The organism is Streptomyces sp. NPDC055962, from assembly GCF_042270185.1.
Classification (GTDB): domain Bacteria; phylum Actinomycetota; class Actinomycetes; order Streptomycetales; family Streptomycetaceae; genus Streptomyces.
This window is the reverse complement of sequence record NZ_JBHJYN010000010.1, coordinates 1-110,672: the sequence shown is the minus strand read 5'-3', so window position 1 is coordinate 110,672 and position 110,672 is coordinate 1. Positions and strand designations below refer to the sequence as shown.

Below are 110,672 nucleotides of genomic sequence, written 5' to 3'. Positions count from 1 at the left end.
CTCGGCCATCGTGCCGTCCACGGGCGCCGGGGTCACGACGGCGGCCGGCTCCGGCTGGGGCAGCTCCAGGTTCCGCATCAGCAGCCAGTAGCCGAACGCCGCCACCGTGCCCAGGACCGCGCAGGTCCCCCACAGCCAGGCGGCGCCGTAGTGGTCGATCACGAAGCCGGACATCAGCGGGGCGACGAGCGCCGCCACCGACCAGGACATCGTGTACATGCCCTGGTAGCGGCCCCGGCCGTGCGCCGGTGACAGTTGCACGACGATGCCGGTCTGCGTGGGCGCGTTGACGATCTCGGCCAGGGTCCAGACGCAGATCGTCAGCGCGTACACCCCGACCGAACCCGCGAAGGCGGTCAGCCCGAAGCCGTACCCCGCGACCAGGGACGAGAGGATCAGCAGCCGGCGCGGATCGCGGTGCTGGATGAACCGGGTGATGGGGATCTGGAGGGCCACGATCAGCACGCCGTTGACGGCGATGGCCGTCCCGAAGTCGGAGCTGGACAGCCCGTCCGTCCCCATGGCCACCGGCAGACCCACGTACCCCTGCTGGAAGATCAGCGCGACCAGGAACGACAGCCCGACGACACCCATGTAGCGCCCGTCGCGCAGGACGGTGCTCAGCCGCACGTCGTCCGGCGCCGGGGCACCGGCAGCCCGGGGCGCCTCCTTCGGCCGCGACTCCGGCACCCTCAGGAAGACGACGACGGCGCAGAGCAGGGTCAGGGCGGCCTCGCCCATGAAGCCGGCCAGGTAGCTGTACTCGGCGATGAACCCGGCCCCGGCCGACGAGACGGCGAAACCCAGGTTGATGGCCCAGTAGTTGAGCGAGAAGGCCCGGACACGGTCCTCGGGCCGGACGATGTCGGCCATCATCGCCTGCACGGCCGGCCGGGACGCGTTGCTGGCCATGCCCACGACGAAGGCGACGCCCGCGATCGCCACCGGATGGACCATGAAGCCGAGCACGGCCACGGACACCGCGGTGGAGAGCTGGGCGATCAGCATGGTCGGTCGACGGCCGAGCCGGTCCGTCATCACCCCGGCACCCAGCGACGACACGACCCCGCCGAGCCCGTGGAGTGAGGCGACGAGGCCGGCGTACGAGGCCGAGTAGCCCCGGTCCAGGGTCAGGTAGAGCGCCATGAAGGTGGCGACGAAGGCCCCGAGACGGTTGACCAGCGTGCTGGTCCACAGCCACCAGAACTCCCTGGGGAGGCCGGCGACCGTCTCGTGTGCCGCCTTTCTGAGACCGGCGACAGACATAGGGCTTCCCCCCGGGACGTACACGTACGGAATGGATGCGGGCCGGACCCGTGTAACCGGCCCGACCACGCTCCGAACATTACGAAGGCGGATTCGCCGGCCGCCACTCAATTGACGCCGCACGTCAATCGTCGGCCCGTCACCCCACCCCGTGTCCGCCCTGTGACCGAACGCGCAAAGGCCGCACGGGTTCGATTACGCTCGGACCCATGGCCGACGCACCGTACAAGCTGATCCTCCTCCGCCACGGCGAGAGCGAATGGAACGCGAAGAACCTGTTCACCGGATGGGTGGACGTAGACCTCACCGACAAGGGCGAGAAGGAGGCGGTCCGCGGCGGTGAGCTGCTGAAGGACGCCGGCCTGCTCCCCGACGTCGTGCACACCTCCCTCCAGAAGCGCGCGATCCGCACCGCCCAGCTCGGGCTGGAGGCCGCTGACCGCCACTGGATCCCCGTGCACCGCTCCTGGCGGCTGAACGAGCGCCACTACGGCGCCCTCCAGGGCAAGGACAAGGCCCAGACGCTCGCCGAGTTCGGCGAGGAGCAGTTCATGCTCTGGCGCCGTTCGTACGACACCCCGCCGCCCGCCCTCGAGGACGGCACCGAGTTCTCGCAGAGCGCCGACCCGCGCTACGCGGCGATCCCCCCTGAGCTCCGCCCGCGCACGGAGTGCCTCAAGGACGTCGTCGAGCGCATGCTGCCGTACTGGTACGACGGCATCGTCCCGGACCTCCTCGACGGCAAGACCGTCCTGGTCGCCGCCCACGGCAACAGCCTCCGCGGCCTGGTGAAGCACCTGGACGGCATCTCCGACGACGCCATCTCGGGCCTCAACATCCCGACCGGCATCCCGCTCGCCTACGAGCTGGACGCCGACTTCCGCCCCCTGAAGCCGGGCGGCACCTACCTCGACCCGGAGGCGGCGAAGGCCGCGATCGAGGCCGTGAAGAACCAGGGCAAGAAGAAGTAAGCAGAGCTGAACAAGCCCCCCACCTGCGGGTTCTCCACGCGGTGGGGGGCTTTTTGGTGCGCTGGGTCGTCTGTGCGCCGTCAGACCCGGGAAGGGCAACGGGCCAGGCGCACGCGCACACGGAACGCGATGAAGAATCCCGCGAGGGCGGCCGTACCCAGCGGGATGTCGACCCAGATGGGCAGTACCGCCATCGCGCAACCGATCAAGGGCATCGGCAACGCATACGGGACGATGTGGATAGTGAGACTCGCGCGTGCGAGCATAGGTGTCCTCCAGGTGCTGGTTTCCGCTGGCGCATTGATGGAGACAGGGCCGCTCCCCGGCACGGGAGCGGCCCTGAATTGCATGCGAACCCTATTAAGGCGAGCACCCTTTCAGCAAATCGCCAGGTGAGGGCCGGGGCGTATTGAATGAGAGGCGCTAAAAACCTAGTTTGCGGGTGTCGGCTTCGGGTGTCTGGCGCCCCTTCGCCCGTCCGGCCACCCCCTGGCTTGCGTGCGAGCTCGGCTTGCATGCATGCACGCCCAACAGGGAGTTGACCAGGGAGCGAGCAGGGTTGCCACTCTCCGCAAGTCGATCGGCAAGCCACTTCTCCTAACCGGTTCTCTAACCGGTTCTTCTAACCACTTCTCCCAACCGGTTCTTCTAACCGGTTCTCCCAACCGGTTCTCTAACCGATTCCCCTAAGCAGTTCTCTAAGCGGTTCTCTAAGCGGTTCTTCTAACCGCTTCTCCTATCACCTCTTCTAACCGCGCACCTGAACCCTTCCGGTAGTCACCTACGTGCTTCCGTTCTCTCCAGCCGTGCCGAATACTTGCGTGACAGCGTTCCGAGTCCGCTCCTGACTCGACGGCATCAGGTGCGCGTCCCCCCGGAGCGTCAGGCCAGGGTCGGAGTGCCCGAGGTACTCGGCGAGCGCCTTGATGTTCTCCCCAGCGTCCAGCAGCACCGACGCGTAGACGTACCTCATCGCATGCATGCCGTTCTCGCGTGACTCAGCGTGCGGAGCACCGGCCGCCGGGAACCGAGATCACTCCGGCCGAGGCCAGAGCAGGTTTCCATGCGCCTGAAAAAGATCCCCGAGCAACGCAGTACGACTGACACTTCGGGGCCGTGGAAGAGGTCGCGCTCCGGATGGAGAAGTTGCATCCGGTCAGGTCCAGGCCCAGCCTGGCGCGGGCATACGATCGGGGCGTGACGACCGAGTACGCATGGCGAGGCGACTTCGACAACGCCTCCCTCAACGCTCTGCACGCCGACGGCTTCGGTCATCCGGTCGCTCGGACCGACTGGCAGGAACGGCTCGAGCGCCACAGCCTCGGCTGGGTCTGTGCACGGGAAGACGGCTCTCTGATCGGCTTCGTCAACGTCGTCTGGGACGGTGGAGCTCATGCGTTCATCCTGGACACGGTGGTCGCCAAGCATCGCCGGTCGAGTGGAGTCGGAGCCGCGCTCGTCGCGACTGCGGCCGAAGAGGCCCGTGCCGCGAAGTGCGAGTGGCTTCACGTCGACTTCGAGGAGCACCTGCGTCCCTTCTACCTCCGTTCCTGTGGCTTCAGAGAGACAACAGCGGGACTGATCGCCCTCTAGCCCGGTGAGCCGGAGCCTGTACTCGTGGACAAGGCCAAAGGGCGGTGGTCCAGGGCTCTCCTCGCTCGTGGTCGTCGAGGCCGGAGGATTCACCCGCGGGCCGCTCCCGGCGGCCGGGCGCCGCGCACGGCACAGTGGGCGCATGGATGCAGACGGCAGGAAGACGCTGGCCGGCGCGCGCGGCGCCGCCACCCGGTTGCCGGCCCAGGACCTGGAGCGTGCCCGGCGGTTCTACGCCGAGAAGCTCGGCCTCGAGCCTCTCGACGAACGGCCGGGCGGGTTGCTGTACCGGTGCGGGCAGTCGGAGTTCGCCCTCTTCGAGTCGGCGGGAGCCTCGCCGGGCACCTTCACGCAGATGGGGTGGACCGTCGACGACATCGAGTCGGTCGTCTCGGAACTCCGCGGGCGCGGCGTGGTCTTCGAGAAGATCGACCTGCCGGGGCTCCGCACCCGGGGCGGTATCGCCGAGATCGAGGGGAACTACCCGAGCAAGGCGGCCGGGGGCGAACGCGGCGCCTGGTTCCGGGACAGCGAGGGGAACATGCTGGGCATCGGCCAGCCGGTCGCGTAGGCGGACCGACCTGTAGGCGACGGACCGGCCTGTAGGGGCACGGACCTGTAGGGGCAGGACTTGTAGCCGCACAGGCAGTGCGGCGCCGGGCGTCCGGCCCCTGCGGTCGGACGGTCAGGGGGAGTTAGTCCCGGGCGCCGGGCAACGGTACGAGTACGGGGCCCTTCACCACGGGCGCGGGGCCCGGACGCCCATCGGGCCAACGACCCGTCAGCTCACCCCCGTTGGCGGACGTCCGAGTCACCGCTCCCCTCCCTGCGGTACGACTCCGCCCGTTCCCGGCCCTGCTGTGCCGGGAGGGACCGGGGAGGGACCCCACTCCTGAGGCGCTGCACCCGCTAACCTGACCCCCACGTCCGCCCGTTACCCAGGTGCACACCCCCTGGAGTGCGGGCCGGGCCGGGCGCGGAGAGCAAGGAGATCGGGGAGAGCGATCATGGGCGAGTCTCTGAAGACCTTCGTCGGCGGCACCGAGGTCGAGGTGCCCAACAGCATTCCGGCGATCCGCGCCGCGCTCCCCGAGGGGAGACGCGAGGAGTTCGACCACGCGATCAACGACGCCGGGGTGCACGAGATCCAGGCCGTGATGCGCCACTGGATGCTCGAGTCCGTGCCCGATCCGGAGGCCGAGCGGATCCTGGTCCGGCTGGCGCAGGACGAGGCCGAGAGGCGGAGGGTCGCTTGAGCTTCCGCATCTCCTTCGCCCCGCCCGCCGACGACACCCTGGCCAAGATGCGCGACGGCGACGCGTTCCGGGACGAGATGGCACGCACCCTCGGCCTCGACCCGTACGGACACGCCTCGACCGCTGTGAAACGCGAACGCGACCGGCGCGAGGCGACGGTGTCCGGCGCCATCGTCCTCTACTACGTCTCGGGGACCGTGCTGACGGTCACCGTCGTGAGGCTCGTACCACTGCCGTGAGCCGGTGCCGCTGCCGCTGTCGTGAGGCCCGTATCACCGCCGCGAGAGCCCGCGTCGCTGCCGTGGGGCCCGCCCCCGATCCGGATCTGGAGGCCATCACCCCAGCCTGACCTGACGGTCCGTGTCGCCAAGGGATTCCAGCAGGTCCCGCAGGTCGTCCGCGATGCGCTCGCGCTTCTCCTCGGTGAGGCCCGACAGCAGGCGGTTCTGGTTCTCCACGTGGTCCACGAGCGCCCGGTCGATCAGTTCCCTGCCCGCCGCCGTGAGCGAGACGTGCACACTGCGGCCGTCCTCCGGCCGGCGGCTGCGTACGACGAGCTCCCGCTCCTCCAGCCGGTCGAGCCTCTGCGTGATCGCGCCGGACGTGACCATGGCGGACCGCATCAGCTCCGCGGGCGTCAGCCGGTGCGGGGCCGGGCTGCGCCGCAACGTGGCCAGGACGTCGAACGCCGCGGGGTCGAGATCGTGCCCGCCGAAGACGGCCCGCTGTTCCGCCTCGACGATCCGGGACAGCCGCTTGATGCGCCCGATCAGGCCCATCGACGAGGTGTCGAGTCCGGGGCGCTGCTCCGCCCACTGCGCCAGCACGCGGTCCACATGGTCGCTCATGGAGGACAGCATATCTTTATCTTAGAGTTGAGACACCTACTTGCTTAGCGCTAAGCAAAAACGCTACGGTCCAGCCATGACACAGGGCTCAAGTCCTCTGACCGTGCCGCAGGCGATCCGTACACGCCGCAGCATCCGCCACTACCTGCCCGATCCCGTCCCCGGCCGGCTCCTGACCGAACTCCTGGACCTGGCGCTGGAGGCCCCCTCCAGCTGGAACGTCCAGGCGCGCTTCGTCGTGGTCGTCTCGGACGACGAGGGACGGGCCGCCCTCGCCCGGGCCACCGGGGGCCAGCCGCACCCCCAGGAGGCCCCGCTCACCCTGGTGTTCGTCGCCGGAAGCCAGGCGTGGCGCGAGGACCTGAGCGACATCTACGAGCAGGCCCTGCGCGACGGCGCGTGGAACGAGCGGTTCGTCAGCGGGTTCTCCGAGGCCACCCAGGACTTCCAGCGGGACCTCGAACAGCGCGGTCTCCTGCGGGAGTACGCCGTCAAGGACGCGGTGATCTCCGCGACCTACGCGATGCTGGCCGCGGCCTCCATGGGCCTGGCCTCGTCGCCGATGAACGGCTGGGACGAGCAGCAGGTGAAGCGGGTCATCGGCGTCGAGGACCGGGACGACCTGCACGTCGCGATGCTGCTGCCGGTGGGCCTGCCCGCGGAGACGCGCGCCCACCCGGGCCGGCGGCCACGGTCCCGGCAGGCCTTCACGGGTCGTTACGGACACGTCGACGGCGGTACCCGGTGAAGGCGTACGGGCCCGCGGCCGACTCCGCGATCACCGCCCTCGCCCCGCTCGTCTGGGGCTCCACCTATCTCGTCACCACCGAATTCCTTCCGCCCGACCGGCCCTTGCTGGCTGCCACCGCCCGGGCCCTGCCGGCGGGCCTCATCCTGCTCGCCGTCGGCCGGACGCTGCCGCGCGGCGACTGGTGGTGGCGCGCGGCCGTGCTCGGCACCCTGAACATCGGCGCCTTCCTCTATCTGCTCTTCGTCGCCGCCTACCACCTGCCGGGCGGGGTGGCCGCCCTGGTGATGGCCGTACAGCCGACGGTCGTCCTCGCCCTGTCCGCCGTGGTGCTGAAGGAACGGATCACGGTGACGCACGCCGTGGCCTGCGCCCTGGGGATCACGGGCGTCGGACTGCTCGCCCTGACCCCCCGAGCGGGCCTGGACGCGGTCGGGGTGGGAGCCGGGCTCCTGGGCGCGGTGAGCATGGCGACCGGCATCGTGCTCACCAAGCGCTGGGGACGCCCCACGGGGGTGGGCGTCCTGACGTTCACGGGGTGGCAGCTGAGCTTCGGCGGGATCATCCTGCTGCCCGTCACCCTGCTCGGCGAGGGCCTGCCCGACGCGGTCGACGGCCGGAACCTCGCGGGCTTCGCCTACCTGGGGCTGATCGGCGCCCTGCTCGCCTACGCGGTGTGGTTCCGCGGCGTGGAGCGGCTCCCCGCGCTGACCGTGTCCGTACTGGGATTCGCCTCACCGCTCGCCGCCATGACTCTGGGCTATCTCGTGCTGGACGAGACCCTGTCCCCGGTCCAGCTCGCCGGTGCGCTGGCGGTCGTCGTCGCCGTGGTCCTCGCCCGGCCCCGGACGGCGAAGGGGCGGGAGCCGTCCTGCCCGCCCCCGCCCCTGCGCCACATCCGGATCAGCCGAGCTTCGCGACCTGCGCGTCGATGACCGCCGTCGGCCGCTCGAAGTCGGCGTCCGCACCCGTCTTGGAGAGGTTGAAGGAGAAGAACGTCGCGACGGTGCCGCCCTGGCGCACGCTCACGAGCTTGAAGGGGGCGGCCTCGTCGCCCTCGCCCATCTGCACCCGCCAGGCGAGGGCCTCCTCGCCGCCCGTCACCTTCTCCTCGGTGAGCTTGGTGACCTTCTGCTTCGAGCCCTTCATCGACAGGGTGAACCCGCCGGTCGCGCACCCGGCGGCGGAGTCCCGCAGTTCGGCCATGCTCTGCGCCGCGCCGTCACCGTCGTACGAGGCCAGGGTGACCAGGGACGACGTCATGTCGAGCATCCCCGCGAGGGCGTCCTCGGGGTCGGCGGACTCGTCCTTCTTGGGCTCCTCGACGACCTTGCGCCCGGCGTTCCCCACCGGGTTCCCCCGCTTCACCCCGTAGAAGGCGAAGCCGATGGCCTCGCACTCCTTCTTGTCCACGGTGACGTCACCGGGCTGCGCGATGTCCTCGGGGCCGGTCTTCGAGATCTTGTGGCCGGAGACGTCGCCCTGCTCCAGCGAGACCTTCTCCAGCTCGGCCGAGGACAGCGCCTTGACCGCGGCGGGCTTGGCGGAGGCGTCGCCCTTCGCCCCCGAGGTCCCGCCGTCGCCCTTGGCGTCGGAGTCCGAGCCGCCGCACGCGGTGGCGAGCAGCGTCAGGGACGCCACGGCGGCGGCAAGGGCGGTACGGCGTACGGCGGTGGCGCGCATGGTTCGTTCAACTCTCCGTCCGAAGGAGCAACACCCCGCTCCCGTCGCGTAATTCACCGCTGCCGAGGGAGGGCCGTCGCAGTACGCCACACTCTACGATCGGACATCTGTCCGATGATCGCCCCTGATGGGCACGGGATGTGATCGTGATTCCCTTGTGATCACCCTGTGAAGCCGCTGTGGGGCGGACGAATCCGCAGCTCAGCCATGGGAGCCCGCCTGTGACCTCCGACGCGACGACCGCCGTCCTGGAAGCCGTCGGGGCCCACCGGCCCACTTCCCGTGAACCGCTCACCGGGGGCACGTACAACACCGTCACCCGCGTGACGTTCGAGGACGGCAGGGACTGGGTGGTGAAGGTCCCTCCGGCGCACTCCGGCGGGCTGAGCCATGAACTCCGCCTGCTCGTCAACGAGGTCACCTTCTACGACGCCGCGGCGTCGGCGGGTGGCGCCGCGATCCCCCGGGTCGTGCACAGCGAACTGGACCCGGAAGCGCCCTGTGGGGCGTACGTCGTCATGACCGCGTGCCCCGGCCGGCCCTGGAGCGCCCTCGCCGGTGACCTGACGGCCGACGAGACACACGTCCTGCGCACCGGGTTCGGGCACCTCGTCGGCCGGCTGCACGGCGTGACGGGTCCCGGCGGATTCGGCTACCCCGCCGAGCCCTTCGGGCCCCTCTCCCCCACCTGGCGCGAGGCGTTCACCGCCATGACGGACGCCGTACTCGCCGATGCGGAGGCATACGGGGCGAGGCTGCCCCGCCCGGTGGAGCAGATCCGCGAGGTGCTCGCCGGGGCGGTGGACGTGCTGGACGAGGTGACCCGCCCCGCGCTGGTCCACTTCGACCTGTGGGAGGGGAACCTCCTGGTGGCGGGGGATCCGGGCGCCCGCCGCATCGGCGGGATCGTCGACGGCGAGCGGATGTTCTGGGGCGATCCGGTCGCCGATCTCGTCTCCACACACCTGTTCGGCGACCCGGAGGCGGACCCCGCCTTCCTCGCCGGATACGCGTCCGCGACGGGCGGGCCGCTGGTGTTCACCCCGTCCGTACGGCGCCGGCTCGCCCTCTACCGCTGCTACCTCTACCTGATCATGCTCACCGAGACGGTGCCCCGGGGTGCGGGGGCCGAGGCACTGGCGCTGACCTGGCAGGAGGTGGCGCCGCGGCTCGTCATGGCGCTGGACGGGCTGGCCGGCGCGCCACACCCCGGCCTCGGGCAGGACCTCAGGAAGGACCGACGGAGGGCCGCTTCGTCAGATGGGTGAAGGCGTCCAGGTTGCGGGTGGACTCGCCCCGCTCCACCCGCCAGGCGTACTCCTTGCGGATCGCGCTCGCGAAGCCCAGTTCGAGCAGCGGATTGAACGCGCCGTCCGCCGCCTCCAGGACCGCGCCCAGCAGCCGGTCGAGCTCCTCGGGTGTGACCACCGAGAGCGGCAGCCTGCCGACGAGGTAGATGTCGCCGAGCTGATCGATGGCGTAACTCACCCCGAAGAGGCGGAGGTTGTGCTCCAGGAGCCAGCGGTGCACGGCGGCGTCGTTCTCGTCCGGGTGGCGGATGACGAACGCGTTGAGGGAGAGGGAGTGCCGGCCGACGATCAGCGAGCAGGTCGTGGACAGCTTGCGGGTGCCGGGCAGGGTGACGACGTAGCTGCCGGGCCCGGGGCTCTCCCATGCGAGCTCCGCGTCGTCCAGCACCCCCTCGATGACCTGCGCCGCTGCTGCTTCCTCGGATACGTCAGCCATGGTGCGAGCGTACGACAACGCCTGCGTACGGACCCGCGGCGAGGGGGCGGACGGCCGCAGGCTCCTCAGCCGTGGCGCGAAGAGGCGGAGGGCCGCAGGCTCCTCAGCCGTGGTGCGAGCGGGCGCGGCGCCGGTGGTCGAGCATCGCCGCCGTGTAGACGTCGGCGGTGGCCGACGCGGCCGTGCCCCATCCGAAGGACTGGGCGTGCGCGGCGGCCGCCTCGCCCATCCGGCAGGCCAGCTCCGGATCGTCCGCGAACCGGCCGAGCGCCTGTGCGTACGCCGCCGGTTCGTGGCCCGGGATCAGGAAGCCGCTGACGCCGTCCTTCACCGCGACGGGGAGACCGCCCACCTCCGCCGCGACGACGGGCGTGCCGGCGGCCTGGGCCTCGATGGCGACGAGCCCGAAGGACTCGCTGTACGAGGGCATGACCAGCACGGACGCCGCCCGGAACCAGTCGGCGAGCTGGTCCTGCCCGACCGGCGGGTGGAACCGCACGACGTCGGCGATGCCGAGGCGCGCGGCGAGCTTCTGGAGGCCCTCGGGCTTCGCGAGGCCGCTGCCGCTGGGGCCGCCGACGACGGGGACGACGATGCGCGAGCGCAGCGAGGGGTCCCGCTCCATGAGCACGGCGACCGCGCGCAGCAGGACGTCCGGAGCCTTGAGCGGCTGGATCCGGCCGGCGAACAGCGGGATCAGCGCGTCCTGCGGCAGCCCGAGCCGGGCCCGGGCGGCGGCGCGGCCGTCGCCGGGGCGGAAGCGGTCCAGGTTGACGCCGGGGTGCACGACGGCGACCGACGCCGGATCCGCCTCGTAGAAGCGGATGAGCTCGTCGGCCTCCCCCGCGGTGTTCGCGATGAGCCGGTCGGAGGCGTGCACGATCTGGGTCTCGCCGATGACGCGGGCGGCGGGCTCGGGGGTGTCACCCTCGGCGAGCGCGGCGTTCTTGACCTTCGCCATGGTGTGCATGGCGTGGACGAGGGGGACGCCCCACCGCTGGGCGGCCAGCCAGCCGACCTGCCCGGAGAGCCAGTAGTGGGAGTGGACCAGGTCGTAGTAGCCGGGTCGCTGACCGGCCCAGGCCTGCATCACGCCGTGGGTGAAGGCGCAGAGCTGCGCGGGCAGCTCCTCCTTCGCCAGGCCCTCGTACGGCCCGGCGTCGATGTGGCGGACCAGGACCCCGGGTGCCAGCTCGACCGTCGGGGGCAGGCCGCCGGTGGTGGCCCGGGTGAAGATCTCGACCTCGATGCCGATCGCGGCGAGACGCTTGGCCAGCTCCACGATGTAGACGTTCATGCCGCCCGCGTCACCGGTGCCGGGCTGGTGGAGGGGGGACGTGTGCACGGAGAGCATCGCGACGCGGCGCGGCTTGCGGTGCCCGGCGAAGCCTCCCGGGAAGCGGATACGGGGTGCCGCACGGCTGCTGCCGAGCCGGGAGACGTACTGGCTCACGGGTCCGCTCCTCCTCGCTCAGGGCATGACACGTACGGGGCACAAGGCCCCTTCGAAGGGCCAGAACAGCGGAACGCAGCCTTTCATTTCCACTTTGCCAAATCATTGCGATCCGTCCGGCGCGCCGGACGGCGACCGGCGGGCCCCGCTGCTCCGCGTGTGCCCTCCTCCGCGTCGCATACGCTCGCTTTCATGCACCAGCGCCCCATCGGCACCGCCACCCGCGGGACCACCAACCCCAACCGGCTGCGCCGCATGGACCGCTGGATCGCCGCCACGCACGGCCCCGCCCTGCGCCGCAGCGACGCCCCCGTCGCGGTCGACCTCGGCTACGGCGCCGCGCCCTGGACCGCCGTCGAACTGCTGGAGCGGCTGCGCACCGCCGAGCCCCGGACCGCCGTGGTGGGCATCGAGATCGACCCGGCCCGGGTCGCGGCGGCGCAGCCGTACGAACGAGAGGGCCTCACCTTCGCGCACGGCGGCTTCGAGGTCCCGCTGGCCGGCCGGCCGGTCCTCATCCGGGCCGCGAACGTGCTGCGCCAGTACGACGAGGGCGAGGTCGCCGCGGTCTGGCAGCGGCTGTGCTCACGGCTCTCCCCGGACGGCCTGCTGGTCGAGGGCACCTGCGACGAGATCGGCCGCAGGCACGTATGGGTCGCACTCGGCCCCGAGGGGCCGCGCACGGTCACCTTCGCGACCCGGCTCGGCTCGCTGGAGCGCCCCTCGGACCTCGCCGAACGCCTCCCCAAGGCCCTGATCCACCGCAACGTGCCGGGCGAGCCGGTCCACGCGTTCCTGCGGGACCTCGACCGGGCCTGGGCGACGGCCTCCCCGTACGCGTCACTGGGGGCCCGGCAGCGCTGGATCGCCGCGGCCCGGGCGGTCTCCGCCGACTGGCCGCTGACGGACGGCGGACGGCGGTGGCGGCAGGGCGAGATCACCGTGCGCTGGGAGGCACTGCGCCCCGGCGGGTGAGCAGCGGCGCGCACCTGCGGGTGAGGAGCGGCGCGCCCCGGAGCGGATGAACGCGAGACGGCGCCCGCCGGAACCGGCGGGTGGGGGGCGGCACCCGCCCGAACCGGCGGTGAACCCTTCGGTGTACGGGAACGCCTGCGGACCACTGTTCGTCCCCTGTGTGACAGGGAGGGTGACGCGGACCTCTGTTGCTTTACGGGACACCATGGCACGATCACGTCGTCACACAAACGTTACTGACGGTAAGTCAGATGTACGCGATATGGCTTTCGTTGCCTTTCGCCCGGAGGGGGAGCTTGTGAACCGACGCCACTGTGCCAGTGCCGCGATCACCTTGGTCTGCGCACTGGCCCTGCTGACCGCGCCGGTCCAGGCCATGGCCGCCCCGATCCCCGAGCCCACGCCGACCGCCACCGCGTCCGCGTCCCCCGGGAAGAAGAGCCTCGAGGAGGTGCGCGAGGAGATCGACACCCTCTACCGCAAGGCCGGGGCGGCCACCGACGCGTACAACCTCGCCGAGGAGCAGGCCGAGAAGCAGTCCGGCGAGATCGTCCGGCTGACCAAGGCGATCGCCGACGGCCAGGCGAGGATCGCGGAGCTGAAGAACAGGGCGGGCGCCGCGGCCCGCGAGCAGTACCGCAACGGCGGGCTCCCCCCGGGCGCGCAGCTGGTCCTGAGCGGTGACCCGAACCTCTTCCTGGACGGCATCAACCAGGCCAGGCAGGGCCAGCAGGCCACCAAGGGCATGCTGACGGAACTGGAGCAGGCCCAGGAGGACTTGGAGACGTACACCAAGGACGCCAGCCTCAACTGGGAGAAGATCGAGGCCAATCGCGTCAAGCAGGCCAAGGCGAAGAAGCGGATCGACGCGCAGATCGAGGCGGCGGAGACGCTCGAGTCCCAGCTGGCGAAGGAGGAGCAGGCCCGGCTCCTCCAGCTGGAGAAGGACGCCGCGTCCTCGGCACAGGCCGCCTGGCTCTCCTCAGGCGCCCTGAAGGACATCAGCCGCGAGGCGAGCCCCGCCGGGAAGAAGGCGCTTGCCTTCGCGACCGCCCAGATAGGCAAGCCGTACGTCTGGGGAGCCGAGGGCCCCGGTTCGTACGACTGCTCGGGGCTGACCTCACAGGCGTGGGCCGCGGCGAAGAGGCCGATCCCCCGGACGTCGCAGGAGCAGTGGCGGCAGCTGCCCCACATCCCCATCCAGGACATGCGCCCCGGCGATCTGATCATCTACCACAGCGACGCCAGCCACGTCGGGATGTACGTCGGCGACGGCTCGATCGTCCACGCCCCCCGGCCCGGACGGCACGTCACGCTGACGGGCGCGGGCACGATGCAGATCCTGGGCGTCGTCCGGCCGGACAAGTAGGCACCGGGAGCCACGACGGCCGGCACGAGGGGACCGGGCACCTGACGGACGACGCCCCGCGCGCGGCACCGAGGCGTGAACAGCCGTGCGGGTGACGGGGCGAGCAGCGTCGCGGCACGTGGCGGAGCCCGGGTGACCGGGCGCACACGACGCTCACCGCAGGGCGCGTCCAGGGGCGGGGGCAGGCGCATGTGTGCGGTGCGTGTCGGGCGCGTGATGTTTGTCATGACCTCATGTCCGTTTCATGCGCGCCGATCACGCCGGATCCGTGGTGGGACGCGGCTTATGGCCGCGCATATGACACGGGATGATCGCCGGGCGCCATTCCGTTCCCCTGCTGCGGACCGCTATCGTCCCGTCGGCGGGTCGTCGATCGTCGTCCCGCCGCGCCCTCGGGGGGAGGGAAGGAAACCCGAACCGATGCCCGTACCCGTACCGCAGCAACGTGCCGTTCCCGCTGCGGAGACCACTCATGGCGCCGACCTCACCCTCCTGGTGATCGAGGACGACCCTGCGGGCACCTTCGCCGTCCCCGAGCTGTCGTCCACCACCGGGGCGCGGATCCGCGTCCGCACCGCCCGCAACCTCACCGAGGCCGGCCGGCTGCTCACCGACGACGTCGACTGCATCCTGCTCGATCTCGGCCTGGAGGCGGGGTCACTCCCCTGCGGCACGCGCCCCGACGGCCGTGACGACGGGACGGGCGACCCGGACGAGCTCGCCGCCCTCAAGCACGTCCTGCGCATCGCGCCGCGCCACGCCGTGCTCGCCCTCACCGCCGAGGGCGACGCCGAGCGGGCCGCCGAGGCCGTGCGGGTCGGCGCCCAGGACTACCTCTTCCGTGACGAGCTCGACGGCCGCCTCCTCAGCCGCGCCATCCGCTACGCCGTGGAGCGCAAGCGCGCGGACACCGCCCAGCACCAGCTGACCGAGTCCCGGCTGCGCGCCCAGGAGAACGCCCGGCTGGAGCGCGGGCTGCTGCCCACCCCGCTCCTCGACGGCTCCGACCTCGCCTTCGCCGCCCACTACCGTCCGGGCCGCAGCCGCGCCCTGCTCGGCGGGGACTTCTACGACACGGTCCGCACGCCCGACGGCACGGTCCACGCGATGATCGGCGACGTCTGCGGGCACGGCCCGGACGAGGCGGCGCTCGGCGTCGAGCTGCGCATCGCCTGGCGGGCGCTGACCCTCGCCGGACTCTGCGGCGACGCCCTGCTCTCCACCCTTCAGCAGGTCCTGGAGCACGAGCGGCAGAGCGAGGAGATCTTCGCGACGCTCTGCACCGTGGACATCGCCCCCGACGGACGCCGCGCGGGTCTGTGCATCGCGGGTCACCCCGCACCGCTGATCGCCCGCCAGGGCAGGGCGGCGCACCTGCTCCCGTACGAGGACGGCGGCCCGGCCCTCGGCCTGCTGCCGCACGCGCGGTGGCCGCGCCGCCAGGTCGAGCTGGGCGGCTCCTGGAGCCTGATGATGTACACCGACGGGCTGATCGAGGGCCGCATCGGGCAGGAGGGGACCCAGCGCCTCGGCCAGGACGGGATGGTCGCCATGGTCAACGGCCGCCTGGCCCAGGGGCTCGGCGGCGAGGCACTCCTGGAGGCCGCGGTCACCCAGGTGCAGGAGCTGAACGGCGGGGAGCTCACCGACGACGTGGCGGTCCTGCTGCTGGAGCGCGACGAGGCCCGGATACGGCGAAGGGGCAGGAGCGCCTCGCGCTCCCGCCCCGGTGCTGCCTCCGCCGCAGGCGCTCAGCGCCCGCCGTTGTAGGGGCCGTACGGTCCGTCGCTGCTGGAGCCTCCGCGCCGGCCGCCGCCGCCCGACACCGCCTTGAGCGCGGGCTTCACGTCCACCATGAAGACGATGGACGCGATCACACCCGCGATCTGAAGGAACAGGATCGGGATGACGAGGTTCACGAAGACGGTGACCCCGAGGATGATCAGCCAGAAGGACTTCTTCTGCTTGTCCGCGGCCCGGTAGGCGTCCTCGCGCGCCGTCACGGCGAAGACCAGTGCGACCACGGCCAGGACGAGCATGGCCAGGTACAGCAGCTGGAGGAACGAGCCGAATGCTTCGAGCAACACGGTGAGCACCGCCTAGTCAGTGGATGAGCGCCTCGCGGCCAAGGTACCGGGACAACGACCCGGGCACCCCCAAAGGTGCCCGGGTCACCGTCCCGGCAATCCCGGAACCGTCTCCGCCTATTTCGCGGAGGGCGGGGTCGTCTTCTTCGCGGCGGGCTTGCGCACGGGCGCCGGCTTCTTCGCCGCGGGCGCCGCCTTGGACTCGGCGGGCTTGGGCGCCGGCTTCTTCGCGACGGGGGTGACCGGCCTCGCGGCGGTCACCGGCTTGACGGGAGCAGCCGGCTTCGCCGCCTCCGGCTTCTGCTTCGGCACCGCCTTCGGCTCCGCCTCGACGACGGCGGCGATCTCGACGATCTCATCGGCCGTCTCACCGCGCCAGGTCCGCACGGTCAGCTCGCCGCGCTCGGCGACCTTCTCGTACGTCTCACGGGCGCGCACCGCGTACTCGGCGGCCACGCCGACGCTCCGCAGCGCGAGGTCCTGGGCGGTCTCGCCCCACTTCTTCAGGTCGGTGTCCAGCGCCCCGAAGACCTCGGTCACCTTCGCCTGCACGGTGGCCTGGGCCTCCTTCGCCTGCGTGGTGACCCGCTCCTGCACCGCCTTGGGGTCGGTGTTGCGCACGGCGTCGAAGCGCTCGGGGGCCTCGGTCCGGAGCTGCTCGATCAGAGCCGGGACCTTGCGCGCCTGCTCCACGGCGAGGTCGGCCGTGCCGGCGGCGAAGTAGAGGGGAGTGGGGTCGGTGAGGGTCTTACGCAGGTCATCGGTGATGGCCATGACTGTGGTCCTCCCGGATCATCAGAAGTCAGTTCGCTGGTGGGTCTGCATCACTGCCGCCGGCCGTGCGGGGGCCGCGGGCATCCGGACCGGCACCGTTCGCGTCATCGGCACCGCTTTCCGCGTCGGCATCGATTCTGCTCCCCGCATCGGCGGCACCGTGGAACCCGGCGCCGGTGTCGGGCGCGACATCGAAACCGTTCTCACGGCGGAAGGAGTCGTAGATCTGGAGCAGAACGTTCTTCTGCCGCTCGTTGATCGACGGATCGGCCAATATGACCGCCCGCGTCTCCAACTCCTCCCGCTCCCGCTCGTCGAGGATCCCGGCCCGCACGTACAGCGTCTCGGCGGAGATCCGCAGGGCCTTGGCGACCTGCTGCAGCACCTCGGCACTCGGCTTGCGCAGACCGCGTTCGATCTGGCTGAGATACGGATTGGACACCCCGGCGGCGTCGGCGAGCTGCCTCAGGGAGAGCTGCGCCGTACGCCGCTGCTCACGCAGGTACTCGCCGAGATTGCCGACGTTGAGTGATGCCATGCCTCGATGGTGCCCACCGTTGCTAACTTTTGCAAGCGCCTGCTTGCAAAAGTGTTCCATGTCATCCCGCGCAGACCGATCTGCCGGTCCCGTGAAGGCCGTACGGATCCTCAGTTGCCGACTCAGTTGCCGACCGCCGGGCAAGCCGGCACAGCGGGGCGGCTCGGAAGGCGTCGTGGAGCAGACGAACGATCCCCGGACGCACGATGCCGCGCGGTCGGCCGTCCTCACGAGGCCAGGGAAGCGCCCGCGCCGGACCGCGGTGTCAGTCCTCATGGACGGGTCGCCTCCGTGTGATCGACGCCTGCTGCCCGAACTCGTCGACGAACGGCGTGACGAACGGCGTCGATTCCCGGACACGAGGCCGGTGGAGCATCCGGAACGGCACCGCGTGCCGACTGCTCACCGTCGATGGACATCAGTCGCGATCCCGTCCCCCTTCAACCGCGGGCACCGCAGCTCAACGCCTGGCGCCGCCCACAGGTGGGTGTGACCGGACACGATCTCCTGAGTGGCGTCCGTTTCCAACGGTGCGTGGGCAGTCGCCCGCCGAGCCCTCCTGTCCGGGAATCGGGTTGCGGCCGCCCCGGGGAGCCCGATGGGGTGTCTCCATGGACGAGGCCACGGAGCGGGAGCGACCGGTGGGGGCGGGCACGGACCGTGCGACCGCCCGTCGGCACGCTCCATGGCACGGGCCGGCGGTGCTCGTGGCCCTGATGCTGGCCGCATTCACCTTCAACACCGCGGAGAACCTGCCGATCGGCCTCCTGGAACTCATCTCCGAGGACCTTCAGGTGTCCCTGTCGTCGGTCGGCCTCCTGGTCACCGGTTACGGCGTGACCGTGGCCGTCGCATCGCTGCCGCTCGCCCATGCCCTGCGGGCGGTACCCCGTCGGCACGCACTGACGGGAGTGCTGGCCGCGCTCGTCGTCTCCAGCCTGGTCGCGGCGTCGGCCACTTCCTACGGGCTGCTCCTCGCGGCACGGCTGCTCACCGCACTCGCCCAGGCGCTGTTCTGGGCCGTGATGGCGCCGGCCGCGGTGAGCCTTTTCGCGCCCGAGGTCCGGGGACGCGTGGTCGGGGCGCTGTCCGTCGCCGGTTCGTCCGCCCTCGTCCTGGGTGTTCCGGCCGGCACCTGGCTCGGGCAGCAGAGCGACTGGCGGTTGCCCGTCGCCGTGCTGGCGGTTCCGGGGCTCATCTCCCTGGTGACGGTCGCCGCGCTGCTGCCGACCTCGCGCCCGGAGGACGGGCCCGCCGCCTACGGGTCCCTCCCCGACCGCCGTCGGTTCGGGACGGTGCTCGTGGTCGGGGCCCTGTCCGCCACCGGGGCGTTCGCGGGATACACCTACATCGTCACGTTCCTGGGTGAGGTGAGCGGCTTCTCTCCTCGCGCGGTCAGCGCCCTGCTCGTGGTCTCCGGTATCGCGTGCCTGGCCGGAGTGAGCATCACGGGTGCGCTGCTGGACCGCTTTCCGCACGCCGCGCTGACCACTGCCGTGGCCACGCAGTCGGTGGGCATGCTCGGCCTGTACGTGACCGGCACCGGCCAGGTGACAGCGGTGGTGTTCCTGGTGCTGATGGGTGGTGCCCTCGGTCCGGTGTTCATGACCACCCAGAACGCGATGCTGCAGTGCGCACCGGGCCGTACGGACCTGGCGCTCGCGGCGAACTCCGGTGCCTACAACGTCGGCATCGCGGCGGGCGCCGCGATCGGCGGACTGGTCCTGCCGCTGGCCGATGTGCGGGGTACCTTCCTCGTCGGCGGACTGCTGTCGTCCGCAGCCTGCGCGGTACTGCTGGCCGGTCGCACACCCGCCCGCCCGTGACGACGGACGGGCGCCGCCCGGCAGGGATGCGGTGGATCGTCGCCCGACAGCGCCCGGGCCTCCCGGCCGGTTCTTCCCGGCCGGTTCTGCCCGGCGCGCGACCGGCACACGACCGCCCTGCGCGGCAAGGAGGGCAAGATCCGCTCACGGGCGCCGCACGACGAGGACGAACTCCTGACCCGACCGTCGTGCGGGCGATCCCCGGTGCGGCCCCGCGGATCGACGTGGATCGCGCTGCGGCCCGCCCGGGGGACATCCTGCGTCAGCGGACGGTGAGGACCAGCTTGCCCGTGGTGCGCCCCGTCTCGCCCTGGGCGTGCGCCCGGGCGCCCTCGGCGAGGGGGAAGGTGCCGGACACGTGGGCGCGGAGCCTTCCCCGCTCGACGAGACCGGCGATCGCCCGCATCCCGGACCGGTCGTGCTCGACGAGCAGGGTGACCGCCCGGGCCTGCGCCTTTTCCGCCGCGGCCTGCGTGTCCTCGTCGCCCGGGAGCAGGGAGACGACGACGCCCCCGGGGCTGAGCACGCCCGCGGAGCGGGTGGCGGTCTCTCCGCCGAGGGTGTCGAGGACGACGTCGTAGCGCTCGTCGGTGTCGGTGAAGTCCTCGGAGCGGTAGTCGATGCAGACGTCGGCGCCGATCTCGCGCAGGAAGTCGTGCTTGGGGGCGCTCGCCGTCCCCGTGACATGGGCGCCGAGTTCCTTGGCGATCTGTACGGCGAGGTGGCCGACGCCGCCGGCAGCGGCGTGGACCAGCACCCGCTGCCCGGCACGGAGGTCCGCCGTGTCGACGAGCGCCTGCCAGGCGGTGAGCGCGGCCAGCGGCAGAGCGGCTGCCTCGACATGGCCGATCCCGGCGGGCTTGGGGGCGAACGCGCGCGTGGGGCCGGTCACGTACTCGGCGTGGGAGCCGGCCCCGTACGGATAGGGCAGCATCCCGAAGACCTCGTCGCCGGGACGGAAGAGGGTGACGCCGTAGCCGGTCTCCACCACGGTGCCGGAGACGTCCCAGCCGAGGGTCAGCGGCGGGGGCGGCAGGAAGAGGCTCATGGCGCGGTGCTTGAAGTCCGTGGGGTTGAGGCCCGCCGCGTGCACGGCGACGAGGATCTCGCCCGGGCCGGGCACGGGCCGCGGAAGCGCGGTCAGCCGCAGCACCTCAGGGCCGCCGAGGGCCGTCTGGTACAGGGCGAGCATCGAGGGGGCGCCGTCCGGACCGGTGCGGTCCGGGATGGCCGCGGGGTCCGGGGAGCCGGGGTTCTCGGAGGTGTTCGTCGTGGTCATGCCTCGATCCTGGACGCACGGCCCCCCTCAGGACGATGGCAAGAAGGTCATCCTCCGATACATTCGTGCCATGCCTCTCGATCCCTCCGGCCGCCCCGCCCCCGCCGGTCCCTCCCTGGCCGGGGACCGCGCCGACCGTGCTGCCGAGCTGGACCGCCAGATGCGCCCGGACCCGCGGCCCGGCGCCCACAAGGTCGTCGTCCTCGCCCTCGACGGCGTCTACCCCTTCGAGCTCGGCATCCCGCACCGGGTCCTGGGGTCCGCCGACGGCCGCTACGAGGTGCTGTCCGCGAGCGTGGACGGGGGGCCCGTCCGCACGGACTCGGACCTGACCGTCACCCCCGCGCACGGCCCCGAGGTGCTGGCCGAGGCGGACACCGTGGTCATCCCGCCGTACTCGATCACCCGGGCCGCGGGCGCCGCCCCCGACCCCCAGGCCCTCGCCGCGCTCTCCATGATCCGCCCCGGCACCCGCCTGGTGTCCATCTGCACCGGCGCCTTCCTGCTGGCGGCCGCGGGTCTCCTCGACGGGCGGCGGGCCACCACCCACTGGGCGCTCACCGAGCACTTCCAGGAGCTGTTCCCCCAGGTCGAGCTCGACGCCGGGGTGCTCTTCGTCGACCAGGGGGACGTGCTGACCTCCGCGGGGGCGGCGAGCGGTGTCGACATCTGCCTGCACCTGGTGCGCCGGGACCACGGCAGCGAGGTGGCCAACCAGGTCGCCCGCCGCTGCGTCGTGCCGCCGTACCGGGACGGCGGTCAGGCGCAGTACATCGAGCGGCCGCTGCCGCCGACGAGCGGCACGGGCACCGGCCCGACCCGCGACTGGGCCCTGCGACGACTGGAACAGCCCCTGTCCCTCGACGAGTTGTCCGCGCACGCGGCTATGAGCACCCGCACCTTCGCCCGGCGCTTCCGGGAGGAGACGGGACTGAGCCCCGGCCGCTGGCTGACCCAGCAGCGGCTGCGGCGGGCGCGGCACCTGCTGGAGTCCAGCGACCTGCCGGTGGAACGGGTCGCCCACGAGGTCGGCTTCGCCACCGCCACCTCGCTGCGCCGGCACCTGGCGGCGGAGTCGGGGGTCGCCCCGGCGGCGTACCGGCGCACCTTCCGCGCATCGGAACCCGCGTGAGCCGCTCCCCCGGCAGGCCCTCGGTCCGGGTCTCTTGGGAGACTTCCGGCGATGTCCGCACCGGAGCGCGCGGCCGGGCTGCCCGAGGGCACCACGGAGGACGTCGCCTACGCCCCCGAGGTCGACCTCCCGCTCCTCCTCGGCAGGATCAGCCTGGAGGCGTGGGTCGAGGCCGTCGCGCTCGGTCTCGCCCCCGGGTCGGCCTGGCGAAGGGGCGGGAGCTGGGCAGGGCGCTCGCGGAGGCGCCCTTCCACGCGGACACCACGGTCGTGGCGATGCTGCGGCAGGTGGCGGCCCGCGTACCCCTGGTCCTGATCACCGATGCCACACCGCGTCTGGACGAGGACCTCGCCGCCCTGGACTCGCGGACCTGGCCCATCACGTGGTCAGCAGCGCCGTCGAAGGGGTCGCCGAACCGGACCCCGCCCTCTACCGGATCGCCGCCGCGCGGGCGGGGGTGCCGGTGGACCGGTGCCTCTTCGTGGACGACAGCCGGGAGAACGTCGACGCGGCCGCCGCGCTCGGCATGACGGGCGTACATTTCCACCGACCGGCCGATCTGCGGGCACCGTTCGGCCCCGTGCAGAAAGCGCTCGGCACCGACCCGGGAGACGTATGAACGAAGAGGTCCTGCATGGCGGCATGGCCAACGCGGGCGCCGTCGTCCGCAAGGGGGACACCGTCGAGCGGCCCGCGCAGCCGCACGCGCCCGCGCTCCACGACCATCTGCGGGCCCTGGCCGCAGGGGGCTTCGACGGCGTCCCCACGCCCCTCGGGGTGAACGGGGACGGCCTCCGGGAACGGCTCTCCTACGTCCACGGCGATGTGCCCCTCCCGCCGACCCCGCCGTGGGCCCGTACCGACGAGGCGCTGCGTTCGGTGGGGGTGCTGCTGCGGCGGCTGCACCAGGTGTCCGCCTGCCTGCCCGTGGACCACACCGTCCCCTGGCCGTCCGAACTGGCCGACCCCGAGGCCGGGAAGGCGCCGCCGGACACCCTGGTCGTCTGCCACAACGACGTCTGCCCGGAGAACGTGGTCTTCCGCGAGGGCCGCGCCGCAGCGCTCATCGACTTCGACCAGGCCGCTCCCGGCCGGCCCCTGTGGGACGTGGCGACGACGGCACGCTACTGGGTGCCGATGTCCGCCGAGGGGCCGGACACCGCGCACCGGCTCCGGGTCCTCGCCGGCGGCTACGCCTTGGGGGCCGGGGACCGCGCGGCCCTCCCCCTGGTGATCGAGCAGGCCGCCGCGGTCGCCCGGGCCTCCAGCGAGCGCCGCGTCCGCAACGGCGAACCCGCCTACGTACGCGTCCTCGCGGCACGCGGCGGATGGGAGAGCTGGGACCGCCACCAGGCATGGCTGGCCGGGCACCGCTGCACGTTCACCGAGGAGCTTCTGCGGGATCCGTGGTGACCAGGCCGTCGGCCAGCTGGGCGAAGGCGAGGCCGGCCGCCGCCTCCGCGTCCGCGTGCACCTGGTCGGCGCTCTCCCCCGCGTCGATCCGCCGCCAGTTCTCCTCGGCGAGGATCCGCAGTACGGCGACGATCTGGCCGGCCGCGAGCCGCGCCGCCACCGGGATGCCGGGGTCCAGGGCGCGGGCGAGCGCCGCTTCGGAGCGCCCCTGGTAGGCGTACAGGCGCGCGACGAGCGACGGGGTGCCGTAGAGCAGCCGGTGGAAGGCCAGTACGTGCGGGTTGTCGCAGAGTCCGGTCACCGGGTCGCGGCGCTCCAGGCCGTCCAGGAAGTGGTGGCGCAGCGCGTCCAGCGGGGAGAGACCGTCCGCCCGGCCGGAGACGACGCGGGCCGCCTCGTCCTCGTGGTCGGCGAACCGGTGCAGGACCAGGTCCTCCTTGGCCGGGAAGTACCGGAACAGCGTCGGCTTGGAGATGTCGGCCGCCGCCGCCACCTCGGCCACCGAGACCTTGTCGAAGCCCCGCTCAAGGAACATGGAGATCGCGGCCTCGGACACGGCCTGGTAGGTCAGCTGCTTCTTGCGCTCACGCAGTCCCATCCTCGCCTCGCTCATGCCGGCGGTCCTTTCTCGACGAGCGCCTCGACCCCGTCGAGGATCCGTTCGAGGCCGAACACGAACTCGTAGTCGGGTGCGTCCGGTTCGCTCATGATCCCCGTGTCCAGCAGGGCCGCCAGCTCCGGATGCCGTGCCGGGTCGACGAGCCTGCGTACCGTCCGCTCCCACCGCGCCATGAACTCCTCGGGGGACACGCCCTTCTCGTCGACGGCGGTGGCGATGTCGCTCATCAGCGTCGCCTCGTTCCGTACGTAACCCGAGACGAGGAGGATGACCGAGATCTTGTCGCCCGAGGACAGGCCGCTGCCCGACAGCGCCTGGAGCCCCTGTTCCCACCACAGCACCATGTGGGGGCTGGCGGGCGGGCCGCCGATCGGGATGCGCAGGGCCCACAGGTTCTGCTGGAACATCCGGCGCTGGGACCAGGCCCAGCGGCTCAGCGCCTCCCTCCAGCCCGCCTGCTCCTCCGCCTCGGACAGGGGCGGCGGAGTGCCCAAGGCCGCCTCCTGCATGAGGACGTACAGCTCCTCCTTGGCCGCGACGTAGCGGTAGAGCGACATCGTCGAGGCGCCCAACTCCTTGGCGACCCGCCCCATCGAGACGGCCGAGAGCCCCTCCGCGGCGGCGACCGACACGGCCGCGTCGACGATGCGGTCCAGTGTCAGGCCGGGTTTCGGGCCCTTGACCGGACGGTCGCGCAGCCCCCACGCGGCCTCGATGCTGGCCGGCAGGCCCGTGCCGCCCGACGCACTGCTGTTCTCCGTCACGCGTAGCCGCCCTTTCCCGCTCATGGCTTGCCACCATCCTAGATTTGCGTAATGCTTACACAGTAACGCGTATGACATACGCAGAAGGGGGATCGTCATGAGTACGGACACGGACGACGTCATGATCGAGGCGCACGGCCTGACCAAGTCCTACGGAAAGGAGGCGCGGGTCCTCGACGGGGTCGGGCTCCGCGTCACCCGCGCGGGGATCCACGCACTGCTCGGGCCCAACGGCGCGGGCAAGACCACGACGGTGCGGATCCTCGCCACCCTCACCACCGCCGACTCCGGCACCGCGCGCGTCGCCGGGTACGACGTCGTCGCCGACCGGCGCCGGGTCCGCCGCGCCATCAGCCTGACCGGGCAGTTCGCCGCCGTCGACGAGACCCTGACCGGCGAGGAGAACCTCCGGATGATGGCCCGGCTCTCCGGGCTGCCCCGCGCCCGCGCCCGGACCCGCGCGGCGGAACTCCTCGAACGGTTCGGCCTCACCGACGCCGCCCGGCGCCAGGCGCGCACGTACTCCGGGGGGATGCGGCGCCGCCTGGACCTGGCGGCGGGACTGGTCGGTTCGCCCGAGCCCGGAGTCCTCTTCCTCGACGAGCCCACCACCGGCCTCGACCCCCGCAGCCGCCGCGAGCTCTGGCAGGTGGTCCGCGACCTCGCCAGCCGCGGCGCCGCCGTGCTGCTCACCACCCAGTACCTGGAGGAGGCGGACCAGCTCGCCGACGGCATCAGCGTCCTCGCCGAGGGACGCGTCGTCGCCGCAGGCACCCCGGACGCCCTGAAGTCACGTGTGTCGGGACACCGCCTGGACCTCGTCCTCGGCACCCGCGAGGCCTACCTCCGGCTCGCCACCCGCGCCGTCCACCACTCCCCCGAGACCCTCACCCTGGGCATCCCCACGGACGGCACCGCCGCCCACGCACGCTCCCTGCTCGACGAGATCGACCCGCACCGCACCGACGTCGACCGCTTCTCGCTGCACCGCGCGACCCTCGACGACGTGTTCCTCGCCCTCACCGCCGAGAAGAAGGAGGCTCCGGCCCATGTCTGACGCACCCGGAGCACTGACCCACGCCACGGTCATGACCGGCCGCAGCCTGCTCATCAGCCGCCGCAACATCGACGCCGTCATCACCTCGATGATGCTGCCGGTCATGCTGATGCTGATCTTCGTCTACTTCTTCGGGGGCGCGATCGACACCGGCACCGCCTACGACTCGTACGTCATGTACGTCGTCCCCGGCGTCCTGTTCCTCTGCGCCGGCTTCGGCTCGGCGACCACCGCGGTCGCGGTGAGCGAGGACATGAAGGGCGGCATCATCGACCGCTTCCGCTCACTGGACATCGGTGCGCTGCCCGTCCTGGCCGGACACGTCGCGGCCAGCACGGTCCGCAACCTGGTCTCCACCACGCTGGTGTTCGCCGTCGCCCTGCTCATCGGCTTCCGCCCCGCGGCCACTGCCGCCGGCTGGCTCGCCGTCGCCGCCGTGCTCATCGCCTACATCGTGGCCCTGTCCTGGATCTCGGCGGCGATCGGCCTGCTCGCCCGCACCCCCGAGGCGGCCGGCGGATTCACCTTCTTCATGTCGTTCCTGCCCTACCCGAGCAGCGCGTTCGTCCCGGTCGACAGCATGCCGGGCTGGCTCCACGGCTTCGCCGACCACCAGCCGGTCACCCCGGCCATCGAATCCCTGCGCGGCCTCCTGCTGGACCAGCCGGTCGGCAACGCCCCCTGGACGGCGCTCGCCTGGGCGGCAGGACTCCTGCTGCTGGCGCTGAGCCTGTCGGGGGTGCTCTTCAGGAGGCGGACGCGGTGAGGCGTGCGCGCGCCCTGAACCACCCGGCGTAGGCGCTCGACACCTGCCGGAGTGTGGGGGCGGCCGGCATCCCCTGCACCTCGTGCGCGGCGGCCAGCGCATGCCGGACCCGCCGCGCCACCCGGGGGAGGGCGCGCCAGTTCAGTGCGGCGCCCGGCAGCTCCAGCGCCAGAGCGCCCCGGATGACATCCGTGTACACGGACTGCGCCCGCTTGTAGGCGAGGATCACGGGCAGGTCCCGGCGCCAGCCGAGGGTGGCGCCAGGACGGGCCCCCTCCACCGCCGACTCCCAGATGCGGCAGATCCGCTCCTGCTCACGCTCCGGGTAGCGCATCAGGTGCAGATGGGTCGCCAGGTCGTAGAGCGGATCCCCGAACAGCGCGAGCTCCCAGTCGATGGTCCAGAGGTCACCTTGGCGGTCGACGATGAAGTTCTGCCGGTGCAGGTCGCCGTGGACCAGGGTGAACGGCCGCGACCCCAGTCGATCCGCCTGCTGCGCCAGGCCCTCCATCGCGGCGTCGCCCACGCCCAGCCGCTCGAACAGGCCGTGGCAGGGGCGCCGTGCTCCCGGTAGACGCGGTGGTGCGTGAACCGGACCAGCCGGGCCAGGAAGCCGGCGCTGTCACCGTCTTCGGTGCGGTCCTCGGGGAGACAGATCCGCTCGACGCCGATCTCACCGAGCCGCCTCGCTGTTCATCGGCGGCGTGAAGTCCGGCAGTGAGCAGTGCACCATCGCCGGGGCGGTGCTCCTCGCCGTCGTCGTGGTGGGCACCGCCCTCTGACACCGCTCAGAACACATCCGGGCACCACGCCCGCCGTGGCGCCCGGAACAGCGCGTCGGCCGAGGCCGCCGCGCCCGCCCTGTGCTCTTCGAGCCGGTCCAGCGCGGCCAGCCGCACCGGGGACTCGTCGCCCAGCAGGAGCGCGCCCAGCTCCGCCACGTCCAGCGTCAGGTCGGCGTCCCGGGTCGTGGGGGTGCAGGACGCGCCGGACGGCGACACGTCCAGCAGGAAACGGCCGCCCGCCAGGCCCGCTCCGTCCCGGACGTCCAGGACCAGAGCCGACTCCGTCGCGTACGTACGGGCCTCCAGGGCGCGGGGGACGTCCAGGACCCTCAGCCACAGCCAGTCCGCCTGGGTCACGACGCGGGCGGCCCGGGGGTCCGGGAGGAGGAGGGGAAGCAGGTCGTCGGGGGCGCGGTAGCCCGTGCGGACCGTGGTGATCCAGTCGATGGAGCAGACGAAGTGCCACAGGGCGCGTTCCGCCGCCGGGGTGGCGGCGATCAGGCCGCTCACCGTCGCCGTGTTGAGGGGCTGCTTCCGGTCGCCCCAGCGGGCGTCCGCCCTGTAGACGACCAGGCCGTCCGTCTCGCCGCCGGCCGACCGGTACACGGCGTGGAACGGCTCGGTCCACGTCTCGTACGCCGGGACGTCCACACCGGTGCTCCGCTGCCACCAGCGCTCGTCCCGGGAGACCACGCCGTGCTGCCGCGCGGCGAGGCGCGCGTGGAGTTCGGGGCCCAGTTTGCGGACGTCCGCGCCGTCGACCAGCTCGATCCGGCCGCCGTCCGCCTCGGCGGGGACGCGGACGCGCGGGTCCAGACCCGCCCGGGGGACGTCGATCTCCCACTCGGTGGTCCAGGAGGCCGGCCCGAATCCGTACCGCCCGTAGATCGGGTACTCGGCGGCGATCAGCGACGCGACCACGTCACCGCGCTCCTTCGCCGCCGCCAGGTCCGTCGCCATCATCCGGCTGAGCAGCCCGCGCCTGCGGTGCGTGGGGGTCACCGTCACGGCCGTGATCGCGTCGGCCGGGACCTTCGCGCCGCCGACGACGGTCAGCTCCTGCGCGAACGACCGGAAGGTCGCCACACAGCGCCCGGCGTCGAACACCCCCTGGACGCGGGAGAGATCGGTGTGTTCCAGGCGCACCGCGACCTCCTCCTCCGCCGGTACCGAGGCCGACGCCCGGAGGAATCCGGTGCCGACGGATCGCAGCCACTCGGGGAACTCGGCGGCGGAGACGGTACGTGGATCAAGGCTCATGCCGCCACGCTAAGCCGGGGGCGTCCGGGATGTCGCACGGATTTCGGGCCGCCCACGGTGCCGGCCGCCCCTGCTCGGAACGCAGCCCGGCACGCCGCCCAGGACGCAGCCCGGCGCGCAGCCCGGCACGCAGCCCGGCACGCCGCTCAGAACGCCGCCCGGATCTCGCCCACCTCCGCCGCGCCGCCCAGCAGCGGAGAGCGCCCGATGCGGGAGACGACCGGGGCGTCGACGCCCAGCAGGCCGAGGGAGCGGGCCAGCACCGGGCCCAGGGCGCGGGTGGAGCCGTCGTCGATCTTGAAGGCCAGGGCCCTGCCGTCCGGGAGTGCCAGCGCCTGGACGGCCTCGGCACCCATCTTGGAGAGCGTCCCCGGCACCTCCCGCATCAGCCAGGTGTCCGGCCGCCGGGTGCCCGCGACGTACTCCGGGTGCGCCCGCATCGCGTCCGCGACCCGGCGCTCCGCCGTGCCGGGCTCCGCCAGCACGAACGTCCGGAACGCGCGGGCCAGGCCCACCAGGCCGATCGCCATCAGCGGGGCCCCGCAGCCGTCCGTGCCGAGGGCGGCGACGGGTTCGCCGGCCGCCTCCGCGACGACCTCGCCGACCAGCCGCTGGAGCGGGTGGGCCGGGTCGAGATAGGTGGCGGTGTCCCAGCCGTTGCGCACACAGACGGCCAGCATGGCCGCGTGCTTGCCGGAGCAGTTCATGGTGAGCGGTTCCCGCACACCCCCGGCGGCCAGGTACGCCTCCGCCTCGGCGGGGTCCAGCGGCAGATCGGGCGGAGTCTGCAGGTCGTCCGGCTTCAGCCCGTGCTCGGCCAGCATCGTGCGGACCAGTTCGAGGTGGAAGCCCTCACCGGAGTGGCTCGCCGCGGCCAGCGCCAGCCGCTCCCCCGAGAGGTCCAGACCGGCCCGCAGGATCGCGGCGGCCTGCATCGGCTTGTTGGAGGAGCGCGGGAAGACCGGGGCCGCCGGGTCGCCGAGCGCGAGCTCGACGCTCCCGTCGGCGGCCAGGACGACCAGCGAACCCCGGTGGTGGCCCTCGGTGAAACCGGACCGTACGACCTCGGCCAGGACCGGCAGCACGGGGGACGCGGGGGTGGATATGGAGGACGTCATACGGCGGGTGGCCTTCCGGGGGCGGGCGTGACCCGCCCCCGGAAGGGTCGCTTCAGGCGAGCAGGTCCTCTACTTGTGCTTCCCCGTCACGGTACCTGCGGGCGATCTCCGCGCTGCAATCGTCCACGGTGCGCTGGAGCCGGTGGCGGCGCCGGGAGACCTGCTGCTCGTAGCGCACGAGGCGTCCCATGGCGGTCAGGAGCTCCTCGTCCGTACGGGCGTCGAGGTCGGAGAGCTCGACCTCGGCGAGCGTGTCCGCCGCCAGCTGCCGGTACTCGTCGCTGCGCGGCGTGGTGAGGGTGACGTGCCGCACCGAGGAGCGGTGGACGGACGGGGTGTCGGCGAGGATCTCCGACAGCCGGTCCACCACGGGCGACTCGGGATCGACCCGGCGGGCGAGCTCGGCCCGCAGGATGTCGATCCGGCCCTGGACCAGACGGCGTACGTAACTGAGGTCCGCCTCGTCGCGCTGGGCGTCACGGCGCAGGGTGCGCAGATCCGGAAGCCGCAGCCCGCCGAATTCCGGCTGCGGGCGCACGGAGGCCAGCCCGTCGACGGCACCGCCCGCGGTCTGCCCGGGCACGGACACCGCTCCGGGCAGGTGCACGGGTGGTGGGGTGGGAGCAGCGACGGTCCGCTGCACGGGCGGCCGCAGGCCCGCTGCGGTACGTGTCACTGGTACGGCACCGGGGGATGGCCCGGTTCCCTGTGTCGTCATGATGTTCCGTCCCCTCGACCGGTGCGTCGGCACACCGACATCGTGCATGGTGCCACTACGGAGGGTGTTCACGCAGGTGCTCTGTACCCGTTCAGCCCAAGATAGGTTGGTCTGTATGCGTGCAGTGATACAGAGGGTGGACGGCGCGAGCGTCGCCGTGGCGGGCTCCGCGGACGACCCGTCGGGGAGCGGAACGGTCGGCGAGATCGTCGGCGAAGGACTGTGTGTGCTGGTGGGGGTCACTCATGGCGACACCGCGGAGAAGGCGGCCCAGCTCGCCCGCAAGCTGTGGACGGTGCGGATCCTGGAGGGCGAGAAGTCCTGCTCGGACGTGAATGCACCGCTTTTGGTCATTTCTCAGTTCACTCTCTACGGGGACGCCAGGAAGGGCCGCAGGCCCACCTGGAACGCCGCCGCGCCGGGCGAGGTCGCCGAACCGCTGGTCGACGAGGTGGTGGCGCAGCTGCGCGCACTCGGCGCACGGGTGGAGACGGGCCGGTTCGGGGCGGACATGCGGGTCACGCTCACGAACCACGGCCCGTTCACCGTACTGATCGAGGTATAGCAACGCGGGCAGCCCGGCTGGACGGCCGGCGTAGGCCCTCTACGGCTCGACGACCGTCTCCTGGGCCGCCGCGGTGTCACCGGCGATCAGTTCCGCGTCCACCGCCACGTTCCGCTTGACCAGCGCGAGGGCGATCGGGCCCAGCTCGTGGTGGCGGGCCGAGGTGGTGACGAAGCCGAGCTGGCGGCCCTCCTGGCCGTCGGCGGCGAGCCGCACGGGCGTCCCGTGGCCGGGCAGGTGGACCTCGCTGCCGTCGAGGTGCAGGAAGACCAGGCGGCGCGGCGGCTTCCCCAGGTTGTGGACACGGGCGACCGTCTCCTGACCCCGGTAGCAGCCCTTCTGCAGGTGTACGGCGGTGCCGATCCAGCCCAGCTCGTGCGGGATGGTGCGGTGGTCCGTCTCGAAGCCCAGGCGCGGGCGGTGCGCCTCGATGCGCAGCGCCTCGTAGGCCAGGATGCCGGCGACGGGGCCGTGCGCCGCCGCGTACGCCTCCAGGCCGGCCCGGGGCAGGAAGACGTCACGGCCGTGCGGGGTCTCCCGCACGGCGACGCCGTCCGGGACCTCGGCGATGGATCCGGCCGGCAGGTGCACGACGGCGATGTCCTCGGTGCGGTCGGCGACCTCGACCCGGTAGAAGAACTTCATCGACTCCAGGTACGCGATCAGCTCGCCCTGGCTCTCCGGTTCGGCGTGCATCCACACCGTCGTGCCGTCGTCGACGAGGTACAGGGCGTGCTCGATGTGCCCGTTGGCGGAGAGGATCAGCGCCTCCGTCGCCTGGTTCGGCGCGAGGTCGCTGACGTGCTGGGTGAGCAGCAGGTGCAGCCAGGCCAGCCGGTCGTCGCCGGTGACCGTGACGACCGCCCGGTGCGAGAGGTCGACGAGGCCGCTGCCGTCGGCGAGTGCGCGTTGCTCACGGAACAGGTCGCCGTAGTGCGCGGCGACGCCTTCGTCGCGCCCCTCGGCGGGGACGGCGCCGGGCAGGGACAGCAGGGGGCTCTTCATGCGACCAGCGTACGACTCGTCCGGCTCGGACTACCGGGCGCCGCCGGGTCCTTCCGCCGGTCCGGCCTCCGCCTCGGCCGCCCCGGCCTCCTTCGCCCCGGCCGTGCAGTCGGCACAGCGCCCGAAGATCGCGAAGTGCTTCATGTCGGTCTCGAAGCCGAAGGTGTCCCGGAGCTTCGCCGTGAACTCGGTGACCACCTCGACGTCGGCCTCGATGACGTCCGTGCAGTCCCGGCAGACGAGGTGGATGTGGTGGTGCCGGTCCGCCAGGTGATACGTCGGGGCGCCGTGCCCGAGATGGGCGTGGCTGACCAGCCCGAGCTCCTCCAGGAGCTCCAGGGTCCGGTAGACGGTGGAGATGTTCACACCCGACGCCGTCCGGCGCACCTCGCAGAGGATGTCGTCGGGTGTCGCGTGCTCCAGGGTGTCGACGGCCTCCAGGACGAGCTGTCGCTGAGGCGTCAGCCGGTAGCCGCGCTGCCGAAGATCGGTCTTCCAGTCGGTGCTCACCACAGGCCCAGTGTAGGGCGGGGCGAGCACCGGACCGTCGGGGCGACCTACTTGAAGAACGCGATGCCGTCGTCGGGCAGGTCCCCGAGGCCCCGCGCCATCTCGGCGACCTGCTCCGGGGAGACGACCTTCTTCAGGTGCGCCGACATGTACGGCCGCATCTCCACGTCGGGGGTGGCCTTCTCGCCGACCCACATCAGGTCGCTGTTTACGTATCCGTAGAGCCGCTTGCCGCCGCTGTACGGGCCGGAGGCGGCGGTGCGCGCCACGGCGTCGGTCACGACGTCGATCTGCGGCTTCTGCTTCGCCAGCTCGCCGTACCAGACCTCGACGACGCCCTGGTCCCGGACCATGACGATCTCGACGTTGCGGTCCTTGTCGATGCGCCAGTAGCCGGACTCGGACTCCAGCGGCTTGACCTGGTTGCCCTCCGCGTCGAGCACCCAGGAGTGCGAGACGTACTCGAGGAAGTCACGGCCGTCGTGGCTGAAGGTCACTTCCTGGCCGAAGTTGCACTTCTCGGCACCGGGGAAGTCGGAGACGCCCGCTCCCGCCCAGTTGCCCAGGAGGAAGGCCAGCGGCACGAGGTCCGGGTGGAGGTCGGACGGAATCTCGATCATGAGCGGCTCAGACGATCTGTGAGGGTGTACGGGGGGTGTTCGGCGAGGGTCAGCGCTGGCCCTGGTACAGCTTCTTCACGGTCACGGCGGCGAAGGCGAGCACGCCGACGCAGACCAGGACCAGCAGGGCGGAGAAGAAAGCCTCAAGCACGGGAGCTCCTCGGAACGAACGACATGACGGCAGCAGGCGGCCGAACCCCCAGCCTAATGGGTGGGGGCCCGGCGCGGCGGTCCGGGGCTTCGCCCGGGCCCGGTCGGCTCAGCCCAGGAGCTGGTTCTGGAGGATCAGCGTCTGGTGGAACGGAACCGCCGCCGTGCCGGCCTCGCCCTTGCGGCTGTGGACGACCAGGGCGACCGTGTCCCCGGCCAGCACGTAGGCGTGGCGGACCTGCTCGGCGCCGTGCGGCTCGGCTTCGGAGTAGACGTGCGCCGTGGTGGATTCCGCCCCGGCCGTGGCGGTCCAGTCCTCGTCGTACACGGGCTCGGCCATCCCGGCGAGAGGGATCGGCAGGGAGCCGCCCTGGTCGAAGATCTCGTCGATGAAGGCGGTGGAGTACGCCACCGAGTTGAACTGGAGCAGATAGACCCGGGACGACGTGCCGTCCTTCATGGTCCAGCCGCGCGCGGCTGTGTGCCGCAGTGCGGAGTCCTTCAGGTGCTGGGTGACGGCGGCCCGGTCGTCCTTGCCGTACTCGGCGGTGTACCGGGCGGTGTCCACCCAGCCGCCGTCGAGCTCCTTGTCCACGGCAGCCCCGGCGGGCGCGGGCAGCAGCAGGCGCCGCAGGTCCGCGTGGTGGACCTCGGCGGCGTTGGAGTCGCTGAACGGGCGGGGCGCGTCGGCCGGCAGGGCGGGGAGAGTCAGTGCCGGATAGTCCCAGCGGCCGTCGTCCCGCGTGGCGAGACCCGGCACGTCGGTGCGCTTCATGGACGTGATGCCGGCGACCGTGCCCGCCCCCAGCCCGCCCATGACGAGCACGGCGGCCGTCCACCGCAGGGCGGCCCGCAGGACGCGGCGCGGCGGGCGGGGCCCGGCGGGCGCCGGCCCCTCCTCCTGCGCGGGAGGAGACGGCGGGCCCGCCGGGAGGGGCGGGCCCGCCGGGACCGGCGGGAGGGTGGCCGTGGCGGGAACGGTCACGTCGGCCGGCGGGGCCGTCTGCTCGGTCATATGTACTCCCCAGGGGACGTGATGTGGTCCAGCTGGTCCTTCAGCAGTTCGGCGACGGCGGCCCTGTCGACGGGCTTGGTGCCGGTCGCCCGGTAGGTGATGCTCAGCTCGCCGTCGTACGCCGCGCACACCATGTCCTCGATGTCGCTGTCACCGTTCTCGGGCTCGAGGAAACAGGTCGCCTTGCGGGTGTGGCCCTTGACCTTCGGGCCGTCGCGGAAGATCCCGACGAGGTCGAACAGCTCCGTCTGGAAGGTGTAGAAGTTCCGGACGGCGGTCGTGTCCTTCATCCGGACGATCTCGGCGTGCACCTCCAGGTCGTTGCCCTGGGAGACGTACGACCGGAGCGCCAGCCCCTGCACGCGGAGCTTGTCGATCCGCTTCTCGTACTCCCGGCGCTCCTTGCCCGCGAGCCCCCGGCTGGACTCCTTCATCGCGGCGACGGCGCGTCGGCCGTCCACCTCGTCGTCGTTGCCGTGCTCGCCGTTGTCGGGACCGAGCCGGTAGCCCTTGGGCACCGGCAGCAGCAGCTTACTGAGCTCCGTGTCCGCACGGCCCTGGTCGACGTCCCCCACGGGGTCCTTGCCGGACCCGCCGTCGGACACCTCCCAGGGAATGGTCTCCACGGTGCGGTCGGCGCCGTCCACCGTGATCTTCGTGTAGGCGGCAGCACCTCCGACGGCGCCCAGCACCAGCACGAAGGGAAGCGCCGTGAGCAGGATCCGCCGGGCCCTGCCGGACCGGGCGGGTGCGACCGGGGTGCCGGCGGCTTCCAGGGTGCCGAGCGGTGTCGCGCCAGGGGGCACGGGCGGGGTCATGTCGTTCACACGCGCTCCAGCTGTCGCTCGGCCAGCGTCCGGATGTCCTTCTTGCTGATCGGCCGGGTGTCGTAGATGTCGATCTCGATCATGATGTCGCCGCGGTGCACGACGGCCCTGGCCTGGTACGACGGCAGGTAGCCGGGCGTACGGTCGACGTCGTACAGGTAGTAGCGGCCGTTTCCGCTGCCCTTGAGCGGGTCTCCCTCGTTGCCCGCGTACTCGTCCGAGGCCATGTACGAACGCTGGCCTTCGGCGTAGTCGGCCGCCGCCGTCTCCGTCCCGGAGGAGAACTGGGCGAGCGTGACCGTCGCCTCCCGGAACTCGCCCTTCTTCCAGGCGGCCCCCGCGACACGGCGGATGCCGGACTCCTGGAGGTACTCGAACATGCCGCCTTCGTCCTTGTAGCCGCGTGCGAGATCTCCGACGCTCATCCACCCGTCGTGCAGCAGGACCTCGTCCTCGTTGTCGCTCCAGCCCGCCGGGCGGTCGATCAGCAGCTTGCGCAGGTCGCCGTCCGTCTTGACCTGCCGGTCCTGCGAGGCGGGCAGCGGGGCCGGGGCCTTGTCCGCGGGGAGCGCCTTCGCCGGGTAGGCCAGCTCCGTCTGCGACAGCGCGGGCAGCCGCGACGGAGGACGCTGCGCCTGGATGCCGTAGCCGATCGCCGTGCCACCGGAGATGCCGAGCAGGGCCGCGGCGGCGATGAGCAGCGTCGTACGGCCGCGCGGGCGGGGGCGCACGGACACGGCGGGCGGCTCGGCCGGTGCCGTCGGCTCCGTGGACGCCGCGGGCGGCTCGGCCGGTGCCGTGGACGGCGGCTGGACCGCTCCGTCAGGAGCGGTGTCGTTCGGTTCCAAGAGGGTCCCCCCAAGAGACCTGAAGCGCAGGTTCCCTTACCTGCGCACACAACTGACCCACAGGTCACAGAGGAGGTTGCCCCGTCGAGGATTACAGTTCGGTACATGCCGAAGAAGCTCGTGATCAAGGTGACAGCCGGAGCCGATGCCCCCGAGCGCTGCTCGCAGGCCTTCACCGTGGCCGCCGTCGCCGTCGCCAGCGGGGTCGAGGTCTCCCTGTGGCTGACCGGCGAGTCCGCCTGGTTCGCCCTGCCGGGGCGTGCCGCCGAATTCGAACTGCCGCACGCCGCACCGCTGCCCGATCTGATCGACTCGATCCTGGCGGGCGGGGGGATCACCCTCTGCACCCAGTGCGCGGCACGGCGGGACATCACCGAGAAGGACGTCCTGGAGGGTGTGCGGATCGCCGGTGCGCAGGTCTTCGTGCAGGAGGCCATGGCCGACGGGGCCCAGGCACTCGTCTACTGATCCGGCTCCGCCGGAGGAGCTACCGGCGGTTCCTGCCGTCGAGCTCGTCCCACCAGGCGTCCGACGTGGGGTCGCCGGTCCGCTGCTTCCCGTTCTTCCCGGCCGGGCGCGGGCGGGCGTCCCGTGCCACGTTCGGCGGCGGGAAGTCCGGGGATTCCCCGGACCGGGGGGCCCGTGAGGGGTCGTCGTCCCACCAGCGGTCCTCCGGCCCTCGCCGGTTGGCCACGACCGCCGCGACGGGCGGGATGACCATGGCGACCACGCACATCGCGACGGCCGCCGGGACGGACCACAGGCGCACGAAGGCCCAGGCGGAGACGAACAGGAAGAGGCATCCGCCCATCATCAGGAAATAGGCGCGCCTGCGCCGGGCGTACATGTCTCCAGCGTAGGGCTCTCCTGCGCGGAAGCCCATGCGGACGGCACGGAGGGCCGCACCCCTGATCAGGTGGCGTCCAACCCCCTGGGGTGCGGCCCTCCGGCCGTATGTGCGCGTGAACTACACCGCGATGGCGACCTCGGCGAGGCCACCGGTCTGGGCCACGACCGTACGGTCGGCGGTGCCGCCCGGAACCAGGGCGCGGAGCGTCCAGGTGCCCTCGGCCGCGTAGAAGCGGAACTGCCCGGTCGCCGAGGTCGGGACCTCGGCGGTGAACTCACCGGTCGAGTCGAGCAGACGGACGTAGCCGGTGACCGGCTCGCCGTCGCGGGTCACGCTGCCCTGGATGGTCGTCTCGCCCGGCTTGATCGTCGAAGCGTCGGGGCCGCCGGCCTGTGCTCCACACATGGTGTTCTGTCCTTCTGGTCGGGGTCCTGCTGATCGGGTCCTGCGGAATTACTTGTTGGCGCCGAGCTCGATCGGCACGCCCACCAGGGAGCCGTACTCGGTCCACGAGCCGTCGTAGTTCTTGACGTTCTCCTGGCCGAGCAGCTCGTGCAGCACGAACCAGGTGAGCGCGGAGCGCTCACCGATGCGGCAGTACGCGATGGTGTCCTTCGACAGGTCGACCTGCTCGTCCTCGTAGAGGGCCTTGAGCTCGTCGTCCGACTTGAACGTGCCGTCGTCGTTGGCGTTCTTCGACCACGGGATGTTGCGGGCGCTCGGCACGTGGCCGGGGCGCTGCGACTGCTCCTGCGGGAGGTGCGCCGGGGCGAGCAGCTTGCCGCTGAACTCGTCGGGCGAACGGACGTCGACGAGGTTCTGGCTGCCGATGGCGGCCACGACGTCGTCGCGGTAGGCGCGGATCGACTCGTCCTGGGCCTTGGCCTTGTACTGGGTGGCCGGGCGCGCCGGGACGGCGTCGGTCAGGTCGCGGGAGTCGAGCTCCCACTTCTTGCGGCCGCCGTCGAGCAGGCGGACGTCCTGGTGGCCGTAGAGCTTGAAGTACCAGAAGGCGTAGGACGCGAACCAGTTGTTGTTGCCGCCGTAGAGGACGACCGTCGTGTCGTTGCCGATGCCCTTCTCGGACAGGAGCTTCTCGAAGCCGGCCTGGTCGATGAAGTCACGGCGGACGGGGTCCTGGAGGTCCTGGGTCCAGTCGATCCGGATCGCGTTCTTGATGTGGTTCTTCTCGTACGCCGAGGTGTCCTCGTCGACCTCGACGATCGCGACCTGCGGGTCGTCGATGTGGGCCTCGACCCAGTCGGCGTCGACCAGAACGTCTGCGCGGCTCATGTGTTTCTCCTCCGGGGCAGTCTGCGGCGGGGTGGTGCGGTGTGCGAGGTGTACGCGCAGGTGCTGGGAGCGGAACGCGTACGGAAGGCACGGGCGGCCCTGACATCGTCGAAGGGCCGGGGGAAACGGGAGAGGATCCCGCTCAGAAGGTGCGACAGAGCATGGCGGCGACGCGGCACAGGTCTACTGCCCGCCGCTTCGTGAGGTCCGCCTGTCGCTTCATGCATCCGATCGTAGGGAGGTACGGGCGGAGATGTCACCGTCGTGTCGGATGGTGAGACACGATCGTCCGGCATACGAGACGGATCATGTCGGAGGTGTCCTCGCCGCTCAGGATCCCGCACCTCGCGCCCGACGGGCATCTGCGGTGCGGACGAGCCCGTCTCAACATCTGGATCGGCGCGCGTCCCGGGCTCCGCCGGGCCCCTACCCCGGGCGGCCGGGGGCTATCCGCGAACACCCCCGCCCGTGCCGCGCCGCCCGGCCCGGCGCCGCCCCGGCGTCTCGTGCCGTGCCGTGCCGTGCCGTCAGCCGGCGAGTTCGACGTCGGAGCCGGTCATCGATATCTCCAGGCCACTTGGCGCGACCTCGATCTTCTCCAGCTTCAGACCGTCCGGCAGCCCGCTGATCCCGCGCTCGAAGTCGGTCTTCTTCCTGACCAGGTCCTCGAGCCCGGGGATGCCCTCACCCGGGACCTCGTCGGCGTGGACCTTGACCGTGTCGCCGTCGACCAGGGTGACCGTGGAGAGCACGCTGCGCGTGAGGGTGCGGTCCACCAGCGGGATCCGGATCGTGCCGGTGACCTTGACCTTGCCGTTGCCGCCGTAGGCGACCGTGACGCCGTCGTCGGCGGCCTCGGTGAGGGCCGCGTACGAGATGACGGCCGTCCCGGTGGCCCGGGAGGCCGTCGCACTCGTGTACCCGGCCCCCAGCGTCACCTGGTGCAGCTGGGCCCGGATCTCACTGATCCGTATCTCCCGCCCCGCGGCGCTGGCGCGGATGTCCTCGACCGTGACGTCGACCTGGTCGAGCTCGGACGACGCCACCTGGGTCAGGAAGGGGAAGCCCTTGATCGAGACGTCGGTGGAACCCGTCTCGACACCGCCGAAGGCGACCCGCTCCTCGGCCTCCGACTCGGCGAAATGGACGGCTGCCCGGTCCACGGCGACGAAGACGCCGCCCAGGACCACGGCGATGATCAGCAGTATTCGCAGTGCGCGCATGCCTGTTGTTCCCCCACTCGGACCGGCCGGACCCCTGGTGTCCGTGAGCCTACTGCCGCCGCGCGGCGCGCCCGGAGTGATCGACGAGCGGAAGGCCCGCCCGGTTCCCCACTGCCGGGGAGGGAGTGAGGGAACGTCAGGAACGTCCGGAACGTCAGGCGATCGCACGGCCGATCAGATAGACGGCGGGAGCCGCGGCCGTGAGCGGCAGCGCCACGCCGGCCGTCATGTGCACGAAGCGGGACGGGTAGTCGTAGCTCGCGACCCGCAGCCCGATCAGCGCGCAGCCACCGGCGGCGAAGCCGAGGAACACGGCCTGCGCACCGAAGTCGGTGACCGTCCCCGCGGCCAGGCCCGCGGCCGCCGAGGCGAGCAGGGACACGACGACCGAGACCGGACCGGGCAGCGGCAGGGCCCTGGCGAGCACGGCCACCGCGACAGCGATCCCGCCCACCGTCACCGCGTCGGGGACGGCGGCCAGATGACCGGCGGCCAGCACCGCGAGCGCGGCCGACGCGACGGTGGCCGTCAGCCCGTACATCCGCTCGTCGGCCCCCGCACGGCTGCGCAGCTGCAGGACGAGCGTGAGCAGCACCCAGACACCGAGCGTGCCGAGGAGGGCGGCCGGCGCATGGCTCCGGCCCGCGGCGAGCAGGGCTGCGTCCGCGACGACGCCACCGGCGAAGGCCAGGGCGATGCCCTGCCTGGCCGGCCACATGCCGTTCAGCCGGAACCATCCCGCGGCCGTCACGGCCTGGAGCAGGACCAGGGGCACGAGCAGGGCGTACGACCCGATCGCGGCGCCGAGAGCCAGGAGCAGCCCCAGGCCGGCGGTGATCGCGGCGGGCTGCATCCCCGGGGCGATGATCGGCGAACGCCCCTCGGCACGGGCCCGCTGGGCGTCGGTGATCCGGCTGTTGCCCAGGGTGGTGGGCGCGCTGTAGCCGTCGGAGGCTTCCGCCGGCGCGGCGGGAGCGGGCGCAGGAGCGGCCGGGGCCACCGGGGCCTCGGGCGGCAGCGGGTAGGCGGCCTGGGCGCTCTGCGGAGCCTGCGGAGCGACGGCGGCGGGCGGCGCGGCCCGGTGCTGCGGCTGGACCGCCGGCTGGTACTGGGTGTCCCAGGTCTGCCCCTGCCACGTCTGGGTCGCACCCTGGTCGCCGCCCTGACCGGAACCCTGCTCCGGGTACACCCCGGCCTCCGGATACGCGGCGGGCTGCTGCGGGTACCCGGCGGGCTGCTGCGGCTGTGCGTACGGCGAGGGCTGCGGCGCGTACGGCTGCTGGCCGTAGCCGGGGCCCTGTCCGTAGGCCGGGTCCTGCTGGTACGCCGGGCCCTGTCCGTAAGCCGGGTCCTGCTGGTACGCCGGGCCCTGTCCGTACGGCGGGTCCTGCCGGTACGCCGGGTCCTGGCCGTAGGCCGGGTCCTGCTGGTACGCCGGGCCCTGTCCGTACGGCGGCTGCTGCGGCGGGTTCTGCGGGTTCTGCTGCCCCGACGCCGGGTCGTACGGCTGCCGGCCCGGCTCCTGCCGCCCGTGTCCCGGGTCGTACGGATACTGCTGATCGCTGTTGCTCATGGTCTGCGGTTCACCCTCCTGCGAACGGCGGGAGCACCTCGACCGTGCCGCCCTCGGCAAGCCGTACGGTCTCATGTCCACGGGTCCCCACCGGATTCCCGTCGATCAGGAACGAGCATCGGAGCAGGACGCGCGACAGCTCACCGGGGTGCCGCTCGCGCACCCCGTCGAGCGCCTCGGCGAGTGTCTCCGCCGCGTACGGCTCCTCCGCGGTCCCCGCTGCGGCCTTGGCCGCGGCCCAGTAGCGGATCGTCCCCGCTGCCATGGCGGCACCCCTTTCGTCGTGCGTCGGCTGTCCATCATGGATCACGCCGACTCCGTCCAGTCGGCGATGCGGGCCAGCAGGCCCTCGTCCGCGGCGTTCTCCGCGTGGCCCATGCCGTGCTCCAGCCAGAGCTCGGCCCCGTCCCCCGCTGCCGCCGCCAGCATCCGGGGGTGGTCGACGGGGAAGTACGGGTCACGGTCTCCGTGCACGATCAGCAGCGGCGCGGTGATCAGCGGGACGGCCTCCACCGGCGAGAGCGGCACCGGGTCCCAGTCCTCCCGGTGGATGCGGGTGCGGAAGCCGTAGCGGCCGACGAGGCGGCCTGCGGGACGGGTGACGACCCAGTGGAGCCGTCGCATCGGGGCCGTCCCCCGGTAGTACCAGCGGGCCGGCGCGCTCACCGCGACGACGGCGTCCGTGTGCATGGCCCGGTCACCGTCCACCTGCGCACCTGAATGCGCCCGTGTGCGCCCCTTGCGCTCCTCGTGCGCCCCAGTGCGCCGCTCCACCCGTTCGGTCCCGGAGGAGTGTTCTTCCTCGGCAAAGAATTCTCCGCTTTCCGGGGCCGTATACAGAGCGGCGTGCCGGAGCACCACGGAACCGCCCATGGAGAACCCGACCGTAACGATGCGGCGGTGTCCCAATGACCGCGCCCAGGCCACCGCGGCGGCCAGATCGAGAACCTCCCGGTCGCCCACCGTGGACCGCCCGCCGGATCTCCCGTGCCCCCGGAAGGAGAAGGTGATCACGGCCGCACGCTGGGCGAACACCGCAGCCGCGCGCAGCACGGCCGGCCGGTCCGCGGCGCCGGTGAAACCGTGCGCGAGGACGATCGCCGTCGCCTCGGAGGCCCCGTCCCCGCCGGCCCCGGAACCCGCCGTACACGGGGTGTACACCGCCTCGATACGGACCCCGTCACCGGTCAGCAACGTGGTGCGACGGGGACCCCGCGTGATCGAGGGAACAGAAGAACTCAGGAATCGACCCTCGGACACAGAACTCATGTGGGCTATTCTGCTGCGAAGAGGATCCGGGCAAAGCAGCCCCCGGGTCCTTTTGTGCTTTCCGAGCGTTGTTACAGCAGCGTTTCCACAAGCTCAGCGGTCCCCGGGCGCGGGACCGCACCGTAAAAACCGTATGACAGCCGTCGCGGGTGATGGCCGTACGGGAGTACGAAGCAGTGCCGCATACTCCCCCGGGTCCGACCCGGGAGTGCCCCTCTCGCAGGGAACGAGGAGGACCGACGTAATGGGCGAGCTGAACGTGCACGATCGACCGACGACCCAGGCAGGTGGGCGGCGATGAGTTCACTGCTGCTTCTGACGAATGCCCTTCAGCCGTCGACGGAGGTGCTCCCCGCCCTCGGTCTTCTGCTCCACAGCGTGCGGGTCGCCCCCGCCGAGGGCCCCGCCCTCGTCGACACCCCTGGTGCCGACGTCATTCTGATCGACGGCCGCCGCGACCTCCCTCAGGTGCGCTCGCTGTGCCAGCTGCTGCGGTCCACCGGACCCGGCTGTCCGCTGATCCTCGTCGTCACGGAGGGCGGCCTGGCGGCCGTCACCGCCGACTGGGGCATCGACGACGTCCTGCTGGACACCGCGGGTCCCGCGGAGGTCGAGGCCCGGCTGCGGCTGGCCACGGGCCGCCAGCAGATCACCGCCGACGACTCCCCCATGGAGATCCGCAACGGCGACCTGTCGGTCGACGAGGCGACGTACAGCGCCAAGCTCAAGGGCCGGGTCCTCGACCTGACCTTCAAGGAGTTCGAGCTGCTCAAGTACCTCGCGCAGCACCCCGGCCGGGTCTTCACCCGCGCCCAGCTGCTCCAGGAGGTCTGGGGCTACGACTACTTCGGCGGCACCCGCACGGTCGACGTCCACGTACGCCGGCTGCGGGCCAAGCTCGGCCCCGAGCACGAGTCGCTGATCGGCACCGTCCGCAACGTCGGCTACCGCTTCGTCACCCCCGAGAAGGTCGACCGGGCGGCCGAGGAGGCCAAGGCCAGGGCGGCGTCGAAGCCGGTGGACCAGGAGGTCACCCGTTCGGAGCAGTCCGCGGAGTCCGAGATCGCGGAAGAGGCCCCGGTCCGGCCTGCCAAGCGGTAGGTCGATCCGCGTAGACTGCCGCGCGTGGCCAAGGTGACGCGGGACGATGTGGCGAGACTGGCGGGGACCTCGACAGCGGTCGTCAGCTACGTCATCAACAACGGACCGAGGCCGGTCGCCCCGGCCACGCGCGAGCGGGTGCTCGCCGCGATCAAGGAGCTGGGCTACCGGCCCGACCGGGTCGCCCAGGCGATGGCCTCGCGGCGCACCGACCTCATAGGGATGATCGTGCCGGACGCCCGGCAGCCGTTCTTCGCGGAGATGGCGCACGCGGTCGAACAGGCCGCCGCCGAGCGCGGGAAGATGGTGCTGGTCGGGAACTCGGACTACCGCGACGAGCGCGAGGTCCACTACCTGCGTGCCTTCCTCGGCATGCGGGTCTCCGGGCTGATCCTCGTCAGCCAGGGTCCCAGCGAGCGCGCGGCGGCGGAGATTGAGGCATGGGACGCCCGCGTCGTCCTGCTGCACGAGCGGCCCGAGGCCATCGACGACGTCGCTGTGGTCACCGACGACATCGGCGGGGCCCTGCTCGCCACCCGGCACCTCCTGGAGCACGGCAACGCGTACGTGGCGTGCCTCGGCGGCATGGAGTCGACCCCGGTGGTCGGCGACCCGGTCGCCGACCACATCGAGGGCTGGCGCCGCGCGATGCACGCGTCGGGGCGCTCGACGGAGGGCCGCCTCTTCCACGCCCCGTACAACCGTTACGACGCCTACCAGGTCGCCCTGAAGCTCCTCTCCGGTCCCGACAGGCCCCCGGCGATCTTCTGTGCGACCGACGACCAGGCGATCGGGGTACTGCGGGCCGCGCGTGAGCTGCGGATCGACGTGCCGGGCGAGCTCGCGGTGGCCGGCTTCGACGACGTGAAGGAGGCGGGGCTGACCGACCCGCCGCTGACGACGGTCTTCTCGGACCGCCCGGCGATGGCCCGGGCCGCCGTGGACCTCGTCCTCGACGACTCCCTGCGGGTCTCGGGCTCACGGCGCGAGCGGCTCAAGCAGTTCCCCTCCGCGCTCGTCGTACGCCGGTCGTGCGGCTGCGGGGAGCCGACGGTCACGCCGCGGTAGCGCAGCGCGTCCTTATATCGGGCATACGCGGTTCTGCCGGGCTTCTCAGGGCACGCTCAGGCTGTTCTCATGTTCGCTGGCCACTCTCGTGAACATGACCGACAGCCACCGCCCGAGCGGCGAGTACCCGATGCCCCCCTCGCACGACAACGGTTCGCGCGACAACGGTTCGTACGACGACGGCTCGTACGGCGGCGCGCCGCAGGGCGGCTCCCCGTACGGCACCCCCTCGGAGGGCCGCGCTCCGTACGGCGGCGCGTCCCACGGTGGCGGCTCCTACGGCGGTGGCGCCCACGACGGTGGCGCGGCGGCGTACCCGCCGCCTCCGGCCCACGAGCCCGGACAGCCCACCACCGTGCTTCCCGCCTACGCGTGGCCGGCTCCGGCACCGGAGCCCTTCCCGGCCGAGGAGACCCCGAAGGCCGAGCGCCGGGTCAAGCGGCCCCTCGCGCTGCTGGCTGCCGTGGCCATCGCCGCCGCGGCGATCGGCGGCGGCACCGCGACCCTCATCGGCGAGCTCGCCGACGGGAACTCCGGCAGCACCGGCTCCAGCGGTGTCGTCAGCGGCACCACCGTCTCGCAGAGCAGCGCGGGCACCGTCTCCGGCGTGGCGGCGGCCGTGTCCCCCGCCATCGTGGAGATCAGCGCGAGCTCCTCGGCCGGTGACGCCACCGGCTCCGGCGTCGTCATCACGGGGGACGGCGAGATCGTCACCAACAACCACGTCGTCTCCGGCGCCTCCACCATCAAGGTGGCCCTCAGCACCGGCAAGACGTACACCGCCGACGTCGTCGGCACGGACGCCGACAAGGACCTGGCCCTCATCAAGCTCCAGGGTGCGAGCGGGCTCAAGACGGCCACCCTCGGCGACTCCTCCTCGGTGAAGGTCGGCGACGAGGTCGTGGCGATCGGCTCCCCCGAGGGCCTCACCGGCACGGTCACCAGCGGCATCGTCTCCGCGCTCGACCGGGACGTCACGGTCGCCAAGGAGGAGCAGCAGCAGGAACAGCAGCAGCAACAGGGCGACCAGAACTGGCCGTTCGAGTTCGGCGGCCAGCAGTTCAACGGTGACACCGGTTCGTCCAAGACGACGTACAAGGCCCTGCAGACCGACGCCTCGCTCAACCCCGGCAACTCCGGCGGCGCCCTCATCAACATGAAGGGCGAGATCATCGGCATCAACTCCGCCATGTACTCGCCCAGTTCCGCCAGTAGCTCCGGCAGCTCGGCAGCGGGCAGCGTGGGTCTCGGCTTCGCCATCCCGGTCGACACCGTCAAGGCCGACCTGGACACCCTGCGCTCCGGCGACGGCTCCTGACCGAGGAGGTCCCGATGAACCCCGACACCGCGGACACCGGCCCCTCCGGACTGCCCCTCCCCCTGGCCCTGGCAGCCGAACCGGCCGCCTCGGCCACCGCCGGCACGGCGTCCCGCCCGGCCGGGATCCGCAGCGGCGGCAGCCGCGGGCGCCGTGCCGCGCGACGCCGTGCGGCAGCCGTGCGACGCTGAGGGACGACCGCCCGAAACGGGCCCGAAGGAAGAGGACGAAGAAGCGATGAGCCCCGCCGAAGACGATCCGCAGCGCGTCCTGATCGTCGACGACGAGCCCGCCGTGCGCGAGGCCCTGCAACGCAGCCTCGCGTTCGAGGGGTACGGGACCGAGGTGGCCGTGGACGGCTACGACGCCCTGGCCAAGGCCGAGTCGTACGCCCCCGACCTGATCGTCCTGGACATCCAGATGCCCCGCATGGACGGTCTCACGGCCGCCCGGCGCATCCGGTCCACCGGGTCGACGACGCCGATCCTGATGCTCACCGCCCGCGACACCGTCGGTGACCGGGTCACCGGCCTCGACGCCGGCGCCGACGACTACCTCGTCAAGCCCTTCGAGCTGGACGAGCTCTTCGCCCGCATCCGCGCCCTGCTGCGCCGCAGCTCGTACGCGGTAGCGGCGGGCGGACCCGTCCCCGACGACGACGTCCTCTCCTTCGCCGACCTCCGCATGGACCTGAACACCCGCGAGGTCACCCGCGGCACCCGACGGGTCGAGCTGACCCGCACCGAGTTCACCCTGCTGGAGATGTTCCTCGCCCACCCCCGGCAGGTGCTGACCCGCGAGCAGATCCTCAAGGCCGTCTGGGGATTCGACTTCGAACCCAGCTCCAACTCCCTGGACGTGTACGTGATGTACCTGCGCCGCAAGACCGAGGCGGGCGGCGAGCCCCGCCTCGTCCACACCGTGCGCGGCGTCGGCTACGCCCTGCGCTCCGGCGGCGGTGACGGGTGACCGGCCTGCGCCGCCGGCTCCGCGCCCTCCCGCTCCGCTCCCGGCTCGCCCTGCTGGTCGCGACGGCGGTCGCGGTGGCGGTGGCCGCGGTGGCGGCGGCGTGCTGGCTGACCACCAAGGACAGGCTCACCGAGCAACTCGACACGACACTCAGCCAGGTCAAGCCCAACGGAGACACGATCAGGCTGATCCAGTTGGGCTGTTCCGGCCAGCTTCCGGACGATCTTCGCCTGCTGCCGACCCCGTACACGATCCAGTTGGTCTCGGCGACGGGCACGGACCCCTGCACCCAGCCGGACAAGACCGCCATCCCCGTGCAGACCGAGGACCGTGCCGTCGCCGCCGGTCTGCGCGAGAGCGCTGTCCACACCACCGAGGCCGAGGACGGCACCGAGATGCGCGTCTACACCTCGGCCGCCCGCACGCCCGGGGGGCAGGCCGGGGTCGCTGTCTCCGTGGCGATGCCCATGGACCAGGTCACCGATCCGCTCAATCAGCTCGCCCTGGTCCTCCTCCTGGTGTCCGGCATCGGCGTCGTCGGCGCCGGCGCCGCCGGACTGTGGATCGCCCGTACCGGCCTGCGGCCGGTCGACGACCTCGCGCACGCCGTCGCACACGTGGCGGAGACCGAGGATCTGACCATCCGGATCCCCGCGGAGGGCGAGGACGAGATCGCCCGGCTCTCCCGCTCCTTCAACTCCATGACCAGCTCCCTGGCCACCTCCCGCGACCGGCAGTCCCAGCTCATCGCGGACGCCGGGCACGAGCTGCGCACCCCGCTCACCTCGCTCCGTACGAACATCGAGCTGCTCGCCCGCAGCGACGACACGGGCCGGGCGATCCCGCCCGCCGACCGCAAGGCCCTGATGTCCTCGGTCAAGGCGCAGATGACGGAGCTGGCCGCCCTGATCGGCGACCTCCAGGAGCTCTCCCGCCCCGACGCCACCCAGCCCGGCCCCCTCCAGGTGGTCGCACTGCACGACATCACCCGTGCCGCCCTGCAACGGGCCAGGCTGCGCGGCCCCGAGCTGACCATCACCGCCGAGCTGGCCCCCTGGTACGTACGCGCCGAGCCGGCCGCCCTGGAGCGGGCCGTCGTCAACGTCCTGGACAACGCGGTGAAGTTCAGCCCGGCGGGAGGGACGATCGATGTCGCCCTGCACCGGGGCGAGCTGACGGTACGCGACCACGGTCCCGGCATCCCCGCCGAGGACCTCCCGCACGTCTTCGACCGCTTCTGGCGCTCCCCCTCGGCCCGTCAGCTCCCCGGCTCCGGCCTCGGCCTCTCCATCGTGGCCCGCACGGTCCAGCAGGCGGGCGGAGACATCGCCCTGACCCCGGCCGAGGGCGGCGGCACGGTCGCCGCGATCCGCCTCCCGGGAGCGCCGCAGCCGCCGCCGGGGGTGTGAGCCGGAGTCCCGCCGACGCCCGGACCTCTGCGGAACCGCGCTGTGCGCCCGCACCGTCGAGCCGGCCGCACGCCCGCCCGGTCCCGGCGCGGCCGGGACTCAGCCCGCCGGGTTGTGCCGGATGAGGGACTCGACCAGGCCGGACCGGGTCGCCGGATAGTCCAGCGGGACGATGCCGAGGCCGGTCCAGCCCGACGCCTGCGCCCCGTCGAGGAACGTGTGCACCTGCGGGTTGAGCCGGTCGGAGTTCCAGCGGGGCGGCAGCAGGGCCGCCGTGCTCACGTAGTTCATGAACAGCTTGCCCGGCTGCTGCGCGGCCTTGCGGAACTGCGCCTCGATCTTCGGGTACTTGGCGAAGGGCTCCGCCATGTAGTCGTCCTGGATGTCGAAGAGCGCGGAATCGGCGTACCGGACGCCGGGCAGGCCTCCGTTGTCGGCGAGCAGCACGACCTTGCCCCGGGCCGCGCCGAGGTCCGGGAGCGTGGGGTCGAGGCGGAGGAGCGGGCGCCACCCCTTGGCGTCGAGGTAGAGGTCGAAGATCCGCCGGAACGCGGCGTCGCTCTCCTCGGAGTACTCCTGCTTGACCCGCATCAGCACGGTCTCCGAGGGGTGCCGGGCCAGGAAGTCCCGGCAGGCGCCCAGCACGTCGTCGAAGTTCAGGTGCTGGTACGACGCCCCGTGATGGATGGCGTACGCGTCACCGCTGATCCGGCAGCGGATGTCGAGGAAGCGGATGCCGCTGTCGAGCTGCGCCGCGACGGTGGTGTTCTGGCACTCCGTCCAGGGACCGCCGAAGCCTGCACCCGAGTTGTGCGTCCCGGGGATCGTGAGGCGCCGCAGCGGGGTGGCGTCGGCGATGGCGCTCATCCAGTCCTGGGTGCCCGCCGCTCTCGATGCGGCGGCACGGGCGGGCGTCGCACCGAGGGCGACTCCGGCGGCGGCGGCGAGTGCACCGGCGAGGAAAGTGCGGCGTGTGGCGGTGTACGGGCTCATGCGTCTCCGTCGGCCGTGGGGGGCGGGCCTGAATTATGACGGGTCCACATCAACCACGGAACCAGGCACCGCCTCACCTTTTGCGAAAATGCGAATCTCGCAAAGTTTCAATTTTGGATGGAGGTCATCACATGACCTGGGCGCACGACGGGCGCGCCACCTGGCAGTACGGCGGCGAGGTCCGTGCCGGGGAGACGCACATCCGGTGGCGCCGGGTGGGGGACACGAGATCTTCGTCCCCGGACCGGCCTGAACAGCCCGGCGGCCCGCCACTTCCCGTGGCGGGCCGCCGGTGTTCCGCGTCCTGTCCGAGCAGAGGGGGTGCCCTCTGCCGTCAGGAGTTACTGCACGATCGTGATCCGGTCCGTGGCCGGCGGGGCCAGCGGCGCCGCGGCCGTGGAGTGGGCCGCCAGGTAGGCGTTGAACAGGTCCAGGTCGGAGGGGCCGACCAGCTTGTTCGTGCCCTGGCCGAGGGCCGCGAAGCCGTCGCCGCCGCCCGCGAGGAACTCGTTCATCGCGACGCGGTAGCTCTTCGCCGGGTCGATCGCCTCGCCGTTCAGCTCGACCGAGGAGGCGACCACGCGGTCGGCGCCCGCCTTCGTCATGTCCAGCGTGTAGGTGAGGCCCTTCGAGACCTGGAGGATCTTCGGGGAGGCCGCGTTGGAGCCGCTGACCTGCTGCTGGAGAGCGGTGACCAGCTGCGCACCGGTCAGGTCGACGACGTTCATCATGTTGGTGAACGGCTGGACGGTGAACGCCTCGCCGTAGGTCACCACCCCGTCGCCCTCACTGCCCGACGCCGTGTACACGAGGTCGGAGCGGATACCGCCGGGGTTCATGAACGCGACGACCGCGCCGCCCTTGTCCGCGGGGGCCAGGCCCTCCAGCTGGGCGTCGGCGATCAGGTTGCCGAGGGGCTTCTCGGGGGCCGTGGAGCCGCGGCCGTTGATGTCGGCGGAGATGAAGCCCTGGGGGCGGCCCGCGATGGGGGCGGCGAGCGTGTTCCAGCGGGCGATCAGCGCCGTCATGTCCGTGGCCTTGGCCTGGTCGCGGGTGACGACGTGGTTGGCCGAGGACGGCGACTTCACCGACGTCCGCACGATGTCGTCGGTGCGGCGGTCGTAGGTGAGCGTGGTGTCCGTGTAGAGCTTGCCGAACGAGGACGCCGAGGTGACCATGCGCGGCTTGCCGGCCGGGTCCGGCACCGTGCACACGTACGCCTGGTGGGTGTGGCCCGTGACCAGGGCATCGACCTTCGGCGTGATGCCCTTGGCGATGTCGACGATCGGCCCGGAGATCCCGTCACCGGCGCCCGGGCTGTCGCAGTCGTAGTTGTACGAGGAGGAGGCCGGGGCCCCGCCCTCGTGGATCAGCGCGACGATGGACTTGACGCCCTGGCGGTCCAGCTCCTTGGCGTACTTGTTGACCGTCTCGATCTCGTCGTGGAACTTCAGGCCCTTGACGCCGTTGGCCGTGACGATGTTCGGCGTGCCCTCCAGGGTCACCCCGATGAAGCCGATCTTGACGCCGTTCTTCTTCCAGACCGTGTAGGGCTTGAGGACCGGCTTGCCGGTCTTCTCGCTCGTCACGTTGGCCGCGAGGTAGGGGAAGTCCGCTCCCTTGAACTTCTTGCCCTTCTCGTAGCAGCCCTCGACCGGGTGGCAGCCGCCGTTCTGGAGGCGGCCGAGCTCCGTTGCGCCCTCGTCGAACTCGTGGTTGCCCACGGCCGTCACGTCGAGGTCGAGCCCGTTGAGCGCCTCGATGGTGGGCTCGTCGTGGAACAGCCCCGACAGCAGCGGGCTCGCGCCCACCATGTCGCCGCCGGCCGCCGTGACGGAGTACGGGTGCCCCTTGCGCGCGGTGCGCAGCGAGGTGGCGAGGTACTCGACGCCACCGGCCGGGACCGACTTCACCGTGCCGTCCGCCTGCGTCTCGCTGACGGTCCCCGCGGAGCCGGCCGGCGGCTCCAGGTTGCCGTGCAGGTCGTTGAAGGAGAGGAGCTGCACGTCGACGGTGCGGGACGGGTGGCCGTGACCGTGACCGTGCCCCCGGTCATGGGCGCCGGCCGGCATCGCGGCGACGAGCGCGCCCACGGTGGTCAGCCCGGCCACGGCTGCGAGCGCCCGCCGGGACGCACGGTTCTTCTGCGGATTCGCTGACATCGGTCCCCTTGTGAGTGTCTGGATCCTGCGTGCCGCAGCCTAAGGTCAACGCGCGTAGCGCGACAGATGTTCGGGGTTACGAACTGGTTGCCGCACGCCCAGAAAGGGGTCGATCACCCGTAGGGCGTACATATCGAGCAGAAACGTCAGCCGCCCGCCGCACGCCTGACGCGCGGTCACCACCCCCGGCTCCCCGGCCCCGCCCCGTACGCTCGTACCCATGACGACTGACGCACCCCTCCCCTCCCCCGGGCGCGAGATCGAGACCCTCGACGCGCTCACCCCCGAGCAGGCCGACGCGGTCCTCGCCCTCCTCGGCGAGGCCGCCGGGTCCGACGGCCGGCAGGCCGTCTCCGAGCAGGGGCGGCTGCAGTTGAGGGGCGGGCACCGTGAGGGCGTCCGGCATTTCCTGCTCACCGTCGACGGCGAACTGGCCGGATACGCGCAGCTGGAGGATGCCGACCCCGTCGAAGCCCCGGCCGCAGAGCTGGTCGTGGCCCCCGCCCACCGTGGCCGCGGCCACGGCCGCGCCCTCGGCGCCGCGCTCCTGGCTGCGACCGGGAAACGGCTGCGGGTCTGGGCGCACGGCGGCAAGTCTGCCGCCCGGCATCTCGCGCAGGTGCTCGGCCTCTCCCTCTTCCGCGAACTGCGCCAGCTCCGGCGCCCGCTGGACTCCCTCGACATCCCCGAGCCGGCCCTCCCGCCCGGTGTCACCGTCCGCACCTTCGTGCCGGGCCAGGACGACGCGGCCTGGCTCGCCGTCAACCGCGCGGCGTTCGCCCACCACCCCGAGCAGGGCTCCCTCACCCAGCGCGACCTGGACGACCGCAAGGCCGAGTCCTGGTTCGACCCGAAGGGCTTCTTCCTGGCCGAGCGCGACGGCGAGATCATCGGCTTCCACTGGACGAAGGTGCACGCCGAGGACGAGCTGGGCGAGGTCTACGTCGTCGGCATCCTGCCCGACGCCCAGGGCGGCGGCCTCGGCAAGGCGCTCACCGCGACCGGGCTGCGCCACCTCGCCTCCCTGGGGCTCCCCACGGCGATGCTCTACGTGGACGCCGACAACCCCGCGGCCCTGTCCGTGTACGAGCGGATGGGCTTCGCCACCCACGAGGTCGACCTGATGTACCGCACGGAGTCCTGACCGGCTCCGAGGGCCCTTCCCCGGCAGGCCCTCCCTCCGGCAGGCCCGCGCGGCGCTCCGCCCGCCCCCCGGTGCCCTCCGCCCCGGTCCGCGTGGGCGGAGGGCACCGGTGCGGGCCTTTCTGTATTACGGTTCCGGAACCGCAGGGATCTGGTGGGGGGAAACGTTGAGCGCGCGCATTCTGGTCGCCGAGGACGACGTGAAACAGTCTCGTCTGATCCGGATCTATCTGGAAAGAGAAGGAAACGCGGTACAGGTCGTGGCCGACGGCCGCGCGGCGCTGGAACAGGCCCGTTCGTCGAAACCGGATCTCGTCGTTCTGGATGTGATGCTGCCCCTGGTCGACGGACTCGACGTGTGTCATATCCTGCGCGCGGAATCGGACGTCCCGATTCTTCTGCTCACGGCACGGGCGACCGAGGAGGACATGCTCCTCGGCCTCGACCTCGGCGCCGACGACTACATCACCAAGCCGTACAGCCCCCGCGAACTGACCGCACGGGTGAGGGCGCTGCTGCGCCGGTCCGGGAAGGGCTCCGGCCCGGCGGAACCCGTGGTGCTGCGGGTCGGCGAGGTGGAGCTGCACACCGAGCGCTTCGAAGTCCGGGTGGCGGGCCGGCCGGTGGAGCTGACCGCGAAGGAGTTCTCCATCCTGGAGACCCTGGCCCGGGAGCCGGGCCGGGTCTTCACCCGTGCCCAGATCATCGAGCGCGTCTTCGGCTTCGACCGGGACGTGCTGGAACGGACCGTCGACGCGCACGTGATGAACATGCGGCGGAAGCTGGACACGGCCCCGGGCCGGGCCGGCCATCTGGAGACGGTGTACGGGCGCGGCTACCGCCTCGCGGACGCGCCGGGCTCACCGCCCTCCTGAGCCGCCGTCGCCCCGGCGAGGCCGACCGTGAAGACCGTTCCCGCCCCGACCGTGCTGCGCACGTCGATCGTCCCTCCGTGGTCGGCGACGATCTGCCGGGCGATGGACAGCCCCAGGCCGCTGCCACCGGTGGCCCGGTCCCGCGAGGCGTCTGCCCGCCAGAAGCGGTCGAAGAGATGCGGCAGGTCCTCCGCCGAGATCCCCGTACCGGTGTCCCGCACCTCCAGGACCGCCCGCCCGCCGTGCACGGCCAGGGCCAGGGTGACCGTGCCGTCCGGCCCGGTGGCCCGGAGGGCGTTGCCGGCCAGGTTGCCGACGACCTGGCGCAGCCGGTCCGGATCCGCGGTCACGTACACCGGCTGCGGCGCCTCCAGTGCGAGCGTGATGCGTGCCGTACGGGCCTGGGCACGGTGAGCCCTCCAGCTGGTCTCCAGCAGCTCGCGCAGGTCGACCTCCACGGGGTGGTACGTGAGCGCACCGGCCTCCGCGAGCGCGAGGTCCCTGAGGTCGTCGACGATCCGCTGCTGCAACAACGCCTCCTCGTGGAGGGAGTCCAGCAGTTCGGGCGTGGGCTCGACGACCCCGTCCCGCAGGGCCTCCAGATAGCCGCGCAGATTGGCCAGCGGGGTGCGCAGCTCGTGCGCGATGTCGCTGGTGAGGCGGCGCTGGTGCTCCTCGCTCGCCTGGATCGAATCGGCCATGCGGTTGAAGGCACCGCCGAGCTGCGCGATCTCGTCCCGGCCGGACGCCGGTACCCGCCGCCCCAGATCGCCCTCGCCCAGCCCCTTCGCGGCGAGCGTCATGGCGCGGACGGGGCGCAGGACGGCCCGGCTCAGGAGCAGGCCGCCGAGGATGACCGCGAGGGCCACCCCGACGGCGACGGCCACGGTGGGCGCGGGGGACAGGGTGGGCGGCGCGTCGTCCTGCGCCCCGAGGCGGACCTCCAGGCGTGGCGGGGCCGCGGAACCGACCCGTTCGTCGAACACGCGCTGGAGACAGGTGGTGAAGCGCGCCTCGGACTCGCACGGCCGGATCGCTTCGAGGTCCTGCGGGGTCGCCGGGTCCGCCTCCCCGCTCGGTGCCTCGCACGGCGAGGATCCGTCCTGCGTGCTCACCCGGGGGACACCGAAGCCGTCCGGTACGGCCACCACCTCCGCCTCGGCGCGCGTCAGGCAGGTCGCGTAGGCCGTCGCGGCACGGTAGTTGGAGATCGCACCGGCGGCCTGTTTCATCGAGACACGCTTCACCTGCCCCTCGGGGAACCGCAGGGCGGGGCGCGCGTCGACCAGGACGGCGGGCTGACCGCTCAGCGCGCGGGGCGTACGGCCGGCGAGGGCGTCGGAGTCGGCGAGCAGCACGTCGGACTCCGTGGCGACGCGGATGCGCTGGCCGGTCTCCTTCGCGAGTTCGGCCACCACCGGCGCGATCCCGTCCCACGTGCCGTGCGCGAACCCGTAGGCGCGGAGGTCTCCGGTGATGCGGGAGACCTCCTGCCGGCCCGCCGTGACGGTCTCCTGGACCTGGCGGTTCGCCTGGCGCAGGGTCAGCCACGCGGTGGCGGCGGTCGCGGTCATCGCGACCAGCATGAGCAGGCCGAGGACCCGCAGCCGGAAGCTCATCGCGCCCCCTGTCCCTCTGCCCTCGATGCGTGTGCGCTCACCTGTCTCCTTCGGTCGGACGGCACGGGCCACGGGCGCCCGGACGGAATTCCATGATCGTGAAATTGCGGTTCCGGTGAATACGGTCCTGCACCGGACATGGCGCATTCGAGCCCTGAGGTTTTCGGCCCACCAGAAACCAGATCGAGTCAATGGCGGGCGGAATTATTTCTTCAGATATTTACGGGGCTGATTGTGCTTATGCCGCTGCGTCCCTGTCGACGCAGTGGACGCTGCTCCCACTCCGGTGCCTTCGGGCACCCGTGTGCGCGGCGCCGAAGAAATGAACCTGGGGGATTCAGAATGAAGAAGCTCAAGATCGCGGCAATCGTTCCCGCCCTCGCGGCCGTCGCCGTGGCAGTCCCGCTGTCGCTCTCCACCCCTGCTGCCGCCCATGCCGCGTGCGGCAAGTCCGTCGCGGACGCGGACGGCAGCTCGTGGGGCAAGACGGCCAACGGTGCCAACGAGCGCAGCGGCTCCAGCACCGGCTGTGCCGTCAAGGGCGTCGCCTACAACACGCAGGCGCTGGACTACCACTGCTACACCGTCGGCAACGACGGCTACACGTGGACGTTCGTGCGGAACGACGCGACCGGTGTCACCGGCTGGATCCGGGACGACCTGCTGAGCGACGGCGGCAGCTTCGTGAGCTGCGGGATCTAGCAGCCCGGAGGCCGGGGTCCGCCCTGTCGACGGGCGTACCCGGACCGATGTGACGGTGACACCCGGCGTGCCGGAGCGCGTTCCGGGGTGACGAAAGACCAGGGGCGGCCACGGCCGGGGCCGCCCCTGTGTCGTACCGGAGCGCCCGGGAACGTTCGAGGCGGAGCACGGGAGCACGGGCTCCGCCCCGGCGCGGTTCCTCAACGGCCCTGCCATCCGCTCCTCTTCCCCTCCGGCCGACCGGCCACCGGCTTCGACGCCGCCTCTCCGTCCCACGGGCCGGCGCGCTCGGCGCCCCCTCCGCGCCCCGGAGTTCAGGTCTCCTGCGCTCAGGTGCCGGCCAGCGCCTCCGTCGGCGACAGCCTGCTCGCCCGGACCGCCGGATACAACCCGGCGACCATGCCGATGACCAGGGTCGAGCCGATGCCCGCCGCACTCGCCCACGCGGGGACGACCGTGGGCCATCCGCGGCTGAGGGCGTACCCCGAGGTGATCAGCGTCCCCAGTACCGTTCCGGCGAGACCGCCGATGAGTGACAGGAGCAGCGACTCCATCACGAACTGGGTGCGGATCTGCCCCCTGGTCGCTCCGAGTGCGCGGCGCAGCCCGATCTCCGGCCGCCGCTCCAGGACCGAGATGACCATGGTGTTGCCCACGCCGACCCCACCCACCAGCAGGGCCACCCCACCGAGACCCAGCAGCAGGCCGGTCAGTGCCGACTCGGTGGCCTCGCGGGCCGCGAGTGCGTCGGAGGGCCGAGAGATCCGCACCTCACCCGGCTTCTCGGGATACGCCGTGGCCGGGAGCACTCCCCGGACCGCCGCGACCTCGCTGTCCTCGGCCCGGACGTAGACCGTGGACGGATGGCCGTCGAACCGCAGATAGGTGCGTGCTGCCGGCCAGCCGACCAGAGCCGCGCTGTCGAGCTCGGGCGCGAGTGGCACGGGGTCGAGGACACCGACGAGAGAGAACCAGCGGCCGCCGATCCAGACCCTGGTGCCCGGTGCGTACACGTCCAGCCGCTGGGCGGCCGTGGCCCCGAGCACCACGGCCGGGTACTCCTCCGTCGCGGAATCCAGCCAGCGCCCCCTGCGGACGTGACCGCCGACGGCGGGCAGGAGTTCGGCACCCGCCGCGAGGACGTCCAGAGAGCCGGTGCGCCCGATGGCGATGCGCTCGTTGCGGTAGACGTGCGCACGGGTCACCCCGGTCGCGGCGACCTGCTGCACCGGCGGGATCCGACGGACCATCGCGACCGCCTCGTAGGGCAGTTCGGCCTTCTCCCCCGCGAGGGACTCGCCCGGGGCGACCCGCAGGAGGTTGGTACCGAGCGCATCGAGCCTCCGGTCCACCTCGGCCTGCCCGGAGCCCGATATGCCGACCACCGCGATCATCGCGGCGACCCCGATCGCGATACCGAGGGCCGACAGGAAGACGCGCACGGGCCGCGTCCGCAGCCCCGTGCCCCCGAGCCGTACGACATCGGCGGGCCCGAGCCGTGCGGCCCGCAGGCCCGGCCGCCGGCGGGAACGGCCGGGCGGCGGCCCGGGATCCGGACGGCGGAACGTGGACTCCGTCTGCGCCGGGGAGTCGGCCGTACTTTCCGTCACCACGGTTCTCCGATCACCGTGCTCCGTGTGATGTCACTGATCAGCCGGCCGTCACGCATCTCGATACGACGGGGCAGCTCGGCCGCGATCTCACGGTCGTGGGTGATCACGACGACCGTGGTGCCGGCCGCGTGCAGTTCGCGGAGCAGGGTCAGCACAGCCGCTCCTGACGCGGAATCGAGATTGCCGGTCGGTTCGTCGGCCAGGAGGACCGCCGGCTCCCCGATGACCGCGCGGGCGACGGCGACCCGCTGCCGCTCACCGCCGGACAGCTGGTTCGGCAGATGGTGCACACGGTGGCTGAGCCCGACCCGGGCCAGCGCGGCCGCGGCCCTGGCCCGGCGGCGGCGCAGCGGGACGCCGGCGTAGAGCAGGCCGTCACCCACCGCGTCGAGCACCGGAACACCGACCGCCAGATGGAACTGCTGGAAGACGAAACCGATCCGGGTGGCCCGCAGCGCGGAGACCTCCCGGTCGGACAGCTTCGCCACGTCGTGACCGTCGACCAGGACGCGGCCCGAGGACGGCCGGTCCAGGCTGCCCATCAGATTGAGCACGCTGGACTTGCCGGAGCCCGACGGTCCGACCACGGCGATCAGCTCACCGCGCCCGATCCGCAGACTCACGTCACTGACCGCCGCCACTCCGCCCGGATACGTCTTGGAGACGGAATCGAACTCCACGACCGCCGAGGACTCGCCGCTCACTCAGGGATCCTCACCTTCAGCCCGTCGCGGACGGCCGGTCCGCTCACCTCCACGTCGCCGTCCGCGAACAGCCCGGTCCGCACCGCCACGAAGGTGCCGTCCGCCGTCTCCAGACCGTGACCGCCCTCCGCGAGCGCGACCAGGGCGGCGACCGGGACGGTCAGCACGTCCTTCACCTCACGCCCCACGTACTCGACGGTGACGGGACCGCTCTCCCACTTCCCCACGGCCTTCTGGTCCTTGATGGTGATGGTCACCGGCACCGTCGCCTCGCCCTCGCCCGATCCGCCCTCACCGTCGCCCCCTTCGGCCGCCGTCGCCTGCCGGCCCACCGAGGTGACCTCGCCCTTCACCGCGGTCTCGTCGGGCAGCCGGATCGTGACGGCCGCACCGCGTACCGCCCAGGCGGCATCCGCCGCGGAGGCGTCGACGACGACCTTCCGGGCCGTTCCGGTGTACGTGAGGGCGTCCTCGCCGACGGCTGCACCCAGCCGGACGGCCGGCCGGCCGATCCGTACCTTCCCGGCGGAGTAGATGACGTCCCCGACACCGACCCTGCCGGTCCGGGGCAGCCCGAGCGACTTCTGCCAGCGTTCGACTGCTCCGGCGGTGCCTGCGGTGAACGTCTCGTCCACGGTGAAGCCGGTGTAGCCGAGCGCCGAGAGATTCGTCTCGAACTGCAGCACGTCCATGCCCTTCACCGGGCCCGGGGCGTCGGCTCCCGCCCCTGCGGTGCCGGTGTCCCCCGGTGCCGGCGAGCCCGAGGGCACGGGGGCCTTGCCGTCGGACTGCTGTGCCCCGGACTCCCCGGACCCGGCCCCCCCGGCGGTCGCCGAGGCGGACGGAGCCGCGGGCAGCCCGAGCTCCCGGTACATGGGGAGCGTCCCGTACAGGAGCACCGTAGGACGGTCGTCCACGCGCAGGAGGGTCTCGCCCCGCTCCACCGACGCCCCCGCCGCGGGTAGCCAGGTCACGGTGCCCGTCGCCTTGACCGGCAGGGGGATCTCGGTGCCGTATCCGAGGGCTCCGTCCACCGCGGTGCGTTCGGTCAGCGTCGCCCGGGTGACCGCGACGGTGGAGCCGGACCTGGGCGGTGCTCCCGCCCCCTCGTCCTCACCGCCTCCGAGCCCCAGGGCACCGACCACGGCGACCGTCGTCACGACGACCAGGGCGGAGACGATCAGCGCCGTGCGCCTCCCCCGTCCGCCGCGCGGCGCGCGGGCAAGCCCGGGATCGTCATCGATCTGCGTCACCGTCTCCGACATGATCAGCCCTTGCCCCTGCCCGGGTTCTCGGGGACTCCGACGATCGGCCCGCAGATCCGCGCGGCGCGCTTCCCGCCGGCCGAGGTCTGGTCCCATTCGCCCTGCCCGAGTCCGTCGGGACCGGGGTCGGGGAAGTCGGCGGCACCGTTCTTCCGCATGCACTCGGCGTACTCGACCTTGACCTTGATCTGCTCCGCGGAGAGCGTGGGCTGGTTGCCCTTCTCCACGCTCTCGGGGACGGCGGCCTGGTACTCGGCGCACTTCTCCGTGGCGGTCCTGAACTTCTGGTCCTTCTTCAGGGCGCGCGCCTGGTCGCCGCCGCCGAAGTCGATGTTCCCCCTGGCGTCCGGGTCCGGCGCGTCGACGCCGTTCTCCCGCAGGCACTTCACGTACGCGCGCTGTGCCGTCACGTACGCGGCGACGTCGTCCCCGCCGCCCTGCCCGCCCGTCCCCGAGGCCGAGGCGGACGCGTCGCCGCCTCCGGCCGTCGGGACCTTCGCACCGCCGTCGTCGCCGCCGCAGCCGGTCAGCGTGAAGGCCATGACCGAGGCCGCAGCGGCCAGCACTACCCAGTTCGTCCTCATCGTTCTCCCGCTCGCCTGTCGGGCCCTGCCGCGGAAGCGGTGGGCAGGCCGACCGTAGGACGGAGGTGATGAAGAACCCTTGAAGTTCCTGTCAGCCCGTCATGCGGTTCCGGGTGTGCGCGTCATGCATCGCTCGGCAACCGGTCCCGACGGCCGGCCCCGGCGGCCGACCCCGACGGCCGGTCCTGTCGGCGGGAAGCGGAGAGGGCCCGCAACAGGCCGTTTCAGGAGCCCACTTGACGCCACCCTCTTCACAGGCCACCCTTTCACTACTCAATTAGTGAAAGGGTGGTGCACATGGCAGAGTCCGCAGCGGTCGAATTCCGCATCGACCGGCGCAGCGGCGTCGCCACCTACCTCCAGATCGTGCAGCAGACCAAGCAGGCGCTCCGCCTCGGTGTGCTGGAGCCGGGCGACCGGCTGCCCACGGCCCGTGAGGTCGTCGAGGCCACGGCCATCAATCCCAACACCGTGCTCAAGGCGTACCGCGAACTGGAGCGCGAAGGCCTCGTCGAGGCCCGGCGCGGCCTGGGCACCTTCGTCCGCCGCACCCTCGGCAGCGCGGCGGTCACCACCGACCCGCCCCTGCGCGCGGAGCTGACGGAGTGGACCCGCAGGGCGCGCGCCGCCGGCCTGGACAAGGACGACGTGAGCGCGCTCTTCACCGATGTACTGGACAGCACATTCAAGGGGGACCAGCACTGATGACCGGTGCCGCGATCGAGGCGAACGGCCTCGGCATGACGTACGGACGAAAGCGGGGGTGGGCCCTGCGCGACTGCTCGTTCCGGCTGCCCGCAGGACGGGTATGCGCCCTCGTCGGGCCCAACGGAGCCGGGAAGTCCACGCTGCTCGGCCTCGCCGCCGGACTGCTCCGGCCCACCGAGGGCTCGATGCGCGTGCTCGGAACCGGCCCTGGGGAGGCCCGCCCCCGCATCGCGTACGTCGCCCAGGACAAGCCTCTGTACCCGCAGCTCACGGTGGCCGACACCCTGTGGGCGGGGGCCGAGCTCAACCCGGCTACCTGGGACCACGAGGCCGCCGGCCGGATCGCCGCCCCGCTCCCGCAGGACGCGAAGGTACGCACCCTCTCCGGCGGCCAGCGCACCCGGCTCGCCCTGGCCCTCGCGCTGGGGAAGCGGCCCGAACTCATGCTCCTGGACGAGCCGATGGCCGATCTCGACCCGCTCGCCCGCCACCAGCTGATGGGCGTCCTGATGGCCGAGGCCGCCGAGCACGGGACCACCATCGTGATGTCCTCGCACATCCTCACCGAGTTGGAGGGTGCCTGCGACTACCTCCTGCTCGTCGACGGCGGCCGGGTGCGGCTCGGCGGCGAGAGCGACGACATCGTCGCCGCACACGCCCTACTCACCGGCCAGGTCCGCGACCTCGCCCCGCACACGGTCGTCGAGTCCCGCACGACGGGACGTCAGCTGACCGCACTGGTAAGGAGGGACGGACCTGTGGACCGAGCCGCCTGGGACGTCAAGGATCCCTCCCTGGAGGAACTGCTGTTGGCGCACCTGCGCTCACCGGAGGCCCCGCCGCTGCTGACGCCGAGCGCCGACGCCCGGACGGAGGCGGCCGCGATATGAGCACCACTCTCACCGCGCCCCGGCCCTCCGGCCCCACCACCCCGTCCCGGCCCTCCCTGCGCGGCCTCGCCCGGGTCGTCGTGCGGCAGCACCGGTGGACGCTGGGGATCGCGGGCGGGCTCGCCCTGGCGGCGGTCATCGGCCTGATCGCCCTGGTCCTGCGCTCGTCGCACGTCTCCGGGGTCTTCGAGGCGAGCAACTGCCGCATCGACGGCGGGGCGGGCCGGGCCTGCGACCAGACGGCCCGCGACTACGCGGACAGCTTGCACACGTACAGACGGATCCTCGACTACTACACCCTTTCCCTGATGGCCCTGCCCACGGTCTTCGGCGCGTGGGTCGCCGGCCCGGTGATCGCAAGAGAGCTGGAGAGCGGCACCTTCAGGATGGCCTGGACGCAGTCGGTGTCACCGGCGCGCTGGCTGGCCGCCAGGCTGACCGTGCCCGTCGTGCTGCTGGTGTCCGGGACAGCCGCACTGGCCGTGTGCCTCAACTGGGCGCGGGCCCTCACGGACCTCCCCTACCGGCCCGAGTGGTACAGCGCGCACGTCTTCACCACCACAGGCACCGTCCTGGCGGGGCACGTCCTGTTCGCCCTGTGCGTCGGAGCGCTCGCCGGACTGCTGATCCGGCGCGTGATCCCCGCGCTGACCGTCTCCGTGCTCGCCACCGGCGCGGTGATGGGGACCTTCGTCTACGCCCGCGGCTACCTCTGGCCCCGGTCCACGGTGACCGGCCGGTCCCTCGACGTGGAACCCGACATCTGGTGGGTGAAGACGGGCCACATCACCGGCGCCGGCGAACGGCTGTCGCAGGACGTGTGCGCGCAGGTGTCTTCCGTGCAGGCCTACGCCCGGTGCATGACCGACCACGACGTCACCAGCCACTACCTCGACTACCACCCTGCCTCGCACTTCTGGCCGATCCAGCTCGTCGAGACCGGCATCCTGCTCGCCCTCGCCGCCGTGGCCCTCGCGCTCGCCTTCCGCGCCCTGCGCCGCCTCCACGGCTGATCCAGCGCCCCTGTCCGGGCCCCGGGGGGGAGTCCGGGCAGGGGGTTCACCGACGGTGAGCGAGGGGCAGCACCGCAGCCACACCGCTTCCTGTACGTCATGTCATCGTTACCGGCCATTCAGACGGGCTTGCGACCCTCACGGGATGCAGCCAGCTGTGCCCACCCCCCGCAACGGGAGTGGCCCCGGTCCGGGGACCACTCCGGCTTCTTCCGCGATCTTTCTCGGCTCCGACGCGCCTGAGGAGCCGAACGCGCGGAAGAATAGGTCCATGAGCCAGCAGCCCAGCTCCGAGGTCCCGGTCCAGCCCGCCCAGCCGTCGGTCGGCTCCCTCGCCGCGCACCGGCCGCACGCCGTCGCGGGGTCGATGCCCGCCGGCCTGTCCACCGCCGCCGACCTGGACCCCGACCTGGACAACGACCCGGACGCGTACGAGCCCGAGCCGGACGGCGACGAGCTGCCCCAGGGCCGGTTCCTCGACCGGGAGCGCAGCTGGCTCGCGTTCAACGAACGTGTTCTGGAACTCGCCGAGGACCCTGCCACACCGCTACTCGAACGGGCTAATTTCCTCGCCATCTTCGCGTCGAACCTGGACGAGTTCTTCATGGTCCGGGTCGCGGGCCTCAAGCGCCGTATCGCGACCGGTGTCGCCACCCGGTCCGCGTCCGGACTACAGCCCCGCGAAGTCCTCGATCTGATCTGGACCCGCTCCCGAGAGCTCATGGCCCGGCACGCCGCCTGCTACCAGCAGGACATCGCGCCCGCCCTGTCCGACGAAGGCATCCAGCTGGTCCGCTGGCCCGAGCTGACCGAGAAGGAGCAGGCCCGCCTCTTCACCTTCTTCCGGCAGCGCGTCTTCCCCGTGCTGACCCCGCTGGCCGTCGACCCCGCGCACCCGTTCCCGTACATCTCGGGGCTGTCGCTGAACCTCGCGGTCGTCGTGCGCAACCCCGTCAGCGGCCACCGCCACTTCGCCCGCGTCAAGGTGCCGCCGCTGCTCACGCGCTTCCTGGAGGCGTCCCCGCAGCGTTACGTCCCGATAGAGGACATCATCGCGGCGCACCTGGAGGAGCTCTTCCCGGGCATGGAGGTCCTCGCCCACCACATGTTCCGGGTCACCAGGAACGAGGACCTGGAGGTCGAGGAGGACGACGCCGAGAACCTCCTCCAGGCCCTGGAGAAGGAGCTCATGCGGCGCCGCTTCGGCCCGCCGGTCCGCCTGGAGGTCGAGGAGTCCATCGACCCGTACGTCCTGGACCTGCTCGTCCGCGAGCTGAAGATCTCCGAGACCGAGCTCTACCCGCTGCCGGGTCCGCTCGACCTCACGGGGCTGTTCGGTATCGCGTCGCTGGACCGGCCCGAGCTGAAGTACCCCAAGTTCATCGCCGGCACCCACCGTGACCTCGCCGAGGTCGAGTCCGCCTCCGCGCCCGACATATTCGCCGCCCTGCGCGAGCGCGACGTCCTGCTGCACCACCCGTACGACTCCTTCTCGACGTCCGTCCAGGCCTTCCTGGAGCAGGCGGCCGGCGACCCGGACGTCCTCGCGATCAAGCAGACCCTGTACCGGACGTCGGGCGACTCGCCGATAGTGGACGCCCTGATCGACGCGGCCGAATCCGGCAAGCAGGTCCTCGTCCTCGTCGAGATCAAGGCGCGCTTCGACGAGCAGGCCAACATCAAGTGGGCCCGCAAGCTGGAGGAGTCGGGCTGCCACGTCGTCTACGGGCTCGTCGGCCTCAAGACGCACTGCAAGCTGTCGCTCGTCGTCCGCCAGGAGGGCGACACGCTGCGCCGCTACTCGCACGTCGGCACCGGCAACTACCACCCCAAGACGGCGCGTCTCTACGAGGACCTCGGCCTGCTGACCGCCGACCCGCAGGTCGGGGCCGACCTCTCCGACCTCTTCAACCGGCTCTCCGGCTACTCCCGCCGAGAGACCTACCGCCGGCTGCTGGTCGCCCCCAAGTCCCTGCGCGACGGACTGATCGCCCGTATCAACAAGGAGATCACCCACCACCGAGCGGGCCGGCCCGCCTATGTGCGCATCAAGGTCAACTCGATGGTCGACGAAGCCGTCATCGACGCCTGCTACCGGGCCGGGCAGGCCGGAGTGCCCATCGACATCTGGGTGCGCGGCATCTGCGCGATCCGCCCCGGCGTCACCGGTCTCTCCGAGAACGTCCGGGTCCGCTCGATACTGGGCCGCTTCCTCGAACACTCCCGGGTCTTCGCCTTCGGCAACGGCGGCGAGCCCGAAGTGTGGTTCGGCAGCGCCGACATGATGCACCGCAACCTCGACCGCCGGATCGAAGCACTGGTCCGCGTCACCGACCCCGCGCATCGCGCCGCACTCAGCAGGCTCCTGGAAACAGGGATGTCCGACACCACCTCCTCCTGGCACCTGGGCCCCGACGGAAACTGGACCCGGCACTCGACGGACGCGGACGGACAGCCGCTGAGGCACGTACAAGAGATGCTCATTGACGCCCGGAGGCGCCGGCGTGCGACGCCCTGACCACCCGACGACGACCCTCTCCGCGGAGGCGGTCCTCGCGCCCTATCTGCGCGAACAGGCCGCCTGCTTCCTGCGGGGCCTGCGGACGCACCGCGAGCACAGCGCCTCCGCGGACGCCGGCACACCGAACGCGGACGAGGCCGCACGCGCGCTGCGCCACGCGGCACGCAGGATCAGCGGCACGCTGCACACCTTCCGGGGAGCACTCGAACCGGCCTGGGCCGACCAGCTCCGCACCGAGCTGGCATGGCTCTCCGGGACCCTGGCCCGCGAGCACGCCTACGCCACCCGGCTCGGGCGGCTGCTGGAGGCGCTGCACCAGCTCTCCGGCGCCTCGCTCCCGGCGGCCCGGCCCGCCCCGGGGGACATCCGGACCGAGAGCGACAAGGAGCGGGCGGCGCTCGGCGTGGGCGCCGCCCGGGCCGGGGCCCTCCTGGAGCGCCGGCTGACCCTCGCCCGGACCCGTGCCCACTCGGCGGCGCTCCAGGCGCTGGGCTCCTCCCGCTTCCACGCCGTCGCCGACTCCGTCGCCCTGCTCGCCTCGGAGGTCCCCCTGTCGCCGGCGGCCGCGGAGCCCGCGGAAAGGGTCCTGCACGCCCCGGCGGAGCTCGCCGGGCAGCGGATGCTGGACGCGGTGGCCGCACTCCCGCCCGACCAGGCGGTGGAGCCCTACAACGAGGCCCACGACGCCCTCTGGCACCAGGCCCGCCTCCTGCTCCGGCTGCACCGCTACGCCCACGAGATGCTGCGGGGCGCCCCCGATCCGGCGCTGGCCGGGCCGGGCCACGCGCTGGACCTGCACCGCGACGCGGCGGAGGCCGCCGCGGCGGCGGCCGCGGCGGCCCGCACGCCGCGCATCGCCCCGGCGACGGCGTACGCCCTCGGGGTGCTCCACGCCGACCAGCGCCACGAGGTCGAGGCGGCGCGCGGCGTGTTCCGGGAGACCTGGCCGTGCGCGGCGGCCGTGACCGCGCCATGAGCGACCTCGTGCTCGCGGCGGGCTGTGTGCTCTGGCGCCGCTCCCCGGACGGCGCCGGCCCGGAGATCTGCCTGGTGCACCGGCCCCGTTACGACGACTGGTCCTTCCCCAAGGGCAAGCTGAAGCGCGGGGAGACGGCACTGGAGGCCGCCCTGCGCGAGGTCCTGGAGGAGACGGGCCACCACTGCGTGCCGGGCGCCGTGCTGCCGACAGCCCTGTACATGGCGAACGGACGGCCCAAAGAGGTCAGCTACTGGGCCGCGGAGGCGGCAGACGGCTCGTTCCGGCCCAACGACGAGGTCGACCGGCTGGCCTGGCTCTCCCCCGAGGAGGCCCGCGCCCGCCTGAGCCGCCCGGGCGACCGCGTCCAGCTGGACGCCTTCCTGCACGCGGACCTGCCCGGCGCCTGAGGCCAGGCCGCGCCCACGGCCCGCTCGGCACCGCTCCCCCACCGCACCACGGCCCGCTCGGCACCGCTCCCCCACCGCACCACGGCCCGCTCGGCACCGCTCCCCCACCGCACCACGGCCCGCTCGGCACCGCTGCCCCGGTGCCGGGCGCGCGGCTCCCCTCGGCCGCTCCGCGGCCGGCCGGCGCATCGCGAGGTCCCCGGCCCGGCCCCGATACCAGCAGAACCAGCCCGCCCGGCACGGTTCACCTGCCGTTCACTCTCCCCCGTAGGGCGCTTCACCTGTTCTGCCTAATTTCGGACGTACCAGGTGCACGGCACCACGCCACGCACCACTCCTCATCGCACGCCGCCTCGTCCCCACCAGCCGCGGCGGCTCCTGGAAGGAACACCCCGAAAGTGAAGCTTCAGCGCAAGAACCGGCTTCGTGCCACCGCGCTCGGTGCCCTCGCCGTCTCCGGCGCCCTGGTCCTCACGGCGTGCGGTTCGGACGACAACACCGGCTCCGACACGAGCGGCGGCAGCAAGACGAGTGCCGCCGCGTCGGACATCAAGTGCGACGGCGCCGAGGGTCAGCTGCGTGCTTCCGGGTCCAGCGCCCAGAAGAACGCCATGGACCTCTGGGTCAAGAACTACATGGCCGCCTGCTCCGGTGTGGAGATCAACTACAGCTCCTCCTCCTCCGGCGAGGGCATCGTCGCGTTCAACCAGGGCACCGTCGGCTTCGCCGGCTCGGACTCCGCCCTGAAGCCCGAAGAGGTCACCGAGTCGAAGAAGATCTGCAAGACCGGCCAGGGGATCAACCTCCCGATGGTCGGCGGCCCGATCGCCATCGGCTTCCACCTGGAGGGTGTCGACAAGCTCACGCTGGACGCCCCCACGCTCGCCAAGATCTTCGACACCAAGATCAAGAAGTGGAACGACCCGGCGATCGCCAAGCTCAACGACGGCGTGAAGCTGCCGGACAAGGCGATCCAGCCCTTCCACCGCTCCGAGGACTCCGGCACCACGCAGAACCTCGGCAAGTACCTGAACGCCGCGGCCCCGGCCGACTGGAAGTACGAGGCCGAGAAGAAGTGGCCGGCCCCCGGTGGCCAGGCCGCCTCGCAGTCCTCCGGTGTCGCCACCCAGGTGAAGGCCGTCGACGGCGCGATCGGCTACTTCGAGCTCTCCTACGCCAAGTCGCAGGAGATCGCCACCGTCGACATCGACACGGGTGGCGCCGCCCCGGTCGAGGCCACCTCGGAGAACGCCTCCAAGGCCATCGCCGCCGCCAAGGTCAAGGGCACCGGCAAGGACCTGGCGCTCGACCTCGACTACACCACCAAGGCCGAGGGTGCCTACCCGATCGTCCTGGTGACCTACGAGGTCGTCTGCGACACCGGCAACAAGGCCGAGACCCTCGGCTCGGTCAAGTCCTTCCTGACCTACACCTCCTCCGCGGACGGCCAGAAGGTCCTCACCGAGGCCGGCTACGCCCCGATCCCCGAGGCGATCAACGCCAAGGTCCGCGAGACGGTCGCCGGTCTCCAGTAGTCCCACCGCACGACGCACAGGCGGGCCGGTCCGGTGCACCCCTCCGGACCGGCCCCCACCGCCCGACCCATCCGGTGCACCGCCGCCAGGGGAGCCAGCCGCTCCCCCACACAGACCGGAAAGACCATGGCTTCCACCACACCGCTCGACATCCCACCGGCTCCGCCGGCCACGCGCGGCCGCCCCAAGGCCACCGGACGCGCCGGCGACAGGATCTTCCTCGGCCTCTCCCGCGGCTCGGGCATCCTGCTGCTCGTGATCATGGCGTCCATCGCCGTGTTCCTCAGCTACCGCGCCGTGATCGCCGTCTCGAAGGACGAGGGGAACTTCCTCACCACCTTCGACTGGAACCCGGCGGGTGACCCGCCGGTCTTCGGCATCGCGGTCCTGCTCTTCGGCACGGTCGTCAGCTCGATCATCGCGATGGTCATCGCGGTTCCGGTCGCTGTCGGCATCGCCCTCTTCATCTCGCACTACGCGCCGCGCAAGCTGGCCGCACCCGTCGCCTACGTGGTCGACCTCCTCGCCGCGGTGCCCAGCATCGTCTACGGCATCTGGGGCGCGCTGGTCCTCGTCCCGTACCTGGAGGGCCTGAACCTCTGGCTCGACCAGTTCTTCGGCTGGACGTACATCTTCGAGAAGACCGAGATCGGCGTCGCCCGCTCGCTCTTCACCGTCGGCATCCTGCTCGCGATCATGATCCTGCCGATCGTGACCAGCGTCAGCCGTGAGGTCTTCCTCCAGGTACCGAAGATGAACGAGGAGGCGGCGCTGGCCCTCGGGGCCACCCGCTGGGAGGTCATCCGCCTCTCGGTCCTGCCCTTCGGCCGGTCCGGGATCATCTCGGCGTCGATGCTGGGTCTCGGCCGGGCGCTCGGCGAGACGATGGCCGTCGCCACGGTCCTGTCGCCGAGCTTCCTCATCTCGCTGCACGTGCTCAACCCGGGCGGCGGGACCTTCGCCCAGAACATCGCGGCCAAGTTCGGCGAGGCCGACGAGTTCGGGCGTGACGCCCTGATCGCCTCGGGCCTCGTCCTCTTCGTCCTCACCCTGCTGGTCAACGGCGCGGCCCGGCTCATCATCGCCCGCCGCAAGGAGTACTCGGGGGCCAACGCATGAGCCACGCCACCACCACCGACGTCCAGGACCAGCGTCCGCGGACCTCGCCGGAACCCGGCGGGACCGGCCTCAGCAGCCGAAGCCTCCCCCGGTGGGCGCCGCTCGGCTTCGCCGCCGTGTCGATCGCCCTCGGTGTGGGGATCTCCCTGGCCGCCGGCTGGCAGAGCCGCGTCCAGTGGGGCCTGATCTCCGCCCTGATCTTCCTGGCCCTCTCGTACGCCGCCACGACCGCGGTCGAGAACCAGCGCCAGGCCAAGGACCGCCTCGCCACCAGCATCGTCTGGGTCTGCTTCCTGGCCGCGGTCGTCCCGCTCGCCTCACTGCTGTGGACCACGGTCAGCCGCGGCTCCGAGCGCCTCGACGGCTACTTCCTCACCCACTCGATGGCCGGCGTCCTCGGCTCCGAGGCCACCGGCGGTGTCTACCACGCGCTGATCGGCACCCTGGAGCAGGTCGGGATCGCGACGGTGATCTCCGCGCCGCTCGGGCTGCTGACCGCGGTCTACCTGGTCGAGTACGGCAAGGGCGCGCTCGCCAAGGCCGTCACCTTCTTCGTCGACGTCATGACGGGCATCCCGTCGATCGTCGCCGGTCTCTTCATCCTGTCGATCATGCTGATCGCCGACCTCGAGCCCTCCGGTCTGATGGGCGCCCTGGCCCTGACGATCCTGATGATCCCGGTCGTGGTCCGCTCCACCGAGGAGATGCTCAAGCTCGTCCCCAACGAGCTCCGCGAGGCCTCCCTCGCCCTCGGCATCCCCAAGTGGCGCACCATCCTGAAGGTGGTCCTGCCCACCGCGATCGGCGGCATCACCACCGGCGTCATGCTCGCCATCGCCCGCATCGCGGGAGAGACGGCACCGATCATCCTGCTCGTCTTCGGCAGCCAGCTGATCAACACGAACCCCTTCGAAGGCGCCCAGAACTCGCTGCCCTTCTACATCTACGAGCAGTACAAGGTCGGCGAGGCCGCGTCCTACGACCGCGCCTGGGCCGCAGCCCTGGTGCTGATCGCCTTCGTCATGATCCTCAATCTGGTGGCCCGCGGCATCGCCCGCTGGAAGGCCCCGAAGTCCGGCCGCTGAGGCCACGCAGAAAGCAGTTGATTCCCATGGCCAAGCGCATCGACATCGGCGGCCTCACCGCCTACTACGGATCCCACAAGGCCATCGAGGACATCTCGATGACCGTGGAACCCCGCTCCGTGACCGCCTTCATCGGCCCGTCCGGCTGCGGCAAGTCCACGTTCCTGCGCACCCTGAACCGCATGCACGAGGTCACCCCCGGTGGCCGCGTCGAGGGCAAGGTGCTGCTGGACGACGAGAACCTGTACGGCTCCGGCGTCGACCCCGTCACCGTGCGCCGCACGGTCGGCATGGTCTTCCAGCGCCCGAATCCCTTCCCGACCATGTCGATCTTCGACAACGTCGCGGCGGGCCTGCGGCTGAACGGCTCGTACCGCAAGAGCCAGCTCTCGGACATCGTCGAGAAGTCCCTCAAGGGCGCCAACCTCTGGAACGAGGTCAAGGACCGTCTGAACAAGCCGGGCTCCGGCCTCTCCGGCGGCCAGCAGCAGCGTCTCTGCATCGCCCGCGCGATCGCGGTCGAGCCGCAGGTGCTGCTCATGGACGAGCCCTGCTCGGCGCTCGACCCGATCTCGACCCTCGCCATCGAGGACCTGATCGGCGAGCTGAAGGAGCGCTTCACGATCGTCATCGTGACGCACAACATGCAGCAGGCGGCCCGCGTCTCGGACCGTACGGCCTTCTTCAACCTCTCGGCGGTGGGCAAGCCCGGCCGGCTGATCGAGATCGACGACACCGAGCGGATCTTCTCGAACCCGTCGGTGCAGGCGACCGAGGACTACATCTCGGGCCGCTTCGGATAACCACGGACGGCTCGGACCACGACAGACGGTTCGGACCACCACACACGGTTCGGACCACGACAGACGGTTCGGACCACCACGGACGGCCTTGGGGTGCTGCATGGCGGTGCCACCACAAGGCGGAAAAGGGTCCGCCCCCGCTCTCCGGAAAGGAGAGCGGGGGCGGACCCATACCGGTCGGGGGACCAGGCCGTCAGCCGAAGAGCAGTACGACGACGCCGTAGCTCAGCGCGGCCACCAGCGCCGCGGCCGGCATCGTGATGAACCAGCCCAGGATGATGTTCTTGGCGACGCCCCAGCGCACCGCGTTCACCCGCTTCGTGGCGCCGACGCCCATGATCGCCGAGGTGATCACATGGGTCGTGGAGATCGGTGCGTGGAAGATGAACGCCGACCCGAACATGATCGACGCGCCGGTCGTCTCGGCCGCGAAGCCCTGCGGCGGGTCCAGCTCGATGATCTTGCGGCCGAGGGTGCGCATGATGCGCCAGCCGCCCGCGTACGTGCCGAGGGAGAGCATGGCCGCGCAGGCGATCTTGACCCACACCGGGATCTCGTCGTTCGGACCCTCGACGTCGGCGATGACCAGGGCCATGACCACGATACCCATCGTCTTCTGGGCGTCCTGGAGACCGTGGCCGAGCGCCATGCCCGCCGCGGAGACCGTCTGCGCGATACGGAAGCCGCGCTTGGCCTTGTGGGGGTTGGCCTTCCTGAATATCCACATGATCGCGACCATCACCAGATAGCCGACGACCAGGCCGATGACCGGCGACAGGAACATCGGGATGACGATCTTCTCGAGCACCCCGTCCCAGTGCACCATCGTCCCGCCGGCCAGCGCCGCGCCGACCATCCCGCCGAACAGGGCGTGCGAGGACGAGGACGGCAGGCCGTAGTACCAGGTGACCAGGTTCCAGATGATCGCGCCGACGAGCGCCGCGAAGAGGATTCCCATCCCCTTCTGGCCCTCGGGTGTGGCGATCAGGCCTTCGCTGACGGTCTTGGCGACCCCCTGGCCCAGGAAGGCACCCGCGAGGTTCATCACGGCGGCCATCGCCAGAGCCGCCCGCGGGGTCAGCGCCCGGGTGGAGACCGAGGTGGCGATGGCGTTCGCCGAGTCGTGGAAGCCGTTCGTATACGTGAAGCCGAGCGCGACACCGATGGTCACGATCAGCGCAAAGGTGTCCACGAGGTTCAGGACTCCTTGACCGCGATGGTCTCCACCGTGTTGGCGACGTGCTCGAACGCGTCAGCCGCCTCTTCCAGCACATCCACGATCTGCTTGAGCTTCAGCACCTCCATGGCGTCGTACTTGCCGTTGAAGAGCTGGGCCAGCAGCTTGCGGTGGATCTGGTCGGCCTGGTTCTCCAGACGGTTGACCTCGATCCAGTACTCGGTGAGGTTGTCCATCGTCCGCAGGCTCGGCATGGCCTCGGCGGTCAGTTCCGCCGCCCTGGCCAGGACCTCGATCTGCTGCTCGACACCCTTCGGGAGCTCGTCGACCTGGTACAGCACGACCAGGTCGACGGCCTCCTCCATGAAGTCCATGATGTCGTCGAGCGACGACGCGAGGTTGTAGATGTCCTCGCGGTCGAACGGCGTGATGAAGGAGGAGTTCAGCTGGTGGAAGATCGCGTGGGTGGCATCGTCCCCCGCGTGCTCCGCTGCCCGCATACGCTCCGCGATCTCGACTCGGGAGGCAGAATCCGCCCCGAGCAGTTCCATGAGGAGCTTCGAGCCCGTGACGATGTTGTCCGCGGAGGCGGAAAACATGTCGTAGAAGCTCGTCTCCCTGGGGGTCAGACGAAAGCGCACGTGGGGTCCTCGGGGTGCTTTGGATTCGGTCAGGCTGATGCTAGGCGCATCATCCGGCCACGGCTAACCGGCGTCATTCAGTGTCGCGCATCGGGCACAGTGATCAGCACGGCCCCCCGGTCACGTTTCGGCTGGATTCGTTACGATATACCCGGCAGGGGTATACAGACGGAACAGAACGGCACGCTCACCGCAGGCCACGAGGACAACGGGAGGACCCCATGACCACCACTGAGGCCGCCGGCGCAGCCGATCCGGACGCGGTCGTCACCGACCACGACCGCGGTATCCACGGGTATCACCACCAGAAGGACGAGCACCTCAAGCGGCTGCGCCGCATCGAGGGCCAGATCCGCGGTCTCCAGCGGATGGTGGACGAGGACGTCTACTGCATCGACATACTCACCCAGGTATCGGCCTCCACCAAGGCCCTCCAGTCCTTCGCGCTCCAGCTGCTGGAGGAGCACCTGCGCCACTGCGTCGCGGATGCCGCCCTCAAGGGCGGCGCGGAGATCGACGCGAAGGTGGAGGAGGCCACCAAGGCGATCGCCCGCCTCCTGCGTACGTGACGGCGGACGGGACGGGGAGGGATCATCCCCGGTGGCGGACCTGCCGGGGGATCGTCGGCGCCGGCTCCGGCCGGCCCGTCCCGACGTTCAGCACCTCGTCGATGCGGTCGGGACTGAGCCGGTCCTCCAGCGCGTCGGCCGCCGCGATCATGAGCTCGCCGCACAGTTCGATCTCGGCGAGGGCCACACAGTCCTGAGCGTTCGGAGCGCTGAGCGTCACCACCTGCGTCACCTCTCTCTGCTGTCGCCGACTCCTTGGCGCACCGACTCCCTAGCGTAGGGAGCGCGGCACGCACCGCGCATGGCACGGAAGGACCATTTCGGCCCCCTCCCTACGGCGCTTCCGGGCCACTCCGGCCCTGCTGGACCCGACCGGTGTAGATGTCCGCGTCGGGCGGCAGCTCCACGGAGACCGGCGCCCCGAAGCCGTACAGCAGCAGCGTGGACACCACCGCCACCGCGGGCCCCTCGGTCGCGAAGGTGAAGCGGTGACGCACCTTCCGCAGCAGGCCCTCGTCGTCCAGATACGCGTCGAACGGCACCGAGTCCGTGCTGAACCCTTTCGCCGCTGCGGTCAGCGCCCCGCGCGAGGACGGCGACGCCTCCCGCGCCGCCCGCCCCAGGTCCGCCGTCCCCCGGTAGTGCCGGACGGGCACCCCGGCCAGCTCCGTCCGCCCGACGTACGTCACCCTGCCCGCGCCGCGCAGGAGCTCGGCCGCGGCCGTCGGATCCGTCACACCGCCCGTCACCAGGTTGCCGTCCTCCAGGGTCGTCGTGTCGATCCGCACCCACTTGTCGTCCGGCACCCCGGCCCCGCGGTTCTTCATGTACAGCGCTCCGGGAGCCAGCAGCTCCGTGATGGGCCGGTGCTCCTCGGCCCCGGCGGCGTCCTTCGGGAGGAGCACCTTGATCCGGCCGAGCTGCCTGCGGAAGTCGTACGCCCCCTGGCCCCTGATCGTCACCCGGGTCCCGCCCGCCGCGGTCTCCATCGACGTACGCGTCTCGGCGCTGCCCGCAGCGGCCAGCTCCCCGGCCGCACGCCGGACCACGGAGGCCGGGTCGGCCGCCGGGCCGGCCTGGGCGACGGCGCGCTCACCCGCCCCGTCGGCGCCGCCACCACCCGCCCCGGAGCATCCGCTGCCCACCGTCATCACGCCGGCGACGGTCAGGGCACACACGGCCAGTGCCCCGCCACCGCGTCTCTGCTGCCGCACCGCCATCGCCTGCCAACCCCCAACGACGTACACCTGACCGAGTTCCCGCCCGTCCCGCCTAACGACGGCCGGGGCGCCCCGTCACGCCACGGGCCCCCTCACGACAGCCGATCGGCCCACTCGCCGACCGCCGCACGGTGCCCCCGGTACCGTGGACGCGTGCATCAGGAACCCTCGGACCCCCTGGTCCAAGCCCCCGTACGCATCCCCTCGCAAGGCCCCGGACGCGCGCACAGCACGACCACGGTCGAACGGGGCTCCTTCTGCATCGCGCGCTGTGCCTGCGGCTGGTCCGGCCCGGCCAGGCGCTCCCGGGACCGGGCTCGCACGGATGCGGAGGAACACCTCAGGCCCCCGGGCGATCCCCGCTAGAGCGACTCCGCCTCCGGCCCACGCCGGAGCGACTCCCGCAGCCGGGTCAGGACCGGCTCGATGCGCGGCCCCGCCTCCGGACAGACCTCGCGGAGGAACGAGAGGTCGTCGACCGTCTCCCGCACCGGAGTCCTCCCGGGCCCGAGCGCGAGAAGGGCGTCGCACCGGGCCTCGGCATGTCGCCGGGCCGGAGGCAGGAGAGGACGATCAGGCCCTGGCGCGCGTCCAGGGCGTCGCCGCCGTCACCGCTGCCTCCGGCAGCGAGGCAGCATGCCCAGCCCGACCAGCCCGACCAGCCCCACCTGCGCCGCCACCGTGCTCGACGGCGAGGCGGCCGGTGCGGCGGCCCGGCCGTCGGAAGGACCGTGCTGCGGTGCGGGCACGGCGCTCTCGGCCTGGTGCCGGCACTGCCTATAGGTCGTCAGGTGCTTGTCGAACCTCTTCAACGGACGGCCCTGCCGGCCCAGCCGGGCACTGACCGCCTCCATCGCCTCGATCGCGTCGTGGACGTCGTCGCCCACGAACGCCGTGACCACGGTGTCCTGTTCCCGCGCCGCCGCCTCCCACTGACGCACCAGGGTCGACTTGCCCACGCCGCCGTTGCCCCGCACATGCAAGAGGAACGCGAAGCCGGCCTCCTCGGGATCCCTGGCGAAGGTCTCCCGGAAGACCGCCAGCTCGTTGCGGCGCCCCACGAACCCCGTGCGCTCGCGCCGCTGACCGACTTCCTGCCGTGACGGCCGCCGACGGGCCACATGCACCACCCCCGCGGTCCCCGCACATGATGCCCCGTCATCGGAGGGCCGGCGACGGAGCGATCGGAATCAGCCATTTCTCGGAACATGCGTGAGGGGAGCCCCACCGGGACTCCCCTCATGGCGTACGGCCGCTGTGGCTAGGCGGCGAGGTCCTTCTCGTCGGGCGCACCGGAACCGCGCATCGGCTCGGGGATCCCCCGCGAGCCGACCCGGCTGTCGGCCTCCGCCGCTCCGCCCGAGCGGACGAGCCTGCCGACCACCCCGGCGCGGGCCACGGCCCCGATCAGGGGCGTCAGCAGCATCATCGCGAGCGGGGCGAGCAGCAGGGCCACGGCCGTGCCCAGGGCGAAGCCGCCGATCACGTCGGTCGGGTAGTGCACGCCCATGTAGACGCGGCAGAAGCCCTCGAGGAGCGCCAGCGCGATGGCCACCAGGCCGAACTTCCGGTTGGCCACGAAGAGGCCCACCGCGATCGCCATCGCCATCGTGGCGTGGTCGCTCACGAAGGAGAAGTCCGTCTTGCCCTCCACCAGGACCTCGAGCCCCTTGTGGTCGAGGAACGGACGCGGCCGCTCCACGAAACCCCGGATCGGGATGTTGATGAGCAGGGCGATCCCGGCGGCGAGCGGCGCCCACACGAGCCCGGCAACCGCCGTCACCGAGTCCTCGGTCGTCCCGCGTCGGCGCACGCTCCACCAGCACCACAGGACCGCCAGGACCATGGCGAACATGATCCCGAATTCACCGACGAACTCCATGACCCGGTCGAACCAGGTCGGAGCGGCCTTCGCCAGCCCGTTGATGTCGTAGAGCAGGCTGACATCGGGGTTCGACCCATCGAGTGCGAGTCCAGCCATCTGCCGCGGCCCCTTGCCTTGTCTGCTGCTGCGACGCACAACGGCGTGCGTCGCCTTGGTCTGACCCCCGTGGTCGGTACGGATTCGGTGCCGCGTCACGCCATGGTGCCGTCACGCCCGACCGGTCCGGGCAGTCACGCTTGGTCATGTGCGCATGCTGCCCCAGTCCAGGGAACGGCCTGCCGACTGCCTACGTTCCGCTCTCCACCGAATGATCACCATGACGTTATCGAAGAGTGACTCATCGTCGCAGCTCAGGGCCCAGGCTTCACGGAGAGTTCCGGCCACGGGCGACTGCGCGTCAGCTCTCCGGAAGCGCGGTGGGAAGCGCCGCGGCCCCGTCCTTCGTGACGCGTGTCGCACCGAAGTAGTCAGGGGTGTCGATCTTGTCGAACCGGATCACGGCACCGGTGTACGGGGCATTGATCATGTACCCCCCGCCGACGTAGAGCCCCACGTGATGGATGGCCCGCGAGTTGTTCAGGTCGTCCGAGAAGAAGACCAGGTCCCCCGGGAGGAGCTCCTCCCGGGAAGGGTGCGGCCCGGCGTTGTACTGGTCGTTGGCCACCCGCGGCAGCTCGATGTCGACGGTCCGGTACGCCGCCTGCGTCAGCCCGGAACAGTCGAACCGGCCCCCCTGGTCGGCCGTGCCGTTGCCGCCCCAGAGATACGGGGTGCCGAGCTTCTTCTGCGCGAAGTAGATCGCCCCGGCCGCCTGCTGCGAGGGCCGCACCCGGCCGACCGGCTTGGCGAAGCTCTTCTCGAGGGACCGGATGATCTTGACGTAGTTCTGTGTCTCGCTGATCGCCGGCACCCCACCGGACTGGATCACCCGATAGGCACCCGCGTTGTACGCCGCGAGCATGTTGTCGGTCGGGTCGCCCGGCACCTTCCTGACGTACCCGGCGAGCTCGCAGTCGTAGGACGCGGCGGACGGGATCGCATCGGCCGGGTCCCACACGTCCCGGTCACCGTCCTTGTCACCGTCGATGCCGTGCGAGGCCCAGGTCCCGGGGATGAACTGCGCGATGCCCTGCGCGGCGGCATGGCTCTGCGCGCTCGGGTTCCAGCCGCTCTCCTGGTACAACTGCGCAGCCAGAAGCGCCGGGTTGATGGCGGGGCAGAGATTGCCCCACCTCTCCACGAGCGGCTGGTACCGCGCAGGCACCGCACCCTTGGCCAGCCCGACAGCCCCGCTCGCCCCGGAGATCCCGGCGGCGGCGGAGTACGTACCGACGACGAGCAGCGCGATGAAGCACAGACCGAGCCCGATCCCACCGCCGACGAACACCCAGTATTTCCGCACCCCACAACCATCCCCCATTCGGGCGCGGTTCACGTCGCGATTCGCTGGTGTGTACGGGTGGATGGGTGCATGAGGGGGCGTCAGGGGCGGCTGTACGGGGTCAGGGGGCGCCGGCCGACCAGAAGGGCGAGCGGATGTCGGGGCGGGGGATGTGCTCCATGCCCTCATAGGTGGGCGCGGTCGCCCGGGTGGTGGACTCGGCCACCTCGGACTCCTCCACGCAGGGGGTGTCGACTTCGAAGAACACCTGGCCTTCGCCTCCGACGATGAGGCTGACCCCGAAACCGTCCTTCGTCCGGGCGAACATGGCCGGAACGTCCGGATCATTGTTGATGGATTTCATCCGGTACCCGCTCTTGCGCCAGTAGCGGTCCACCACACCCAGGAAGCTGCCTCTGCGGTCCGAGGAAATGATGGTCATGACTGCGCGTCGCCTGGTTACGTCACAGCTGCCGATGCTGGTCGTATCGTGCGTCCACTTCACCTCCGGGTCGATCTCACTCAGAAGACCATCCAGGATGCGATCCGCACGCTCCGCAGCTTGCTGCATATCCATTTCATACCTTTCTGCTCCACCAAGGGGAGATTCGTTTCCTGCGCACCCTGCAAGTGGTGAAAGAATGAGCAGAGCACCAACCGAGAGGGAAATTCTGCGCACTATCGATGCTCCTGCGTGTTGATCTTCCCTGAACGCCCTGCAGCAATCAGGGAAATATTGTGAGCCGACGCTGCGTCTCGCTCGGGATCAAAGTATTGGGAATGCGCATCGATGGAAGGCCCGATACCGCCGACGAGCCCAGGACCGTCATCGACACGGAATCGCCTGGCACCGAACGCCTCGCTCGCCGGGTCCTTACCGAACCAGAGGTCATCGTCACCCGGGTCTGCGAGGTCACCCGCAACGTAGGACAAGGGAACGGACACGGCGGCAGCAACCGCGCCTACCGCCGCCTGCGGCTTCGATGGCAGCCTCGTCACCACATCGTTCTCGGCCGCTCCCACGAAGACGTGCTCCTTGCCCACTCCCAGATCCTCAGCCCGATCGACACCCACCCCGGGGCTCCCCACCAGGACGATGTCGTCGACTCCTGGAATCCCGTCACCTTGCTGCGTTGCCGCACCTACGGTTCGCGAACCGTAGGAGTGCCCGATCGCTGTGAGGTGCGGATCTCTGTTCTCGTTCGTTGCCACCAGGCCATCAGTGAATTCGTTGAACCGTCGGCCACCTTCAACTGCTCTGTCCTCACCCGCCACGGCCAAGCTGCTGAATCCGTCGATGCTCTGCGGTGCGTCGTACCCGAGCCAGGCAATCGCAGCACCTGAAGGATCGTGATAGCGCAACCCTTTTGCTGTGTCCAGGGCACGCTTCAGATCGTTCTTCGCGAAGTCTTCGTCCAGAGCCGTGTTCAGCCCCGGCACATACGCCGCAACATTCTTCGACGTATCCGGGTTCCCGTACGAGACGATCGCTCGCCCATTCCCCTCGTCACTGACGCCCAAGAGCAGCATCGGCGGCTCCCCCGGCCCGGTCGACGCCCCCAACTGCCGCTCGATCTGCCGCAGTCCCGCCAGCTGCGTGACCGCCCTGTCGTCGTCGCGCCCTTCCAGCTTGCCGATCAGCAGCGACAGGTTGTCCCGGTTCGCCGCGTCGCGGACGAGGGCCGGGATGCCGTCCAGGTTCCCGATCTGGTCCGGGTAGACCGCGAGGTACTCCTCGCGCTGTTCCTGGGTCAGCCCCGCCCACCAGTCGCGCCGCTCCGCCGGCGACGCGTCGCGCGGGATGGCGTCCTTGAGGTAGGCCCCCGCCGCGTCCCGCACCTCCGCCGCGTCGCCCGCCGCGTCCTTCCACGTGGAGTCAGGGACCTTCAGGCCGTCCTCGGCCTTGAGCCGGCGCAGGATCCCCGCGTACCGCCAGTCGATCTCGGCCGCCGCCCGTACCGCTCCCGTCACCCGGTCCGCGATGTCCTGCGCCTTGCCCGCGTCGGGGTTGGGCGCGACCAGGCCGGAGGGCGGTGTCAGCTCCGGCGCGCCGCTCGACGCCGCCGTGCCGCCCCGTAGCGGGGCGCCGTCGACCAGCCCCTCGCCCCCTGCCGGGTAGGTCACCGACCCGTCCGGGTGCACCGTGAACTTCAGCGCGGCCGCGTCGTCCAGCGCGTCCCTCAGCGCCCGCTGCTGGGTCTTCATCTCGTGGGCCAGGGAGTTCAGCGTCGTACGGAGGAGCCCGCACTCGGTGTACAGGTACTGGAAGTTGCGCCCCAGCTGCCGCAGCCGCCCCACCGCCGCCTGCGCCGCCTCGCCCTCCTGCGTGTCACGGAGGCCGGTGAGGAGCTGCTGCTCGATGCGGTCCCGTGCGGCGTCGGCGCGGTTGCTGGACCTGCCCCACCCGTCGGCCGCGCCCTCCAGCTCGGCGCACTCCAGGTCCCGTAACTGCGCCCAGGTCAGCGTCGGAGTCACGGCTCGTCCCCCGCTCGGGGGACGGTCACCGCGGCGAAGGACGACCTGACCGCCTCGTTCGTGGCGCCCTGCGTCCGCGTGACGCCCCGCAGCGTGGCCGCCAGGCTGCCGCACTCGTCCTGCGCGGCCTTGATCCGCCGTTCCCACGACTCCCGTACGGCGGCGAGTTCGGCCAGGGCGGTCAGCCGGCCCGCCCCCGCCATCAGTCCCGCATGGGCCAGGGCCAGCTCGCTGCGGACCGGACCCAGGTGGGCCACCAGTTCCTCCGCGCCCCCTGCGGCCCGCAGCCACGGACCGTCGCTGTGCTTGAGCCTCGGTCCCTGGTCACCCGTACCCGGAGGTCCCGCCGGATCATCCGCGACGCCCGCCGCTGCCACACCGCTCACCCCGTTCCTTGATCACGGAGCGGCACTGTGTCAAAGGCGGCCGGGCCGACACGCCGGAGCGGATGGCCCCGACGAGCCGGATCCCGGCCCCCGCAAGGGCGGCCGTACGCCGGCATCACCCGAACGCGCGACGCCCGGACCGCACGCCGTGTGCGGCGCGACGACTGACGACGGCCTCGCGCCGTGACCCGGGCGGGATGCCGGCCGACCGGGAGCCGACGCCGCCCACCGGAACCACCGCGCGGAACGCACCGTCACCCAGGACATGAGGCAGCCCCGACCGGGTGCTCCCACCCACCTTCTGGAGACGACCGCCCATGACCGCGGCCACCACCCGCATCCTCTACGTAGCCCGGCACGCCGAAGCGAGCTCCGACGAGACCGAGCTGACCGAGCGGGGCCGGCAGCAGGCCACGCTGCTCGGCGAGCGGCTCCGGGACGTACCGCTCTCCGCCGTCCACCACGGTCCGCTCCCCCGGGCCGCGGAGACCGCCCGGCTGGTCCATGAGCAACTGCGGCGGGACGTTCCGCTGCTGGTCTCGGAGCCGGCCGGTGACTACGTCCCGTACGTCCCGCGGCGTGAGGAACTCCCGACGGACTCGGCGGACCGGTTCCTCGGATTCGTGGAGCAGTTCCCCGAGGCCGAGCGCAGCCGGGGCCCCGGGCTGGCGGACGCGGCGCTGGAGCGGTTCACCGGGCCCGCGGACGGCGCCGAGCCCCTCCACGAACTGGTCGTCACGCACGCGTTCCTGGCCGCCTGGTTCGTACGGGACGCCCTCGACGCCCCCGCATGGCGCTGGTTGGGCCTCAACCACTCCAACGCGGCGCTGACGGTGATCCGTTACACGCCGGGCAGGCCCGCCGCCCTGGCCATGGTGAACGACATGGGCCATCTCCCGGAGGAACTCCGCTGGACCGGATTCCCTCCGGAGCTCCGGGTCTGAATCGGGACCGCGGCGAGGCCGGTCAGGAGCGGCCGGCTGTCCCTCGTGCGGATGGTTCACGACGCCCCGTGCACGCGGCCCGGGGCGGCGAGGGCCTCTCTTCGTGATCATGCGAGGCGTGATCTCCGTACACCGCAACGCAGCAGGCGTCCACAGGCTGTTGATGGCCGCCGGACTCGCCGTGGCGGCCCTCGCCGTCTCCCTGCCCGCCGGGCCGGCCGCCCGGGCCGCGACCCCCACACCCGTACCGCCTCCCCGGCAGGCCACAGCCGCCGAGGCACGCACCACTGCCTGGCTGGACACCCATCCGCAGAGCGCGGGCCGGTTCTTCCAGGACCTCCCCAAGGGAGGTGACCTGCACCATCACCTCTCCGGAGCGGTCCGGACCGAGTACCTCATCCAGCTCGCGGCCGAGGACGGCCTCTGCATCGACGCCACGCTGACCGCCGTCGCCGCACCGTGCGGTACGGGCGCGCGCCCGGCGGCCGACGCTCTCACGGACCCGGGCTTCCGGCAGGAGATCGTCCGGGCCTGGTCCATGCAGGACTTCCCGCAGGACCGGTCGGGCCACGACCACTTCTTCGCCACGTTCGGGAAGTTCGCCGCGGCGACCTCGCACCGCGGCAAGATGCTGGCCGACGTGGCGGGCACCGCCGCCGCGCAGAACCAGACGTATCTGGAGACCATGGTCAGCCCCGCTGCCGCGGGCGCCAAACAGCTCGCCGCGGACGTCGGCTGGGACGCCGATCTGACCTCCCTCCACCGCAAGCTGCTCGCCGGTGGCCGGCTCGACCAGCTGGTGACGACGGCGAAGCAGGAGGCCGACACCGCCGACGCGGAGTTCCGCCGGACCGCGCACTGCGCGACCGACGCCCCCGATCCGGCGTGCGGGATCACGGTGCGGTGGGTCTCCCAGGTGTCCCGCAACAGCGCCCCGGAGCGCGTCTTCACCCAGATCGCCCTCGGACTCCGCCTGGCCGAGCGCGACCAGCGCTTCGTCGCCGTGAACCTCGTCCAGCCGGAGGACGGCGAGATCTCCCTGCGGGACTACCGCCTGCACATGCGCATGCTGAACCATCTCCACAAGGTCTACCCCCGCGCCCACATCACCCTGCACGCCGGCGAGCTCGTGCCCGGCCTGGTGAAGCCCGAGGACCTCACCTTCCACATCGACGACGCCGTGCGCACCGGTCGGGCGGAGCGCATCGGCCACGGTGTCGACCTCGTGCACGAGGACGACTGGCGCCACCTCGCCCGCGACATGGCGCGCCGGCAGATCGCCGTCGAGGTGCCGCTGACCAGCAACGCGCAGATCCTCCAGGTCGAGGGCCAGGAGCACCCGTTCCCGGTGTACCGGAAGTACGGGGTCCCCGTGGTGCTCTCGACCGACGACCCCGGGGTGTCGCGCGGAGACATCGGCCGGGAGTACCTCCGCGCCGCCCGCACCTATGAGCTCAGCTACCCGGAGCTCAAGGACCTGGCCCGGGCATCCCTGGAGTACGCCTTCCTGCCCGGCCGCAGCCTGTGGCGCCCCGACCCCGTACGCCAGGGCTTCCGCCGGGTGGAGGAATGCCGGGCGCCCGGGTCGGACCGCTGTGCCCGCCTGCTGGCGAACAGCCCGAAGGCGCGGCTGGAATGGCGCCAGGAGCAGTCGTTCCGCAGCTTCGAGGCCCGGTACGCCACGCGCTGACCCGGCCAGCCCGGTCAGGGGCGGCGCGGCGCGGCGCACTCCACCCAGAGCACCTTGCCGCCCTGCCCCGGCAGCCCGCCCCTGATCGGGTACGCGCCCCAGCTCGCCGCACACTCCCGTACGAGCAGCAGCCCGCGCCCTCGCTCGGACAGCGCACAGGGCGTGCCCACGGCCCCGCCGCCGAACGGATCCGGGATCTCCGGATTGCTGTCCCACACCCCGACCCGCACCCGGTTCCGCCCGGCCCCGCGCAGCCGCAGGGAGTAAGGGCCGGACGAGTGCCGGTACGCGTTGGTGACCAGCTCGCTCGCCAGCAGCTCGGCGGTGTCGACGAGATCCCGCATCCCGTGCACCAGCAGCACGGTCCGCAGGGTCGACCGGGCGATCCCGGGACCACGGGGATCCTGCGGAAGTTGGAGGGTGTACGCCCAGGGCGGCGTTACGGTGGCCAGAGCCATGGAAGTCTCCGTTCACGGAGGAGCGTTGGGGGTGTGCGTGTCGCACGGCCCGGTGACGAGGCCGCTCCGTCGAGCGGGGTACTTCCGGGCGGGTGGCCTGGGTCAGACACTAGACTCACGCAAGGATTCCTTGCACCGTTTGCGCGGAATCTTTGAACCGAACCACTCGTGTGAGTGACGCTCCGCAATGCGGCCAATCCCAGGGAGAGTTCACATGCCAGGCAGGGCAGCGCCCACCGCACGCCGCACGCGCCTGGGCGCGGAACTGCGCAAGCTGCGCGAGCGCGCGGGGCTGACCACGACGCAGGCCGCAGACCTCCTGGGAACAAGCGCCGGTCAGCTCAGCAACATAGAGGTGGCCCGTTTCGGCGTCAGCGCCGACAGAGTGCGAGTCGCGGCCCACACGTACTCCTGCACCGACCAACTTCTGGTCGATGCCCTGGTCGACATGACGGGGGACCGCAAACGCGGTTGGTGGGAGGAGTACAGGGAGATCCTGCCTCCGAAGCTCCTTGATCTGGCAGAGATCGAACATCACGGCACGTGTCTGCGGGCAGCGCACAGCATGCACATCCCCGGCCTCCTCCAGACCGTCGATCACGCGAGGTCGATCTATGGGCAGGCTGTGCCCGGCATGTCACCACCCGAGATCGAACACCGGGTCTCGTTCCGTGTGAAGCGACAGACCGTCCTGTACCAGGACCACGCCGTGCCCTACCGCGCCCTCGTTCACGAGGCCGCACTCCGCATGCGCTTCGGTGGCCCTCAGGTCGCCCGCGCCCAGCTCCAGCACCTGCTCGAACTGAGCGACTGCTCCCACGTGACCATCAAGGTGATTCCGTTCTCGGCAACGAATTACCCCGGGTCCGGCCAGTCCGTGTACTACGTGGAGGGCACAGTCCCTGCTCTCGACACCGCTCAACTCGATCAGTCCCATGGGCCGGTGTTCATCGACTCCGAGGCACAACTGGCCCAGTACAGGCTCCTGCTAGAACGCCTCGACACGGTCGCACTGCCGACGGATCAGTCGCGAGACCTCATCCACGCCATCGCTCAGGAACTGTAGAGGAAACGAAATGACCACCCCCGACTGGCAGAAGTCCTCGTACTGCGCGCAGGGCGAAGCCTGCATACACGTCGCCGCAGACCGGCGTGCGATCGTCCTCACCGAGAGCGGCGACCCCCGCGGCGCGATACTCCGGACCAGCCCCGCCGCCCTCGCCGCCCTCATCCGCACCGTCAAGGAGACCCGGGGCCGTGGCTGACCTCCCCGCCGGCCTCGTCTGGACCCGCGCCGCCCCCGAGGGCGCGGAAGGCCCCGGGCCCTGGATCGAGATCGCGTTCGGCCCGGGGGACCTCGTCCATCTGCGCGAGACGGGCGACCCCGCCACGGTGGTGACCACGACCGCGGAGAAGTGGGAGGCGTTCACCAAGGGGGTCGCGGCCGGCGAGTTCGACCATTTCACCGAGATCCGCCCCGCCTGACGGTTCCCAGCGGGACCCGGGGGCGAGATCATCTGGAGCTGTGACCGACGAAGCGAACACATCCGCATGGCCTCCGGGCATCAGCGCCATCACTCTGTTCGTCGAGGACCTGGACGCCACCAGGGCCTTCTACGGTGAGGTCTTCGGACTGCCCGTGATCTTCGAGGACGGCAACTCGGCGGTGTTCGGCTTCGGCGCCACCGTCATCAATCTGCTGAAGGCCACCGAGGCCCCCGGCCTCATCGCCCCCGCGCCCGTCGCCGGCCCCGAGGCCGGATCCCGCATGCAGTTCACCCTGCCGGTGGACGACGTGGACGCCATGTGCGAGGAACTGTCCGCCCGCGGCGTGACGCTGCTGAACGGACCGATGGACCGCCCCTGGGGCATCCGTACGGCAAGCTTCCGCGACCCCGGCGGCCACATCTGGGAGATCGCCCGGTGACCGTACCGGGGTCGGCGGAGACACGGCCGCCCGGGACCACGGGGGCCGTCCCGCACCTGCCGTCAGGAGCGGGCGAGCACGGCTCCGCCCGCGTACCGCGCAGACGCGCCCAGTTCCTCCTCGATCCTGATGAGCTGGTTGTACTTCGCCGTGCGGTCGGACCGGGACAGTGAGCCGGTCTTGATCTGACCGCAGCCCGTTGCCACCGCGAGGTCCGCGATGGTGGTGTCCTCCGTCTCGCCCGAACGGTGAGACATGACGGCGGTCCAGCCCGCGCGGTGCGCGGTGGCGACCGTGGCGAGGGCCTCGGTCAGGGTGCCGATCTGGTTGACCTTGACCAGGACCGAGTTGCCGACACCCGTGCGGATGCCCTCGCGCAGCAGGGTCTCGTTCGTGCAGAACACGTCGTCACCGGTGAGCTGGCAGCGGCCGCCGACCCGGGCGGTCAGCTCCCGCCAGCCGTCCCAGTCGTCCTCGGCCATCGGGTCCTCGACGGAGACGATCGGGTACGCGTCGATCAGCTTCACCAGGTAGTCGGCGTGCTCGGTCGGCGTACGGCTCACGCCCTCGCCGGCGTACGCGTACGCGCCGTCCCGGAAGAACTCCGACGAGGCCGGGTCCATGATCAGGCCGATGTCGGTGCCGGGCCGGTATCCGGTGCGCTCGACGGCCTTCATGACGAAGTCGAGCGCCTCCTCGGCGGTGCGGAGGGACGGCGCGAAGCCGCCTTCGTCCCCGACGCCCGTGGAGTGGCCCGCGGCCAGCAGATCGCGACGGAGCGTGTGGAAGATCTCGGAGCCCATACGGACGGCCTCCGCGAAGGTCTCCGCCCCGACCGGGGCGATCATGAACTCCTGGAAGTCCAGCGGATTGTCGGCGTGGGCACCGCCGTTGACGATGTTCATCATCGGCAGCGGGAGAAGCCGGGCGCCGGCCCCGCCGAGGTAGCGGTAGAGAGGCTGGCGGTGGGCCGCCGCTGCGGCCTTCGCGGCGGCGAGGGAGACGCCGAGGAGCGCGTTCGCGCCGAGCCGGGACTTGTCGGCCGTGCCGTCGAGCGCGACGAGCGCCGCGTCGAGTCCGGCCTGGTCGCCGGCGTCGCGCCCGACTGCCACCGACGCGATGGCGCCGTTGACGTGGGCGACCGCACGGTCGACGCCCTTGCCGTGCCAGCGTCCGGGATCGCCGTCCCGCAGCTCGACGGCTTCCCGTGCGCCGGTGGAGGCGCCGGAAGGGACGGCGGCGCGGCCCAAGGATCCGTCGGCGAGGAGGACATCGGCCTCGACGGTGGGGTTGCCCCGGCTGTCGAGGACCCTGCGGGCGGTGACGGACCGGATGACGGTGGACTCGACTGCTGTGGAAAGCATGGGAGGTCCTTCGCGTTGACGCACGCCGCGGCCCTGCTGCGACAGCGCTGGCGCGTGCCGCGACGGGACCAACTCTACAGCAATGCTGTTCAGTTGCGCTGTACAGCTTGGCTGCACAGATGAGACGCGCGGCTTCGCTGACGACCACCGGTTAAAGTTGCCTATGCCCTCCCCGGAACCCGCCGCCGTCGCCACCGAACTGCGTACCGCGATGGGCAGGCTCACGCGGCGCGTGAAGCACGAGGACCGGATCCCGCTCGGGCAGGTCTCCGTGCTCGGCACGCTCGACCGCGACGGGGCCATGACCACCAGCGACCTGGCGGCGGATCAGCGCGTACGACCCCAGTCCATGGCCCGCGCGGTCGGGCTGCTCATGGAACAGGGGCTCGTCGTCCGCAGGGCGCACCCCACGGACGGCCGCAAGTCACTGGTGGAGCTCTCCCCTGCGGGGCGGACCGCCCTCGAAGCGGAGCGCGGACGCAGGGCCGGATGGCTCGCCCAGGCCATCGAGCTCGAACTCACCCGCGAGGAACGCGAGGTGCTGGCACGCAGCGCCGCCCTGATGGACCGGCTCGCCGCACGCTAGGGGTGTCCCGTACACACTGGTCCGGCGGTTCCCAGGCCGGACCTGCCCAGCTGAGCCACCGGAATGGCAGCTGTGGCAGCCTGCTGACATGCCATGGGAACTCAAGGAACACGCAGGTCACCACTACGCTGTCCTGTTCCACTACGCCCTGCCCGACGACGCCTGGGCCGTGGAGCTGAGCGAAGCGGTGCCTGCGGTGGCTGAGGCGGCGGAAAGCCCTGACGCCACGGTGACCCACCTGCCCGGTGCCGGCTTCCTGGTGGCGCTCGTCCCGGACGAGGACCCGGCTCTGCAGCCGGCTGTCCGTGTCTGGAGCCCTGAGGAGCGTGTGGTCCCCTACGAGGTCATGTGCTGGTTCATGGAGCAGGTGGCCGACCAGGTGGAACGCTGCCGCACCGCGTTCGAACAGGGGGAAGCTGGAACAGTGGAATGACCGGGCAGCGGCTGGTGGGATCACCGCGCCGGAGCCGTCCTGGACAGCCCTGCTCTCCCCGCATGTCCGGACACCTCGAAGGAGTGTCCGGACCGCCCCGCGCCACGAGGCGGCCTCCACGGTGTCCGAGCCCGGGCCCGCCCCGTCAGCCCCCGACGTACTCCCGCAGATGACGCGCGGTGAGGGTGCTTCCGTCGGCCACCAACTCCTCCGGCGTCCCCTCGAAGACCACGCGGCCGCCGTCGTGTCCGGCTCCGGGGCCGAGGTCGACGATCCAGTCCGCGTGGGCCATCACCGCCTGGTGGTGCTCGATGACGACCACCGTGTTGCCCGCGTCCACCAGCCGGTCGAGCAGCGCGAGGAGCTGGTCCACGTCGGCCATGTGCAGCCCGGTCGTCGGCTCGTCGAGGACGTAGGTGGCGGCCTTCTCCGCCATGTGGATGGCGAGCTTGAGACGCTGGCGCTCACCACCGGACAGGGTGTTCAGCGGCTGACCGAGCCGGAGGTAGCCGAGACCGACATCGCGCAGCCGTCCGAGGATGGCGCGCGCCTGACCGGAGGTGAAGAAGTCGTGGGCCTCCGCCACCGACATCCCCAGGACCTCGCTGATGTTCCTGCCGTGCAGGGTGTAGGTGAGCACCTCGGGGGTGAATCGCTTCCCCTGGCACTCCTCGCACACCGACGCGACGCCGGCCATCATGGCGAGATCGGTGTAGACGAGCCCGAGGCCGTTGCACTTGGGGCAGGCGCCCTCCGAATTGGCGCTGAACAGGGCCGCCTTGACGCCGTTGGCCTTGGCGAAGGCGGTACGGATCGGGTTGAGCAGGCCGGTGTACGTCGCCGGGTTCGAGCGGCGCGAACCCCGGATGGGCGTCTGGTCGGCGACCACCACACCCGGCCTGGCGGGCAGGCTGCCGTGGATCAGTGAGCTCTTGCCCGAGCCCGCGACACCCGTGACGACGGTGAGGACACCGAGCGGGATGTCGACACTCACGTCCTGGAGGTTGTGCAGATCGGCGCCCTCGATGGACAGCCGGCCCGACGGCTTACGCACCTCGTCCCGCAGCCGTGCGCGGTGTTCGAGGTGGCGCCCGGTCAGGGTCCCCGAGGCGCGGAGCCCGGCGACGTCCCCGCTGAAGCAGATCCGCCCGCCGTCCGTCCCGGCGCCCGGACCGAGATCGACGACGTGGTCGGCGATGACGATCACTTCGGGTTTGTGCTCGACGACGAGGACGGTGTTGCCCTTGTCGCGCAGGCGCAGCAACAGGTCGTTCATCCGCCGGATGTCGTGCGGGTGGAGCCCGATGGTCGGCTCGTCGAAGACGTAGGTGACGTCCGTCAGGCTGGACCCGAGGTGCCGGACCATCTTCACCCGCTGCGCCTCACCGCCGGAGAGCGTGCCCGCGGGCCGGTCCAGGCTGAGATAGCCGAGGCCGATCTCGACGAGGGAGTCGAGCAGGTCCCTCAGACCGGCCAGCAGCGGTGCCACAGCGGGGTCGTCGATCCTCCGGACGAACGCGGCGAGGTCGCTGATCTGCATGGCGGAGCACTCCGCGATGTTCACCCCGTCGATCGTCGAGGAGAGCGCGGCCGCTGTCAGCCTGGTCCCCCCGCAGTCGGGGCACTCGCGGAAGACCACGGCCCGGTCGACGAAGGCGCGGATGTGGGGCTGCATGGCGTCGCGGTCCTTGCTGAGGACGGTCCGCTGGACCTTCTGGACGAGGCCCTCGTAGGTGAGGGTGTTGCTGTCCACCTTCACCTTGGTCTGCGGCCTGTGGAGGAAGTCGGACCACTCCTGCTCCGTGAAGTCCCTGAGCTTCTTGTCCGGGTCGTAGTAGCCGGATTTGGCCATGACCTGCCAGTACCAGGAGTCCACCGCGAAGTTGGGCACGGTGATCGCGCCCTCCCTCATCGACTTCTCCCGGTCGACCAGCTGGTCGATGTCGATGTCCGAGATCTGGCCGACGCCCTCGCACCGCGGGCACATGCCCTCCGGCAGGTTGAAGCTGAAGGCGCCCGACGTCCCGATGTGCGGCGTGCCGAGCCGGGAGAACACGATCCGCAGCATCGTGTAGGCGTCGGTGGCGGTGCCGACGGTGGAGCGGGAGTTGGCCCCCATCCGCTCCTGGTCGACCACGATCGCGGCGCTCAGATTGTGCAGCGCGTCCACGTCGGGGCGGCCCAGGCTCGGCATGAACGACTGGACGAAGGCGGTGTACGTCTCGTTGATCAGACGCTGCGACTCGGCCGCGATGGTGCCGAAGACGAGCGAGGACTTCCCTGATCCGGACACCCCGGTGAACACCGTCAGCCGGCGCTTCGGGATGTCCAGCGAGACGTCGGTGAGGTTGTTCTCGCGCGCGCCTCGGACCTGGATGACGTGGTGGCCGTCGGCGGGAGGCATCGCAGCAGGGGTCATGCCGTCGACCGTAGTCGAGTGCACTGACAACGCCCCCGGCCGTTGACACCGTCGAGCCCCGGTTGCTTCGCTGGAGGCGGGGGGGGAACAAGCGCTTACAGCCCGGACCTTGGAGCGTGCTGGTGGAGCTCTCACGTCGTTCCGCACTGTCCGTGATCCCCGCTGCGGCGCTCTGGGCGGTGTCCCGGGGGCTGCGCGCCGAGGCGTCGCCCCGGCAGGGCCGGTCCGCCGCCCCGGGCGCGCCTGCGTCCACGGACGAGGCCGCGGATGTCCTGCTCCGCAACACGGTCGCGGTCTTCGCCGGCACCGCCGAGTCCAACGCCCGCCCCGAGGTGGCCCCCAAGCTCGCCTCACTGCGCGCGACGGCGGACGCCCGGCTCGCCGCGATGGACGCCGCGGGACAGGACGAGGTCTTCGCCGGCCTGCCCCTCGGCACCAGCGACACCGGCCTGAGCACGTCGTACCAGTACCTCTACGAGACGGCCCTCGCCACCTGTCTCCCCGGTGCGGGGTACGCGCCCGCCCCGTACGACACCGCAGCGGTGCGGCAGCGGGTCGTCGACGGCCTGGTCCGTCTCCACGACGGCTGGTTCGGCGACCAGTCGAAGGGCTACTACGGCAACTGGTTCCACTGGGAGATCGGGATCCCCTCCTACGCGACCAGGACCCTGGTCCTCCTGAGGGACGAGATCGCCGCGTACCGGCCGGACCTCACCGCGACCTACATCGCCTCCATGGACGCCTACCTCCGCAACGGCAAGGACGGCGACGTCGATCTCGACTCGCGTTTCCACACCGGCGCCAATCTCGCCGACATCACGACGAACCGCGTCCTCCAGGGGGCGCTGCTCGGGGACGGCACCCGCATCACCAAGGCCTTGGCCGACCAGCTGACCGTCTTCGCGACGGTCGACCCCTACCGGCCGCAGCACGGGGTCACCGACGGCTTCTACGCCGACGGGTCCTTCGTCCAGCACGCCTCCGTCGCGTACACCGGGTCCTACGGCAAGGGGCTGCTCACCCGGATCGTCCAGACCGTCAAGATCCTCGACGGCACCGGCTACGTGCCCGACGGCAGCCTGACCGGCGTCGTCCAGGGCTGGGTCGCCGACGGCTTCGCCCCGCTGATCCACGAGGGCTGGATGATGGAGATCGTCAAGGGGCGTGCCGTCTCGCGCCCGGGCACCGGCTACGCGGACGTCACCGCGGTCGTGGAGGCCGTCGTCGACCTCTCCGCGCATACGGCCGGCAGCGACGCGGAAGCCCTGGAGGGCTACGTCAGACACGTCCGGCAGACCTCGAAGGCGGGCCTCGACCCGACGTCGTTCGTCTCCCCCGTGAGCATCGCCCGCTACGCCGACATCCTGAACACCCCCGGGCCCGCCCGCGACCTCGCGGCCGCCTCCTCCCACACCGCCTTCAACGCCATGGACCGCACGGTCCACCGCCGGCCGGGCTACTCCTTCGCCCTCGCCCGCAGCTCCACGCGCGTCAGCATGTACGAGTACATGAGCGGCGAGAACCTGATGCCGTGGTTCCAGGGCACCGGCGCCCACTACCTCTACCTCTCCGGCGCGGACCAGCGGGAGGAGTTCGGCATCGACTACTTCACCGCCGTCCCTCCCCACCGCCTCGCAGGGGTCACCGCTCCCGTGGAGAAGCGCCGTACCGTCCCCGAGCTCTACGGCACGCTCTGGTACGACGACCCCGAGCACGGCTTCACCTCGTCGTCCGAGGCGCAGAACACCTACGTCTACTTCCCTCGCGCCACCCATCCGTTCTCCGGGGGCGTCCGCCTCGGCGCCTACGGGGCGGCTGGCCTGGTCCAGTCCGACGACGCCGCGTACGCGGCCCGGCAGGCGGGCGCCCTGCCCGACGGCTTCGTGGCCTACCGGGCCGCGGGCGCCACAAGGTCGTGGTTCATGTTCGACGACGAGATCCTCGTCCTCTCCGCGGGCGTGACCGGCCTGGCGGGCCGCGCGGTGACCACCACCGTCGACAGCCGTGTCGCCGCCCCGTCCGCCCCCGTCGTCCTCACCGGCGGCCTCCGCGACGGAACGCCCTGGCGGAGGACCGGGTCCGCCCCTCCGGCCTGGCTGCGGTACGCCGACGACAGCCGGGGGACGGCGGTCGGCTACGTCTTCCTGTCCGGCCCACCGCCGGTCGTCACCCTCGGCACCGTCACCCGCAGCCAACGCCTCGTGCGTCTCGCCAATGCGGACACAGCAGTGACCAAACAGGTCTTCACACTGTCCTACGAACAGGCCGCCGGAGAGCGGCCGGCCGCCATGGCACACGCCCTCGTCCCGAACGCCACCGCACAGCAGCTGGCCTCCTACGCCGACAGCCCGCTCTCCGTCCTGTCCAACACGGTCCGCCTGCAGGCCGCGGCACACAGGCACCTCGGCATCACCGCCGCGAACGCCTTCACCCCCGGGACCCATCGGACGGGCCGGCTCTCGATCGACGGCCCGGCCTCCGTCCTGCTCCGCCGGAGCCCGGACGGCACCTGCACCGTCGCGGTGTCCGACCCCACGACGGAGCGGCGCACCGTCTCGGTCACCCTGCACGGCCGGCCCCTGCGGCACGTCTCCGCCGACGCCGGCGTGCGCGTGCGCCACGTCCCCGGCGGCACCCGCCTCGACGTCACCACCCACCACGCCTACGGCCGCAGCTTCACGGCGACCCTGAGCGGGCGGACCTGACGGAGCCACGCCGCCGCCGGCCCGGGCATCGGCGACCTGAAACACCAACCGTCGCTGGTCATAGACTCGCCCCATGGACAGCAGTGACGATTCCGCCCTCGACGCGCTGGGCGTGCTGGGTGACCCGGTGCGGCGCGGACTGTACCGGCAGGTCACCGGGACACCGGGCGAGGTGGGACGGGACGCGGCGGCCGAGGCGGCCGGGATCTCCCGTTCACTGGCCGCGTTCCACCTGGACAAGCTGGTCGCCGCCGGGCTGCTGGAGGTGTCCTTCCGGCGGCTCTCGGGGCGCAGCGGCCCGGGAGCGGGACGCCCCTCCAAGATGTACCGGCGGGCCGCGGGAGAACACACGGTCTCCGTACCGCCCCGCTCCTACGACTCGGCCGGCCGGCTGCTCGCCGAGGTGGTGGAGCAGGCCGGACTCGACGCGGCCCTGCAAGCGGCGGCACGCGCCGAAGGGGAGTCCGAGGGGGACGCGTCGAACGGCGGGACCGACCCGGTCGAGGCCCTGCGGGCACGCGGCTACGAGCCGTTCCGGGACGGCGCCGGACTGCGGCTCAACAACTGCCCGTTCCATGCGCTGGCCGATCAGTTCCCTGCCCTGATCTGCGGGATGAACCTGGCCAGGATCCAGGGCCTGCTCGCCGGCCTGCCGGACGCCCAGGGGTGGAGCGCGGCGATGGACCCGCTTCCGCACGGGTGCTGCGTGGCCCTGGAGGCTCCCGAAGCACGGGAGGCTCCCGAAGCACTCTAAAAACACAACTCGTTGACTTTAGAGAGTTCGCCCGGGCATGCTTGCCCTCGTGAACGACTTCCACCTCGCCCAGGTCAACGTCGGGCGCATCCTCGCCCCGCTCGACAGCCCTCAGCTGTCCGGCTTCGTCGCACACCTCCCGGAGATCAACGCCGCCGCCGACCAGGCCCCGGGCTTCGTCTGGCGCATGGTCGACGACGGCGGAGCCGACTCGACGGACCTCCGCCCCGAGGACGACGACGACATGCTGCTCATCAACTGCTCGGTATGGGAATCGGTCGAGGCGCTGCAGGACTACACGTACCGCAGCGCACACCTCAAGGTGCTGGCGCGCCGCCGGGAATGGTTCGAGCGCCTCGCCGAGTTCCACCACGCCATGTGGTGGGTCCCCGCAGGGCACCGCCCGACCATGGCCGAGGCGATGGCCCGCATCGCCCTGATCCGCACGAACGGCGAAGGCCCCGACGCCTTCACCTTCCGGTCGCCGCACCCGCCGCCGGCCGGCCGGCCGACAGCGTCACCCCCTGAGCTCTCCGCGGGAACAGGCATCCCCCACCAGGAGTCCGGCCCCGCCGCCGGGCCGAGGGACCCGGTCCGCGGGACCCCGGCGCCCTGACCCCCTCAGCGCGTCGCGTCCCGCTTCCCGACGCCACGCGGGTGAGTATGTGCGGACCAAGCCCTCCTCCCGCACCGAGGCGATGAGATGCCCGACCGCGCCGACCATGCCCACCGAGAGGGCGCAGCGCCGAGACCGGCGCCCCGGTACCGACCGCCGGAACAGCCGCTGTTCAGCGTCGTCTACGGCCTGGTGCTGGCCAGCGCCCTGGTGGCCGCCTTGGACCCGGCGGGCGAGGAGGCCGACCCCGGCCCCGACGCACTGTGGGTCGTGCTCACCGCGCTCGCGGCGGGCGCCGCCCACGGGTACGCCCATGTCATCGCCCAGCGTGTGTCCACCGACGGGACAGCCACCGCGAGCAGGCTGCGGCTGGTGCTCGCCGAGTGGCCCCTGATCGCCGCGGTGCTCCCCACCGTGGGGATGCTGCTCGCCGCGGCAGCCGGCTGGTGGGCCGAGGCCACGGCCGCGGACACGGCCCTGCTGGTCAACACCGTCGCCCTGTTCGGCTGCGGCACCTGGGCCGCCCGCACGGCCGGGCACAGCTGGCCGTCCTCGTGCCGGGCTGGAGGCATGGACATGTTGATCGGCCTGGTCATCGTCGCCGCCGACGCCCTGATCAAGTAGCGGGCCTCCGGGCGGGGTGCCGCCGCACACCCGGAGGCCGCGGGCACAGGACGAGGACTGAGGACGAGGCCCCAGGACGAGGCCTCAGGACGAGGCCTCAGGAGCACCGCCGGTGCGACAATCCGACGATGACCTCATCATTGGACATGATCGACGCTTCAGCCGCAGGCACCTGGACACTCGGTGACCTGACGGTCAATCGGATCGGCTTCGGCTCGATGCGCCTGACCCAGGACGGTGCGGCGTTCGGCAAGGGCGACTCCGGCGACCGGAACCGCGCCCTGGGGGTCCTGCGCCGCGCCCTCGAACTCGGCGTGAACCACATCGACACCGCCGCCTTCTACTTCTCGCCGCTCCGCTCCGCCAACGAGCTCATCAACAGCGCGCTGGCCCCGTACGCCGACGACCTGGTCATCACCACGAAGGTCGGCCCCGGCCGGGACCCTTCCGGCGTGTGGACGTGGGCCACGCCGGAACAGCTGCGCGGGCAGGTCGAGGAGAACCTGCGCCAGCTCGGCCGCGACCACATGGACGTGGTGAACCTGCGCATAGCGAGGAGCCACGGATCCAGGCCGGTCGCCGAACACTTCGGCGCCCTGGCCGAACTCCGCGAGGCCGGCCTCATCCGCCACCTCGGCATCTCCCACACCTCACCCGAGCAGCTCGCCGAGGCCCGGGCCATCGCCCCCGTCGTCTGCGTACAGAACGCCTACGGCCTGGGCTCGTCCGCGCAGGACGATGCCTTCGTACGCTCCTGCGGCGAACAGGGCATCGCCTTCGTACCCTTCTACGCCATCGCCGGCGAGGGCCGCGAGGCCGGTTCGAGCGACATCCAGGACAAGGACGTGCTCACCGTCGCCCACCGCCACGGGGCGACACCCGCCCAGGTACGGGTGGCCTGGACGCTCCACCAGGGACCGCACGTCCTGGCCATCCCCGGAACGGGCAACCCGGACCACCTCGCCGAGAACGTGGCGGCCGGCGCCCTGCGGCTCAGCGCCGAGGACCTGGCCCTCCTCTCGTCATGACCGGGCGGATCCTGCGGTGGAACCTCTTCATCGGCGGCCACCTGAGCTCGTCCGTACCCGTACGCCTGGTCGAACGCACGGCCGCGTACCAGCTGGTGTGGCTGGAGACAGGCACCCCGATGTGGCGTACGGACCTTCCCCGCAGGACCCACCTCCGGGACATCCCGCCCGAGCACCGGCCGGCCGGCGGATATCCGGCGAAGACCGGCTGGTGGCCCCTGGGCAGCGCGCTCGTCCATCAGCCGGCCGGGGCCCGGCACGCCGTCTTCTGGCTCTTCGGGCGGAGGCAGAGGTTCAGGGGGTGGTACGTGAATCTGGAGCACCGGACCCACCGGGGCGAGGACATCGACGTCACCGACCACGAACTGGACCTCACCGTCGCGGCGGACCACAGCTGGCGATGGAAGGACGAGCGGTCGTTCGCCGAAAAGACCGGCCACCCCGCCTACTGGTCCCCGGAGGAGGCGACCGCGATCCGCGCCGAAGGGGAACGCATGGCCCGCCTCGCCGAGTCGAGAGCATTCCCCTTCGACGGCTCCTGGTGCGACTTCAAGCCACCGCCCCACTGGACCACACCGTCCCGCGGCCCGGCCCCCACACGCACCGTGCTCTGATGCACGCGGCCGCGACGCCTTCCCCGCACGGGTCCTGACGACCCGTTTGCCGGAAGCCACCGGCGCACACACGGCTCTCGAACAGCGCGTACGAATACTCCGCACCCCGTGAACGCATCGACCGCATCCGGAACCATGGCCACCGTCGTTGCTAGCCGTCACACCGCGTGATACACAGAGTAACCATGCATATGCGGGTGGATCCCCACACGAGTCGCAGGTCAGGGCTGCTTCTCCGGTCAAACGTGCGAGATCCGGGTAAAGAGACCCGGGAAGGCGTCGTGCGATGCCGGTTTCATCAGCGAAGATAGAGACCGACCCGTGCCGCACGGCGCGGGCTGCGAACTACCCAACAGGGGCGGTGACTTACATGATCCTGGCAGCTGAAAAGGGCGACATCACCACCATCATCGGCGGAATCGCCCCGAACTGGGGGCCGTTCGGGACTCTGGGCAACGAGGCGCGCATCATGATCGAGGTGGTGATGGCGGTCGCCATCCTGCTCTGCCTCGGCATCGCGATCTGGGGTGCGGCCAAACAGCGCATCGGCGCGACGGCCCTGCGCGACACCTTCAGTGCGGAACAGGGCAAGGGCCTCATCGTGGCGGGGCTGACCGGCGTCTTCATCATCGGATCGCTGGGCACACTGTTCACCATCGTGTACGGGATGGCCGTCTGACCCAAGGTCAGCCGGAGCCCCGCCCGGGCCCGTCCACCCCACACCATCCGTCCGTCGTGCCCACCGGCAGAGGTTGCGTCCCCTGATGTCGAGTCACCACTCCGCGCCCACGCGGAAACCAGCACCGCTACCGTCGTACCACGCGGAACTGCACACGGCTGAGGGGACGTACGCGGCATGAGCCAGGGCGACGAGCGCGGCTACGGCGGCAACGAACCGGCCGGCCACACGGACGACGCGTACAGCACCCTCGGCGGGACGCGCCAGACACGCACACGCCTGCCCCGCGGCGGCGACGAGGGCGACGGCTACGGCCGGCGGCCCGCCCGGAACTCCCGCTCGCTGATCATGGTGGTCGGCGTGGTCGTGCTCCTGATCGCGGCGATCGCGTTCGCGAACCAGGGCGGCGGCGGTGACACCTCGGGTAACGGCGCCGAGAAGGCGACGGACGCGGCGGGTGCGGGCCCCACGGCCGCGACGGGCACGAAGCCGGTCCAGGGCAGGAACGGCACGATCGCGTCGGGCTTCGCCCATGACGAGCAGGGGGCGCAGAGCGCGGCGGCGAACTACGCGGTGGCGCTGGGGTCTGCGGAGATGTTCGACAAGACACAGCGTGACGGCATCCTCGACGCAGTCATTGCACCGGCGTCCGTAGAAAAGTTTCGGACCACGCTCGACAAGGCGTACTCGATCGGCTTCTTCAGGAATGTCGGACTCAACGACGACGGCACCGCCCCTGCCGGCTTCACCTTCGTCTCGCGCACGACCCCCATCGGCACCAAGACAACGAGGGCATCCGCCGACCAAACGACCGTCGAAGTCTGGTGCTCCGGCCTCATCGGCTTGGCGGGCGAAGGGTCGACCAAGCCTGTTACGGACGGCTGGTTCACCATCACCATGGAACTGCAGTGGGTCGATGGCGACTGGAAGGCTCTCACTCATTCACAGAAGGACGGCCCTGCCCCCGTAGGCGGCGACAACAGGGCATCGAGCGCTGACGAGATCGCCGGTGCTGTCAACGGGTTCGGAGGCTTCACCTATGCCCGGTAAAGCCCGGCGTCTCACAACGTCGTTCCTCGGCCTCGTGGCCACCGTGCAAGCATCGCTCGTCTTGTTCGCCGCAAGAGCCACGGCCGCTCCGAGCCCCACGCCCAGCCCCAGCTCCAGCAACAACCCCTGCGATTTGATCTACGGTGCTGCCCGCGACTACTGCGAGGATGGCGAAGCCGGCGGGGCCGACCGCAGCACACCTCCCATCACCGACGACGCCATGGACCCCCTCACCTCGCTCGCCCGCGGCTGCGCCGACGCCGCCGCCTACCTCGTGGGCAAGCTGAGCGAGGCCGTGGAGAGCACCGCGACCGTCGACTTCACCAACTCCACCTTCCGCACCCAGTACGCCGTCGTCTTCGCCGCCTCGACCATCCTCACCCTGGTCCTGTGGCTGTTCGCCGTGGCCAAGCGGGCCATCCGGGGCGTGCCGTTCACCACCGCGATCTCCGAGGCCATCGGCTTCCTCTGGCTCACGGTCCTGGCCTCGGCGTTCACACCGCTCATCCTGTACGTGGTCGTCTCGGCCACCGACGGCGTCACCGAGGTCATCTCCACCGCGACCGGAGGACAGAACGACGTCTTCTTCGGGTCGTTCGCCGAGGCGCTCAAGAAGGGCAACGACATCGGCGGCGGGCCGATCATGCTGATCGTCGTCTCCCTCGTGTCGATCCTCGCCGCCGGCATCCTGTGGCTGGAGCTCGTGATCCGGGCCGCCCTGCTCTACGTGGGCGCCCTGCTCGGCGTCGTCGTGTACTCCGGGCTGGTCGACAAGAACATGTGGGGCCATGTCCGCCGCTGGGCGGGCATCATGATCGCCGTGATCATGGTGAAGCCGGTCATCGTCATCGTGCTCGGGCTCGCCGGGGCTCTCTCGGCGGACGACGGGCCCAACGCCTTCTCCGCCGTCGTCTCCGGTCTCGCCATCATTCTGCTGGCGATCTTCGCCTCGGCGATGATCTACCGCTTCGTCCCCGGCTTCGGCGACGAGATCCAGGGCGCCCGCACCAACCGCAAGCAGGCGACCGACGGCTCCCAGGCCGCCGCGATGATCAGTTCGCCCGCTGCCCTCGTCTCCCAGGGCATCAAGACCCACAGCGGTCGCGGAGGCGGTGAAGGCGGTGGCGGTGGCGGCGGTGCCCGGCCCTCCAACCCGGTCAGCGGCGGTGTCGCCGCACACAGCTCACGTAACCCGGGCGGCGGTGGCGGCTCCGCCGCGCCCTCGCCCCGCAGCGGGTCCGGACCCACCTCCGGCACCCCCCACGGCAGCCGCTCCCCGCGCGGAGGCGGTTCAGGCAGCACAGGCAGCACGAGCACAGGAGGTGGAGGGCGTTGACGATCCAGTCCCACACGATCGCGCCCCGCCGCACGTATCTCATCGGCCGGGCCCGGCCGAACGCGATCGTCGGCAAGAACCGCGAGACGGGTGAGATCGCGCTGATCATCGCCGGGGCGTTCCTCGGCATGATGAGCGGCCTCCTCGTCCCCGCCCTCTCCCTGCGGATCGTCTGCCTCGTGGGCTTCCCCATGCTGGCCCTGGCCGTCGTGTACGTCCCCTACAAGGGCCGCACGTTCTACAAGTGGTTCGAGATCAACCGCAGCTTCAAGCGGACCCTGCGCCGCGGCACCGCCTACCGCTCCTCCGCCATGGAGGCGGGAGTCAGCGCCGACGGGCGCGAGGTGGAGATCGGGCCGCCGCCCGGCATCGGCAGGATCAGCTGGCTCGCCGCACCGTTCGGCCCCGACGAGATCGCCGTACTGCTCCACGCCGACCGGCGCACGGTCACCGCCGCCATCGAGATCGAGGGCCCCGGGGTCGGCCTGCGCGACAGCGAGGACCAGGAGGCCCTGGTCGACCGCTTCGGCACCCTCCTCAAGCACGTCGCCAACGGCGACGGCTTCGTGACGCGCCTCCAGATGCTCGCCCGCACCCTCCCGGCCGACCCCGACGCCCACGCCAAGGACGTCGCCCAGCGCGGCGACAGGAACGCGCCCGGCTGGCTCCAGGACTCGTACGACCAGCTCCAGTCGATGGTCTCCACCTCCAGCGAACAGCACCGCGCCTACCTCGTCGCGTGCATGCACTACAGCCGCGACCTGGCCGCCGAGGCCAACGCCATGGCCCGCGCCATCCGCCCCCACGGCGGCCGCAAGGTCGACCGCGACTCGGGGCTCGCGGTCGTCATGGCGCGCGAGCTGACCGACATCTGCGCCCGGCTCGCCGAGGCCGACATCCGGGTCCGCCAGCCGCTCGGCCAGAGCCGGCTGGCCTCGCTCGTGCACTCGATGTACGACCCCGACCACCCCATCGACCACATCCAGGCGATGACGAAGCGCAACGCCTGGCCGGCCGAGCTGGACGCCGTCGAACCGACGTTTCTGCAGGCCAAGACCCGCGAGTCGACCACGCGCGCACCCTGGTGCCACTCCACGGCCTGGGTGAAGGAATGGCCGATGACTCCGGTCGGCGTGAACTTCCTGGCTCCTCTGCTCGTCCACACGCCCGACGTGATCCGCACGGTCGCGGTCTGCATGGACCTCGAACCCACCGAGATCGCCATCGAGAGGATGCTGACCGAGAAGACCAACGACGACGCCGAGGCGAGCCGTCAGGCCAAGATGAACCGCACCGTCGACCCCCGTGACATCGCCGCCCACGGCCGGCTCGACCAGCGGGGTGAAGATCTGGCGAGCGGCGCGGCCGGGGTGAATCTCGTGGGGTACATCACCGTGTCGTCCCGGTCCCCGGAAGCCCTCGCCCGCGACAAGCGGACGATCCGCGCGTCGGCCGGCAAGTCGTATCTGAAGCTGGAGTGGTGCGACCGGGAGCACCACCGGGCCTTTGTGAACACCTTGCCGTTCGCCACCGGCATCCGTCGCTAACGAGAGGGCAGTCACGCCATGCGAGATCCCCTGTCCGCGATGTCGGATGCCTTCACCGCCTTCCTCTTCGGGAAGGTGGAGACGACCCGGCTGCCGGTCCGTACGTCGACGGGCCAGGCCCAGGCCGTCTACCTGCCGACCGCCGCGCCCGGCCTCGGCGACTCCGGCGTGATCATCGGGCGTGAGGTGTATTCGGGCAAGGGCTACATCTACGACCCGTTCCAGCTGTACGGGCAGCAGCTCCCGGCCCCGCACTGGCTGGTGCTCGGCGAGTCCGGCAACGGCAAGTCGGCTCTGGAGAAGACGTACGTGCTGCGCCAGCTCCGCTTCCGTGACCGCCAGGTCGTCGTCCTGGACGCCCAGGGCGAGGACGGCGTGGGCGAGTGGAACCTCATCGCCGAGGAGCTGGGGATCACCCCGATCCGGCTCGACCCGACGGCCGCGCTGAACGACGGGATCCGGCTCAACCCGCTCGACCCGTCGATCACCACGACGGGTCAGCTGGCCCTGCTCCGCACCATCATCGAGGTCGCCATGGGCCATGGCCTCGACGAGCGGTCCGGCTTCGCGCTCAAGGTCGCCCACGCGTACGTCAACAACACCCTCACCGACCGGCAGCCGGTCCTGATGGACATCGTGGAGCAGCTGCGCCACCCGAAGCCCGAGTCCGCCGAGGCGATGAACGTGGACATAGACGATGTCCGCGCCTGGGGCCTCGACGTCGCCCTCGTCCTGGACCGCCTCGTCGACGGTGACCTGCGGGGCATGTTCGACGGCCCGACCACGATCGGCATCGACCTCGACGCACCGCTGATCGTCTTCGACCTCTCGCACATCGACCGCAACTCCATCGCGATGCCGATCCTCATGGCGATCGTCGGGGTGTGGCTGGAACACACCTGGATCAGGCCCGACCGGAAGAAGCGCATCTTCCTGGTCGAAGAGGCCTGGCACATCATCAACTCGCCCTTCGTCGCACAGCTCTTCCAGCGCCTGCTGAAATTCGGCCGACGCCTCGGGCTGTCGTTCGTGGCGGTCGTCCACCACCTCAGTGACGTCGTCGACGGAGCCGCGGCGAAGGAAGCGGCGGCCATCCTGAAGATGGCCTCCACCCGGACGATCTACGCACAGAAGGCGGACGAGGCGAGAGCGACGGGCAAGGTCATCGGTCTGCCCAGGTGGGCGGTCGAGATCATCCCGACGCTCACCCCGGGTATCGCCGTGTGGGACGTCAACGGCAACGTGCAGGTCGTCAAACACCTGATCACGGAGGCAGAACGCCCCCTGGTCTTCACCGACCGCGCGATGACCGAGGGATCCGCGGTGGACCTGCTCCCCGAGGACGTACGAGCAGCGGAGCTGGAGGCGGAGCAGCGGGCGGCACGGATCGAGCACCAGCAACGGCTGAACGAGTCCTCCGAGTCAACGGTGGCATGACATGGCACGCCAGGCACCATCCGGCACGGGGCGCGGCGGGGAGGGCCAGGGAGGCGTCCCGGACGGCCTGCTGATCGGCCTGCTGGCCTTCTTCCTCGCCCTGACGGTCCTGGCATGGACGGCCACCGGCCTGGCCGGGCTGTTCGCCCACGGAGGCTGGCCGGACGGCGTCACGCTCATGCGGACACCGCTGGCCCTGCGCGCGCTGGTCGTCGAGCCGACGGACCTGGCCGGTGCCTGGCCCGACACCCCGCCCGTCTCGCTCTCCGGATACGGCCTGTTCTGGGGCCTGTTCATCGGCGAGGTGATGGTGCTGCTGGTCCTGTCGGTGTTCACGCTCGGGGTGGTGACGCGCTGGCGCCTGGTCCGGAAGCAGAGGAAGGCGGCCCCCGCACCGTACGAGGCCGGCCGGCCCCCCGTGCACGACCGGCCCGTGCTCCACGACACCGGGCCGGGCCTCACACACCGCGGCCCCGAACCCCTGCGCGCCGAAGGGCACCCGCCACCAGCCCGGGCCGCCTTCGAGGCCGCGCCACCCGCCGTCTCCCGCACGCCGGAGCCCGCTCCCGCCGACCTTCTCGCCGCGTACGCCTCCGAGCCGGCCACGCCGGTGCCCACGCCCCGCACCCCGCACCTCCTCTACGGCGCCTCCGCCACCCGGCGCCCCGCCGTCGTGCGGGCCATCCGTGACGCCGAGGGTCCCGCCCTCGTCGTGACGTCGGACCCCACCGTCTGGGCCGAGACGAAGGACGCCCGCAGCAAGCTCGGCCCGGTCCCCGTCTACGACCCGGGCCACCTCTGCGACACCCCGGCCCGTCTCCACTGGTCGCCCACCGCCGGCTGCGAGGACCCCGCCACGGCGGCCTCCCGCGCCGCCGCGCTCCTCACCCCGGTCCGCCCTCTGGCCAGGATCGACGCGGCCGTCGCCGACACCGCGCAGACCCTCCTCCAGTGCTGGCTGCACGCCGCCGCCGTGGACGGCCGCCCTTTCCGGCAGGTCCACCGCTGGGCGTCGGGCTCAGGCGGCCACGAGCCGGTCCGCCTGCTCCGCACGCACCCCAAGGCCGCGTCCGGGCTCGCCGGCCTCCTGGAGTCCGCGCTCACCGCCTATCCCGAACGCCGCGAGGCGGCCCAGGAACTGACCGTGCGGGCCTTCGCCGCCCTCTCCTCGGTCCACGTCCGTGAGGCGTGCACACCCAACCGAGCCGATGCGCTCGTACTGGATTCTTTTGCGCGTGAAGGGGGAACGCTCTATCTGGTCGGTGAACCCATCGAGGATCCCCGCCACCACCCCGGTGCGATGCCTCTGCTCACCGCACTCGCCTCACACGTGGTCGAGCACGGCCGCCGCATGGCCGCACGGTCAACCGACGGTCGGCTCGACCCACCAATGACGCTCGTCCTCGACGACGTCGCGGCCGTGGCTCCGCTTCCCCAGCTTCCGGAGCTCCTGTCGACCGGCCGGGACCACGGGCTGCCCGCCCTGGTCCTGCTCCGCTCCGAGGAACAGGCCCGTGCCCGCTGGCGCGACCCTCTGCCCGCACCCGGACCGCGCTGACCCTCCGTCAGGCACCCGGACCGCGCCCGCCCTCCGCTCAGCCCCTGCCCGGCCGAGGCAGCTCGAACTCCAGCTCCAGAGCGGTCGGATCGCCGTCCATGGGAAGCGTTCCCCCGGTCGGGACGAAACCGATCCGCCGGTAGGAGGCCGCCGCACGCGCGTTGGCCTCGTGGACGTAGAGCCGCACCCGCTCCAGGGGCGGGCCGGACAGGGACCACGCCCATGCGATCGCCTCGCGGAACAGTACGTCCACCACCCCACGCCCCCGGTGCTCCGGCCGGACGAACACCCCCACCAGATGCCCCTGGTCGACCTCGGCCGCCTCCCCGAAACCCGGTTCGGACGCCGGGCGTTCGACGAGCACCGACACGGTCCCGGCCCACTGACCGTCGGGCGCCTCGGCGATGAACTGACGGACGTGCTCCCCCGAGGCGGCGCCCGCCGTGCGCTCCTGCCAGAACGCGTCGGGCCGGACCCGCGCGTGCTCGTACGACTCCAGGAACGCGATCGGGGCCACCGGGTCCTGGAGCGCGGCCAGCCGGATCTCCCTGGCCCGCTCCCATTCACCGGCCCGCACTGCACGCACGACATAGTCCATCCACCGATCGTGCCCTGCCGCCCCAGGCCCCGGCAAACGAGATACACCGCCCCTCAGCCGTCCAGCGTCAGGGCGTTCTTGGCGTGCGCCACGGACTCCTCGCCGGCGGGACCACCAGGGTTCTCGGTGGCCAGCGACTGGTTCAGAGCGACGAAGGGCCGCATCCGCTCCTCGTAGCGGGCGTAGGCGGCCGTGTGGTCGCCGGGGGCCTGGGCCAGGCAGCCCGCCAGGACGTGCGCGCCCACGAGCGCCAGGCTGGTGCCCTGCCCGGAGAGCGGCGAAGGGCAGTATCCGGCGTCACCGAGCAGAGCGACCCGGCCCTGCGACCAGCGGTCCATCCGGATCTGCGCCATGGCGTCGCAGTAGAAGTCAGGGGCGTCGCGGGCGGCCTCCGCCAGACGCCGCCCCTCCCACCGCAGCGCCGAGAGCCGCTCCGTGATGGTGCGCCGGAGGGCGTCGGCGTCCCGGGGGAGCGGACCGGACTCGAACCCGAACGCCACCCTCAGCTCCCTGTTCTCGCGGACGGACATGATGCCGAAGCCGACATCGCCGTCCCGCAGCCACACCTGCCAGTCCTCCAGACCGAGGAAGTTGTCCGCGCTGAACACCGACAGATAGCTGCCGAGATGGTGGGCGTAGCGCTCCTCGGGCCCGAACGCCAGGCGTCGTACCGTCGAGTGCAGGCCGTCCGCCCCGATGACGAGGTCGAAGGTGCGGGACGGCTCGCGGGCGAAGTCCACCCGCACACCGGTGGCGCCCTCGACGAGTGCGGTGATCGTGTCCCCGAAGAGGTACTCCACGTCTCCCCTGGTGCGCGCGAAGACCATGCGCACCAGGTCCTCGCGCAGCAGCTCGATGTCCGCGCTGTCCAGCCGGCCGCTGCTGAGGGCCATCTCCGTGGAGCGCTCGATCTCCTTCCCTTCGGGATCCAGGACCGACATGCCGCGCATGCGGGTACGCGCCCGCCGCGCCTCGTCGAGCAGGCCCATCCGCTCGATCACGTCGAGCGCGACCCCCCGGACGTCCACGGCCTGCCCACCGTGCCGCACGCCCGGCCCCCGTTCGACGACCGTGACCACGAAGCCGTGGCGGTGCAGCCAGTGGGCCAGAGCAGGTCCGGCGACACCGCCACCGGATATGAGAACGGTGCGCATCAGAATCTCCCCTCGTAGGATGGACCTGACTGAACGTACGGCGTACGCACCCTGCCCGCCACCAGGAGCTTTTCCCCTCTGCACTAGGACAGTTCCGCTGCGGACAGGGTCGTCGCCGGTACCGGCTGCACTAGGACAGACCATGAAGGGCGGGCAGTGTGACGAACGCCACGGGAGGCTCGGGGACGCCGCCGTACCTCCGGATCGCGGCCGAGATCCGCCGCCGCGTCGAGCAGGGCGAACTGGCCCCGGGGGAACGCGTCCCCTCGACCCGCCACATCGCCAGGGAATGGGGCGTCGCACTCGCCACCGCCACGAAGGCCCTGACGCATCTCCGGCTGGAAGGGGTCGTCGAGGCGAAGCCGCGCGTGGGCACCGTCGTCGCCGCGCCCACCGCCCCGGTCCGCGGGCAGAGGTCCGCACCGCCCACCACCACGCCTCCCGGCCCGGCCGCCGAGCCGGACCTGTCCCTGGAACGGATCGTGCGCACCGCCGTCGACATCGCCGACGCCGAAGGACTCCCCGCGCTCTCCATGCGCGGCATCGCCGCCCGGCTCGGCGTGGCCGCCATGTCGCCCTACCGGTACGTGACCGGCAAGGACGACCTCATCCTGCTCATGGCGGACGCCGCGTTCGGCGAGCAGTTCTACCCCGCCACGGCTCCGGACGGCTGGCGCGCCCGCCTGGAGCTCGGTGCGCGCACGCTGTGGACCCTGCACAAGCGGCACCCCTGGCTCGCCCAGCTCTCGTCCCTCACCCGCCCCCTGCTCCTGCCCAACCTGATGGTCCACGGCGAATGGTCGCTCAGTGCCCTCGACGGCCACGGCCTCGACACCACCACGCTGTTCGACATCCACGTGCTGCTCTACAGCCACGTACAGGGGCTGGCCGTCCACCTGGAACGGGAGGCACACGCCGCGGCGGCCACCGGACAGGACGAGGACCAGTGGATGGACAGCCGCGGCGACGCCCTCCGGAGCCTCGTCGACTCCGGCCGCTTCCCGACCTTCGCGAACGTGGTCTCCTCCTTCGACGACGGCTACGACCTCCGCCTCGACACCCTCTTCGAGCTCGGCCTCAAGGCCCTCCTCGACGGCCTGGCCCCGGTCATCGAGGGCAGGTCCCCCGCATAACCCGCACGCTCCGCGTCGTACCCCGGTACTACGGCGGCCCGCACGTCACAGCCCGCGGTCGGACGACCGCCCCACGCCCGCTCCGTAGCGTCGACCACATGATCAGGGCATACGAACTCACCAAACGCTACGGGGACTCCACCGTCGTCCACGGTCTCGACTTCACCGTCCGGCCCGGCACCGTCACCGGCTTCCTCGGCCCCAACGGCGCCGGGAAGTCGACCACCATGCGCATGCTGCTCGGCCTCGACGCACCCACCGGCGGACGTTCCACCATCGGCGGCCGCGCCTACACCACCCACCCCGCACCGCTCACCGAGGTCGGCGCCCTCCTGGAGGCACGCTCCGTCCACCCCGGACGCACCGCCTTCCACCACCTCATGGCGCTCGCCCACACCCACGGCATCCCCCGCAGCCGCGTCGAGCACGTCCTGGACCTGGCCGGCCTCACCACGGCCGCCCACCAGCGGGTCAAGGGCTTCTCGCTCGGCATGGGGCAGCGGCTCGGCATCGCCGCCGCGCTCCTCGGTGACCCGGCGACCCTCGTCCTCGACGAACCGGTCAACGGGCTGGACCCCGAAGGCGTCCTCTGGATCCGCACCCTGCTCACCTCGCTCGCGGCGGAGGGCCGGACCGTCCTCGTCTCCTCCCACCTCATGAGCGAAATGGCGCTCACCGCCGACCACCTCATCGTCATCGGACGCGGCAGACTCCTCGCCGACACCACCGTCGACGAGCTGATCCGCGCCGCGGGCGGCGCCTCCGTCAAGGTCGTCACCCCCCAGGCCGACACCCTGCGCACCCTGCTGAGCGGCCCCGGTGTCCGGATCACGACCGGCACCGCCGGCGAGCTGACCGTCCACGGCACGGACGCCGCCCAGATCGGCCGCACCGCAGCCGCCCACGCCGTCACCCTCCACGAACTCACCCCCCGAACCGTCTCCCTGGAGCAGGCCTTCATGGACCTCACCCAGGAGTCCGTCACCTACCGGACCGCCGCACCCCTGACCGGAGCCCCCGCATGACCACTGCCGCCCCGACCTCTCCGTACCGCGTCACGGCCCGCCACGTCCTGCGCTCCGAATGGCACAAGCTCCGGACCCTGCGCTCCACCTGGGTCACGCTCCTCTCGGCGTCGGCCGTGGTCCTCGGCGTCGGCCTCCTCATGGGCACCACCTACACGTCGGACGGCGGCGACTCCGACGTCGACACCGTCGTCCTCGTCCTGTACGGCACGCTGCTCGGCCAGTTGTGCGTCGCGGTCCTCGGCATCCTCGTGACAGCCGGCGAGTACTCCACCGGAATGATCCGCGCCTCGCTCACCGTCGTACCGCGCAGGCTCCCCGTCCTCGGGGCCAAGGCGGCCGTGTTCGCGGTCGTGACCTTCGGCTGGATGCTCGCCACCGCACTGATCACCTTCGTGTCCGCACAACTGCTCCTGCAGAACACCGACCAGGCCGCCGGGCTCATGGACCACGGCATCCTCGCAGCGATCACGGGCAACGCGGCAGGCATCACCCTGCTCAGCCTGGTCGCCCTCGGCCTGGGGGCCGCCCTCCGCTCCGTGCCCGGCAGCATCGGGGCCTACGTCGGCTGCGTCCTGATCCTCCCCGAGGTGCTGGGCATGCTTCCGTACGATGCCGTGGACAGCGTCCTGAGATACTTCCCGACGCAGGCCGCCGGTGCGCTCGGCACCGCCACCCCCCTCCCGGGAACCGCGGACACCGGACCCGCCCTGCTGGCCCTGTGCCTCTGGGCGGCGGCCGCACTGGGTGCGGCCGCAGTGCTCCTGCGCCGCCGGGACGTGTGACGGAACTGCCGGAGGAAGACGGTGAGACACCGACGAAGGGCGGACGGCGTGGAGGACGGGACACGCCCGCGCCCCGCTCCCCCGACTGCGGCCCCCGCTCCCCTCACCCAGCACCTCCAGGCCCTGCTGCAACGGCTCCGTGCCTTCGACTCCCGCCGGCCCCTCCTCTGGGACCTCACGGTGACCGCCTTCTGGGTCGTCTTCGCGGTGCTCGACTACAGCACCGGCGGCTGGCGCACCGTCGCCCGCAACACGGCAGCACCGGAACCCCTCGTCCTGCTGATGAGCCTGTGCTTCTCCGTCCCCCTGTTCTGGCGCCGCAGCCATCCCGTCACGGTCCTCGCCCTCATGACGCCCGTCTCCCTGGTGAACATCTGGACCGGCGCGATCGTCCAGGCCGCCTTCCTCCAGCTGATCCCCGCCTACACGATCGGTCTGCGCCTCCCCCTCCGGACCCTGGTCCTGTCGGGGTTCCTGACGTGCCTTCCCGTCGCAGCGGGAGCGATCCGGATCACGGGCACAGCGGACCGCCAACTCGTGTCCTACCTCTGGGGATTCGCCGTCGTCGCGCTGCTCGCCATCGCCGTACGCACCCGGCGGGAGCACACCGAGGCCCTCGTCGAGCGCGCTCACCGGCTCGAACGCGAGCGCGACCAGCAGGCCCAGCTCGCGGCAGCGGCCGAACGCGCGCGCATAGCCCGGGAGATGCACGACATCATCGGGCACAACCTCTCCGTCATCACCGGCCTCGCCGACGGCGGTGCGTACGCTGCGGCCAAGAACCCCGAACGCGCGAGCCAGGCCCTCGAAGCCATCGGGACCACGAGCCGCCAGGCCTTGGCGGAGCTACGGCGTACGCTCGGTGTCCTGCGTGAGGCGGCCCCCACCCCCGAGCTGTCACCGCAGCCCTCACTCGCGGACCTGGACGCGCTGCTGAACGGCGTACGCGAGGCAGGTCTGCCCGTCCGACTCGTCGTCCAGGGCGACCCGCCGCGTGCCCCCTCCTCGCCCGGACGCCAGCTCGCCGTCTACCGGGTGGTCCAGGAGTCCCTCACCAACACCCTCAAGCACGCAGGTCCCGAGGCCACCGCCGAGGTGACCGTCACCTACACGTCCACCGGGCTGGAGGTCCTGACCACCGACACGGGTGGCCGCTCCACGCACCTCCCCTGCGACGAGGCCGGCACCGGACGGGGCATCAGCGGAATGCGGGAGCGCGCGACCCTCTACGACGGCACAATCGAAGCGGGCCCGCTGCCCGCAGGCGGCTGGCGGACACGACTTCGCCTTCCCCTGGAGGACGCACCCCCGTGACGACGACGGTACTCATAGCCGACGACCAGGCCATGCAGCGCTTCGGCTTCCGCATGCTCCTGGAGAGCCAGGACGACATGACGGTCCTCGGTGAAGCGGCCCACGGCACGGAAGCGGTGAGCCTGACAGCCCGCCACCACCCGGACGTCGTCCTGATGGACATCCGGATGCCAGGACTCGACGGCATCGAGGCGACCCGCCGGATCATCGCATCAGGGGCACCCACCCGCGTCCTCATCGTGACGACGTTCGACCTCGACGAGTACGCCTACGACGGCCTGCGCGCCGGAGCGAGCGGCTTCCTCGTCAAGGATGCCCAACCCGAGGAACTCCTGTCCGGCATCCGGGCCGTCGCGAGCGGCGATGCCGTCGTCGCCCCGAGCCTCACCCGTCGGCTCCTGGACGCCTACATCCACCACCTGCCGGCCGTCCCCGGCTCGACCCCGGCCTCTACGGCCTCGGGAGATGCACGTATCGCCGCACTGACGGAACGCGAGAGGGAGATCCTCACGGTCATCGGACAGGGATGGACGAACAGCGAAATCGCCTCGCGTCTGTACCTCGCGGAGTCCACGGTGAAGACGCACGTCACCCGCATCCTCGCCAAGACGGGGTCCCGGGACCGCATCCAGGCCGTCATCCTGGCCTACGACACGCGCCTCGTGAACGCGCGCTGAGCCGGCCGTGGGGCTGTGGGGCGGCTTCCGCACGCAGAGGCTCCGTGCAAAAGGCCCCGGAACGCAGAAAAGCCCCGTGCCACAAGGGCACGGGGCTTTCCCGGAA

Annotated in this window: 115 protein-coding genes and 3 pseudogenes (1 of these 118 running past the window's edge); 64 read left to right on the top strand and 54 right to left on the bottom strand. The window is 71.4% G+C overall.

Translation table 11 applies throughout. From position 1 onward, the window contains the following. On the bottom strand, window positions 1-1,266 hold the 5' portion of the coding sequence (locus tag ACFC51_RS25915) for an MDR family MFS transporter (protein ID WP_376368805.1). It extends 12 nt beyond the left edge of the window; only the first 1,266 of its 1,278 coding nucleotides appear in the window; it begins with the start codon at window positions 1,264-1,266; its stop codon lies beyond the left edge, outside the window. A gap of 209 nt (window positions 1,267-1,475) precedes the next feature. On the opposite strand from ACFC51_RS25915, the gene ACFC51_RS25910 reads away from it, so the two are divergent. Further along, complete coding sequence (locus ACFC51_RS25910; RefSeq protein WP_376368804.1) at window positions 1,476-2,237, top strand: phosphoglyceromutase; 762 nt, start codon at window positions 1,476-1,478, stop codon at window positions 2,235-2,237. An 80-nt stretch (window positions 2,238-2,317) separates the two neighbouring features. On the opposite strand, the gene ACFC51_RS25905 is transcribed toward ACFC51_RS25910, so the two are convergent. Both ACFC51_RS25905 and ACFC51_RS25900 read right to left on the bottom strand, forming a co-directional pair. Beyond that, a complete protein-coding gene (locus ACFC51_RS25905; RefSeq protein WP_376531069.1) occupies window positions 2,318-2,452 on the bottom strand; it encodes a hypothetical protein in 135 nt (44 codons plus the stop codon). Window positions 2,453-3,018: 566 nt separating this feature from the next. Then, window positions 3,019-3,304, bottom strand: a pseudogene (locus ACFC51_RS25900) (site-specific integrase); the annotation flags it as partial. Window positions 3,305-3,434: 130 nt separating this feature from the next. Between ACFC51_RS25900 and ACFC51_RS25895 the strand changes: the two are divergent. The 4 genes from ACFC51_RS25895 (at window position 3,435) to ACFC51_RS25880 (ending at window position 5,325) form a co-directional block, all read left to right on the top strand. Then, a complete protein-coding gene (locus ACFC51_RS25895) occupies window positions 3,435-3,830 on the top strand; it encodes a GNAT family N-acetyltransferase (protein ID WP_376368802.1) in 396 nt (131 codons plus the stop codon). A 142-nt stretch (window positions 3,831-3,972) separates the two neighbouring features. Continuing rightward, window positions 3,973-4,401, top strand: coding sequence for a VOC family protein (locus ACFC51_RS25890; RefSeq protein WP_376531066.1), 429 nt, complete (start codon window positions 3,973-3,975; stop codon window positions 4,399-4,401). Between the two features lie 436 nt (window positions 4,402-4,837). Then, window positions 4,838-5,086 carry a hypothetical protein gene (locus ACFC51_RS25885; RefSeq protein ID WP_376368800.1) on the top strand — a complete coding sequence of 83 codons (249 nt, stop codon included), beginning with the start codon at window positions 4,838-4,840 and terminating at the stop codon, window positions 5,084-5,086. Next, window positions 5,083-5,325, top strand: coding sequence for a hypothetical protein (locus tag ACFC51_RS25880; RefSeq protein WP_376368799.1), 243 nt, complete (start codon window positions 5,083-5,085; stop codon window positions 5,323-5,325). Before ACFC51_RS25885 ends, ACFC51_RS25880 begins: the two co-directional genes overlap by 4 nt. Window positions 5,326-5,421: 96 nt before the next feature. On the opposite strand, the gene ACFC51_RS25875 is transcribed toward ACFC51_RS25880, so the two are convergent. Further along, window positions 5,422-5,934 carry a MarR family winged helix-turn-helix transcriptional regulator gene (locus ACFC51_RS25875; protein ID WP_376368798.1) on the bottom strand — a complete coding sequence of 171 codons (513 nt, stop codon included), beginning with the start codon at window positions 5,932-5,934 and terminating at the stop codon, window positions 5,422-5,424. Between the two features lie 76 nt (window positions 5,935-6,010). Between ACFC51_RS25875 and ACFC51_RS25870 the strand changes: the two genes are divergently transcribed. Together ACFC51_RS25870 and ACFC51_RS25865 are read left to right on the top strand one after the other, a co-directional pair. Further along, entirely contained in the window at window positions 6,011-6,682 is a 672-nt protein-coding gene (locus tag ACFC51_RS25870; RefSeq protein ID WP_376531064.1) for a nitroreductase family protein, read from the top strand. After that, window positions 6,679-7,617, top strand: a complete 939-nt coding sequence (locus ACFC51_RS25865; protein WP_376531062.1) for an EamA family transporter — start codon at window positions 6,679-6,681, stop codon at window positions 7,615-7,617. Before ACFC51_RS25870 ends, ACFC51_RS25865 begins: the two co-directional genes overlap by 4 nt. Here the strand turns inward: ACFC51_RS25865 and ACFC51_RS25860 are convergent. Then, on the bottom strand, window positions 7,586-8,365 hold the full coding sequence (locus tag ACFC51_RS25860) for a hypothetical protein (RefSeq protein WP_376531060.1): 780 nt from the start codon (window positions 8,363-8,365) through the stop codon (window positions 7,586-7,588). The genes ACFC51_RS25865 and ACFC51_RS25860 overlap by 32 nt on opposite strands. A 221-nt stretch (window positions 8,366-8,586) precedes the next feature. On the opposite strand from ACFC51_RS25860, the gene ACFC51_RS25855 reads away from it, so the two are divergent. Continuing rightward, a complete protein-coding gene (locus ACFC51_RS25855; RefSeq protein ID WP_376531058.1) occupies window positions 8,587-9,633 on the top strand; it encodes a phosphotransferase family protein in 1,047 nt (348 codons plus the stop codon). On the opposite strand, the gene ACFC51_RS25850 is transcribed toward ACFC51_RS25855, so the two are convergent. Beyond that, complete coding sequence (locus tag ACFC51_RS25850) at window positions 9,593-10,111, bottom strand: YbjN domain-containing protein (RefSeq protein ID WP_376531056.1); 519 nt, start codon at window positions 10,109-10,111, stop codon at window positions 9,593-9,595. The genes ACFC51_RS25855 and ACFC51_RS25850 overlap by 41 nt on opposite strands. A gap of 103 nt (window positions 10,112-10,214) precedes the next feature. Beyond that, window positions 10,215-11,564 carry a D-inositol-3-phosphate glycosyltransferase gene (mshA, locus tag ACFC51_RS25845; RefSeq protein ID WP_376368792.1) on the bottom strand — a complete coding sequence of 450 codons (1,350 nt, stop codon included), beginning with the start codon at window positions 11,562-11,564 and terminating at the stop codon, window positions 10,215-10,217. Between the two features lie 192 nt (window positions 11,565-11,756). Between mshA and ACFC51_RS25840 the strand changes: the two genes are divergently transcribed. The 3 genes from ACFC51_RS25840 (at window position 11,757) to ACFC51_RS25830 (ending at window position 15,678) form a co-directional block, all read left to right on the top strand. Further along, window positions 11,757-12,539, top strand: coding sequence for a class I SAM-dependent methyltransferase (locus tag ACFC51_RS25840; RefSeq protein WP_376368791.1), 783 nt, complete (start codon window positions 11,757-11,759; stop codon window positions 12,537-12,539). 298 nt (window positions 12,540-12,837) lie between these two features. Next, a complete protein-coding gene (locus ACFC51_RS25835; protein ID WP_376368790.1) occupies window positions 12,838-13,908 on the top strand; it encodes an NlpC/P60 family protein in 1,071 nt (356 codons plus the stop codon). A gap of 420 nt (window positions 13,909-14,328) precedes the next feature. Continuing rightward, the gene (locus ACFC51_RS25830) at window positions 14,329-15,678 is read left to right on the top strand and encodes a PP2C family protein-serine/threonine phosphatase (protein WP_376531053.1); all 1,350 of its coding nucleotides are present in this window, start codon (window positions 14,329-14,331) and stop codon (window positions 15,676-15,678) included. Here the strand turns inward: ACFC51_RS25830 and ACFC51_RS25825 are convergent. The 3 genes from ACFC51_RS25825 to ACFC51_RS25815 all read right to left on the bottom strand — a co-directional run bounded on the left by ACFC51_RS25825 (window position 15,660) and on the right by ACFC51_RS25815 (window position 17,307). Next, window positions 15,660-15,995 (bottom strand): DUF2516 family protein, encoded by a 336-nt coding sequence (locus ACFC51_RS25825; RefSeq protein WP_376368788.1) that lies wholly within the window; start codon window positions 15,993-15,995, stop codon window positions 15,660-15,662. The genes ACFC51_RS25830 and ACFC51_RS25825 overlap by 19 nt on opposite strands. Window positions 15,996-16,112: 117 nt before the next feature. Beyond that, complete coding sequence (locus tag ACFC51_RS25820; RefSeq protein WP_376368787.1) at window positions 16,113-16,769, bottom strand: hypothetical protein; 657 nt, start codon at window positions 16,767-16,769, stop codon at window positions 16,113-16,115. Window positions 16,770-16,797: 28 nt separating this feature from the next. Continuing rightward, window positions 16,798-17,307 (bottom strand): helix-turn-helix domain-containing protein, encoded by a 510-nt coding sequence (locus ACFC51_RS25815; protein WP_376368786.1) that lies wholly within the window; start codon window positions 17,305-17,307, stop codon window positions 16,798-16,800. 716 nt (window positions 17,308-18,023) lie between these two features. Between ACFC51_RS25815 and ACFC51_RS25810 the strand changes: the two genes are divergently transcribed. Next, window positions 18,024-19,133: an MFS transporter gene (locus ACFC51_RS25810; protein WP_376531197.1), complete on the top strand. Its 1,110-nt coding sequence runs from the start codon at window positions 18,024-18,026 to the stop codon at window positions 19,131-19,133. A gap of 262 nt (window positions 19,134-19,395) precedes the next feature. Here ACFC51_RS25810 and ACFC51_RS25805 read toward each other — a convergent pair whose 3' ends face one another. Then, on the bottom strand, window positions 19,396-20,412 hold the full coding sequence (locus tag ACFC51_RS25805; RefSeq protein ID WP_376531051.1) for an NADP-dependent oxidoreductase: 1,017 nt from the start codon (window positions 20,410-20,412) through the stop codon (window positions 19,396-19,398). 70 nt (window positions 20,413-20,482) lie between these two features. Between ACFC51_RS25805 and ACFC51_RS25800 the strand changes: the two genes are divergently transcribed. The 3 genes and pseudogenes from ACFC51_RS25800 to ACFC51_RS25790 all read left to right on the top strand — a co-directional run bounded on the left by ACFC51_RS25800 (window position 20,483) and on the right by ACFC51_RS25790 (window position 22,957). Continuing rightward, the gene (locus ACFC51_RS25800) at window positions 20,483-21,544 is read left to right on the top strand and encodes a GlxA family transcriptional regulator (protein WP_376531049.1); all 1,062 of its coding nucleotides are present in this window, start codon (window positions 20,483-20,485) and stop codon (window positions 21,542-21,544) included. Window positions 21,545-21,595: 51 nt separating this feature from the next. Continuing rightward, window positions 21,596-22,163, top strand: a pseudogene (locus tag ACFC51_RS25795) (HAD-IA family hydrolase). Further along, window positions 22,160-22,957, top strand: coding sequence for a phosphotransferase enzyme family protein (locus tag ACFC51_RS25790; protein ID WP_376531046.1), 798 nt, complete (start codon window positions 22,160-22,162; stop codon window positions 22,955-22,957). Before ACFC51_RS25795 ends, ACFC51_RS25790 begins: the two are co-directional and overlap by 4 nt. Here the strand turns inward: ACFC51_RS25790 and ACFC51_RS25785 are convergent. Next, on the bottom strand, window positions 22,926-23,570 hold the full coding sequence (locus ACFC51_RS25785) for a TetR/AcrR family transcriptional regulator (protein ID WP_376368777.1): 645 nt from the start codon (window positions 23,568-23,570) through the stop codon (window positions 22,926-22,928). The two genes, ACFC51_RS25790 and ACFC51_RS25785, sit on opposite strands and share 32 nt — an antisense overlap. Further along, window positions 23,567-24,364, bottom strand: coding sequence for a TetR/AcrR family transcriptional regulator (locus ACFC51_RS25780; RefSeq protein ID WP_376368776.1), 798 nt, complete (start codon window positions 24,362-24,364; stop codon window positions 23,567-23,569). The genes ACFC51_RS25785 and ACFC51_RS25780 overlap by 4 nt, the downstream gene beginning before the upstream one ends. Before the next feature lie 73 nt (window positions 24,365-24,437). On the opposite strand from ACFC51_RS25780, the gene ACFC51_RS25775 reads away from it, so the two are divergent. Beyond that, on the top strand, window positions 24,438-25,397 hold the full coding sequence (locus tag ACFC51_RS25775; RefSeq protein ID WP_376531043.1) for an ATP-binding cassette domain-containing protein: 960 nt from the start codon (window positions 24,438-24,440) through the stop codon (window positions 25,395-25,397). After that, window positions 25,390-26,163, top strand: a complete 774-nt coding sequence (locus tag ACFC51_RS25770; protein ID WP_376368774.1) for an ABC transporter permease — start codon at window positions 25,390-25,392, stop codon at window positions 26,161-26,163. The genes ACFC51_RS25775 and ACFC51_RS25770 overlap by 8 nt, the downstream gene beginning before the upstream one ends. Here the strand turns inward: ACFC51_RS25770 and ACFC51_RS25765 are convergent. The 4 genes from ACFC51_RS25765 to ACFC51_RS25750 form a co-directional block, all read right to left on the bottom strand. After that, window positions 26,144-26,689, bottom strand: coding sequence for a phosphotransferase family protein (locus ACFC51_RS25765; protein ID WP_376531041.1), 546 nt, complete (start codon window positions 26,687-26,689; stop codon window positions 26,144-26,146). The two genes, ACFC51_RS25770 and ACFC51_RS25765, sit on opposite strands and share 20 nt — an antisense overlap. A 262-nt stretch (window positions 26,690-26,951) precedes the next feature. Further along, on the bottom strand, window positions 26,952-28,208 hold the full coding sequence (locus ACFC51_RS25760) for a GNAT family N-acetyltransferase (protein ID WP_376531039.1): 1,257 nt from the start codon (window positions 28,206-28,208) through the stop codon (window positions 26,952-26,954). Window positions 28,209-28,354: 146 nt separating this feature from the next. Further along, window positions 28,355-29,326, bottom strand: coding sequence for an asparaginase (locus ACFC51_RS25755; protein ID WP_376531037.1), 972 nt, complete (start codon window positions 29,324-29,326; stop codon window positions 28,355-28,357). Between the two features lie 52 nt (window positions 29,327-29,378). Continuing rightward, window positions 29,379-30,044 carry an ABC transporter substrate-binding protein gene (locus tag ACFC51_RS25750; RefSeq protein ID WP_376368771.1) on the bottom strand — a complete coding sequence of 222 codons (666 nt, stop codon included), beginning with the start codon at window positions 30,042-30,044 and terminating at the stop codon, window positions 29,379-29,381. A 115-nt stretch (window positions 30,045-30,159) separates the two neighbouring features. Between ACFC51_RS25750 and dtd the strand changes: the two genes are divergently transcribed. Beyond that, window positions 30,160-30,609 carry a D-aminoacyl-tRNA deacylase gene (dtd, locus tag ACFC51_RS25745; protein ID WP_376368770.1) on the top strand — a complete coding sequence of 150 codons (450 nt, stop codon included), beginning with the start codon at window positions 30,160-30,162 and terminating at the stop codon, window positions 30,607-30,609. Between the two features lie 39 nt (window positions 30,610-30,648). Here dtd and ACFC51_RS25740 read toward each other — a convergent pair whose 3' ends face one another. From ACFC51_RS25740 to ACFC51_RS25715, 6 genes are all read right to left on the bottom strand, one after another. After that, window positions 30,649-31,614, bottom strand: a complete 966-nt coding sequence (locus ACFC51_RS25740; RefSeq protein WP_376368769.1) for a YgfZ/GcvT domain-containing protein — start codon at window positions 31,612-31,614, stop codon at window positions 30,649-30,651. 30 nt (window positions 31,615-31,644) lie between these two features. Next, complete coding sequence (locus tag ACFC51_RS25735) at window positions 31,645-32,127, bottom strand: Fur family transcriptional regulator (RefSeq protein ID WP_376368768.1); 483 nt, start codon at window positions 32,125-32,127, stop codon at window positions 31,645-31,647. 44 nt (window positions 32,128-32,171) lie between these two features. Further along, window positions 32,172-32,744, bottom strand: a complete 573-nt coding sequence (locus ACFC51_RS25730) for an FABP family protein (protein WP_376368767.1) — start codon at window positions 32,742-32,744, stop codon at window positions 32,172-32,174. A gap of 259 nt (window positions 32,745-33,003) precedes the next feature. After that, a complete protein-coding gene (locus ACFC51_RS25725) occupies window positions 33,004-33,909 on the bottom strand; it encodes a hypothetical protein (protein WP_376531034.1) in 906 nt (301 codons plus the stop codon). Continuing rightward, window positions 33,906-34,736 (bottom strand): hypothetical protein, encoded by an 831-nt coding sequence (locus ACFC51_RS25720; protein ID WP_376531031.1) that lies wholly within the window; start codon window positions 34,734-34,736, stop codon window positions 33,906-33,908. Before ACFC51_RS25720 ends, ACFC51_RS25725 begins: the two co-directional genes overlap by 4 nt. Continuing rightward, entirely contained in the window at window positions 34,733-35,584 is an 852-nt protein-coding gene (locus tag ACFC51_RS25715) for a hypothetical protein (protein ID WP_376531028.1), read from the bottom strand. Before ACFC51_RS25715 ends, ACFC51_RS25720 begins: the two co-directional genes overlap by 4 nt. A 105-nt stretch (window positions 35,585-35,689) precedes the next feature. Between ACFC51_RS25715 and ACFC51_RS25710 the strand changes: the two genes are divergently transcribed. After that, window positions 35,690-36,052, top strand: coding sequence for a DsrE family protein (locus ACFC51_RS25710; protein WP_104787764.1), 363 nt, complete (start codon window positions 35,690-35,692; stop codon window positions 36,050-36,052). A gap of 19 nt (window positions 36,053-36,071) precedes the next feature. On the opposite strand, the gene ACFC51_RS25705 is transcribed toward ACFC51_RS25710, so the two are convergent. From ACFC51_RS25705 to ACFC51_RS25670, 8 genes are all read right to left on the bottom strand, one after another. Beyond that, on the bottom strand, window positions 36,072-36,431 hold the full coding sequence (locus ACFC51_RS25705) for a DUF3099 domain-containing protein (RefSeq protein WP_376531026.1): 360 nt from the start codon (window positions 36,429-36,431) through the stop codon (window positions 36,072-36,074). A gap of 120 nt (window positions 36,432-36,551) precedes the next feature. After that, entirely contained in the window at window positions 36,552-36,839 is a 288-nt protein-coding gene (locus ACFC51_RS25700) for a DUF1416 domain-containing protein (RefSeq protein ID WP_014154938.1), read from the bottom strand. Between the two features lie 48 nt (window positions 36,840-36,887). Then, window positions 36,888-37,727, bottom strand: coding sequence for a sulfurtransferase (locus ACFC51_RS25695; RefSeq protein WP_376368762.1), 840 nt, complete (start codon window positions 37,725-37,727; stop codon window positions 36,888-36,890). Window positions 37,728-37,869: 142 nt separating this feature from the next. Beyond that, window positions 37,870-37,950 (bottom strand): putative leader peptide, encoded by an 81-nt coding sequence (locus tag ACFC51_RS25690; protein WP_350310325.1) that lies wholly within the window; start codon window positions 37,948-37,950, stop codon window positions 37,870-37,872. Window positions 37,951-38,254: 304 nt separating this feature from the next. Next, on the bottom strand, window positions 38,255-38,950 hold the full coding sequence (locus ACFC51_RS25685; protein WP_376368761.1) for a DUF2993 domain-containing protein: 696 nt from the start codon (window positions 38,948-38,950) through the stop codon (window positions 38,255-38,257). A 154-nt stretch (window positions 38,951-39,104) separates the two neighbouring features. Continuing rightward, a complete protein-coding gene (locus ACFC51_RS25680) occupies window positions 39,105-40,523 on the bottom strand; it encodes a hypothetical protein (protein WP_376531023.1) in 1,419 nt (472 codons plus the stop codon). Between the two features lie 10 nt (window positions 40,524-40,533). Continuing rightward, window positions 40,534-40,788: a MoaD/ThiS family protein gene (locus ACFC51_RS25675; RefSeq protein WP_329231220.1), complete on the bottom strand. Its 255-nt coding sequence runs from the start codon at window positions 40,786-40,788 to the stop codon at window positions 40,534-40,536. A gap of 41 nt (window positions 40,789-40,829) precedes the next feature. Next, complete coding sequence (locus ACFC51_RS25670; protein WP_376531020.1) at window positions 40,830-41,792, bottom strand: alpha/beta hydrolase; 963 nt, start codon at window positions 41,790-41,792, stop codon at window positions 40,830-40,832. 297 nt (window positions 41,793-42,089) lie between these two features. Here ACFC51_RS25670 and ACFC51_RS25665 point away from each other — a divergent pair, with 297 nt between their 5' ends. From ACFC51_RS25665 to ACFC51_RS25640, 6 genes are all read left to right on the top strand, one after another. After that, on the top strand, window positions 42,090-42,893 hold the full coding sequence (locus ACFC51_RS25665) for a response regulator transcription factor (RefSeq protein ID WP_376368758.1): 804 nt from the start codon (window positions 42,090-42,092) through the stop codon (window positions 42,891-42,893). Window positions 42,894-42,917: 24 nt separating this feature from the next. Beyond that, entirely contained in the window at window positions 42,918-43,961 is a 1,044-nt protein-coding gene (locus ACFC51_RS25660; protein WP_376368757.1) for a LacI family DNA-binding transcriptional regulator, read from the top strand. A gap of 94 nt (window positions 43,962-44,055) precedes the next feature. After that, window positions 44,056-45,279, top strand: coding sequence for a S1C family serine protease (locus ACFC51_RS25655; RefSeq protein WP_376531017.1), 1,224 nt, complete (start codon window positions 44,056-44,058; stop codon window positions 45,277-45,279). Between the two features lie 14 nt (window positions 45,280-45,293). Beyond that, on the top strand, window positions 45,294-45,470 hold the full coding sequence (locus tag ACFC51_RS25650; protein WP_376368755.1) for a hypothetical protein: 177 nt from the start codon (window positions 45,294-45,296) through the stop codon (window positions 45,468-45,470). A gap of 46 nt (window positions 45,471-45,516) precedes the next feature. Then, complete coding sequence (locus ACFC51_RS25645; RefSeq protein ID WP_124273950.1) at window positions 45,517-46,248, top strand: response regulator transcription factor; 732 nt, start codon at window positions 45,517-45,519, stop codon at window positions 46,246-46,248. Further along, window positions 46,245-47,657, top strand: a complete 1,413-nt coding sequence (locus ACFC51_RS25640; RefSeq protein WP_376531013.1) for a sensor histidine kinase — start codon at window positions 46,245-46,247, stop codon at window positions 47,655-47,657. Before ACFC51_RS25645 ends, ACFC51_RS25640 begins: the two co-directional genes overlap by 4 nt. 99 nt (window positions 47,658-47,756) lie before the next feature. On the opposite strand, the gene ACFC51_RS25635 is transcribed toward ACFC51_RS25640, so the two are convergent. After that, window positions 47,757-48,650 (bottom strand): phosphatidylinositol-specific phospholipase C, encoded by an 894-nt coding sequence (locus ACFC51_RS25635; protein WP_376531011.1) that lies wholly within the window; start codon window positions 48,648-48,650, stop codon window positions 47,757-47,759. Window positions 48,651-48,991: 341 nt separating this feature from the next. Next, a complete protein-coding gene (locus ACFC51_RS25630) occupies window positions 48,992-50,812 on the bottom strand; it encodes a bifunctional metallophosphatase/5'-nucleotidase (protein WP_376368751.1) in 1,821 nt (606 codons plus the stop codon). A 220-nt stretch (window positions 50,813-51,032) separates the two neighbouring features. Here ACFC51_RS25630 and mshD point away from each other — a divergent pair, with 220 nt between their 5' ends. After that, window positions 51,033-51,956, top strand: a complete 924-nt coding sequence (gene mshD / locus ACFC51_RS25625) for a mycothiol synthase (protein WP_376531008.1) — start codon at window positions 51,033-51,035, stop codon at window positions 51,954-51,956. Between the two features lie 166 nt (window positions 51,957-52,122). Next, window positions 52,123-52,830 (top strand): response regulator transcription factor, encoded by a 708-nt coding sequence (locus ACFC51_RS25620; protein ID WP_376368748.1) that lies wholly within the window; start codon window positions 52,123-52,125, stop codon window positions 52,828-52,830. On the opposite strand, the gene ACFC51_RS25615 is transcribed toward ACFC51_RS25620, so the two are convergent. Next, complete coding sequence (locus ACFC51_RS25615) at window positions 52,791-54,449, bottom strand: sensor histidine kinase (protein WP_376414684.1); 1,659 nt, start codon at window positions 54,447-54,449, stop codon at window positions 52,791-52,793. The two genes, ACFC51_RS25620 and ACFC51_RS25615, sit on opposite strands and share 40 nt — an antisense overlap. A 342-nt stretch (window positions 54,450-54,791) precedes the next feature. On the opposite strand from ACFC51_RS25615, the gene ACFC51_RS25610 reads away from it, so the two are divergent. Further along, window positions 54,792-55,151, top strand: a complete 360-nt coding sequence (locus ACFC51_RS25610) for an SH3 domain-containing protein (RefSeq protein ID WP_376368747.1) — start codon at window positions 54,792-54,794, stop codon at window positions 55,149-55,151. 329 nt (window positions 55,152-55,480) lie between these two features. Here ACFC51_RS25610 and ACFC51_RS25605 read toward each other — a convergent pair whose 3' ends face one another. From ACFC51_RS25605 to ACFC51_RS25590, 4 genes are all read right to left on the bottom strand, one after another. After that, entirely contained in the window at window positions 55,481-56,662 is a 1,182-nt protein-coding gene (locus tag ACFC51_RS25605; RefSeq protein ID WP_376531194.1) for an ABC transporter permease, read from the bottom strand. A 95-nt stretch (window positions 56,663-56,757) separates the two neighbouring features. Then, the gene (locus ACFC51_RS25600) at window positions 56,758-57,468 is read right to left on the bottom strand and encodes an ABC transporter ATP-binding protein (RefSeq protein ID WP_376531005.1); all 711 of its coding nucleotides are present in this window, start codon (window positions 57,466-57,468) and stop codon (window positions 56,758-56,760) included. Then, entirely contained in the window at window positions 57,465-58,733 is a 1,269-nt protein-coding gene (locus ACFC51_RS25595; protein WP_376531002.1) for a peptidoglycan-binding protein, read from the bottom strand. Before ACFC51_RS25595 ends, ACFC51_RS25600 begins: the two co-directional genes overlap by 4 nt. 2 nt (window positions 58,734-58,735) lie before the next feature. Beyond that, window positions 58,736-59,317, bottom strand: a complete 582-nt coding sequence (locus ACFC51_RS25590; RefSeq protein WP_376368744.1) for a hypothetical protein — start codon at window positions 59,315-59,317, stop codon at window positions 58,736-58,738. 297 nt (window positions 59,318-59,614) lie between these two features. On the opposite strand from ACFC51_RS25590, the gene ACFC51_RS25585 reads away from it, so the two are divergent. The 10 genes from ACFC51_RS25585 to pstB all read left to right on the top strand — a co-directional run bounded on the left by ACFC51_RS25585 (window position 59,615) and on the right by pstB (window position 70,377). After that, window positions 59,615-60,022, top strand: a complete 408-nt coding sequence (locus tag ACFC51_RS25585; RefSeq protein WP_376368743.1) for a GntR family transcriptional regulator — start codon at window positions 59,615-59,617, stop codon at window positions 60,020-60,022. Further along, entirely contained in the window at window positions 60,022-60,915 is an 894-nt protein-coding gene (locus ACFC51_RS25580) for an ABC transporter ATP-binding protein (RefSeq protein ID WP_376530999.1), read from the top strand. Before ACFC51_RS25585 ends, ACFC51_RS25580 begins: the two co-directional genes overlap by 1 nt. Next, on the top strand, window positions 60,912-61,928 hold the full coding sequence (locus ACFC51_RS25575; protein WP_376530996.1) for a hypothetical protein: 1,017 nt from the start codon (window positions 60,912-60,914) through the stop codon (window positions 61,926-61,928). Before ACFC51_RS25580 ends, ACFC51_RS25575 begins: the two co-directional genes overlap by 4 nt. 271 nt (window positions 61,929-62,199) lie before the next feature. After that, the gene (locus ACFC51_RS25570) at window positions 62,200-64,446 is read left to right on the top strand and encodes an RNA degradosome polyphosphate kinase (protein ID WP_376368740.1); all 2,247 of its coding nucleotides are present in this window, start codon (window positions 62,200-62,202) and stop codon (window positions 64,444-64,446) included. Next, window positions 64,433-65,425: a CHAD domain-containing protein gene (locus ACFC51_RS25565; protein WP_376368739.1), complete on the top strand. Its 993-nt coding sequence runs from the start codon at window positions 64,433-64,435 to the stop codon at window positions 65,423-65,425. The genes ACFC51_RS25570 and ACFC51_RS25565 overlap by 14 nt, the downstream gene beginning before the upstream one ends. Further along, the gene (locus ACFC51_RS25560; RefSeq protein ID WP_376368738.1) at window positions 65,422-65,835 is read left to right on the top strand and encodes an NUDIX hydrolase; all 414 of its coding nucleotides are present in this window, start codon (window positions 65,422-65,424) and stop codon (window positions 65,833-65,835) included. The genes ACFC51_RS25565 and ACFC51_RS25560 overlap by 4 nt, the downstream gene beginning before the upstream one ends. Before the next feature lie 398 nt (window positions 65,836-66,233). After that, window positions 66,234-67,370 (top strand): phosphate ABC transporter substrate-binding protein PstS, encoded by a 1,137-nt coding sequence (pstS, locus tag ACFC51_RS25555; RefSeq protein WP_376368737.1) that lies wholly within the window; start codon window positions 66,234-66,236, stop codon window positions 67,368-67,370. Window positions 67,371-67,496: 126 nt separating this feature from the next. Next, entirely contained in the window at window positions 67,497-68,489 is a 993-nt protein-coding gene (gene pstC / locus ACFC51_RS25550; protein WP_376368736.1) for a phosphate ABC transporter permease subunit PstC, read from the top strand. Then, window positions 68,486-69,574, top strand: coding sequence for a phosphate ABC transporter permease PstA (gene pstA / locus ACFC51_RS25545; RefSeq protein ID WP_376368735.1), 1,089 nt, complete (start codon window positions 68,486-68,488; stop codon window positions 69,572-69,574). Before pstC ends, pstA begins: the two co-directional genes overlap by 4 nt. Before the next feature lie 26 nt (window positions 69,575-69,600). Continuing rightward, complete coding sequence (pstB, locus tag ACFC51_RS25540) at window positions 69,601-70,377, top strand: phosphate ABC transporter ATP-binding protein PstB (RefSeq protein WP_376368734.1); 777 nt, start codon at window positions 69,601-69,603, stop codon at window positions 70,375-70,377. Window positions 70,378-70,570: 193 nt separating this feature from the next. Here the strand turns inward: pstB and ACFC51_RS25535 are convergent, their stop codons facing one another. After that, complete coding sequence (locus tag ACFC51_RS25535) at window positions 70,571-71,569, bottom strand: anion permease (RefSeq protein ID WP_376377755.1); 999 nt, start codon at window positions 71,567-71,569, stop codon at window positions 70,571-70,573. Between the two features lie 5 nt (window positions 71,570-71,574). Next, window positions 71,575-72,195, bottom strand: coding sequence for a DUF47 domain-containing protein (locus tag ACFC51_RS25530; protein ID WP_376377757.1), 621 nt, complete (start codon window positions 72,193-72,195; stop codon window positions 71,575-71,577). Between the two features lie 221 nt (window positions 72,196-72,416). Between ACFC51_RS25530 and ACFC51_RS25525 the strand changes: the two genes are divergently transcribed. Further along, window positions 72,417-72,764, top strand: coding sequence for a metal-sensitive transcriptional regulator (locus ACFC51_RS25525; protein WP_376530993.1), 348 nt, complete (start codon window positions 72,417-72,419; stop codon window positions 72,762-72,764). A gap of 22 nt (window positions 72,765-72,786) precedes the next feature. On the opposite strand, the gene ACFC51_RS25520 is transcribed toward ACFC51_RS25525, so the two are convergent. The 9 genes from ACFC51_RS25520 to ACFC51_RS25480 form a co-directional block, all read right to left on the bottom strand. Further along, complete coding sequence (locus ACFC51_RS25520; RefSeq protein ID WP_376530990.1) at window positions 72,787-72,996, bottom strand: hypothetical protein; 210 nt, start codon at window positions 72,994-72,996, stop codon at window positions 72,787-72,789. Between the two features lie 100 nt (window positions 72,997-73,096). Beyond that, window positions 73,097-73,984 carry a hypothetical protein gene (locus tag ACFC51_RS25515; protein ID WP_376377762.1) on the bottom strand — a complete coding sequence of 296 codons (888 nt, stop codon included), beginning with the start codon at window positions 73,982-73,984 and terminating at the stop codon, window positions 73,097-73,099. 362 nt (window positions 73,985-74,346) lie between these two features. Continuing rightward, on the bottom strand, window positions 74,347-74,475 hold the full coding sequence (locus ACFC51_RS25510; protein ID WP_376530988.1) for a hypothetical protein: 129 nt from the start codon (window positions 74,473-74,475) through the stop codon (window positions 74,347-74,349). 117 nt (window positions 74,476-74,592) lie between these two features. After that, window positions 74,593-75,105 carry an ATP-binding protein gene (locus ACFC51_RS25505; RefSeq protein ID WP_376530985.1) on the bottom strand — a complete coding sequence of 171 codons (513 nt, stop codon included), beginning with the start codon at window positions 75,103-75,105 and terminating at the stop codon, window positions 74,593-74,595. A 140-nt stretch (window positions 75,106-75,245) separates the two neighbouring features. Continuing rightward, on the bottom strand, window positions 75,246-75,965 hold the full coding sequence (locus ACFC51_RS25500; RefSeq protein ID WP_376377767.1) for a phosphatase PAP2 family protein: 720 nt from the start codon (window positions 75,963-75,965) through the stop codon (window positions 75,246-75,248). Window positions 75,966-76,266: 301 nt separating this feature from the next. Beyond that, a complete protein-coding gene (locus ACFC51_RS25495; protein ID WP_376377819.1) occupies window positions 76,267-77,256 on the bottom strand; it encodes an NlpC/P60 family protein in 990 nt (329 codons plus the stop codon). A gap of 115 nt (window positions 77,257-77,371) precedes the next feature. Further along, a complete protein-coding gene (locus ACFC51_RS25490) occupies window positions 77,372-77,827 on the bottom strand; it encodes a hypothetical protein (RefSeq protein WP_376530983.1) in 456 nt (151 codons plus the stop codon). Window positions 77,828-77,928: 101 nt separating this feature from the next. Beyond that, on the bottom strand, window positions 77,929-79,725 hold the full coding sequence (locus ACFC51_RS25485) for an alpha/beta hydrolase (protein WP_376530980.1): 1,797 nt from the start codon (window positions 79,723-79,725) through the stop codon (window positions 77,929-77,931). Beyond that, window positions 79,722-80,111 carry a hypothetical protein gene (locus tag ACFC51_RS25480; RefSeq protein WP_376377772.1) on the bottom strand — a complete coding sequence of 130 codons (390 nt, stop codon included), beginning with the start codon at window positions 80,109-80,111 and terminating at the stop codon, window positions 79,722-79,724. Before ACFC51_RS25480 ends, ACFC51_RS25485 begins: the two co-directional genes overlap by 4 nt. Window positions 80,112-80,428: 317 nt before the next feature. Between ACFC51_RS25480 and ACFC51_RS25475 the strand changes: the two genes are divergently transcribed. Beyond that, window positions 80,429-81,055, top strand: coding sequence for a histidine phosphatase family protein (locus ACFC51_RS25475; RefSeq protein WP_376530977.1), 627 nt, complete (start codon window positions 80,429-80,431; stop codon window positions 81,053-81,055). 109 nt (window positions 81,056-81,164) lie between these two features. Next, the gene (locus ACFC51_RS25470; RefSeq protein ID WP_376530975.1) at window positions 81,165-82,745 is read left to right on the top strand and encodes an adenosine deaminase; all 1,581 of its coding nucleotides are present in this window, start codon (window positions 81,165-81,167) and stop codon (window positions 82,743-82,745) included. Window positions 82,746-82,759: 14 nt separating this feature from the next. Here ACFC51_RS25470 and ACFC51_RS25465 read toward each other — a convergent pair whose 3' ends face one another. Next, complete coding sequence (locus tag ACFC51_RS25465; protein ID WP_376530972.1) at window positions 82,760-83,203, bottom strand: ATP-binding protein; 444 nt, start codon at window positions 83,201-83,203, stop codon at window positions 82,760-82,762. Between the two features lie 214 nt (window positions 83,204-83,417). Here ACFC51_RS25465 and ACFC51_RS25460 point away from each other — a divergent pair, with 214 nt between their 5' ends. Genes ACFC51_RS25460 through ACFC51_RS25445 form a run of 4 tightly spaced genes read left to right on the top strand, consistent with a single transcriptional unit; the run spans window position 83,418 to window position 85,130 of the window. Continuing rightward, window positions 83,418-84,269, top strand: a complete 852-nt coding sequence (locus ACFC51_RS25460) for a Scr1 family TA system antitoxin-like transcriptional regulator (protein ID WP_376530969.1) — start codon at window positions 83,418-83,420, stop codon at window positions 84,267-84,269. A 10-nt stretch (window positions 84,270-84,279) separates the two neighbouring features. Beyond that, window positions 84,280-84,468 carry a DUF397 domain-containing protein gene (locus ACFC51_RS25455; RefSeq protein ID WP_376530967.1) on the top strand — a complete coding sequence of 63 codons (189 nt, stop codon included), beginning with the start codon at window positions 84,280-84,282 and terminating at the stop codon, window positions 84,466-84,468. Further along, entirely contained in the window at window positions 84,461-84,688 is a 228-nt protein-coding gene (locus tag ACFC51_RS25450) for a DUF397 domain-containing protein (RefSeq protein ID WP_376377821.1), read from the top strand. The genes ACFC51_RS25455 and ACFC51_RS25450 overlap by 8 nt, the downstream gene beginning before the upstream one ends. Before the next feature lie 40 nt (window positions 84,689-84,728). Further along, a complete protein-coding gene (locus ACFC51_RS25445; RefSeq protein ID WP_376377778.1) occupies window positions 84,729-85,130 on the top strand; it encodes a VOC family protein in 402 nt (133 codons plus the stop codon). A gap of 62 nt (window positions 85,131-85,192) precedes the next feature. On the opposite strand, the gene eno is transcribed toward ACFC51_RS25445, so the two are convergent. Next, entirely contained in the window at window positions 85,193-86,494 is a 1,302-nt protein-coding gene (eno, locus tag ACFC51_RS25440) for a phosphopyruvate hydratase (protein WP_376530964.1), read from the bottom strand. A gap of 163 nt (window positions 86,495-86,657) precedes the next feature. On the opposite strand from eno, the gene ACFC51_RS25435 reads away from it, so the two are divergent. After that, on the top strand, window positions 86,658-87,080 hold the full coding sequence (locus ACFC51_RS25435) for a MarR family winged helix-turn-helix transcriptional regulator (protein ID WP_376377781.1): 423 nt from the start codon (window positions 86,658-86,660) through the stop codon (window positions 87,078-87,080). Window positions 87,081-87,168: 88 nt separating this feature from the next. Beyond that, complete coding sequence (locus tag ACFC51_RS25430; RefSeq protein ID WP_376530961.1) at window positions 87,169-87,513, top strand: hypothetical protein; 345 nt, start codon at window positions 87,169-87,171, stop codon at window positions 87,511-87,513. A 145-nt stretch (window positions 87,514-87,658) separates the two neighbouring features. Here ACFC51_RS25430 and ACFC51_RS25425 read toward each other — a convergent pair whose 3' ends face one another. Next, the gene (locus ACFC51_RS25425; protein WP_376530959.1) at window positions 87,659-89,932 is read right to left on the bottom strand and encodes an ATP-binding cassette domain-containing protein; all 2,274 of its coding nucleotides are present in this window, start codon (window positions 89,930-89,932) and stop codon (window positions 87,659-87,661) included. A 122-nt stretch (window positions 89,933-90,054) separates the two neighbouring features. Here ACFC51_RS25425 and ACFC51_RS25420 point away from each other — a divergent pair, with 122 nt between their 5' ends. The 12 genes and pseudogenes from ACFC51_RS25420 (at window position 90,055) to ACFC51_RS25365 (ending at window position 103,880) form a co-directional block, all read left to right on the top strand. Continuing rightward, a complete protein-coding gene (locus tag ACFC51_RS25420; protein ID WP_376530956.1) occupies window positions 90,055-92,637 on the top strand; it encodes a polysaccharide lyase family 8 super-sandwich domain-containing protein in 2,583 nt (860 codons plus the stop codon). A 73-nt stretch (window positions 92,638-92,710) separates the two neighbouring features. Continuing rightward, window positions 92,711-93,391: a helix-turn-helix transcriptional regulator gene (locus ACFC51_RS25415; RefSeq protein ID WP_376530953.1), complete on the top strand. Its 681-nt coding sequence runs from the start codon at window positions 92,711-92,713 to the stop codon at window positions 93,389-93,391. Between the two features lie 49 nt (window positions 93,392-93,440). Beyond that, window positions 93,441-93,896 (top strand): annotated as a pseudogene (locus tag ACFC51_RS25410) (DUF3291 domain-containing protein); the annotation flags it as partial. Window positions 93,897-94,094: 198 nt separating this feature from the next. Next, on the top strand, window positions 94,095-94,631 hold the full coding sequence (locus tag ACFC51_RS25405) for a hypothetical protein (protein WP_376530951.1): 537 nt from the start codon (window positions 94,095-94,097) through the stop codon (window positions 94,629-94,631). A 128-nt stretch (window positions 94,632-94,759) separates the two neighbouring features. Further along, the gene (locus ACFC51_RS25400) at window positions 94,760-95,659 is read left to right on the top strand and encodes an aldo/keto reductase (RefSeq protein WP_376530948.1); all 900 of its coding nucleotides are present in this window, start codon (window positions 94,760-94,762) and stop codon (window positions 95,657-95,659) included. Beyond that, on the top strand, window positions 95,656-96,273 hold the full coding sequence (locus ACFC51_RS25395; RefSeq protein WP_376530946.1) for a DUF402 domain-containing protein: 618 nt from the start codon (window positions 95,656-95,658) through the stop codon (window positions 96,271-96,273). Before ACFC51_RS25400 ends, ACFC51_RS25395 begins: the two co-directional genes overlap by 4 nt. Before the next feature lie 370 nt (window positions 96,274-96,643). Further along, window positions 96,644-96,952: a hypothetical protein gene (locus ACFC51_RS25390; RefSeq protein ID WP_014047394.1), complete on the top strand. Its 309-nt coding sequence runs from the start codon at window positions 96,644-96,646 to the stop codon at window positions 96,950-96,952. Between the two features lie 177 nt (window positions 96,953-97,129). After that, window positions 97,130-98,002, top strand: coding sequence for a hypothetical protein (locus tag ACFC51_RS25385; protein WP_376530943.1), 873 nt, complete (start codon window positions 97,130-97,132; stop codon window positions 98,000-98,002). Next, window positions 97,992-99,338: a hypothetical protein gene (locus ACFC51_RS25380; protein WP_376530941.1), complete on the top strand. Its 1,347-nt coding sequence runs from the start codon at window positions 97,992-97,994 to the stop codon at window positions 99,336-99,338. The genes ACFC51_RS25385 and ACFC51_RS25380 overlap by 11 nt, the downstream gene beginning before the upstream one ends. Further along, window positions 99,335-100,885 carry an SCO6880 family protein gene (locus ACFC51_RS25375; protein ID WP_376377800.1) on the top strand — a complete coding sequence of 517 codons (1,551 nt, stop codon included), beginning with the start codon at window positions 99,335-99,337 and terminating at the stop codon, window positions 100,883-100,885. The genes ACFC51_RS25380 and ACFC51_RS25375 overlap by 4 nt, the downstream gene beginning before the upstream one ends. Before the next feature lie 18 nt (window positions 100,886-100,903). Further along, the gene (locus tag ACFC51_RS25370; RefSeq protein WP_376377802.1) at window positions 100,904-102,322 is read left to right on the top strand and encodes an ATP-binding protein; all 1,419 of its coding nucleotides are present in this window, start codon (window positions 100,904-100,906) and stop codon (window positions 102,320-102,322) included. 1 nt (window position 102,323) lies between these two features. Then, entirely contained in the window at window positions 102,324-103,880 is a 1,557-nt protein-coding gene (locus ACFC51_RS25365; RefSeq protein ID WP_376530939.1) for a type VI secretion protein, read from the top strand. A gap of 37 nt (window positions 103,881-103,917) precedes the next feature. On the opposite strand, the gene ACFC51_RS25360 is transcribed toward ACFC51_RS25365, so the two are convergent. Both ACFC51_RS25360 and ACFC51_RS25355 read right to left on the bottom strand, forming a co-directional pair. Next, on the bottom strand, window positions 103,918-104,478 hold the full coding sequence (locus ACFC51_RS25360; RefSeq protein WP_376530937.1) for a GNAT family N-acetyltransferase: 561 nt from the start codon (window positions 104,476-104,478) through the stop codon (window positions 103,918-103,920). A 53-nt stretch (window positions 104,479-104,531) separates the two neighbouring features. Then, window positions 104,532-105,632: an FAD-dependent monooxygenase gene (locus ACFC51_RS25355; RefSeq protein WP_376530935.1), complete on the bottom strand. Its 1,101-nt coding sequence runs from the start codon at window positions 105,630-105,632 to the stop codon at window positions 104,532-104,534. A gap of 158 nt (window positions 105,633-105,790) precedes the next feature. Between ACFC51_RS25355 and ACFC51_RS25350 the strand changes: the two genes are divergently transcribed. The 5 genes from ACFC51_RS25350 (at window position 105,791) to ACFC51_RS25330 (ending at window position 110,566) form a co-directional block, all read left to right on the top strand. Continuing rightward, the gene (locus tag ACFC51_RS25350; protein WP_376377810.1) at window positions 105,791-106,765 is read left to right on the top strand and encodes a TetR/AcrR family transcriptional regulator C-terminal domain-containing protein; all 975 of its coding nucleotides are present in this window, start codon (window positions 105,791-105,793) and stop codon (window positions 106,763-106,765) included. 98 nt (window positions 106,766-106,863) lie between these two features. Further along, window positions 106,864-107,790, top strand: coding sequence for an ATP-binding cassette domain-containing protein (locus ACFC51_RS25345; RefSeq protein WP_376377812.1), 927 nt, complete (start codon window positions 106,864-106,866; stop codon window positions 107,788-107,790). Then, window positions 107,787-108,575 carry an ABC transporter permease gene (locus ACFC51_RS25340; RefSeq protein WP_376530933.1) on the top strand — a complete coding sequence of 263 codons (789 nt, stop codon included), beginning with the start codon at window positions 107,787-107,789 and terminating at the stop codon, window positions 108,573-108,575. The genes ACFC51_RS25345 and ACFC51_RS25340 overlap by 4 nt, the downstream gene beginning before the upstream one ends. A 21-nt stretch (window positions 108,576-108,596) precedes the next feature. After that, window positions 108,597-109,889 (top strand): sensor histidine kinase, encoded by a 1,293-nt coding sequence (locus ACFC51_RS25335; protein WP_376377815.1) that lies wholly within the window; start codon window positions 108,597-108,599, stop codon window positions 109,887-109,889. After that, window positions 109,886-110,566, top strand: a complete 681-nt coding sequence (locus ACFC51_RS25330; RefSeq protein WP_376377817.1) for a response regulator — start codon at window positions 109,886-109,888, stop codon at window positions 110,564-110,566. The genes ACFC51_RS25335 and ACFC51_RS25330 overlap by 4 nt, the downstream gene beginning before the upstream one ends. Window positions 110,567-110,672 lie beyond the last annotated feature (106 nt).

What these genes read in the sequence shown, in the direction of transcription:
- ACFC51_RS25655 (WP_376531017.1), top strand. Translation starts at nt 44,056, where the DNA reads ATGACCGACAGCCACCGCCCGAGCGGCGAGTACCCGATGCCCCCCTCG.
- ACFC51_RS25500 (WP_376377767.1), bottom strand. Translation starts at nt 75,965, where the DNA reads ATGGCTGGACTCGCACTCGATGGGTCGAACCCCGATGTCAGCCTGCTC.
- ACFC51_RS25780 (WP_376368776.1), bottom strand. Translation starts at nt 24,364, where the DNA reads ATGAGCGGGAAAGGGCGGCTACGCGTGACGGAGAACAGCAGTGCGTCG.
- ACFC51_RS25465 (WP_376530972.1), bottom strand. Translation starts at nt 83,203, where the DNA reads ATGGCTCTGGCCACCGTAACGCCGCCCTGGGCGTACACCCTCCAACTT.
- ACFC51_RS25815 (WP_376368786.1), bottom strand. Translation starts at nt 17,307, where the DNA reads ATGGCATCACTCAACGTCGGCAATCTCGGCGAGTACCTGCGTGAGCAG.
- ACFC51_RS25875 (WP_376368798.1), bottom strand. Translation starts at nt 5,934, where the DNA reads ATGAGCGACCATGTGGACCGCGTGCTGGCGCAGTGGGCGGAGCAGCGC.
- ACFC51_RS25860 (WP_376531060.1), bottom strand. Translation starts at nt 8,365, where the DNA reads ATGCGCGCCACCGCCGTACGCCGTACCGCCCTTGCCGCCGCCGTGGCG.
- ACFC51_RS25380 (WP_376530941.1), top strand. Translation starts at nt 97,992, where the DNA reads ATGCCCGGTAAAGCCCGGCGTCTCACAACGTCGTTCCTCGGCCTCGTG.
- ACFC51_RS25585 (WP_376368743.1), top strand. Translation starts at nt 59,615, where the DNA reads ATGGCAGAGTCCGCAGCGGTCGAATTCCGCATCGACCGGCGCAGCGGC.
- ACFC51_RS25630 (WP_376368751.1), bottom strand. Translation starts at nt 50,812, where the DNA reads ATGTCAGCGAATCCGCAGAAGAACCGTGCGTCCCGGCGGGCGCTCGCA.
- ACFC51_RS25460 (WP_376530969.1), top strand. Translation starts at nt 83,418, where the DNA reads ATGCCAGGCAGGGCAGCGCCCACCGCACGCCGCACGCGCCTGGGCGCG.
- ACFC51_RS25385 (WP_376530943.1), top strand. Translation starts at nt 97,130, where the DNA reads ATGAGCCAGGGCGACGAGCGCGGCTACGGCGGCAACGAACCGGCCGGC.
- ACFC51_RS25740 (WP_376368769.1), bottom strand. Translation starts at nt 31,614, where the DNA reads ATGAAGAGCCCCCTGCTGTCCCTGCCCGGCGCCGTCCCCGCCGAGGGG.
- ACFC51_RS25475 (WP_376530977.1), top strand. Translation starts at nt 80,429, where the DNA reads ATGACCGCGGCCACCACCCGCATCCTCTACGTAGCCCGGCACGCCGAA.
- ACFC51_RS25710 (WP_104787764.1), top strand. Translation starts at nt 35,690, where the DNA reads ATGCCGAAGAAGCTCGTGATCAAGGTGACAGCCGGAGCCGATGCCCCC.
- ACFC51_RS25455 (WP_376530967.1), top strand. Translation starts at nt 84,280, where the DNA reads ATGACCACCCCCGACTGGCAGAAGTCCTCGTACTGCGCGCAGGGCGAA.
- ACFC51_RS25515 (WP_376377762.1), bottom strand. Translation starts at nt 73,984, where the DNA reads ATGGCGGTGCGGCAGCAGAGACGCGGTGGCGGGGCACTGGCCGTGTGT.
- ACFC51_RS25700 (WP_014154938.1), bottom strand. Translation starts at nt 36,839, where the DNA reads ATGTGTGGAGCACAGGCCGGCGGCCCCGACGCTTCGACGATCAAGCCG.
- ACFC51_RS25850 (WP_376531056.1), bottom strand. Translation starts at nt 10,111, where the DNA reads ATGGCTGACGTATCCGAGGAAGCAGCAGCGGCGCAGGTCATCGAGGGG.
- ACFC51_RS25785 (WP_376368777.1), bottom strand. Translation starts at nt 23,570, where the DNA reads ATGAGCGAGGCGAGGATGGGACTGCGTGAGCGCAAGAAGCAGCTGACC.
- ACFC51_RS25650 (WP_376368755.1), top strand. Translation starts at nt 45,294, where the DNA reads ATGAACCCCGACACCGCGGACACCGGCCCCTCCGGACTGCCCCTCCCC.
- ACFC51_RS25830 (WP_376531053.1), top strand. Translation starts at nt 14,329, where the DNA reads ATGCCCGTACCCGTACCGCAGCAACGTGCCGTTCCCGCTGCGGAGACC.
- ACFC51_RS25645 (WP_124273950.1), top strand. Translation starts at nt 45,517, where the DNA reads ATGAGCCCCGCCGAAGACGATCCGCAGCGCGTCCTGATCGTCGACGAC.
- ACFC51_RS25390 (WP_014047394.1), top strand. Translation starts at nt 96,644, where the DNA reads ATGATCCTGGCAGCTGAAAAGGGCGACATCACCACCATCATCGGCGGA.
- ACFC51_RS25400 (WP_376530948.1), top strand. Translation starts at nt 94,760, where the DNA reads ATGACCTCATCATTGGACATGATCGACGCTTCAGCCGCAGGCACCTGG.
- ACFC51_RS25885 (WP_376368800.1), top strand. Translation starts at nt 4,838, where the DNA reads ATGGGCGAGTCTCTGAAGACCTTCGTCGGCGGCACCGAGGTCGAGGTG.
- ACFC51_RS25425 (WP_376530959.1), bottom strand. Translation starts at nt 89,932, where the DNA reads ATGACCCCTGCTGCGATGCCTCCCGCCGACGGCCACCACGTCATCCAG.
- mshD (WP_376531008.1), top strand. Translation starts at nt 51,033, where the DNA reads ATGACGACTGACGCACCCCTCCCCTCCCCCGGGCGCGAGATCGAGACC.
- ACFC51_RS25395 (WP_376530946.1), top strand. Translation starts at nt 95,656, where the DNA reads ATGACCGGGCGGATCCTGCGGTGGAACCTCTTCATCGGCGGCCACCTG.
- ACFC51_RS25730 (WP_376368767.1), bottom strand. Translation starts at nt 32,744, where the DNA reads ATGATCGAGATTCCGTCCGACCTCCACCCGGACCTCGTGCCGCTGGCC.
- ACFC51_RS25360 (WP_376530937.1), bottom strand. Translation starts at nt 104,478, where the DNA reads ATGGACTATGTCGTGCGTGCAGTGCGGGCCGGTGAATGGGAGCGGGCC.
- ACFC51_RS25890 (WP_376531066.1), top strand. Translation starts at nt 3,973, where the DNA reads ATGGATGCAGACGGCAGGAAGACGCTGGCCGGCGCGCGCGGCGCCGCC.
- ACFC51_RS25680 (WP_376531023.1), bottom strand. Translation starts at nt 40,523, where the DNA reads ATGAGCAACAGCGATCAGCAGTATCCGTACGACCCGGGACACGGGCGG.
- ACFC51_RS25405 (WP_376530951.1), top strand. Translation starts at nt 94,095, where the DNA reads ATGCCCGACCGCGCCGACCATGCCCACCGAGAGGGCGCAGCGCCGAGA.
- ACFC51_RS25750 (WP_376368771.1), bottom strand. Translation starts at nt 30,044, where the DNA reads ATGACGACACAGGGAACCGGGCCATCCCCCGGTGCCGTACCAGTGACA.
- ACFC51_RS25805 (WP_376531051.1), bottom strand. Translation starts at nt 20,412, where the DNA reads ATGACCACGACGAACACCTCCGAGAACCCCGGCTCCCCGGACCCCGCG.
- ACFC51_RS25760 (WP_376531039.1), bottom strand. Translation starts at nt 28,208, where the DNA reads ATGAGCCTTGATCCACGTACCGTCTCCGCCGCCGAGTTCCCCGAGTGG.
- pstA (WP_376368735.1), top strand. Translation starts at nt 68,486, where the DNA reads ATGAGCCACGCCACCACCACCGACGTCCAGGACCAGCGTCCGCGGACC.
- ACFC51_RS25430 (WP_376530961.1), top strand. Translation starts at nt 87,169, where the DNA reads ATGCCATGGGAACTCAAGGAACACGCAGGTCACCACTACGCTGTCCTG.
- ACFC51_RS25905 (WP_376531069.1), bottom strand. Translation starts at nt 2,452, where the DNA reads ATGCCCTTGATCGGTTGCGCGATGGCGGTACTGCCCATCTGGGTCGAC.
- ACFC51_RS25790 (WP_376531046.1), top strand. Translation starts at nt 22,160, where the DNA reads ATGAACGAAGAGGTCCTGCATGGCGGCATGGCCAACGCGGGCGCCGTC.
- ACFC51_RS25355 (WP_376530935.1), bottom strand. Translation starts at nt 105,632, where the DNA reads ATGCGCACCGTTCTCATATCCGGTGGCGGTGTCGCCGGACCTGCTCTG.
- ACFC51_RS25695 (WP_376368762.1), bottom strand. Translation starts at nt 37,727, where the DNA reads ATGAGCCGCGCAGACGTTCTGGTCGACGCCGACTGGGTCGAGGCCCAC.
- ACFC51_RS25725 (WP_376531034.1), bottom strand. Translation starts at nt 33,909, where the DNA reads ATGACCGAGCAGACGGCCCCGCCGGCCGACGTGACCGTTCCCGCCACG.
- ACFC51_RS25690 (WP_350310325.1), bottom strand. Translation starts at nt 37,950, where the DNA reads ATGAAGCGACAGGCGGACCTCACGAAGCGGCGGGCAGTAGACCTGTGC.
- ACFC51_RS25590 (WP_376368744.1), bottom strand. Translation starts at nt 59,317, where the DNA reads ATGAGGACGAACTGGGTAGTGCTGGCCGCTGCGGCCTCGGTCATGGCC.
- pstC (WP_376368736.1), top strand. Translation starts at nt 67,497, where the DNA reads ATGGCTTCCACCACACCGCTCGACATCCCACCGGCTCCGCCGGCCACG.
- ACFC51_RS25470 (WP_376530975.1), top strand. Translation starts at nt 81,165, where the DNA reads ATGCGAGGCGTGATCTCCGTACACCGCAACGCAGCAGGCGTCCACAGG.
- ACFC51_RS25560 (WP_376368738.1), top strand. Translation starts at nt 65,422, where the DNA reads ATGAGCGACCTCGTGCTCGCGGCGGGCTGTGTGCTCTGGCGCCGCTCC.
- ACFC51_RS25820 (WP_376368787.1), bottom strand. Translation starts at nt 16,769, where the DNA reads ATGGCCATCACCGATGACCTGCGTAAGACCCTCACCGACCCCACTCCC.
- ACFC51_RS25615 (WP_376414684.1), bottom strand. Translation starts at nt 54,449, where the DNA reads ATGAGCTTCCGGCTGCGGGTCCTCGGCCTGCTCATGCTGGTCGCGATG.
- dtd (WP_376368770.1), top strand. Translation starts at nt 30,160, where the DNA reads ATGCGTGCAGTGATACAGAGGGTGGACGGCGCGAGCGTCGCCGTGGCG.
- ACFC51_RS25435 (WP_376377781.1), top strand. Translation starts at nt 86,658, where the DNA reads ATGCCCTCCCCGGAACCCGCCGCCGTCGCCACCGAACTGCGTACCGCG.
- ACFC51_RS25675 (WP_329231220.1), bottom strand. Translation starts at nt 40,788, where the DNA reads ATGGCAGCGGGGACGATCCGCTACTGGGCCGCGGCCAAGGCCGCAGCG.
- ACFC51_RS25685 (WP_376368761.1), bottom strand. Translation starts at nt 38,950, where the DNA reads ATGCGCGCACTGCGAATACTGCTGATCATCGCCGTGGTCCTGGGCGGC.
- ACFC51_RS25800 (WP_376531049.1), top strand. Translation starts at nt 20,483, where the DNA reads ATGCCTCTCGATCCCTCCGGCCGCCCCGCCCCCGCCGGTCCCTCCCTG.
- ACFC51_RS25775 (WP_376531043.1), top strand. Translation starts at nt 24,438, where the DNA reads ATGAGTACGGACACGGACGACGTCATGATCGAGGCGCACGGCCTGACC.
- ACFC51_RS25595 (WP_376531002.1), bottom strand. Translation starts at nt 58,733, where the DNA reads ATGTCGGAGACGGTGACGCAGATCGATGACGATCCCGGGCTTGCCCGC.
- ACFC51_RS25525 (WP_376530993.1), top strand. Translation starts at nt 72,417, where the DNA reads ATGACCACCACTGAGGCCGCCGGCGCAGCCGATCCGGACGCGGTCGTC.
- ACFC51_RS25770 (WP_376368774.1), top strand. Translation starts at nt 25,390, where the DNA reads ATGTCTGACGCACCCGGAGCACTGACCCACGCCACGGTCATGACCGGC.
- ACFC51_RS25665 (WP_376368758.1), top strand. Translation starts at nt 42,090, where the DNA reads ATGAGTTCACTGCTGCTTCTGACGAATGCCCTTCAGCCGTCGACGGAG.
- ACFC51_RS25670 (WP_376531020.1), bottom strand. Translation starts at nt 41,792, where the DNA reads ATGAGTTCTGTGTCCGAGGGTCGATTCCTGAGTTCTTCTGTTCCCTCG.
- ACFC51_RS25345 (WP_376377812.1), top strand. Translation starts at nt 106,864, where the DNA reads ATGATCAGGGCATACGAACTCACCAAACGCTACGGGGACTCCACCGTC.
- ACFC51_RS25570 (WP_376368740.1), top strand. Translation starts at nt 62,200, where the DNA reads ATGAGCCAGCAGCCCAGCTCCGAGGTCCCGGTCCAGCCCGCCCAGCCG.
- ACFC51_RS25635 (WP_376531011.1), bottom strand. Translation starts at nt 48,650, where the DNA reads ATGAGCCCGTACACCGCCACACGCCGCACTTTCCTCGCCGGTGCACTC.
- ACFC51_RS25415 (WP_376530953.1), top strand. Translation starts at nt 92,711, where the DNA reads ATGGACAGCAGTGACGATTCCGCCCTCGACGCGCTGGGCGTGCTGGGT.
- ACFC51_RS25910 (WP_376368804.1), top strand. Translation starts at nt 1,476, where the DNA reads ATGGCCGACGCACCGTACAAGCTGATCCTCCTCCGCCACGGCGAGAGC.
- ACFC51_RS25840 (WP_376368791.1), top strand. Translation starts at nt 11,757, where the DNA reads ATGCACCAGCGCCCCATCGGCACCGCCACCCGCGGGACCACCAACCCC.
- ACFC51_RS25580 (WP_376530999.1), top strand. Translation starts at nt 60,022, where the DNA reads ATGACCGGTGCCGCGATCGAGGCGAACGGCCTCGGCATGACGTACGGA.
- eno (WP_376530964.1), bottom strand. Translation starts at nt 86,494, where the DNA reads ATGCTTTCCACAGCAGTCGAGTCCACCGTCATCCGGTCCGTCACCGCC.
- ACFC51_RS25810 (WP_376531197.1), top strand. Translation starts at nt 18,024, where the DNA reads ATGCTGGCCGCATTCACCTTCAACACCGCGGAGAACCTGCCGATCGGC.
- ACFC51_RS25870 (WP_376531064.1), top strand. Translation starts at nt 6,011, where the DNA reads ATGACACAGGGCTCAAGTCCTCTGACCGTGCCGCAGGCGATCCGTACA.
- ACFC51_RS25705 (WP_376531026.1), bottom strand. Translation starts at nt 36,431, where the DNA reads ATGTACGCCCGGCGCAGGCGCGCCTATTTCCTGATGATGGGCGGATGC.
- ACFC51_RS25365 (WP_376530939.1), top strand. Translation starts at nt 102,324, where the DNA reads ATGGCACGCCAGGCACCATCCGGCACGGGGCGCGGCGGGGAGGGCCAG.
- ACFC51_RS25610 (WP_376368747.1), top strand. Translation starts at nt 54,792, where the DNA reads ATGAAGAAGCTCAAGATCGCGGCAATCGTTCCCGCCCTCGCGGCCGTC.
- ACFC51_RS25575 (WP_376530996.1), top strand. Translation starts at nt 60,912, where the DNA reads ATGAGCACCACTCTCACCGCGCCCCGGCCCTCCGGCCCCACCACCCCG.
- pstB (WP_376368734.1), top strand. Translation starts at nt 69,601, where the DNA reads ATGGCCAAGCGCATCGACATCGGCGGCCTCACCGCCTACTACGGATCC.
- ACFC51_RS25755 (WP_376531037.1), bottom strand. Translation starts at nt 29,326, where the DNA reads ATGACGTCCTCCATATCCACCCCCGCGTCCCCCGTGCTGCCGGTCCTG.
- ACFC51_RS25340 (WP_376530933.1), top strand. Translation starts at nt 107,787, where the DNA reads ATGACCACTGCCGCCCCGACCTCTCCGTACCGCGTCACGGCCCGCCAC.
- ACFC51_RS25490 (WP_376530983.1), bottom strand. Translation starts at nt 77,827, where the DNA reads ATGGATATGCAGCAAGCTGCGGAGCGTGCGGATCGCATCCTGGATGGT.
- ACFC51_RS25370 (WP_376377802.1), top strand. Translation starts at nt 100,904, where the DNA reads ATGCGAGATCCCCTGTCCGCGATGTCGGATGCCTTCACCGCCTTCCTC.